We start from the raw sequence: 81,122 nt of genomic DNA, 5'->3' as shown, positions 1-81,122 counted from the left end.
CCCCCCCCCCCCCCCCCCACGGCCGGTCCGCCCAGCACACTGCCGCACATGAACACCACATTCGACGTCCGGCGCTTTGCCGGCCGTTACGTCGCCCAGTGGAACGAACCGGACCCCACGACGCGCGACGCCATGATCCGCGAGCTGTGGGCCCCCGACGGGACGCAGGTGCTGGCCGACCCGCCCGAGGCGATCCGCGACTCCGCAGCCGCGCTCGCCTTCCCCATGCCGGAACTGCGGGTATGCGGCCACGACGCCCTGAACGCGAGGGTGAGCCGCGCCTACGAGATGTTCGTCGCGCCGGGGGAGCACGTCTTCGAAGCCGCAGGGGATGCGCTCGTCCTGCTGCCCCACGTGATCAGCCTCCGCTGGTCCATGATCTCCACCCGCACGGGGGAGGCCGTCGGCGGCGGCCTGGACGTCCTGACCCTGGACGCCGATGACCGGATCCGCGTCGACCACCAGTTCATCGGGGGCAACTGATGCGCTTCACCAAAATCTCCGTGAGCCCGGACGGCGGGTCAGCGTTCGAGGACGGCCACATCGACCTCACCGACCAGCACGTCGCCGACGGGGTGCCGCCCATGGCGCTGGGCCTGCTCCCGTCAGCGGGCGGCGTGCGGTACGTCCGCAGCGACGCGTTCGACAGCACCGCGCACCCGGCGCCGCGCGAGCAGTGGGTGGTGATGCTCCGCGGCGTGATCGAGGTGACGGTCAGCGACGGCCACCGCCGCCGTTTCGGCCCGGGTGACCTGGTTCTCGCCGCCGACACCACCGGGGCGGGACACACCACGGCCGGAGTCGGGCAGCCGCCGTTCGACGCGCTGTTCATCCCCCTCTGACAGCGTTCTCAGGAGGTGTCCTCCGAACGGCCTCCGGCGGCACGACCCTAGACGCACAGCTTCCGTTCCATCCGGCGGGCCGCGAACCACAGGCCCGCCACCGCCATGACGACCAGATACGCCACATGACCCAGCAGCGCGGACTCGACGACGCCGAGACACAGGGCCCGCACCAGCTCCACCGCGTGATACAGCGGAGTCACCTGCACCAGAAGCTCCAACCCCACGGGGTAGTCCCGCACCGGCGAGAACGTGCCGGAGAACAGAAACAGGGCGAACTGCCCCGTGGTCAGCAGATCGAAATCCTGCCAGCCGCGCATCATGGTGCTGATCGCCATGCCGGCGGCACCGAACGCCAGGCCGATCAGCACGGTCGCCGGGAACGCCACCAGCGCCCACCCGGCGGACGTCAGCCCCAGCACCACCATGATCACCAAAAAGATCGCCGTGTAGAGCGACCCCCGGACCACCGCCCAGATCAGCTCGCCGAAGGCGATCTCGATCGGCCGCACCGGCGTCGCCAGCACCGCCTCGAACGTCTTCATGTACTTCAGCTTGAAGAAGAAGTTGAACGTCGTCTCCGACAGAGCACCCGACATCGCCGACACCGCGAGCATCGCCGGAGCGACGAACGTGGCGTAGGCCATGGTCCGCCCGCCCACCGCCAGGTTCCCCACGAGAACCCCCACGCCCAGCCCGATCGACAGCAGATACAGCAACGGCTCGAAGAACCCCGACAGCAGGACCAGCCAGTACGCCGGGCCGGAACGCAACGCCCCCACGTTCCGGCCGACCACGGCGCCGACCCGGCCGGGGGAGACCCGGGCGGCCACGAATGTCGTCATCATCAGTCTTCCAGCCTCCGATGGAACGCCCGCACCGCGAGCACCAGACCGGCGGCCGCCCACGCCACCAGATAGCCGAGATGCACCACCAGCGGCCACGCGGGAGACCGCCCGAGCGTCGCCGCCCGGCACAGCTCGACCCCGTGCCACAACGGAGAGACATACGCCAGCGGACGCACCAACCCCGGCAACTGCTCCACGGGGAAGAACACACCCGCGAACAACGTCGAAGGAATCAACACGAACCGGAACAGCAGCGCGAAATAGCTGTCGTGGTCGATGCTCGCGGAGAACGCCACCACCGGCGCCGACGTCGCCACCGTCAGCAGCGCGCACACCAGCGGCGTCGCCAGCGCCCACGGCGATTGCAGCCCCCCGAAGAACAGCACGACCACCAGGAACGCCGCCACCGCCGCCTCCACCCGGAAAATCAGGTAGAGCTGATGGCCCAGCACCATGTCGACGGGACGCACCGGCGTGGCCCGCATGCCGTGATAGGACCGCACCCACTTGAAGTCACCCAGCACCGAGTACGTCGACTCGCCGAGCGCGATCTGGAACGCCGTCGAGGCCAGCACCCCCGGCACGATCCACGACAGGTAACCGACCCCCTGGACGGACCCGACGTACGCGCCCACCCCGACCCCGATGCTGAGCAGGAACAGCACGGGCAACACGAACGACGACAGCACCGACGCGTGCCACAGCCGCCGATACAGGCTGAGGTGCCGCTCCAGCACCGCCACCGTCGGATGTACGGTGCCGCGCACGGCCGCGCCCCTGTTGTCGGCCGTGCCCGGCACCGCACCTCCGGCATCCCCTGCGCTCCCGGCACCCCGGGCGATCTCCGCCGCCACGTCAGTCCACCAACGTCCGGCCGGTCAGATGGAGGAAGACGTCCTCCAGCGTGGAACGCCGCACCAGCGCGCTGGACGGCGTCAGCCCCCGCCGGTGCACCTCCGACAACGCCACGTCCCCGTTGTTCACATAGACCAGCACCCGGTCGGGCAGCGGATCGACCCGCTCACCGACCCCGTCCAGCTTGGCCGCGTAACCCGCACCCGAATCGAGCCCGTCGGAGAAACGCAGCTCCAGCACCTCGGGCGTCGAATAGCTTTCGATCAACGCCCGCGGCGACCCCTGCGCCACGATCCTCCCGCCGTCCATCACGACCAGCCGGTCGCACAACTGCTCCGCCTCGTCCATGTAGTGCGTGGTCAGCACCAGCGTCACGCCCCGCTGCTTGAGCCGGAACAACCGCTCCCACAGCAGATGCCGCGCCTGCGGATCGAGCCCGGTGGTCGGCTCGTCCAGCAGCACGATGTCGGGGTCGTTGACCATGGCTCGCGCGATGGTCAGCCGCCGCTTCATCCCGCCCGACAACGGCTCGACCTTGCCCCCGGCGCGGTCGGCCAATTGCACGAACTCCAGCAGCTCATCGGCCCGCCTGCGGCTCTCCGCACGCGACAGCCCGAAATACCGCGCGTAAGTCGTCAGGTTCTCCCGCACGGTCAGATCGGGATCCAGATTGTCCAGCTGCGGGCACACGCCGAGCCGCGCCCTGATCTGGGCACCGTCCCGCACCGGATCCATCCCCAGGATGCGCAACTCACCCGCCGTCGGGGTGGACACACATCCGATCATGCGCATCGTCGACGACTTGCCGGCCCCGTTGGGACCCAGGAAACCGAAAGCCTCGCCCGGCGCCACGTCGAGATCGATCCCACCGACCGCAGTGAAGTCCCCGAAACGCTTGACCAGGCCGCGAGCGAATATCAACGGGTGCTCTGCCACATTCGAGACCTTAACGAACGCCCCCGACAATTTTGCAAACGATTTATCAGGGCCCGCCACCCATCACAGGACGCCATCCGAATCCGGCGGATCCCATCGACCGACCTCAGGGCCCTGCCCCGGCGCCGCCCTGAGATGCGCCCGTTCACCCTGCCGCCCGATGAGGCTCAGAAACTCGACCGGGCCCGCGCCGGTCGCCCCGAACCAGTGCGGGGTACGCGTGTCGAACTCCGCGGCCTCCCCGGGCCTGAGCACGAGATCGCGCTCCCCGAGCACGAGACGCAGCGTCCCGTTGAGGACGTAGACCCAGTCGTAACCCTCATGGGTGCGCAGGTCGGGCCGGACGTCGTCGCCCCCCGCCGGGAGGACGAACTTGTAGGCCTGGATCCCCCCGGGCCGGCGGGTCAGCGGCAGGACCACCGAACCGTCGCCACAGGGGATGGGACGCAGATTGACCCGGGGATCGCCCGTCGGCGGCGCGTCGACGAGCTCGTCCAGTGTGACCCCGTAGACCCGGGCGAGCGGAAGCAACTGCTCAAGCGTCGGCCGGCGCAACCCGGCCTCCAGCCGGGACAGCGTACTGGCGGAAATACCGGTCTCCTCCGCGAGACCGGCGAGCGTGACGTCCCGTCGCAGCCGAAGGCGCTTCAACCTCGGCCCGACAGCGTCAAGAGTGCGATCGATGGCTCCGTCCACCCTCCTATCTTGCCGTTCGGCAACAAACTTTGCCGATCCGCCTCATCGGCCCTCACCATGAGGATCCCGCCGGCCGACCGCCGGACAGATCACCACCACCGAACGGATCACCCATGACGCACGACTTCGACAAGGCATACTGGGACCGGCACTGGCGGCAACGGCCGGCCGCAAGCCCCGCGGCCCCCGCGACCACGGATGGCGACCCGCCGAACCCCTACCTCGCGCGCGAGACCAGCGCCCTGACCCCGGGCACGGCACTGGACGCGGGATGCGGCGGCGGCGCCGAGGCCATCTGGCTCGCCTCCCACGGCTGGCACGTCACCGCCGCCGACATCTCAGCCGAGGCCCTCGCCCTCGCCGCCCGGCGCGCGGCGACGAGCCGAGCACCCGAACGGGTGCGATGGCTGGAGACGGACCTGAGCACCTGGAGCCCGCAAGAACGGTTCGACCTGGTCATGACCAACTACGCCCACCCCGCGATGCCCCAACTGGAGTTCTACGACCGCATCGCCGAATGGGTGGCCCCCGGCGGCACCCTCCTCATCGTCGGGCACCTGCACACCCCGAGCGCCACCGGCCACGGGCATGGGCATGGGCATGGGCACCACCCTCCCGCCGAAGCGACCGTCACCTCGGCCGCCATCACCACGCGCATGGACACCACACAGTGGCAGATCGTCACCGCGGAAGAGCACGTCCGCACGTTCCCCGGCCACGAAGGCCACGGGGCCACCCGCCACGACGTCGTCGTACGCGCCACCCGACGCCGGTAGTCCGCGGAACCCCGCCACACCGGCCCGCAACCACCGCTCACCTGCCGTACCGGGGGAGGCGCGACCGGTCGTAGGCTCACCTCATGACCGCGTTCGAGATCGGGACCGACGGCCCGCAGGTGATCGTCGTCGGGATCGACGGTTCCGACACGTCACTGCGCGCCGCGGCCTACGGCTGGGGCCTCGCCCGCCGCCAGGGGTCGAAGGTCGTCCTCGTCCACGTGATCGGCGGTCTCGGCAGCGTGGCCACGATGGTGCCCGTCGCCACCGCCTCGGCCATCCAGGCGGGGGAGGAGTTCACCGAGGAACTGCGGACCCGGGCCGAGGAGTTCGCGCGCACCACCGCCGCCAACGTGCCCTACACCTTCCGGGCCGAGCGCGGAGACCCCGCCGCCGCCCTCATGCGCGTCGCCGACGAGGTCCGCGCCGACGCCGTCATCGTCGGCGCCTCCGCCCAGGCGGGCCACCGCTTCATCGGCTCGGTCGCCGTCCGCCTCGTCAAGGCCGGCCGCTGGCCCGTCACCGTCGTGCCCTGAGCGGCCCTGCGTCATACCTGCGTAGTCACCGAGAACCCGTCCGCGCTCACAATCTACGCAGACCCTCCAGAACACGCAGCAACGTCGCCGTGTCGGGCCCGCCCGTGGCGGGAGCTGCCCGGGGATGATCGCGTACCCGGTGGGGGAGCGCCTCGGCCACCTCCCCAGGCATGAGATCCGCCGATACGAGATGCCCGGACGCGACGAGGGCCTCGGCCGGCTCCGCCGCGACGGGGCCCGGCGACTGCGGTGACTCCACGACCGCGGCGACCGAGTCCCCGGCAGCGGGGCATGGCGCCCCGGCGGACGGCCGGGGGATGGGCAGCTCACACCAGACGATCTTGCCGCGGTCCGGGGCCGTGTAATGCCCCCACCGTGAGGCCAGCCCCTCCACCAGAGCCAGGCCCCGGCCCCCCTCGGCCAGCTCCCCCCGCTCCGCCACGACAGGCATGCGTTCGCTGCCGTCCCATACCTCGATGAGCAGACTCCGCGGCCCCGGCGACACCCCGAGCCGCAGCCCGACCGTCCGCAACGCCACCGGGAAGATCGACGAGGCGATCGGCGGATTCGGCGCCGTCTCCGTGGCGTTGACCGCGTTGGTCACCAGCTCCGACACCAGTAACTCGGCCGTATCCGCCACCCGCGACAGATCCCAGCGCGCGAGCTCGGACCGCACGAACGCCCTCGCCCGCCGGGGCGCGGTCGCCGCGGAACCGAACAGCCGGTGCGCCGCCCTGCACTCGCCACGTGAGCGGAAGGGCGAACTCATCGTCCTCTCATTCTCGCGACTGCTCACCGTCCCGGCCACACGCGGCCCTCGCGGCCGATCCGGGAACACCCATACCACCGATCATCTGGCATGAATCATCGCAAAAGGGAGTGGTTGACAGCATTCAGCAAAGATTCTTCTCCCCGTCACCTCTCCGGAGACACCGGCCGGACATTCCCGGCCGGCCGCGTTCACCCCGCGTGGTCGTCCTCGACCCCGCCGGCAAGCCGCCGCGCGGCCGCCACCTCCTCACCGTCCCAGCCCCAGTGACCAGCGCCCCGCTGCCCGGCCTGGTCGTCGATCCAGCGCTGATGCGCCTCCCAGGCCGCCTGCTTCGTGGTGCCCAGAGCCGCCCCGATCCGCGACCAGGACGCGCCGGCCCTACGGGCGGAACGCACGGTGAGCTGCCGCCCGTAGCCCGCCTTACGCGCGATGAGCTCGCCGAGTGCGAGCAGCTCAAGGGCCTCCTCGCACGTCAGCGGCGCAGGCCCCCCAGCGGGAACGTCGTCCTCGCCGACCGGGGAGGCCAGCGCCTCCCGCGTACGCAACTCGTCGTAGCGCGCCACCGCGCCCAGAAGGGTGAACTCGCGGTCCAGCGCATCAGGAGAAGTCATACCCGAAGCATCACGTCAAGCTGGCTTGACGTCAAGCCACCCTGACGCACGCTCTCCGCGAACACGGAAGACAACCCGCCCACACCGTTCACCACGCCCACGCGGCCCCCACTTGGCACGATGATCGGATGACGGCAACCAGCAGGCGGTGGAACGGCAACATCCACTACCACCCCCGCATCCTCCGCTCGGTCCCCGACGACGCCCGGCACGCCCTCGACGTCGGCTGCGGCGAAGGCACACTCACCCGCGAACTCCGGCGTACCGTCCCCAACGTCACCGGCATCGACCTCCACACACCCAGCATCGACCAGGCCCGCGCGCACGCCGGCGACGTCGACTACATCGTCGGCGACTTCCTGACGCACCCCTTCGACCCCGCCTCGTTCGACGTCATCGCGTCAGTCGCCACCCTGCACCACATGGACGCCACCGCCGGACTGACCCGCATGCGGGACCTGCTGCGCCCCGGCGGCGTCCTGGCCGTCATCGGCCTCGCCCGCAGCACCCTGCCCAACGACCTGCCACGCGAACTCGCCGCCGTCACCGCCAGCACCTTCCACCGCGTGACGAAAGGCCACTGGCAGCACCCGTCGCCCATCGTCTGGCCGCCACCGGTGACCTACCCGGAGATGCGCGCGCTTGCCGCCGAGATCCTGCCCGGCTCCCAATACCGCCGCCACCTCCTGTGGCGGTACAGCATCACCTGGCGCAAACCGCGAAACTGAGCCGACCCGCACCGATATCGCCGCCTGGAACGATGTCGCCACCAGAAAAAGGCGTCCTCAGCGCAGAAGGAGATCGACCGCCACCTCCAGCCGTTCGAGGTAGTCCTCGCGTGATGCGACCTGATGCTTGAGGCCGATCGACGCGCTGATCATCGTCCGTGCGACAGGGGGAGCCGCCTCGCGGCCCGACCTGATGGCGATCGCGTCTGTGATCAGTTCCTCGAAACGCCGCCGCGGAGCCTCGATGATCTCACCGAGAAGGCCGGGATTGTCCTCGATGACCACCGCGACATCGCTCGCCAGCGGGCCGATGTAGCGGCCCGCCCACTGATCGAACGCATCGACCAGACGCTTCAGAAGGGGCCGGCCGGTGTCGGCGAGGACGTCTTCGACCGCTGCGATGTCGCGATCCAAGGCCTGGGCAACCGCGGCACGGAACAGGGCCTCCTTCGAGGAGAAGAGGAAATAGAGCCCGGGCCGGGAGATGCGCGCCGCCCGCGCCACCTCCTCCATCGAGGTCTTCCGGTAACCGAATCGCGCGAACGTGACCATGGCGGAGTCCAGAACCATGGTCCGGCGGCCAGAATCGGCGGCTGTCGACGACGGATGACCAACGTCGGGGCTGCTCATGACACGAGCATACGAGCGCGCGGCAAACTATACAAATCATGCTTACTCTGTATAGTCACGGCCATGTCCACTCGCAGACTCATCTCCACGCCCTTCACCTCCTCAAGCACCGCGGCCGAGGTCCTCCGGGGCGTCGACCTCACCGGCGTCCGCGCGATCGTGACCGGAGCCTCCTCCGGAATCGGGACCGAGACGGCTCGTGTGCTGACCTCCGCCGGAGCAGAGGTGACGCTCGCCGTCCGGAACACGACCGCCGGTGACGCCGTCGCCGAGACGATCGCGAAGTCAACCGGAGGGATCCGGCCCCGCGTCGCCCGGCTCGACCTCGCCGACAGGACCACCGTCACCCGATTCGCCGACACGTGGAACGGCCCGCTTCACCTGCTCATCAACAACGCGGGCGTGGTCACCAGTGGCCTCGAACGGACACGGGAAGGCTGGGAACTGCAATTCGCGACCAACCATCTCGGCCACTTCGCCCTGGCCACCGGCCTCCACCACGCCCTTGCCCTGGGAGCGACCGACCGCGAGGGAGCACGGATCGTCTCGGTCAGTTCGACAGCGCACATGCGCTCCGGCATCGACTTCGACGACCTCCACTTCGAGCGCCGCAGCTACGACCCCCAGATCGCCTACGCCCAATCGAAGACGGCGAACTCTCTGTTCGCCACCGAGGCGACCCGCCTTTGGGCGTCCGACGGCATCATCGCCAATACGGTGAACCCCGGCGGCGTCCGAACGGGACTGCAGCGCAACTTCACCGCGCAGCAGAAGGCGTCGCTCGACGCGGCCGAGGCCGCCGGAGTCTTCACCTACAAAACGGTCGAGCAGGGAGCCGCCACCACCATCGTCGCGGCCGTCGCCCCCGAGTTCGCCCACTCCGGAGGCCACTACCTCGACGATTCACAAGAGGCATACACCGTGCCGGACGACGCCAACCTCGCGCAGCACCCGCACGGTGTCAAGGAATGGGCGCTCGACCCCACCGCCGCCAAGCGCCTCTGGAAGGTCTCGAGCGACCTGCTCAGCGTCTGACCTCCCGACACCACAGCAGACGAAGAAGCGCGGGGGAGAGGGCCGACCCCGGCGCGTACCACCCGCCCAAGGTCTGAAGCGCACGCGCCGGGGTAGTCGTGGCCGCATGGCGAAACCGGCTGACACCCCGACCCGCCCCGCGGCCAATCCCGCAGGCGATCCCGTGGCCGACTCGGATCCCTCCACACACCCCGCCCAGTCGGGCGAGCGCAAGCCTCCGCGCGTCGCCGTCATCGCCCACCGCAAGAAGACCCTCGGTGGCGGCCTCGACGAACTCCGCACAGCGATCAACAGCTACGACATCGACGACCTGCTCTGGTATGAAATCCCCAAAAGCAAGAAAGCCCCCAAAGCCGCCCGCGACGGGCTCAAGAAGGGCGCCGACCTGTTCATCGTCTGGGGCGGCGACGGATCCGTCCAACGCTGCGTCGACGCCCTCGCCGGCACCGACGCCACAATAGCCATCGTCCCCGCGGGCACCGCCAACCTGCTCGCCCGCAACCTGTCCATCCCCGAAAACGTCACCGAGGCCGTCCGCATCGCGTTCGAGGGCCGCCGCGCCCGCATCGACCTCGGCAAGATCAACGGAGAGCACTTCGCCGTCATGGCCGGAGTCGGCTTCGACGCCGAAATGATCGCCGACGCCGACCGCGGCCTCAAAGACCGGCTCGGCCGCCTCTCCTACTTCTGGACCGGCCTGCGCCACATCAGCAGCACCGCCTCCCCGATGAAAATCACCCTCGACGGCACCCACTGGTTCGAAGGCGACGCCAGCTGCGTACTCATCGGCAACATCGGCACAGTCACCGGCGGCATCGACGTGTTCCGGAACGCCCGCTACGACGACGGCCGCCTCGAAGTCGGCCTCTCCACCGCGGACGGCCCCATCCAGTGGGCACGCACCATCAGCCGCATGAGCACCGGCGCCGCCGACAGGTCACCGTTCGTCCGGATCACCCGCGCCCGGAAGATCACCATCAAGCTCGCCACCCCCCGGACGTACGAACTGGACGGAGGAGCCCGCAAACCCGCTAAAAAGGTGACCGTCAAAGTCGTCCCGCACGGCATCACCGTGTGCCGGCCCCACCCGCCCACCGACAACGCGGACGCACCACCGGCGCGGACGGCCCAGACCTCCTGACCAGGCCCGCTCTTCCCAGACTACGCTCACCAACAGCTGCGAATACTGCGTACGCGGCGAGCAGATCCTCTGCCGGCGAAAGCGCATCACAGGCATCGGCATGGACGGCGCGGCTACGCCGAATACGCCATCTCAAGGCCGACTTCGTGACCCCGCTGCCGGAAGGGCTCGACCCGATCGCGGCGGCCCCGCTGGCCGTCCGCGCTTTACTTGACATAATGTTCATTATCGAGCATTGCGAAAAGGCCGAGTGGAGTCAGCCCTGGCGCCTGGAAGCTCGCCGCCGTGGGCGGTTTTCCACCCGAGAATTCCGCCGGCGCCCGCCGTTGTCCGCGGGTTCCGGTCGCCTTCCGGCACAGCGCGCCAGGATTCCGACCCGGGCCGCAGCGGCCCGGTCGCGTTCAACTCGGGACCCGGCGGCAATCGACCCGGCTCCGTCAATGAATCGATCTTGAAGCGACCCGATCGGAAGACCGGCCCAATCCGAAGGCCAGCCGCTCAGAGATGCCGTCCATCCGGCCGAACGAGCGGAGCAATCCGATATACCAGACAGAATTCGCCTTCTGTCTGGTATAGGACTAAGCGGGCATTTCGCCGCGCGGCGGCGGTATTTTCGAGCCATGTATCCCCCCATCGAGCCCTACGACCACGGGCATCTGGACGTCGGCGACGGCCACCTCGTCTACTGGGAGGTCTGCGGTAACCCGGCGGGCAAGCCCGCGCTCGTCGTCCACGGCGGGCCCGGCTCGGGCTGTACGCCAGGCCAGCGCCGCGGCTTCGACCCGGAGCGCTACCGCATCATCCTGTTCGACCAGCGCAACTGCGGGCGGAGTCTCCCCCACGCGAGCGACCCCGAGGTCGACCTGGCGACCAACACCACACACCATCTGGTCGCCGACATGGAGCGACTGCGCGAACACCTCGGCGTCGACCGCTGGCTGCTCTACGGCGGATCATGGGGCTCCACCCTCATGCTCGCCTACGCCGAAGCGCACCCCGAGAGGGTGTCGGAAATGGTCATCACCGGCGTCACCATGACCCGCCGCTCCGAGATCGACTGGCTCTACCGCGGTGTCGGGCGCTTCTTCCCCGAGCAATGGCAGCGCTTCCGTATGGGGGTTCCGGAAGACCAGCGCGACGGCGATCTGCCGGCTGCCTACGCGCGCCTCATGGCCGACCCCGATCCCGCTGTCAGAGCCCGGGCGACGTACGACTGGACGGCGTGGGAGGACACGGTGATCTCCCTGGAGGTCAACGGCGCGCCGAACGCCTACAGCGACCGGCCATCCGCCGCCCTGCAGGCTCTCGTGCGGATCTGCGCCCACTACTTTTCGAACGGCGCGTGGCTGGAAGAGGGTGCCCTCCTGCGCGACGCGTACAAGCTGGCCGGCATCCCCGGCGTGCTGATCCACGGCCGGTTCGACCTGGGCGGGCCGCTGGAGAACGCGTGGCAACTCGCCCAGGCATGGCCCGACGCCCGTCTCGTCGTGGTCGACGACTCGGGCCACACCGGCAGCGACACCATGCGGAAGGAGATCCGCGCCGCCCTGGACGGCTTCGCCGGTCCCCCGGTCTGACCTTCGATTGGCGCCGCAGGGGTTACCGGACACGCATGGGGCGGGGCCACTCCCCGGCTCATGCGTGAGTCGCTGTGCTGGGGCCTGCTGATTGTTGTGGCTTGGGAATTGGATGGATGGATTTGGTCACCGACCCCATGGCCTTTACATTGTAAATTTACCCCGGGGTCGGCGGCGCGCCCGAGCATCCGCCACCTAACCGAGTGCCGGCGGATGCTCTGCTGGACGGCGTCCCCAGGCCGAGATCAGCGGCGCGAGTGTCAGGTCGAGTTCGCCCGCGTGGATGGCGGCCAGGTGCGCGTCGATCTCGGCGTCGTCGGCCAGGCCGGCCGCGAGCAGCTCGCCGCGCACGTGCCGGATGGTCGCCGCCTCCAGCCGGTCGCAGGCCGGCCCGCCGACCGGGAAAGAGCCCGCCGCGGCGACGTCCACCAAGCCGGCCTCACGCAGTGCCCGCGGCAGTGTCCGGCCGTAGCGCAGGTCCGCGCCGCGGCGGGCCAGCAGTTCCCGGACCGCGTCGCGCAGCCGGTTGGCCCGCCGCTGCGCCGGGCCGCTGTCGTCCAGGCATGCCAGTGGCTGCAGAGCAGTGTCGGCGTCCTCGACCAGCAGCCAGCCGCCGGGCCGCAGCGCCGCCGCCATCGTGGCCAGCGCCCGAGCCCGGTCGGGTACATGGACCAGCACGAGCCGGGCGTGCACCAGGTCGAACGTACCCGGCTCTGGGGGCGGATCGGCGGCGACATCGTGCCGGCGTATCTCGTACCCGTCGCCTGCGTTCAGCCACGACGGGTCGATGTCGGTGGCCAGCACGTGCCCGGTCGGACCGACGGCCGCCGCGAGCGCCTCCGGGATGCTGCGGCCACCGGCCCCCACCTCCCAGCAGCGCGAGCCTGCCCTGACCCCCAGTCGATCGAAGTGCACCCGCGTCACACCGTCGAACAGCTCGGCCAGCCAGACGAATCGCTCGCCCGCCTCGGTGCGCGCGTTGTCCAGCAGGTACCCGCGGGCGGGAGCGGGCTCTCCACCGGGCGCGGTAGTGCTGTCTGTCGGATCCGGTCGGCCACCGACGTGCGGCGGGCGGGGCGAGAAGGTCATAACTACATGATCACCTCCCCAGGCCACCGGCGCCACGATGACGGGAGAGGGACATCTCACACCGCCGGCGAACCCCGCACCTCCTCCAGCACGGTTCCGCACCGTGACGCGCCGGAAGTGGCACACCGGGTGGATGAGCCGGCCGCGGCCGCTTCGAAGGCCGCCTGACCCCAGCCACCTCGACAGAACGAATTCAAAATGAGTTACCCCGTTCACTGGACAATCCCCGCGCACTATGGCCAGTGGCCGAGCGAATAGTCAGTGGCCGGAGTGAAACAGGATGAGCATTGAGACATCCATCTCGTTGCGCGAAGCGGAATTTCATGCCCTTGCCAGTGGAGTCGACCCGTCGCCGACCCTCCTGACCTGGAATGGGACATCTTGGGCGGCAGAATGAGTGTGCGACTTCGGCCTAGCGAAGGCAGCCGTTTCGACTTTTCCGGCGGATGCGGGCGACTTGTGTGGGGACGAGCGTCTGCGGCAGGCCGTTAGAGTCAAATTCATGGAATGGAATTTTCGGGCGGCCGAAGAACTCGTAGCCGCCTTGCGTGCCGGTGAAGTGAGCTCGGTGGAACTGACCGACGAGGCGATCGCCCGTATCGAGCGGGATGACAAGGTGATCAACGCCATTTGCGTGCCGGACTTCGACCGTGCGCGGGCCGCCGCGCGCCGTGCCGACCAGGCGCTCGCCCGCGGCGAAGACCGGCCACTGCTGGGTGTTCCGGTGACGGTCAAGGAGTCCTACAACATCGCCGGGCTGCCCACGACCTGGGGCATGCCGCCGCAGGCGAACTTTATGCCGGCTGAGGACGCGGTCCAGGTGTCGCGGCTGAAGGCCGCGGGCGCGGTGGTGCTCGGTAAGACCAATGTGCCGTTGGGGCTGCAAGATATCCAGAGCTTCAACGAGATCTACGGCACCACCAAGAACCCGTGGGATCACAGTCGCACGCCAGGTGGGTCCTCGGGCGGATCAGCGGCGGCTCTGGCGTCCGGGTTCGGCGCGCTGTCCATCGGCTCCGACATAGCAGGTTCGTTGCGCACCCCCGCGCATTTCTGCGGCGTCTTCGCGCACAAGCCGACGCTCGGGCTGGCGGCGACCCGCGGTATGGTCGCGCCGCCGGCGCCTCCGTTGCCGGTCGACCTCGATCTGGCCGTCGTCGGTCCGATGGCGCGCACCGCCCGCGACCTCACGCTCCTGCTCGACGTCATGGCCGGACCTGACCCGCTGACGCACGGTGTGGCGTACGACTTGACGCTGCCGCCCGCGCGCCACGAGCGGCTCTGCGACTTCCGTGTCTTGGTGCTCGATGAGCATCCGCTCATTCCGACCGGCTCCGCTGTGCGGGCGGGCCTGAGCCGGGTGGCCGGCGCGCTTGTCGACGGCGGCGCCCGCGTCGAACGGCACAGTCCGCTGCTGCCCGATCTGACCGAAGCCGCGCTGCTCTACACGCAGCTGCTGGTTTCGAGCACCATCGCGCGTTTTCCCGTCGAGGCGTACGAGCAGCTGCGGACCCGCGCCGCCGGACTGAGCGCGGACGACCAGAGCCTCGACGCGACACGGTTGCGGGCTATGGTGTTCAGCCACCGCGACTGGATGGAGGCGAACAACCGTCGCGAACTCCACCGCCACGGCTGGCGGCAGCTCTTCGCCGAGTTCGACGCCGTGATCTGTCCGATCACGCCCACTCCCGCGTTCGGCCACGACCACGACCCCAATCCGCTGGAACGCCGGCTCGACATCGACGGCGTCGAGTACCCGTACTTCGACCAGCTCGTCTGGGCCGGTCTGGCCACCATGCCCGGCCTGCCCGCCACCGCCATACCAGCGGGCCGGTCCCCCGAGGGTCTGCCGGTGGGAGTGCAGCTCATCGGTCCGATGTTCGAGGATCGCACCCCGCTGCGGCTGGCCGAACTGCTCGAGCAGAAGATCGGCGGCTTCCAGGCACCGAAATAGGGGCCTACCTCTACCTCTGCTGAAGCCGCGTTCCATGACGTCGTCGAGCGTGCCCGCGGCCGTCGTGATCCCCCCAGGCCGACCTCAACGAGGACGAAGCGATGGGATGAGCGCGGCGATGGCGTCGAGGATGCGGTCAAGCCCATGCCGGAAACGCTCCTCGGGGGTGAGATGGGCGGTGCGGGAGTCGAGAACCGATCGGTTGAACATGGGGAAGGCGCCGGATTCGACGACCTGGCGGACGTACGGTCCCATGTAGTCCCGCTTCCAGCGCTCGGAGTCCAGGCCGGTGCGGCGCGTCTCCTCCAGCCAGCCGATCTCGCGGCGGATCGCGCTGTGCAGGTAGTCGTTGAGCATTCCGACCAGGCCGGTGATGTCGTCGATGTCGAGGCCGAGGCCGTCGAAGGCGTCGAGCGCGAACTCGTGCACGCGCAGCAGGTGGGGGCCCAGCGTCGGCCGGCTGGTGAGCAGCGCGATCAGCCACGGGTGGCGTAGGCCGATGGTGCGGGTCTCCCCCGCCAGCAGGATCAGGTCGCCTCGCCAGTCACCGGACGGGCCGTCGGGGAGCTCCACCTCGGCCATCGCCTGGTCGATCATGAGGTCGAACAGGTCGTCACGCCGGGGCACGTAGCGGTAGAGCGACATGGCGCCGGTGCCCAGCTCGCCCGCGATCCGCCGCATGGTCGCGGCCTCCACTCCTTCGGCGTCGGCGATCTGGACGGCCGTCCGGGTGATCTGCTCGCGGCTGTAGCCGGGGCGCCGTCCCGGGCCGGAGCGTTCCTGCCGCTCGGGCCGCATCCAGATGCTGGTCGGTTCGTCGTCGTCCACCTGCCCCCTCCTCTCATTTGCGTACATGGTACCTGAATGGCTATGGTCCGTTTCACGTACGTAGTACGCGAATTGGAGGGCGTATGGAGCGGACTTTCCGCATGGGCGTGACCGGCGTGATGCTGGGCATGATCACGGCCCCCTTGGACGGCATGATGCTCGGACCCGCGCTGCCGGTGATCGTGCGTGATCTCGGCGGCCTGGAGTATTTCTCCTGGATGGCGACGGCCTATCTGATCTGCATGGCCGCCTCGACGCCGATCTGGGGAAAACTGGGCGACCTGTACGGCCGCAAGGCGGTCTACATGGCCGCGATCCTGGTCTTCCTGGTGGGGTCAGGACTGTCGGGTGCCGCGCAGGACATGATCCAGCTCGTCGGCTTCCGGATGGTGCAGGGGCTCGGCGCGGGCGGACTGATGACCGGGGCTCTGGCGCTGATCGGCGAGCTGGTGCCGCCCCGGCACAGCGGCAGGCTGATGGGGCTGTTCGGGGTCATGATGCCGATCGCCTTCATCGCCGGGCCGTTGCTCGGTGGCCTGTTCGCCGAGCGGCTGGGCTGGCGGTGGGCGTTCTTCGTCAACGTTCCCATCGGCGCGGCCGCCCTGCTGCTCATCGGTGCCGCCGTGCGGCTGGAACGGCGCCGCATCAGGGCGCGGATCGACTACCTCGGGGCGCTGCTGCTGACGGTGATGCTGGTGGCGCTCAGTCTGATCGCGGGCTTGGGCGGCGCCCGGTACGCCTGGGGCTCGGCTCCGATCCTCGCCCTGATCCTGATCTGGCCCGCGGCGCTGGCCACCCTGCTGTTCGTGGAACGGCGCGCGGCTGAGCCGATCGTCCCGCTGCGTCTGTTCGCCGACCGCAACTTCACCCTCGCCCAGGCCATCCGCCTCCTCGGCGGCGCCGGCATGGTGGTGGCGGCCGTCTTCCTGCCCCAGTACATGCAGCTGGTCCACGGCGCCTCGCCGATCGCCAGCGGCCTGCTGATCCTGCCCGCGATGCTCGGGATGGTGGCCGTGCTGATCGGCACCGGCCGGCTCATCAGCCGCACCGGCCGCTACCGGATCTATCCGATTCTCGGCGGCGCCACCGTGGCGGCCGGCATGCTCGCGCTGCTCCTGCTGCGTCCCGGTACCGGTCTGGCATTCGCCTCTGGTGTGACGTTGATCGGCGGTCTAGGGGTGGGCCTGCTGACGCAGTCCACCACGATCATCACCATCAACAGCGCCGAACCGCGTGACCTGGGCGCGGCCAGCGGCTCGGTCGCCCTCTGGCACACCATGGGGGCCTCGCTGGGTGTGGCCGCCCTGGGCGCCCTGTACACGGCCCGGTTGCGCGACATCCTCATCGACCGCCTCGGCGCGGCGGCCGGCGGCCGGATCGTCTCCGGCGGGCTCACGCCCGGCGCGCTCATCCGGCTCAAGCCCGCCGCGCGTGAGGCGGTTCAGCTCGCCGTCTCCGGCGGCGTCCACGCCATGGCCCTGGGCGCCGCAGCGCTGGGCGTTCTCGCCTTCGCGCTGGCGTGGTTCATCCGCGAGGTCCCATTGCGCGACCGGGCCCCGTCGGCCGGGCGCGTCTCCGCGGCCGCGTGAGGCGGGCGCTTATGACACGGCCCGCGAAGGCCTCCGGTTCGAGTACTGCCCGCGGCCCCGCGCGAGGCCGCCGTGAAGGGAGAACACCATGATCGATGACCCGCTGCGGTTGGCCGTCATCGTCGGCAGCGTCCGCGACGGCCGCCTCGGCCCGACCGTGGCCACCTGGTTCGCCGGCCAGGCCGCGTCCCGCCCCGGCCTCGGCGTCGACGTGATCGACTTGGCCGATGTGCCGATCGGCGCGGCGGCCCCATCGGCCTCCGTTCCGGCGCCGGTACTGGAGGCCCTGGGCGGGCTGACCCCGCGGCTGGCCGCCGCCGACGCGTTCGTGGTGGTGACCCCCGAGTACAACCACAGCTATCCGGCCGGACTGAAGAACGCCATCGACTGGCACAACCAGCAGTTCCACGCCAAGCCGGTGGCGTTCGTCTCCTACGGCGGCATCTCCGGAGGCCTGCGCGCGGTGGAGCACCTGCGGGCCGTCTTCGCCGAGCTGCACGCCGTCACCACCCGGGACACCGTCAGCTTCCACGGCGCCTGGGAGCGCTTCGACGGTGACGGACAGCCGAAGGACCCCGCCGGCCCGGCCGCGGCCGCCAACCGGCTGCTGGACCAGGTGAGCTGGTGGGCGCGGGTTCTGCGCGATGCAAGAGCCTCCACCCCTTACACCGGATGAACCAGAAAGGCGGGATCATGAGATTGGCCGGGAAGACGGCGTTGGTGACCGGTGCGAGCCGGGGCATCGGCCGCGCGATCGCCATCCGGCTGGCCCGCGAAGGCGCCCGGGTCGCCGTGCACTACGGCGGCGACCACGCCGCCGCCAAGGACACCGTCTCCGCCATCGAAGCGGCCGGCGGGCGGGCCTTCGCCGTCCAGACCGAACTGGGCGTGCCCGGCGACGCCGAAGCCCTGTGGACGGCCTTCGACGCGCACGCCGAGGGCCTGGACATCCTGGTCAACAACGCGGGCATCCTCGGCGGCCGGAGTGAGATCGACGGCGTGACCCGAGAGGGCTTCGAGCGCCTGCTCGCGGTCAACACCATCGCGCCGTTCTTCATCACTCAGCTCGCCCTGCCACGATTGCGCGACGGCGGGCGGATCATCACCGTGGGCACCATGCTGACCCGGGGGGCAGCCATGCCCAGGGCGATCGACTACGCCATGTCCAAGGCCGCGCTCGACGTCATGACCATGGCCCTGGCCAGGCAACTCGGGCCGCGCGGCATCACGGTCAACACCGTCGCCCCCGGCGTCGTCGACACCGACATGCACCAAGGACGCCTCGTCGGCGAGGCCCTGGCCTGGCTGTCGTCGCAGACGCCCCTCGGCCGGCTGGGCACGCCGGAGGACGTGGCCGGCACCGTCGCCTTCCTGGCCTCCGGCGACAGCGGCTACATCACCGGACACCGGTGCGACGTCTCAGGCGGGACGACCATGTAGACCCGGCGTCCGGAGGACTCCGGAGTCGGCATGGGCCGAGGGGACCTGTCAGGGGTGATCCGCCGGGCGGCGGTAGACGCCGTACCACCAGGTCAGTGCCAGCTCGCGGGCGAACGTGGCGTCACTCGCGGGATCTTCGGAGGTGACGTGGTCGACGATTGCCCGTTCACCGCCCATGATGATCAGCCGGGTGGCGCTGACCGGGTCGAGGGCGGCGGGGGTGCGGCCGGCGTCCTGCTCGGCGCGGAGCACCGTGATCGTCCGGTCCGTGAACTGGTCGAGTTCCGCCTTCCAGAAATCCCGCACGGTGGCGTCATAGCCGGCGACCTCGGCGAGCGCCCGCCGTGCGGCGGCGTGCTCCCGATAGACCCGCACCACGCGCAGGAAGACGTCCTCGAGAGCTTCGACGCCGTCCGACGGCGTCCATGCCGAGGTGACGTCGAAGGTGGAGGTCAGGAGTTCGGTGGCCAGGCGCATGATCAGGTCGATCTTGTCGCGGAAGTGGCTGTAGAACGTCGAACGGGCGACGCCGGCCTCGGTGCAGATGTGTTGCACGCCGAGCTCGGTGAAGTTGGCGCCGTTGATCAGGAGACGCTGCGTCGCAGCCAGGATGTCCGTCTCGGCCGAGGTGGGTCGGCCGATGTTCGCGGTGCGTCGTCGGGTGATCGATGGCATGTCCGGATCCTAGGGGTCGCTCGGCGGCGCACACCACGCTACAGGCCGTCCGGACATCATGTAGCGTAATTTCCGGACATGATGTCCGGACGCGGTGACTGGAATTCGTGCGACTCTCCGTCGTCCGCCGTGGACCGGACAGATACGCAGGAAGGAACTACTGGTGAAATATCGTTTGCTGGGACGTACCGGGGTCTGGGTCTCCGAGATCTCCCTGGGCGCGATGACGTTCGGCGGCAAGCAGCACCCCGTGTACGGAACCCTCGGGGCGCTCGGGCAGGAGGAAGTCGATCGGGTCGTCGGCGCGGCACTCGACGCCGGGATCAACTTCATCGACACGGCCGACGTCTACGCCGACGGTGAGAGCGAGGAGTTGCTCGGCCGGGCGATCGGACGGCGCAGGCGGGACGTGCTGCTCGCCACCAAGCTGATCGCCCCGGTCGGGCCTGGCCCCAACGACCAGGGGCTTTCCCGGCTGCACGTGATGCGGGCCCTGGAGGACAGCCTGCGCCGGTTGCGGACCGATCACATCGACCTCTACCAGATCCACAACTACGACCACGTGACGCCGATCGAGGAGACGCTGGGCGCGCTCGACGACGCGGTACGGCAGGGCAAGGTCCGCTACATCGGCTCCTCCAATCTCGCCGCCTGGCAGATCAGCAAGGCGCTGGGCGTCTCGGCGCTGCACAACCTGGCGAAGTTCGTCGCCAACCAGACCCACTACTCACTGCTGTCGCGCGACGCCGAGCGTGACCTGGTGCCCTTCGCCGAGGACGCTGGGCTGAGCCTGACCGTGTGGCAGCCGCTCGTCGGCGGATTCCTCACGGGTAAGTTCGACCGCGGCGGGGCGACAACCGAACCGGACTCCCGCCGGGCCCGGAACGGCTTCGACTTCGTGCCCTTCGAGGAGGAGCAGGGCTTCCGGGTGCTCGACGTGCTGCGGGCCGTCGCCGCGCGCCACGAGGTGAGCCCCGCCCGGGTCGCGATCGCCTGGCTGCTCGGCCGGCGCGCCGTCACCAGCGTCATCGTCGGCGCTCGCACGCCGGAACAGCTCGCGGACAACATCGCCGCCGGCGACCTGACCCTCACCGCGCAGGATCTCGCCGAGCTCGACGAGGTCAGCCGGCCGCCGATCGCCTACCCGAACTGGATCCAGGAGTGGTTCGCTCCGACCCGGATCCCTGACGGCAGTCTGGCCTGATCTGACGGACCGCCGGTGCGGCGGCTCCCCCGGTGCCGATGACCGCGCGGCCGTTCGCCTCGTCGTCAGGGCTGCCCGGCGTGCCAGGGCTTGCCGGGGTGTGTGGCGCGGGCGTGCGCGGCGGTTCTGATCGCGTACGTCGGCCGGTCGCCGGGGACGGGCCCGAGGTAGTCGTGCCCGGTGAGGTGGCACCAGGCGGGCAGGTCGATGGGCGCCGCGGGGTCGGTGGCGACGACGTGGACGGCCTGGCCCGCGGGCAGGTCGCCGACGAGGCGGCTCAGCTCGATCAGGAGCCGGACGCAGCGGCGGTCACCGCCGTCCAGGACCACCGGCTGATCGGGGATGGCCGGATTCATCCGGTCACCGGCTCGCCGATGAGACCGGCCGGGCGCTCCCCCACCGGCCGGACATCCGGCGCCACCACATCCGCCATGCCTGCCTCCACGCGTTCCTCCTCTGCCATCCTCCCCGAATCCGGCGCCGGGCGGATCACCACGTCACCGGGAGCTCGGCCGGCCCGCCGGTGAGCGTCTCGGCGTCGAACCGGAGCTCCTCGACCGGCGCCGTCAGCCGCAGCCCGGGGAAACGCACGATGAGCTGGGAGAACACCGTCCATAGCTCGATGCGTGCCAGCGGCGCGCCTATGATCCGCCAGCCGGGTGACCACGCCGGGCATCGTCGCTGGCCGCCCTGCCCTCACGTCGTCCGGCTGCCAGGAGGGCTGGCCGTCCCCGACGACTTTACAATGTAGATTCATTTGGAGGATGGGCAAGATCTCTCCTCAGATCGGGGCGAAAGCCGTACGATCACGGCATGACTGTGGGGTGGACGGAGCTCTTCGTCTTGATCGTGGTCGGTGTGCTCCTCATCTGCCTTGTGGGGTTCATCGCCGTCCGGGCCGGTGCCCGGCCCAGCGATCCCCTCTCGTGGCGGAGCCCCGGGTGGGTTCCGCCGATCTCGGTGGATGTGCAGGATCGGGTGCGTGAGCTGTACGCCGCCAATCGCAAGGTGGAGGCCATCAAGCTACTCAGGCAGGAGACCGGGATCGGGCTCGCGCAGGCCAAGTCCCTCGCCGACGCCATCGGCTCCGGCGCTCCCCTGCCGATGCCCACAGGTGCCGTTCACCAGGCGGATCTGGCGACCCGGGCCCGAGAGCTCATGGCCGCGGGCCGCACCGAACAGGCCGTGTTCCTCGTCCGCGGTGAGACCGGCATGGGACAGGCCGAAGCCGAGGCGTTCATCGGCGCGCTCTGACGATCGGCCGCCGGTGGGCCGTCACTTGCCGACGACGCCCGATGTGGGGGGATGTCACGTCTCAGCGATCAGCGGTGTCCTGAGGGCATGACCGAACACAACACGCTCCACAAAGTCGTGGTCATCGGCGGCGGTTACGCCGGAACGCTCGCGGCCAACCGTCTGCGGCAGCGCGACGATGTCGACATCACGGTGGTCAATCCGCGCCCGGAGTTCGTCGAACGCATCCGGCTGCACCAGTTCGTGGCCCGTACCGGCGAGGCCACGGTCGACTACGGCACGCTGCTCGGCGAGGGCATCCACCTCGTCGTCGACAGCGCCGCTCGCATCGACACCGCCGCCCGCGCCGTGCGGCTGGCGTCGGGCCGCAGCCTGGACTACGACTACGTCATCTACGCGGTCGGCAGCACGGCGGCGACACCGTCATCGGTGCCCGGCGCGGCGGAATTCGCGTTCGACATCGCTGACCTGGAGTCCGCGCAGCGGCTGCGCGCCAGGCTGGAGGAGTTGCCCCCCGATGCTCCGGTCACCGTGGCCGGCGGCGGATTGACCGGCATCGAGACGGCCGCCGAACTGGCCGAACAAGGGCGCAGGGTCACACTGGTGTGCGGCCGCACCCTGGCGCCGACGTTCAGCGCACCTGGTCGCCGATACATCGCCAAATGGCTGTCCCGGCACGGTGTCGCCGTACTCGAGGGCGCCGTGGTGAGCGAGGTACGGCCGGACGCGGTCGTCCTGGCCGATGGCGGGGTGCGTACGAGCGCGCTGACCGTCTGGACGGTCGGTTTCGGTGTGCCGGAGCTGGCGGCGGCGAGTGGTCTGCGCACCGACGCACTCGGCCGGTTGCTCACCGACGAGACGCTGACCAGCGTCGACGACGATCGCATCATCGCGGCCGGCGACGCCGCCGCGCCGTCGGGCCGGCCACTGCGGATGAGCGGCTACGCCGCCGGGCCGCTCGGGGCGCAGGCCGCCGACACCGTGCTGAGCCGTATCGCGGGAACGGAACCAGCGGTGATCGAGCTGGCCTTCACGGGGGCGTGCGTCAGTCTCGGCCGCCACGCGGGCATCCGGCAACTCGCCCGCAAGGACGACACCGCGGTGAACCTCTACATCGGCGGCCGCATGGGCGCGGTGATCAAGGAACTGACCTGCAGGTTCGTCGTGGCGAAGCGGATCCGCCTCGAGGCTCGCGAGCCGGGTTCCATGAGCTGGCCCAAGGGCGGCCCGCGTCCTGGACAGCCGGCCTCCGCCGTGCGGGTGGTCACCTCCCCGTGAGCGCCGATGAGCATGCCGAGCGGTTCACCGTGTTGCGGCCGGTGCTGTTCACGATCGTCTACGAGATCCTCGGCTCGGTGACCGAATCCGACGACGTGCTGCAGAACAGCTATCTGCGGTGGGCCGACGTGGACCTCGCGACGGTGCGGGACACCAAGTCGTATCTGGCACAGCTGGTGACCCGGCAGGCGCTCAACGCCGTGCGGACGAGCGCGCGCCGGCGCGAGGACTACATCGGCTCGTGGCTGCCCGAGCCGCTGCTGCTGGAGGGGAACGACGCCTCGGCCGATGTGCTGCTCGCCGAGTCGGTGTCGATGGCGATGCTCGTGCTGCTCGAAACGCTCTCCCCCGACGAGCGCGCGGTGTTCGTGCTGCGCGAGGTGTTCGGCTTCGAGTACCGCGACATCGCCACGGCGGTGGGCAAATCCGTGGTCACGGTGCGTCAGGTGGCGCACCGCGCCCGCGAGCACGTACGGGCGCGGCGCAAGCGCTTCGAGCCCGCCGACGCCGCCACGACCGCGCGGATCACGGAGCGGTTCATGACCGCGGCGGCCACCGGTGACCTGGAAGGGCTGCTGTCGCTGCTCTCGCCGGACGTCACCTGGACCGCCGACAGCGGCGGCAAGGCCACCGCGGCGCGCCGGCCGGTGGTGGGCGCGGAGAAGGTGGCCGCGGTCCTCATGAACCTGTTCCGCCTGGAGCGGCTGGCGGACCTGCGGATCGAGATGGTCAACTGCAACAACTCTCCCGCGATGGTTCTCAGCGGCGAGCGTCTGGAAGGGGTCTTCCTGGTCGAGATCGCCGATGGGAGGATCACCAATTTCTACGCCATCCGCAACCCGGACAAACTTCTCGCGGTGGCGGTCCCGCGTCAGATCAGCCGGTAGGAGCAGGCGTCGTCGCCTGCCGGCATGTCGCCGGGTACGGCTTCGCGCCAGTGGGCGACCCACCCGGCGGCTTTACATTGTAGATCTGCTCATTGCGTGTCGGACGGGCGACGGCCCTCGCCCCGTTCCGCCGGCTCGTCGCCGGTCGCGGTGAGGCTGCCAAGGATGCCCAGCAGTTCCGCGCTCCGGCTGCCGGGCTCGGCGTTGAACACCACGAGCATGAGGTCGGTGCCGGCGATGAGGAGCTTGTTGGAGTGGAGGTCCACGTCGCCGACCAGCGGGTGGCGCAGCCTGCTCACCCGTCCCCTCCTGGGGTGCACGTCGTGGCGGCTCCACAGGTGCCGGAACAGGTCGCTGCGCACCGACAGCTCGCCGACGAGCTCGACCAGGCGCGGATGGTCGACGTCGGGACCGACGAGGGCCCGCAGGGTGGCGACCCCCTCCTCTGTCAGCTCCGACCAGTCCCGGCGCAGCTCCCGCTCCGCCGGATCGAGGAAGATCGCCCGCAACATGTTGACGCCGACGGCGTAGTTAGGGGACAGGGCCGCCGCCAGCACATTCACCGCGAGCACGTCGGTGAACCTGTTCTGCACGTAGGCGGGGGTGGCCGTCCAGCCGTCGATGAGCTGGGCGACGCTGTGCGGCACCCGCTCGCCCGCGGGCGCCGTCCGGCGGGACCGCCGGCGGACCGACGCGCCCTCCCCGGTGAGGCCCATCATGTGGGCCACGGCCTCGGCGTCCAGCCTCAGGACCCGGGCCAGCGCCTCCAGGACCTGCACCGACGGGTTGCGGTCGCGGCCCTGCTCCAGGCGGAGGTAGTAGTCGGAGCTGATGCCCGCGAGCGTCGCGACCTCCTCCCGGCGCAGGCCCGGGACCCGCCGCAGGCCCGTGGGAGTGATCCCCGCATCCTCGGGGCGCACCAGCTCGCGACGGGCGCGCAGGAACTCGCCGAGCGCGTTCGTGCTGTGCATGCCGTCCACGGTAGTCCGGCTCCCGGGAGCGTGCCTGGGTCCTGTCACTCCCAGGAACGGCGGGGTGCTGCCACGTCCGCCGCCGGGTGCCCCACAGTTGACGTCGTGCGGGCCGTCCCCGTGCCGGCCCCTGAACCACACCAGCGCCGTACGGCGTGAACAAGCAAGGACGAGACATGACTACACACAATCCTGGACGTGCTCCGGGCGGGACCCTCACGCTCGCCGACGGCCTCACCGTCAGCCGCATGGGCTACGGCGCCATGCAGCTGGCCGGCCCCGGCGTGTTCGGTCCGCCCAAGGACCGCGACCAGGCCCTCGCCGTGCTGCGCGAGGTCGTCGAGCTGGGCGTCACCCACATCGACACCAGCGACTTCTACGGCCCTGTCGTGGTGAACGAGCTGATCAGGGAGGCCCTCCATCCCTACCCCCGCGACCTGCGGATCGTGACCAAGGTGGGCGCCCGGCGCGGAGAGGACGGCAGCTGGGTGCCGTCCCTCGACCCCGCCGACCTCAAGGTTCAGGTGCACGAGAACCTCGAACACCTCGGCCTGGACGTCCTGGACGTCGTCAACCTGCGCCTGCGCGGGCACACCACCACGACCGACGAACCCGTGGCCGAACAGTTCGGCGCCCTGGTCGAGCTGCGGGAGGAGGGCCTGATCCGCCACCTGGGCCTCAGCGGCGCCTCCCAGGCCCAGCTGACCGAGGCGCAGGGCATGGCGCCCGTCGTCACCGTGCAGAACTTCTACAACGTCGTGGCGCGGCAGGACGACGCCATGGTCGACCGCTGCGCGGCCGAGAACATCGCGTACGCCTCGTTCTTCCCCCTGGGCGGGTTCACCCCGTTGCAGTCCGAGACGCTGACGCGGGTGGCGGCGCGCCTGGACGCGACGCCGCAGCAGGTCGCGCTGGCCTGGCTGCTGCGGCGCTCGGCCACCAGCGTCGTCATCCCCGGCACCTCGTCCGTCGCCCATCTGCGGGAGAACGTGGCCGCCGCGGATCTGGTCCTGCCGCCGGACGCCGCCGCCGAACTGGACGCCATCGCCGGATGACCCCCGGCCGTCGCCGCCGGACGGCTCCTGCGGGGGGAATATGTCGCCGGCAGCGGGTACCGTGTGGATCATGCTGCCCGCTCAGGTGAACCGGCTGACGGTCGAGGAGGCCGCGGACCGCTACGTCGAACTGGTGAGGGCCAAGACCGTCACCGGCGCCCTGTCCCCCGCCACCGCCGAGGTGTACGCCAGGGACGTGGCGACCTTCGTCCGCCTCGCCGGCCCCGGCCGCGTGCTCGACGACCTGACGGGTGAGGACGTGGACGCCGTGCTGCTGGCCTTCGCCCGCAAGCCCGACGAGCGGCGCGGCGGCGCGGACCGCGACCCGGGGCCCGCCGGTCAGGGCGGCGAGCCGGGCGGCGGCCTGCAGAGCGCGGCGTCGCAGGCCCGATTCCGCCGGTCGGTGTCGGCCCTGTTCAGGCACGCGGCCGCGACAGGCTGGGTGCAGCTGGATCCCATGCGGACGTCGTCGGTGACGGCGCGCGAGCGGGGCGGGCTGCGGGCGGAGCGGCGGGCGCTGACCAAGGAGCAGGCCGAGGGCCTGATCGCGGCGGCCCGCTCCCCCGCGGCGCCCGCGCCCGAGGACCGGCCGCGGCGCAGAGACCAGCGGACCGAGGCCCGCGACGCCCTGATCGTGCTGATGCTGGCCACGCTCGGCCCCCGGGTGTCGGAGCTCGTGCGGGCCAACGTCGACGACTTCTCCACCAACGACGGGGTCCGCTACTGGCGGATCTTCGGCAAGGGCGGCACGACCAGGGACGTCCCGCTCCCCCGCGACGTCGCCACCGCCCTCGACGCGTACCTCGCGGTCCGGCCGGAAGGGCGCGAACGCGCGGCGCTGCTGCTGTCCTGGCGGGGCAACAGGCTGGCGCGCGGCGACGTGCAGGCGGTGATCGACCGCGTGCGGCGCGCGGTGGAGCCGGGGCGGCGGCGCGCGGTGACCCCGCACGGGCTGCGTCACACGACCGCGACCCACCTGCTGGCCGACGGCACCGACATGGACGCCGTACGGCGGATCCTCGGGCACAGCGACCTGTCCACGCTGGGCCGCTACCGCGACGAGCTCCCCGGTGAGCTGGAGGTGGCCATGGGACATCACCCGCTGCTCAGAGACGGCGGCCAGGATCGATCCTGACGGCTTGACCCTGACGTAACGGGAGGCCGCAGGCTTGTCGCCGGAAGGAGGAGGCCATGAGCTACTCGGTCGGCGAGGTCGCCCGGCTCGCCGGGGTCACCGTACGGACGCTGCACCATTACGACGAGATCGGGCTGCTGTCGCCCGGTGAGCGCACCGTCGCGGGGTACCGCCGGTACACCGAGCCCGACCTGGAGCGCCTGCAGCAGGTGCTGTTCTACCGGGAGCTCGGGTTCTCCCTGGAGGAGATCGCCGTCATCCTCGACGAGCCGGGCGCCGACCCGATGACACACCTGCGCCGCCAGCACGAGCTGCTGCGGCGCCGGATCGGCCGGCTGGAGGAGATGCGGACGGCGGTCGAACGAGCGATGGAGGCACACACGATGGGAATCGACCTCACGCCGCAGGAGCGGTTCGAGGTGTTCGGGGAGTTCGACCCCGACCAGTACGCCGACGAGGCGCGGGAGCGGTGGGGCGGGACCGAGGCGTTCGAGCAGAGCCGCGCCCGGACGGCCCGCTACACCAAGGACGACTGGAAGACGATCACGGGTGAGGCGGGTGAGATCACCGCCGCCTTCGCGGCCGCCTACGCCGAAGGCGCGCCGGCCGACGGGGATCGGGCCCGGCAGATCGCGGAACGGCACCGCGCCCACATCACCCGCTGGTTCTACGACTGCACCTACGAGATCCACAAGGGCCTCGCGGAGATGTACGTCGGCGACCCGAGGTTCGCGGCCAACTACGAGAACGTCGCCGCGGGGCTCAGCCACTACGTGCGGGACGCCATCCGCGCGAACGCGGACCACGCCGCCTGACGCCACCCGACGCGACCTGACGCCACCCGGCACAGCCGCCGGCCCGGGACCTCTCCGGGCCGGCGGGCCGGGCATGCCGGGGGTTCACGGACGAGCCGCGACACCCGTTCCGGGTAGGAAAAATCCCACTTGTCAGGATCGGGTCAGGGTTTCATGTCGTGGAAACCCGGCCGAAACACGGGGACGGCAGGATGATGATCCGTGATCAGGGCCATTCTGTTCGACCTCGACGAGACCCTCTTCGATCATCGGCGGGCGGTCGCCTACGCGGCTACCGCGTGGACGGAGTCCGTCAGCCCGGGCCACGAGCTGCTCATGGAGACCCCGGCGCTCTGGCTCGACCTGGAGAACAAGCACGTCCCGTCGTGGCACGCCGGCGAGTGCTCGTTCGCCGAACAGCGCCGCAGGCGGATCCGCGAGTTCTGCCTGCGGATGGGCCTGCGCGTGCCCGCGGACCTCGACGCGTCGTACGCCGAGTTCCTCCTGCACTACGAGGCGGCGTGGGATGCCTTCCCCGACGCCGCGCCCGTGCTGGACGCCCTGGACGGGCGGGGACTCACCCTCGGCGTCCTCACCAACGGCACGCCCGTGCAACAGGAGGCGAAGCTGCGCCGCATGGGGCTGCTCGACCGCCTGGATCCGGTGCTGTCCCCCGACGCGCTCGGCGGCAACTTCAAACCGGCCGCGGAGTGCTACCTGGAGGCGGCCCACAAACTCGGCCTGCGCCCCGACGAGGTGCTCATGGTCGGCGACAACCTCATGCACGACGCCGTCGGACCGGCCCGGGTGGGAATGCGCGGGGTCTGGCTCGACCGCTACCGCGTCGCCGGTGGGCCGCCGTTCGTCACCCGTGTCACCACGCTGACCGATCTGCCGGCGATCGTGGACGGGCTGCGTCCCGACCTCGCCGGTCCGCATCGCGCCGCCTGACCGCGCACGTTCACACCAGGACCCGGTCACACCGGCGGCACGCCGACGATCGCGGCCGCCACCCGGCGCCGGGCGAAGCCGAGCCGGCCGTACAGTCCGACCGCGCCGGTGTTCCAGTCGTCCACCATGAGGGCCACCCGCCCGTGCTCGGCCAGCAGCTCGCCGGTGAGGAAACGGCAGACCCGCTCCCCCAGTCCGCGGCCCCGCGCGTGCACCGCGGTGGCCACCCCGGCCAGCAGCCCCACTGTGGGAGCCGGCCAGGCGTCGGCCGCCACCGCGACGAGATCGCCTCCTGCGTCCCGCACCCCGGCCCACCGGCGGACTCCCGGGACGCCCGGCATCGCGTACGAATCGGGGTGCGCCGCCTTGAGCAGGCGGGTCACCTCCGGCTCCGCGTCCGCCTCCAGCCAGGCCGGGCCAGGGCTCGCCGGGGCCGGGCTCTTTTCGGAAGGCGGCTGCGCCGTCGTCGTCATCCAGGAGAACCCGCCGAGGAGCGCCAGCTCGGGCACTCCGCGAACGAGCTCCTCGATGAGATCGGCGTCACCGAACGGACGGTACGCCGGCCCCACCTGCGCCAGCGCGTGCCGGATCAGCGGCATCGCGTCGGCGGGCCGGCCGCGGACGGCCATGCGGTCGCGGCGGGACACGCGTGGGCTGGCCACCACGACGGCGTCCCCGTGCGCCCACGCCCGCACCTGCCCGAGCGGCCCGTCGTGACCCGGACGATCCGTTTCCCGGTCCGTACGGCGATCCGCGCCGATGTCCTGGGCCGCCCAAACGATCAGGGCGTCGTCTTCCGAGGCCGCCACGACTTCGGCGGCCGTGTGGAGCTCGCGCACCGTCAGAGGATCGCGCCGGGCACGTACGCCGCCTCGTCCGGGTAGCGGGCCGTGATCTCGGTGATCCGCCCGGCCAGGGCCTCGACCTGGCCGGACGCGGCGCCGGTGAAGGAGATCCGGTCGGCCAGCAGCCCGTCGAGCTCGGCCCGCCCGAGGGGGAAGCGGTCGTCGGCGGCGAGCCGGTCGAGCAGCTCGTTGTCCGCCCCCCGCTCGCGCATGGCCAGCGCGGAGGCGACGGCGTGCTCCTTGATGATCTCGTGGGCCGTCTCCCGGCCCACCCCGGCCCGTACCGCGGCCATGAGCATCTTGGTGGTCGCCAGGAACGGCAGGTAGCGGTCGAGCTCGGCCTCGACGACGGCGGGGAACGCCCCGAACTCGTCGAGCACGGTCAGCATGGTCTCGGCCAGGCCGTCGAAGGCGAAGAACGCGTCGGGCAGCGCGACCCTCCGGACCACCGAGCACGACACGTCGCCCTCGTTCCACTGGTCTCCGGCGAGCTCCCCGGCCATCGAGGCGTAGCCCCGGAGGATCACGGTCAGGCCGTTCACCCGCTCGCAGGAACGGGTGTTCATCTTGTGCGGCATTGCCGACGAGCCGACCTGGCCCTCCTTGAAGCCCTCGGTGACCAGTTCGTGCCCGGCCATGAGGCGGATGGTCTTCGCCAGCGACGACGGCGCCGCGGCCAGCTGCACCAGTGTGGTCAGCACGTCGTAGTCGAGCGATCGAGGGTAGACCTGTCCGACGCTGGTGAAGCGGCGGGCGAAGCCGAGGTGGGCGGCGACCCGGTCCTCCAGCTCGGCCAGCCGGTCGGCGTCGCCGAGCAGGTCGAGCATGTCCTGTGCGGTGCCGACGGGTCCCTTGATCCCGCGCAGCGGGTAGCGGCCCAGCAGGTCCTCCAGCCGCTCGTACGCGACGAGCAGCTCGTCGGCGGCGGTGGCGAAGCGCTTGCCCAGCGTGGTCGCCTGGGCCGCGACGTTGTGAGAGCGGCCGGCCATGACGGTGCCCGCGTGCTCGGCGGCCAGCCGCCCCAGCCGGGCGAGCAGCGCCACGACCCGCCCCCGGACCAGCAGGAGGCTGTCGCGGATCTGCAGCTGCTCGACGTTCTCGGTGAGGTCGCGCGAGGTCATGCCCTTGTGGACCTGCTCGTGCCCGGCGAGCGCGTTGAACTCCTCGATCCGGGCCTTCACGTCGTGCCTGGTGACCCGTTCGCGCTCGGCGATGGACGCCAGGTCGACCTGCTCGGCCACCTTCGTGTAGTCGGCGATCGCCTGCTCGGGCACCTCGATCCCGAGATCGGCCTGGGCCCTGAGCACGGCCACCCAGAGCCTGCGCTCCAGCACGACCTTGTGTTCGGGAGACCAGAGGCGGGCCAGCTCCGGCGAGGCGTAGCGGGTGGCCAGGACGTTCGGAATGCGCGGCTTGCTCACGTCGGGTCAGTCTATTGCCGCCTGTCGTGTGCCGCCCGCCCCCTACCCCCGTCGCGCCGGAGGCCTCCCGTGCGCGTCCGCTCGCCCCTTTGCCCCGCTTGGTAGGGTCAAGGCGGGCATTTTATGGCAAATTGAGAGGGTCGCGCGGTGGACATCGAGCAGACGGCTTTACCGGGTATCGGGCTCCGGCACGAGTTCACCACCCGATCGGGCCGCCGGATCGGGATCATCTCGCACCGGACCGGACGCCGCGACCTCGTGATCTACGACCCCGCCGACCCCGACCGCGCGTGTGAGACCGTCCGGCTAAACGACGAGGAGGCGGACGCGCTGGCCGAGCTGCTCGGCGCCCCCCGCATCGTGCAGCGGCTCAACGAGCTGCACCGGCAGGTCGAGGGCCTGGTCAGCCAGCAGCTGCCGATCGAGCCCGCCTCGCCGTACGGAGGACGGCCGATGGGCGACGCCCGGGTGCGGACCCGCACCGGCGCGTCCATCGTCGCCGTGGTGCGCGGCGGCCGGGTGTTCGCCAGCCCCGCGCCCGACTTCGTGCTGGAGGCGGGCGACGTCGTGGTCGTGGTGGGCAGCCCGGAGTCCACCGCCGCGGTGGCCGACATCCTGGATCGAGGGTAGATCCCGGAGTGCACGACACCGCGATCCTTCTGGTGGAGTTCGGTGCCGTCGTCCTCGGGCTGGGCGTGCTGGGTGCGCTCGCCATGCGGGCCGGCATCTCTCCCATCCCGCTCTACCTGCTGGCCGGGCTCGCGTTCGGCACCGGCGGCATCCTGCCGCTGGCCACCAGCGAGGAGTTCACCCGCACCGGGGCCGAGCTCGGCGTCATCCTGCTGCTGCTCACCCTCGGGCTGGAGTACAACGCCGACGAACTGGTCGCCAGCCTGAAGGGCAACGCCCGGGCCGGCGTCGTCGATCTGATACTGAACGCCGCCCCCGGCGCGGTCTGCGCCATCCTCCTGGGCTGGGGCCCCGTGGCGGCGGTGGCGATGGCCGGAGTCACCTACGCCACCTCCTCGGGCATCACCGCCAAGGTGCTGTCGGACCTGGGGTGGATCGGCAACCGGGAGACCCCGGTGGTGCTGTCGCTGCTGGTGTTCGAGGACCTGACGATGGCGCTGTACCTTCCGCTGCTGACCGCCATGCTGGCCGGGCTGAGCCTGCTGGGCGGGGCGGTGTCGGTGGCCGTCGCGCTGGCCACGGTCACGGTGGTGCTGCTGATCGCGCTGCGGTACGGACGGTTCATCGAGGCGTTCGTGGCCAGCCCCAACAACGAGGTCCTGCTGCTGAAGGTGCTCGGGCTGACCCTCCTGGTGGCCGGCCTCGCCCAGAAACTGCAGGTGTCGGCCGCGGTCGGCGCGTTCCTGGTCGGCATCGCCCTGTCGGGTGAGCTGGCCGAGGAGGCCCAGGCCCTGCTGAGCCCGCTGCGCGACCTGTTCGCCGCGGTGTTCTTCGTGTTCTTCGGTCTGCAGACCGACCCCACCAAGATCGGCCCGGTGGCGGGGCTGGCCGCGCTGCTCGCCCTGGTGAGCATGATCACCAAGCTGCTCACCGGGGCCTTCGCCGCCCGCAGGGCGGGCATCGCCAAGGCCGGGCAGGCCCGCGCGGGCATCGCGCTGATCCCCCGCGGCGAGTTCAACATCGTGATCGCCGGGCTGGCGGTCGCCGCCGGGGCCCACCCCGATCTCGGCCCCATGGCGGCGGCGTACGTGCTGATCCTGGCCGCGTTCGGGCCGCTGGCCGCCCGCCTGGTCCAGCCGCTGGTCACCGCCATCGCCACCCGCGCCTGACACCACCCCGCGTGCGCCTCCGGACAGCGACCGGACAGCGACCGGACAGCGAATGGCCTCGGAATGGCCTGGGAAGCGGTCAGGCGAAGAGCCGAAACTCTGCGGGCTGCTCCTGCGACGGCGGACACCGCGCCGCCGCCGGGGCTGTCTCCGTACCGCTGAGGAAGGCTGATCGATCGTGACCGAACGCGTACGCGTGGCCGTGCTGGCGGGCGGGCCGTCCGCCGAGCACGAGGTGTCGCTGCAGTCGGCGCAGGCCGTGCTCGACGCTCTGCCGAGGGACCTGTACGAACCCGTCGCCGTCATCATCGACCGGCAGGGCAGGTGGCCGGTGGAGCTGCGACGTGATCTGGCGGACGTGGTCTTCCCCGCGCTGCACGGGCCGTTCGGCGAGGACGGCGTCGTCCAGGGCCACCTGGAGACGCTGGGCATCCCCTACGTGGGCTGCGGCGTCACGGCCTCCGCCGTGGCCATGGACAAGGTCGCGATGCGGCGCGCGTTTCTGGCGGAGGACATTCCCCTCACCCCGCATGTGTGGTTCACCGAGCACGAATGGCGCACCACCACCGACCACTGGGGTCTGGTGAAGTCGCTCGACTGGCCGATGTACGTCAAACCGGCCAGCATGGGCTCCTCCATCGGCATCTCGCGTGTCACCTCCATGGAGGAACTGCGCGCGGGCGTGGAGCTGGCGCTGTCCTATGACCGGGTGGTCGTCGTCGAGCAGGGCGTGGCCGCGCGCGAGCTCGTCTGCGGCGTGCTCGGCGGCTACGACACGCCGGACGCCTCGGTGCCCGGCGAGCTCATCGTGCCCGGCGACTGGCTCGACTACGAGGCCAAGTACCTCAGCCCGGCCGAGATCGCCGCCATCCCCGCCGTGCTGCCGGAACGGGTGGCCGAGGATGTGCGCGAGCTGGCCCTGCGCGCCTACCGGGCGATCGGCGGCTACGGCCTGTCCCGCGTCGACTTCCTCTACGAGGAGGACACGGGACGCCTGTACGTGCTGGAGATCAACGCCATGCCCGGTTTCACCGCCCGTTCCGTCTACGCCAGGGCGTGGGCCGCGAGCGGTGTCCCGTACCCGGACCTGCTGCGCCGCCTCATCGACCTCGCGTTCGCCAGGAGCGGCTCGTGATCCCCATGACGCTGAACACGATCGCGCGGGTCGTCGGCGGGCGCCTGTGTGACGTGCGCGACCCGCAGGCGCCGGTGACGGCCCCCGCGGCGGTCGACTCCCGCGAGGTGGTGCCCGGCGGCCTGTTCGCCGCGACGGCCGGCGCCCGCGCCGACGGTCACGACTACGCGGCCGGCGCCATCGAGTCGGGTGCCGTCGCCGTGCTGGCCGCACGGCCCGTCGGCGTGCCCGCCCTCGTGGTCGAGGACGTCCAGCTCGCGATCGGCCTGCTGGCCAGGCACCTGCTCGGGCAGATCAGCCCGGCCGTGATCGGGCTGACCGGCTCCGTGGGCAAGACCACGACCAAGGACCTGCTGGCCCAGGTACTCGAACGGCACGCCGCGACGGTCGCCACCGACAGGTCGTTCAACAACGAGCTCGGGCTGCCGCTCACCGTGCTGCGCGCCGATGCCGCCACCCGTTACCTCGTGCTGGAGATGGGGGCGGGCCGCAAGGGCGACCTGACCTACCTGACCGGCATCGCGCCGCCCCGGGCCGGGCTGGTGCTCAATGTCGGCACCGCGCACGTGGAGCGCATGGGAGCCGGGCCGGCCGACGTGGCCGAGGCCAAAGGCGAGCTGGTCGAGGCCCTCCCGGCGGACGGGTTCGCGCTGCTCAACGCCGATGATCCGTACGTCATGGGCATGGCCGGCCGCACCAGGGCCCAGATCCTGTTGTACGGCCGGTCGGCGGAGGCGCGGGTGCGAGCCGAGGATGTCCGGCTCGACGACCGGGCGCGTGCCGCGTTCGAGCTGGTGACGCCGTCCGGCCGCGCCCCGGTCCGGCTCGACCTCATAGGCGAGCACCAGGTGACCAACGCCCTGGGGGCCGCCGCCGTCGCCACCGCGCTCGGCCTGGGCGTCACCGAGATCGCCGATGGGCTGAACGCCGCACGGCGACGCTCCGCCGGCCGGATGGAGATCGTCGAACGACCTGACGGCGTCACCGTCGTCGACGACGCCTACAACGCCAGCCCGGAGTCCATGCGTGCCGGGCTGCGGGCGGTGCGGGCCCTGGCCGGGGCCCGCCGTACCGTCGCCGTGCTCGGCGCGATGGGGCAGCAGGCGGCCGCCTCCCGCGCCCGGCACGCGGAGATCGGCCGGCTCGTCGCCGGCCTCCGCTTCGACGTGCTGATCGCGGTCGGACCGGGGGATCCGCTCGCGATGGCGGAGGCGGCGCGGGCCGCGAACGCGGGCGTGGCCGTCCACACCGCCGACGATGTGGCCGGGGCCCTCACGCTGGCCACCGCGCTGCTCGAGCCGGGAGACGTGGTGTTCGTCAAGGCCTCCAGCGAGATCGGTCTCGGCGCCTGCGCCCGCGCGCTGGCCGGCGCCTGACCGCCGTCGCACCGCGCGAGGACCGCGCATCCGACGCGAGATCCACGACCGCTCCTGAATGAGCAGGCGGTCCGGCCGGCCTGCCGTCACAACTGAGGAAACGGAATTCCATGCGCACTATCGGTCTCATCGGCGGGCTGAGCTGGGAATCGACGGTGATCTACTACCAGATCGTCAACCGGCGGGTACGCGAGCGGCTCGGCGGCAGCCATTCGGCCGACAGCCTCATCTGGTCGGTCGACTACACGACCGTCGAGGACCTCATCTTCGCCGGCCGCTGGGACGAGGTGGCCGTGCTGCTGACCGGCGCGGGCCGGAGGCTGCAGGACGCCGGCGCCGACGTCCTGCTCGTCTGCAGCAACACCTTCAGCCGGGTGAGCGACGACGTGGCGCGGGCCACGAGCGTGCCCGTGCTGCACATCGCCGACGCCGTGGGCGCCGAGGTCCGCGCCAGGGGAATGCGCAAGGTCGGCCTGCTGGGCACGCGCTTCACCATGGAGGAGCCCTTCTACCGGGATCGGCTGGCCGCCCACGGCTTCGACGTGATCGTCCCGCGCCGCGAGCAACGGGAGCTCGTCCATCGCGTGATCTTCGACGAACTGGTGCGCGGGGTGCTCCGGGAGTCGTCCAGGGACGCGTACACCGACATCATCGCCGGGCTCGCGGACGACGGCGCCGAGGGCGTCGTCCTCGGCTGCACCGAGATCGAGCTCCTGGTCGGCGACAAGGACACCGCCATCCCGGTGCTGCCGAGCGCGCGGCTGCACGCGGAGGCCGCGGCCGCGTTCGCGCTGGCCGGCTGACCCAGTCCGCCGACCTGAGCCCCCGGCCGCGTTCCGCGCCGGGGGCTCAGGCGGACCGGGACGCCGGGGCGCCGGTGCCGTACAGCTCCCGGTGCCACAGGTCGGCGCAGACGCGTTCGACGCCGGCCGTCAGGTGGCGGCGGTAGGTGGTGAAGGGCAGGCCGAGCCGTTCCGCGGCCAGCTCCTGGGTCGGCGTGCCGCTCAGGAACGTGACCGACAGCGCCCGGTGGAACTTGACCGCCCGGGGATCCTCACGCAGGGCGTCGATCGCCCGGCGGAGCAGGTCGCCCAGCGCCGTGGCCGGATCCTGGCCGGCGCGTTCGGCGACCAGCCGGGTGCGCGTCAGCGGGGAGGCGGCCAGCGCGCCGGGCCGCGGCAGCAGTCGCAACGCCTTACGCACCGCCTCGGCGAACTCCGCCTCGGACGGCACCGCCAGCTCCGCCGTCGCGGCGCGCGGGCCGTCGCCGGGGCCCTGGGCGAGCCGCCGGTTCATCCGCGCCAGCCACGCCTGCGCCGGCACCGCGCGCCAGTCGTGGGCGAACAGGGTGTACGGCTCGTCCCCCAGCCTCGGCCGCTCGGCGAGGTCACGCATCCCGTAACGCCGTAGAGGCGCCACCCATGTGTGGCCCGGACCCTGGATCGCGATATATGACCACGCCATCCGCTCGGCCCGCAGGCAGTCGCCGATCAGCCGCCACCGGATCAACGCCGTCACCTGCGAGTCCCCCTGGTAGGTCGGCAGTGTCCAGAGGCGGCCGACCGCCAGATGCTCACCGGATCGCAACGGCGTGGTGGCCCGCGCGTGCGCCCACGCCGCGGCCACGACGGGATCCGCCGCCAGCTCCTGCTCGTCCGGCTCCGCCGGCCGCAACCACGCGGAGAACGCCACGGGCTCACCCGTCTCGGTCCGCCGGTACAGCCGGAACGCCTCCGGCAGCCGCCGCGCCCAGAAGGCGGCGCAGGCGGCGGACGCCGCGCCCCCTGCCGCCGTCGCCACCCGGAGCAACGTGCCCAGGTCCTCCTGCCGCGCCGCCTCCTCCTGGAACTCGCCCTCGTCGGGGCGGCCGGGGAAGTCGGCCGGCGCCCCGTCGCCGCGATTCAGGTAGAGCAGTGCCGCCACCGCGCCGGGCACGTCCGCGTCGCTCGCCGTGCGCACCCGCTCCGCCAGATGCGTATGGACGCGGTCGTGCATCACCGCGTATCCGTCGGGATCCCGCCATCGCAGGTCCGCCTCCAGCACCTTCCGCACCAGGTCGTGCGGGTGCAGCCCGAGGCTGCTCGACTCCACGAACGGCAACCGCCGCAACCACCGGAACAACGGCCCGGCGTCCTCCGGCAGGGCCGCACGCAGCAGGCCCTCCGTCGTCGTGTGCGCATGCGCGCAGATGTCCAGGGCGTGCCGATGCGCCGCCGAAGGCGGCTCGCCCACCAGCTGATCCAGCAATGTGGCGACCACGTCCTGATCAGGCGTCCACCGCCGGCCGGCCCCGCCGTCCTTCACCGCCACGGCCGCCCCCAGCAGCAGCGCCAGCGGGTGGCCGCCGGCGAAGGCCGGCAGCGGCTCGCGCGACTCGGCCGGCACGCCGCAGGAGTCCAGCAGGGCCTGCGCGTCCTCGGCCCGCAGGTCTCCCAGCGGCAGCACCTCCAGCGCCGCCGCCCATCCCGGATCGGCCCGCCACCGCAGATCCGGCGGGCACCGCCCCGCGATCACCGTCAGCGCCCCCAGGGGCATCCGCGGCAGGAACCGCTCGCGCAGCCATCCCTCCAAGCCCTGGATTCGTTCGAAGGCGTCGACCAGCAGCACCGCGTCCGGATCGCGAAGCACCGGCCCGGCCTCAGCCTCGAACGCCGCCGCCGACGGCTCAAGCATGCGCCCGTCCACCGTGGACACCGGCCGCCCCGCCACGGCGGCCTCGTGAGCGAACCGCCGCAACAGGGCCGACTTCCCGATGCCGCCGGGACCATGCACGTACAGAACGCCGCAGCCGCCGCCGTTCAACGCCGCGTTGAACACTGCGAGCTCTTCCCCCCGCCCCACGAACGCCGTCGCGCGCGCCGCCCGCAGACGCCCTCCCAGTGTTCCTGACATGTCGGCACTCACCGACGACATACCTCTGACCCCTCTCCGAAGGTCTGGTCGACACCGCTGTCCGTGGAGCCGGACCCGGGCTACCTCTGGCCTCCGTTGTCGATCAGGAAACCCACGCCGGGGTGGGGTCGTCGTCGTGGTGGCGTGCCCCCGCACTCCGGACGGTGCTCGAAGTGCCACCACTCGTTGTCGTAGATGCGGTAGAGGTCGTAGCGGGCGCCGTGTTCCTCAAGCCAGCGCGCGCCCTCGTGCGGGCGCACGTCCAGCGCGATGCCCTTGACGTGGGGGGATTCCTCCGGTGGCAACACGAGCATCCGTGCCGAGGCCGGGGAGCCGGAGCGGCGTGTCTCCTCGTCAAACATCCGTTGCTGGACGAGGGGATCGCGGTATCCCGACGTGAGGCCGATGAGCTGGCCGTGACGCCAGAGCGCCTCGGTGCGCGCCGCGGTGAACGCCGCCCTGGCGCCGTCGGTGAGCCCGGTGAGGTCCTCGGCGGGGAAGCGCCTCCGCAACGCCCATTCGCAGGCGAGTTCGCGGGCGCGGCCGGGCTGCCGGACGAACGCCACGGGCAGCATGATCACGGCGATCACCAGCGTGACCAGGGCGAACAGCCGGTCCCGGGGCCGAAGTGGGATGGTGCGCAGCTCGTTCATGGCGACTACGATTGACGCCGGATGTGCGCGCGTTGTCCGCCGAATGTCATGGTCTGTCGACGGCGGCCATCGGCGCCGCGACCGTGACACAACGATGACACGGCGACGACGGGGCGGGGACACGGCCGGCGGACAGTGGACGGGTTGACCGGCCGGCAAGTTACGGAGCGTGCGGTGATACTCGGCGGCGTGTCACGTGTGTTGTTGATCGAGGATGACGCGGCCGTGCGGGAGGGCCTTGAGCTGGCCCTGACCCGGCACGGGCACCGGGTGCGCGCGGTGGAGTCCGGCGAGCAGGGGCTGGACCGGCTGCGTGCGGATCTTCCCGACGTCGTCGTGCTCGATCTGATGTTGCCCGGCATGGACGGGTTCGAGGTCTGCCGCCGCATCCGGGCCGCCGGTGACGTGCCGATCATCATGCTGACCGCGCGCGGTGACGACATGGACGTGGTGGCCGGGCTGGAGGCGGGCGCCGACGACTACGTGGTCAAGCCGGTGCAGCCCAGGGTGCTCGAGGCGCGCATCCGCGCGGTGCTCCGGCGGATCGGCCGGGACCAGGCGGAGCTGGAGCGGCACGCGGAGCTGACCATCGATCGGGCCGGGCTGGTGGTCGCCAAGGGCGGCGTGCCGGTCAGCCTCGCCCCGACCGAGCTGCGTCTGCTGCTCGAGCTCTCCGCCACGCCGGGCCGGGTGCACAGCCGCCAGCAGCTGCTGGAGTCGGTGTGGGAGCACGGGTACTTCGGCGACTCGCGTCTCGTGGACGCGTGCGTGCAGCGGTTGCGCGCGAAGATCGAGGACGACTCGGCGGCGCCCGTCTACGTGCAGACGGTGCGTGGCTTCGGGTACCGGTTCGGTCCGGTGTGAGCCGCCGGTGACACCTCGGCCGAGCCTGGGGCTGCGTGCCCGGCTGCTGTTCGCCTTCGCGCTGCTGTGTGTGGTCACCGCGGCGGTGGTGTCCGGCGGGATGTACGTCCAGGCCCGCGTCGACATCCTGCAGCGGGCCCAGGACGCCGCGGTGCAGCAGATGAGAACCCGTCTGGAGGCTCTCTTCCCGTTGCGGAGCGCGACGCCGGGGCCGGCCGAGCTGGGCGAGATCGCCGCCGGCATGGCCGACGGCAACGGCGCCGTGGTCGCCGTCTACCACGACATGCGTTCGCCGGTCAGGGTGCCGGGGCCGCCTCCGGGAGAGCAGCCAGGGCAGCCGCCCGAGCAGCGGAGACCGGGCGGGAACGCGCTGGACCTCGATCCCGCGGTGATTCCGAAGGGCCTGCGGAGGGAGGTGGCCGGCGGCGTCATCGCCTGGCAACGCGTGCTGTGGCAGGGCTGGCCCATCCTGATCATCGGCGCGCCGTTGGTGATCGCCGAGAGGGACGGGACGACGCGGCTTTCGGGCATCGAGGTCTACACCGCGCGCAGCCTTGCTCCCGAGCAGCACAGCATCGCCCAGCTCGCCGCATCCGCCTGGCTCACCGGAGGGGCGGCCCTGGCGTTCGCGGTCGCCCTCGCGTTGCTGGCCACCCGTGGCGTGCTGCGCCCGGTACGCGAGCTCGGCCGGGCGGCACGGCTGCTCGGCGAGGGTGAGCTGCGGACCAGGATCGCGGTCCGCGGCTCCGACGAGCTGGCCGACGTGGCGCACACGTTCAACAACACCGCCGCGCAGCTTGAACGGCACGTCACGCAGCTACGCGAGATGGAGGCCGACTCCCGCCGGTTCGTCGCCGACGTGTCCCACGAGCTGCGCACCCCGCTGGCCGCGCTCGCCGCGGTCGCCGACGTCCTCGACGAGGAGGCGGCCCGGCTGCCCGAGCCCGCCGGCAGGGCCGCCCGGCTGGTCAGCCAGGAGACGCTCAACCTCACCGGGCTGGTGAACGACCTCATCGAGATCAGCAGGTTCGACTCCGGCGTCGCGGCCCTCGCGCTGAACGAGGTCGACGTGGCCGAGCTGGTGCGCGCGACCCTGCGCGCGCGGGGCTGGACGGAGCAGGTGCACACCGAGCTTCCCCCCGAGGTGACGGCGCGGCTGGACCCGCGCCGGGTGGACGTCATCCTGGCGAACCTGGTCGGCAACGCCCTGCGGCACGGCGAGCCACCGGTGTCGGTACGGCTCGGCGCCGATCCGGACTGGATCGCCGTCGAGGTCCGCGACCACGGGCCGGGCCTGGACGAAGCGGTGCTGCCGCACGTCTTCGACCGGTTCTACAAGGCCAGCGCGGCCAGGGCCAGGTCCGAGGGCAGCGGCCTGGGCCTCGCCATCGCGCGGGAGAACGCGCGCCTGCACCGAGGCGACCTCACCGTCGCCAACGCCCCCGGCGGCGGCGCCGTCTTCACGCTGCGCCTGCCACGCCGGGCATCCGATCCGGACGGAGGCCCGGAGTGAGGACCCGGCTCGCCATGCTCGCCGCGGGCCTCGTGTCGCTCGTCGCCGCGGCCGGCTGCGGGGTGCGGCCCAGCGACGCCATCTCCGCCGGCGCCCCGCCGAGCGGACCCGTCGCACCACCCACGACGATCACCCTCTACCTGGTGAAGAACGGCCGGCTCAGCGCGGTGACGCGGCGAAGTGGTCCGCTGTTCCTGGCGGACACGCTCGCGCTGCTGGCAGCCGGGCCCACCACGACGGAACGGGCACACGGACTCACCAGCGACGTCCCGCCCGGCGCCGGACCGTTCTCGGTGACCGCCGCGCCGGGCCGCCTGGCGGTGACCCCGTCCACTCCGGCCGGAGAACTGTCCACGCTGGCCGTCGAGCAGATCGCGTGCACGACCGCCGCCACGATGCCGGACAGCCCCGTCCGGGTGACCGTCGTCGGCGCGGAGGAGCGGAGCCCGGCCCGGAGCACGTGCGTCCCCACGACGCCGCGATGAACCGGGCGCCGTCGCCCTCGCCCGACCGCACGGCCGGGTCATCGCACCAGTGCGACGGCGAAACCGTCCCAGCCCTTGGCACCCACCGTTTGCAGGGCCGTGACGTCCAGACGAGGGTCGGAGCCGAGCAGTTCGAGGAACCGGCGCACGCCCTGGACCCGTTCGTCCGCGCTGGCCGGATCGACCACCGCGCCGTCCCGCACGATGTTGTCGGCGACGATCAAACTGCCCGGCCGGGTCAGGAGCAGCGACGCCTCCAGATAACGGGGGTTGTTCGGCTTGTCGGCGTCGATGAACACCAGGTCGTACGGCTCCGCCCCGGCGGCGACCAGGCCGGCGAGGCTGTCGGCCGCCGGTCCGACGAGGACGTCCACGCGGTCGGCGACGCCGGCGCGTTCGAGGTTGAGCAGCGCGAGCCGCGCGTACTCCGGGTCGATCTCCAGGGTCGTCACGTGTTGGGCGGCGCGGGCCAGCCAGATCGTCGAGTAGCCGCCGAGCGTACCGATCTCGAGGACCCGCCGGGCGCCCCGCATGCGGGCCAGCAGCGACAGCAGCGCTCCCTGGTTGGGCGCCACCTCGTGGTCGGGCAGCCCGGCGAGGCGGCACTCCCTGCGGGCCCGCACGAGACCGGCGTCCTCGCCGATCAGGGTGGTCGTGAGGTATTCATCGACCGCCCGCCACCGCTCCGACGACTCGTACACCACCGCGCCCCTCTCCATCGGATCGACGTCACGCCGTTCGTGCCGGCATGACACGTTTCCCACGGCCATCAGTTCTACGCCATCGGCCGCGGAGGCGCGGAGGCGGAGGCGCGGAGCGCCCGCGGGCCGATAGGCTCGGCGGCGGCACAACTGTTGCGAGGTGCCTCGCGCGAGCGAGGAGAATCGGGAAGCCGGTGCGAATCCGGCACGGGCCCGCCGCGGTGACCAGGGAGCCGCCGCCCACGCGCACGACGCGCAGCCACTGGCCCTACGGCTGGGAAGGCGGGCGGTGAGGCGGAGATCTGGGAGTCCGAAGACCGGCCTCGCGTCGTCGCCCCGGCGTCCGTCCGGGGCCCGTCGCAGCGGGAGCCTGCCCATGGACAGCCAGCTCTACGATGTCATCCACCGCCGCAGGGACGTGCGCGGCCAGTTCACCGGCGCGCCGGTGCCCGAGGACGCCTTACACCGGATCCTCGCGGCGGCCCACGCCGCGCCCAGCGTCGGCCTGTCACAGCCCTGGGACTTCGTCGTCGTGCGCGACCTCGCGACCAGGGAGGCGTTCCACCGGCACGTACGGTACGAGCGGGACGTCTTCGCCGCCACCCTGGACGGCGAGGCCGCCCGGCGCTTCGCCCAAATCAAGATCGACGGAGTGCTGGAGTCGACCCTGTCGGTCGTGGTGACGTACGACCCCGCCAGGGGCGGCCCACAGGTCCTGGGACGCCACGCCATCGCCGACACCGGGCTCTACTCCGTCTGCCTGGCCGTCCAGAACCTGTGGCTGGCCGCCACCGCCGAGGGGCTCGGCGTGGGCTGGGTGTCGTTCTACCGGGAGGAGGCGCTGCGGGAGCTGCTGGGCATCCCGGCCCCCGTCCGGCCCGTCGCCTGGCTGTGCCTCGGGCCGGTCACCCACCTCCATTCCACGCCTGACCTGGAACGACACGGCTGGCGGCGGCGCCGGCCGCTCAGCGCCGCCGTCCATCACGACCGCTGGCCCGATCACCCGACCGGCCACCAGATTGAACACGAGATTGAAGACCGGACTGGCGACGGTCCGCGCGGGTAGCCCGTGAAGACGGCCGCCCCGGCGACGACGAGGTCACCGGGGCGGCCGGAACGGCAGGAGTGATCACGTGCTCCGGGTGAGGGCCTCCTCGCCGTAGACCGTGACCTCGGCCTCCCGCTCCGGCGGCTTCGGCGCGCGGCGCATGCGCTCCTTGAGCCGCTCCACCATCGTGTAGAGCGTCGGGACCAGCACCAGCGTCAGCAGGGTGGAGGAGATCAGGCCGCCGATCACTACGATCGCCAGCGGCTGGGAGATGAAGCCGCCCGACCCGGTCACGCCCAGCGCCATCGGGGTGAGCGCGCAGATGGTCGCGATCGCGGTCATCAGGATCGGCCGCAGCCGGCGCCGGCCGCCCTCCAGGACGGCCTCGACGATGCCCAGCCCCTGCGCGCGGTACTGGTTGATCAGGTCGATCAGCACGATCGCGTTGGTGACCACGATGCCGATCAGCATGAGCATGCCGATCAGGGCCGGCACGCCGAGCGCCGTGTCGGTGGCCAGCAGCAGCCCGATGGCCCCGGTCGCCGCGAACGGGATCGACACCAGCAGGATCAGCGGCTGCACCAGGCTGCGGAACGTCGCCACCATGATCATGAAGACGATGGCGATGGCGAGCAGCATGGCCAGGCCGAGATCGGCGAACGCGTCCTGCTGGTCGGAGCTCGCGCCGCCCAGCTCCCAGGTCACGCCCGCCGGCAGGGTGAGGGCGTTCAGCGCATCGGTCACCTTGGTGGTGATCGCGCCGAGGTTGGAGGCGTCGGCGGCGCCGGAGACCGTCGCCGTGCGGGCGCCGTCCTGCCGGGTGATCTGGATGGGCCCGTCCGCCTTGACCACGTCGGCGACGTCGCGCAGCTTCACCGTGCCGGTGGCCGACGGCAGCTCCAGGTCGCGAACCTCGGTGAGGTCGGCGGGCACGTCGCCCTGGCGCAGCACGATGTCGCTCGAACGGCCGTCGACGTCCATCGATCCGATCGCGGCGCCGCGGAACGCCTGCGCGACCGCCTGGCCGACGGCCGTCTCGGTGAGGCCCTTGGCGGCCGCCTTCTCCCGGTCCACGTGCACCTCGACGCGCGGCGCGCTGTCCTCCAGGTTGGAGGTCACGTCGCGCAGCCCGGCGACGCCGGACATCGCCTCGCGCACCGCGGCCGAGGCCGTCGACAGGGCCTGGCTGTCGGCGCCCTGCAGGATCACCTGGACCTGGTTGGAGTTGAACCCGCCGCCGTTGGCGCCGACCGTGACGTCGCCGATCCCGCCGAGCGTCTTGAGCCGGTCGCGCAGGCTGTCCTCCAGCGCGGCGGTGTCCACGCCCTCCTTCAGGCTGACGGAGTACGACGCGCGGTCGGAGGCCGCGCCCGCCCTCGCGAACAGCTGGTTTCCGCCGCCGATCGTCACCTGGTACGACGCGACGCCCGGCGTGTCCCGCAGGACCTGCTCCACCTTCTTGGCCGCCGCGTCGGTGGCCGTCAGTTCGGTGCCCGCGGGCATCCGCTGGCTGATCTGGGTGGTGTCGTTGCCGGAGTTGTCGATGAAGTTGGTCTTCAGCCGGGGAGCGAGCGCCATCGTGCCGGCGAACACGAGCAGGCCGATGAGCAGCGTGACCAGCCGCCGCCGGGTGGCGAACCGCAGCACCGGCAGGTAGGCCCGTTGCAGCGGGCTGCGCAGCTCGCGGCGTTCGGCCTCCTCCCGTGCGGCCCGCGCCTCTTCTCCGGACAGCGCCGGCGCCTTGAGGAACCAGTACGCGAGGACGGGGATCACGGTGAGCGCGACGACCAGCGAGGCGAGCAGGGCCACGGTCACCGCGATGGAGAACGGGCCGAACAGCTGGCCGACCAGGCCGCCGACGAACGCGATGGGCAGGAACACCGCGACCGTGGTCAGCGTCGAGGCGGTGACGGCGCCCGAGACCTCCCGGACGGCGGCGAGGATGGCCCGGTGTTTCTCCTCGCCGTACTCGAGGTGGCGTTTGATGTTCTCCAGCACCACGATCGAATCGTCGACCACGCGGCCGACGGCGATGGTGAGCGCGCCCAGCGTCAGCAGGTTGAGCGAGTAGTCGCCCAGCCACAGCGCGATCAGCGCGATGACCACCGAGACCGGGATCGACACCGCGGTGACCAGGGTCGAGCGCACCGACAGCAGGAAGACCAGGATGACGAGCACCGCGAAGGCCAGGCCGAGCAGGCCTTCGGTGGTGAGGTCCTCGATCGACCGTTCGACGTAGGGGGCCTGGTCGAACACCACGGTGAGGGCGGCGCCGGCGCCGAGGGAACGGCCCAGCTCCGGCAGCTTCGCGCGCACGTCGTGGGAGATCTGGACGGCGTTGCCGTCCGACGTCATGCTGACGGCCACGCCGAGGCTGGGGGCGCCGTTGGTGCGGGTGAGCGTGGTGGCGGGGGCGTCCTTGATCGTGATGTCCGCCACATCGCCGAGCTTGACGGGCTTCGGCGCCTTCGGCGCCTGCCGCGGCGGGGCCGCTCGCCCTGCCGCCTGACCACCCGCCTGGCCGAACGCCGCCCCTGCGGGGGCGCGGCCCGCAGCGGACCCGGCGAGCCCGGCGGCGGCCGCGGGCGGCGCGAGGTAGAGGTTCTCCAGGTCGCGCACGGTGCGGATCTGGTCGCCGGTCTGCACGGTCAGCGTGTGGCCGTCCTCGGTCAGCGTGCCGGCGGGGATCGTCATGCCGTTCGACCGCAGGAGATCGGGGATCGCGGCGGCCGACAGCCCGTGCTTGCGCAGTTCGTCCTGATCGACGTCGATGACGACCTGCTTCTCCCTGGCGCCGCTGACCGTCACGTCCCGCACCCCGGTCACGGCCTGCAGCTCCGGCACCATGACGCGCTCAAGCTTCTCGTACATGCCGTGCGGGTCGCCGCCGTCGCCGACCGCGATCGCCATCACGGGGATGTCGTCGGTGCCGCCCGATACGATGTCGGGGTCGACGCCGGCCGGTAGCTGACCCTTGATCCGGCTCACGGCCTGCTGCATCTTGCTGATCACGTCGTCGACGTCGGTGCCGTATTCATAGGCGACCTGGACCTGCGACACGCCCTCCTTCGAGGTGGACGTGATGTCCGTGACGCCGGGAAGACCGTTGAATGCGCTCTCGATCGGCTTGGTGACCTGCTCTTCCACGATGTCGGGCGCGGCCCCGGGATAGTTCGCCACGGCGAACGCCATCGGGAACTCAAGCGAGGGGAAGAGCTGTTGTTTCAGCGAGGGAATCGCGAAGGCGCCGAATGCCCCGAGCACGAGCACAACCATGATGACGAGCGTGCGATTGGCGAGGCTGAGCCGGGCCAGGAAGGTCATCCGATCTCCTGACATAGATGAAGTGTTTTGGCCTACCTTAACACTTCGCATGAGGCGAACATTTAGCTATGGCCTTAACCACTGGTAACCTCTCGACTCGACGAGAGGTGAACGTGAACGACTGTCGAGCGGACCGCCGTTCCGCCATCGGTTGTCCGGAGCCGGTCTCCGGGCGGACCGGCGACCGGGACGAGCAGGAGGAACGGGCCAGGCTCATCGCGGGCCTGTCGGAGCTGCAGCGGGGCCTCGGGCGGTTCTTCGCCCGCGACCGCTCGATTCCGCTGATCGCGTCGAACCTGACCATGCAGCAGTTAAAGGTCGTGATGTTCCTGTCGTTCCGCGGTTCGGCCTCGGGACAGGAGCTCGCCCGCAACCTCGGCGTCGGGCTGGGCACCGCGACCGGCATCGTCGACCGCGTCGTGGCCCACGGTCTCGTCACCCGCCGGGAGGACCCCCACGACCGCCGCGTCCGCCGGGTGGAGCTGACCGAGGCCGGCCGGCGGCTCACCGCGGAGATACTCGACGCCGGCACCGCCCGCTACCGACGCCTTCTGGAGCACCTCGACACCGAGACCCTCAGGACCATGGAGCAGGTCATGGGGAAGATCGAGCAGGCGATGAACCGCATGCACGCCGAGGAGGAGCGCGCCCGCTGATCCGGGCCGCCCCCCCGCGGGGTGGAAGACGATCACCGCTGCTAGCGTGCGACGGTATGTCATCCCATGATGTGTCGTCCTACGTTGGGCGGATGTTCTCGCTGCGGGACCGCGTCGCGCTGGTGACCGGCGGCAGCTCCGGGATCGGGTACGCCATGGCGGAGGCTCTGGGCCGGGCCGGCGCGGCCGTGGTCCTTGTCGCCCGCCGCCGGCCGGAGCTCGACCGTGCCGTCAAGGCTCTTGAGGCGCACGGGGTGCGGGCCGCCGCCGTCAGCGCCGATCTCGGCGAGCGCGCCGACGTGGACCGGGTGTGCGATCGGGCCGCCGCGTTCTTCGGCGAGATCGACATCCTCGTCAACGACGCGGCCGTCAACATCAGGCGGCCGATGGCGGAGCTCACCCCGGACGACTACGAACGGACCATCGCCGTCAACCTCACCGCGCCGTTCCTCCTCGGGCAGCACTTCGGCCGCGCGATGGTCGCCCGGGGCTGGGGGCGCGTCATCAACGTCGCCTCCCAGCAGGCGATCAGCGCCTTCGGCGACAGCGGCGTCTACGGCGCGTCCAAGGCCGGGATCTGCGGGCTGACCCGCTCGCAGGCGGAGGCGTGGTCGGCCGCCGGCGTGACCAGCAACGCCGTCGTCCCCGGTTTCGTGCTCACCCCGCTCACCGAGCCGGCCCAGGCCGTCCCCGGACGCGTGGAGGCCATGGCCGCCCGCTCCATGATCGGGCGCAACGGCCGGCCGGGCGACTTCGCCGGAGTCACGGTGTTCCTCGCGTCCGACGCCTCCGCGTACGTCACCGGGCAGACCCTTTGCGTCGACGGCGGGTTCAGCGTCCATTGAACCCGCCGTCCACTGAACCCGCCGTCCGCCGATCCCCGCGCGACGCGTCGCATCGGTCGTCACATGAGGCGCTGCATGGCCTTCGCACGACGGGCCGCCACGGCCGATCCCGACTCCCGCCTGGCCATCCGCCGGAGGACGGCCGGGGCCGCCGCGAAACCGGCGACCGCCCAGAGACCGAGCACGGCGGCGGTCTCCAGATGGCGCCACGACGCGCCGATCTCGGCGGCCGACAGCCCGGCTGGCAGCAGCGCCGACCGCAGCCCCAGGCCGATCCAGTACAGCGGGAAGGCCTGCGCGATCGCCTGCACCCAGCCGGGGAACGCCGTGACCGGGTAGAACGCCCCGGAGATCGCCATGAGCGCCATCATCGGCACCGTGACGACGCCGAGGCCCTGCGCGCTGCTGGCCAGCGATCCCAGGATCGCCCCGAACGGCATGATCGCGGCGAGCCCGAGCGCGAGGACCCACGCGAGGATCAGCCAGGTGTCGAGCCGGTCCGGCCGCAGCCCGTCGAACAGCAGCAGGGACGGGACGAGCGGCACCAGCAGGCCGACCAGCACCATGCCGGCCCGGCCCGTGATCTTCCCGACCAGGTAGCCGATCACGCCGTTCGGCGTGGCCTTCGCCCGCAGCAGGGTCCCGTCCTCCCGGTCCATGGTCAGCGTCATGGCGAGCGCCATCATGCCGTTCAGCACGACGTTCAGCGCCAGGATGCCGGGAACCGCCTGGGAGCCGAGCGAGAACGCGGTGCCCGGCACGGTGCGGCCCCTGAGCAGATACATCACGAGCAGCGCGACGGCCGGGAAGAACAGCGCACCCCACAGGTCCTGGGCGCTGGTCACGCTCTGCCGGAGCTCGATCCGGCCGCGCCGCAGGCCCGCGAGCGCCGCCTTGGCCCTCGGGTTCACGCCGCCGGTCACGCGGTCACCTCCGCCAGGTGGCGGGGCGCCTCGGTGCGCCGCCCGGACTCGAACTCGCGGACCATCGCCAGGTAGACGTCCTGGAGGCGCACCCGCCGCACCTCAAGGTCGGTGATCGCGTCCGCGTGCCGTTCGAACAGCCCGCGGACGTGACCTGTGGCGTCCTCCACGGACGTGACGTGCGCCTGCCCGTCGAGCCGGTAGCGGACCTCGGCCGTCCCGGAGACCCGCCGCGACAGCTCCGCCGCGGTGCCGTCGGCGACGATCGTGCCCGCGACGAGGATGACGATCCTGTCGGCGAGGCGGTCGGCCTCGTCGAGGTCGTGGGTGGTCAGCAGGATCGTGGTGTCCTCCAGGCCGGCCAGCCGGTGGACCAGTTCGTGGAAGTCCTGCCGGGCCTGCGGGTCGAACCCGACCGTCGGCTCGTCGAGGAACAGCAGGTCGGGCCGCCCGATGAGACCGACGGCCACGTCGAGCCTGCGCCGCTGACCGCCCGACAGGGTCCCGATCACCGCGTCCGCCTGCCCGGTCAGCCCGACCCACCCGAGCAGCTCGCCGACGTCGTACGGCCGGGGACGTCCGGGGGCGCCGTACGGGGCGTAGTAGTCGCCCAGGTGGGCGAGCAGTTCCCGCACCCGCCATCTGCCGTGGTCGCGCCACGACTGCAGCACGATGCCCAGCCGGGCCCGCCACGCCTCACCCGCGTCGTCCGGATCGACGCCAAGCACCCGCGCCTCGCCTCCGGAGCGCCGCCGGAAGCCCTCGAGGATCTCGATCGTGGTCGTCTTGCCTGCGCCGTTGGGACCGAGCAGGGCCACCACCTCACCGCGGCGGACCCGCAGGTCCAGTCCGCGCAGCACCTCGGCGGAGCCGTACCGCATCCGCAGGTCCCGCGTCTCGATGACCGCCTCGGCGTCGTCGCCGGGCGATCGCGTCTTCGCACCGCTTCCCATACCTTCAAGCGTCTCATTGAACTTGGAAGTTGAGAGTTTCATCGGGTGTGACGCCCTATCCTTGGAGACCGGCGGCACGAGGTCTCAAGTAGGGGGTTGATGCGGCGGATGCCGAAGGGAGATGACGGGCGGAAGCGGCTGCGCCCGGTCGACCTGGCCAGGACGGCGGGGGTGTCCACCCAGCAGATCCGCAACTACGCCGACGAGGGCATCCTCCCGCCGGCTCCGCGCACCCCGGCCGGCTACCGGAGGTTCGACGACTCCCACCGCGAGGCGCTGATCACCTATCGGGCGCTCGCGCGCGGGTACGGCTGGGGCGCGGCCAGAGCCGTCATGCGGGCCGTGCACTCCGGGGACGTTTCCGGCGCCCTGGCCCTCGTCGACGCCGCCCACGCGGCGCTGCACGAGCAGCGTCTCGCGCTACGGTCGGCGGGCGAGGCACTGGAGGCGGTCGCGGGGCAGCCGCCGGGCGACGCGCCGCCGCGTTCCGATCTGCGGATCGGCGAACTCGCCGGCCGCCTCGGCGTCCGCACGTCGGCGCTGCGTGTGTGGGAGGCGGCGGGGCTCCTGCGTCCCAGGCGGGAGCAGGGCACGGGTTACCGCCTGTACGGCCCCGCCGACGTCCGGGACGCCCGCATGATCACCATGCTGCGGCAGGGCCGGCACCCGATGTCCCAGATCCAGGACATCCTCGACGGACTGCGCCGCACCGGGAGCGCCGACGCCCTGCGGGCGGCCATCGCCCGGCGCCAGGAGGAGCTGACCCGCAGGTCCCGCGCCATGCTGGACGGCGCCGGGCACCTGGACCGCTACCTGTCGGCCCTTGAACCGCGAAGCGCGGCCGAGCCGCCGGGCGCACCCGAGCCGCCGGGCGGGCCCGACGGGTGATCCACGGGCCCGCACCCGGCCGCGCCGGAGGCGTCACCTGCGGTGGACGACGCGGTAGCCGGAGCCCTCGTGCCACATCTCGACGATCAGATGTTCGCCCGCCTCGTCGACCCGCGTCAGCACCACCTCGGTGACGTCGATGCGGAACAGGTGGAAGTCCTGCCCGGGCGGCCCCCCGTGGGCCCGTCGTGCGGCGGGATCGAGCACCTCGACCGCCCGGCCCGCGAGCTTCACGTCGCCGCCCCACGCCCCCGGACTGGCCTCGTCGGGCTCGTCCGACGCGCTGTGGATCGCCACCCTCGGGTCGCGCCGCAGGTCGAGCGCCTTCACCGCGCCGAGCATGGATCCGATCCACACCTCGCCGTCCCGGAACTCGACCTCCGTCCCGCTGATCCGGGGAGAGCCGTCCGCTCGCAGCGTGGCCATGGTCTTGTGCCTGCTTCTCCCCATGATCGCCAGTGCCCGCGCGGCCGGCTCGGGAATCTCCTTCTCAATCTCCTGCCAGGAAGCCATGCCGCCATCGTGCCGCCCGCCACCGACATTTCCGCCGCGCGGGCCCTCGGCGTCCGGTTTGACTTCGAGCGCGCTCCAGGTTCCACACTGGTCCCTACGACAAACGCCCTGGGGGACACATGAAGCACCGGACACTCGGCCGCGACCTGCGCACTTCCGCGATCGGCCTCGGCTGCATGGGGATGAGCGAGTTCTACGGCCCCGGTGACGAGACCGAGTCCATCGCCACGATCCACCACGCCGTCGACCACGGCGTCACGTTCCTCGACACGTCCGACCTCTACGGCCCGTTCACCAACGAGCGGCTCGTCGGCAAGGCCGTGGCCGGCCGCCGCGACGAGGTGGTCATCGCCACGAAGTTCGGCATCGAGCGGCGCCCGGACGGCACCCGGGTGGGCGTCAACGGCCGGCCCGAATACGTCCGCCGGGCCTGCGACGCCTCTCTCGGCCGCCTCGGCGTCGACCACATCGATCTCTACTACCAGCACCGCGTCGACCCCGCCGTCCCCATCGAGGAGACCTGGGGGGCGCTCAAGGAGCTGGTCGAGGCGGGGAAGGTCCGCCACCTCGGCATCTCGGAGGCCGCGCCCGCCACGGTCCGGCGCGCCCACGCCGTGCACCCGATCAGCGCCGGGCAGTACGAATACTCCCTGTTCAGCCGGGACATCGAAGACGAGCTGCTGCCGACGCTCCGCGAGCTCGGCATCGGCCTGGTCGCCTACTCCCCGCTGGGACGCGGCATCCTCACCGGCGCCTACTCCCGCACGGACGAGTTCGCGGACAACGACTTCCGCCGCGGCAATCCGCGCTGGCAGGGCGACAACTTCGCCGCGAACCAGGCGCTGGTCGCGGAGGTGGAGGACGTCGCCCGCTCGCTCGGCTCGACGCCCGCGCAGGTCGCCCTGGCCTGGGTGATCGGCCGGGGTGACGACGTCGTGCCCATCCCCGGCACGCGCCGGGCGAGCCGCCTCGACGAGAACGTGGCGGCGCTCGACCTGGAGCTCCGCCCCGAGCACCTCGGTGTCCTGGACGAGCTGGCCAAGGCGGTCGCCGGGGAGCGCTACGCCCCCGACGGCATGCGGGGCGTCAACCTCTGAGATCGCCCGGCAGGATTTCTCCATGGTTTTCCGCCGTCCGTGTCGAGGGCGCGCGTTCCGGTCCGACTACAGGGGGGCGGCCCCGACGGGGAGGCCGGCACGCACCGCAAGGAGTGATCCATGAAGTACATGCTGCTGATCCATAACAACCCGCAGTACATCGCGGCGATGTCGCAGGCCGAGCAGCAGGCGCTGTTCGGCCGGGTCGAGTCGATCATGAAGGAACTCGAACGGACCGGAGAGCTCGTCGGGGGCGCGGCCCTCGCCGACCCGTCGGAGACCAGGACGGTGAAGGTCAGGGGCGGGGTCCCGGCCGTCACCGACGGCCCGTTCATCGAGGCCAAGGAGCAGTTCGCGGGCTACCTGACGGTCGACGTCGAGAGCCCGGAGCGCGCCGTCGAGATCGCCGCGAGCTGGCCCGACGCCGAGTACGCGGCGATGGAGGTCAGGGCCCTCGTGCACGAGTCCGGCGCCGAGGGGTGACGGAAAGGCGCCCGGGCCGGGGACCCGCTGCCACCCACCGCAGATCCCCGGCCCGGGCACCGTGTCAGAGGGCCCGTGTGTCAGAGGGCCCGTGTCAGAGGCGCCGCGTCTCGGGCTCGCCGGAGGAGGCGGGCGGCCCGTACAGCTCCGCCAGGTCGGCGACGGCGCGGGCCATGAGGTCGCGCAGCTCGGCCGGCTCGACGACCTCGACCGAGGCGCCCAGCCGCAGCAACTGCCACCGCGCGTGGTTGACCGACTCGATCGGCACAACGACGCGGATCCGGCCGTCGTCCTCCACGACCCCGTCGGCCAGGGCCTTGTCGACCACGTCCGCGCCGAGCGTGTAGCGCAGGAGGTCCTCGATGCCGGGTGTCAGCCGTACGACGGCATGGGCGGTGTACATACGCGCCGCGAAATCGGCGGCGAACCGCTCCCAGAACGCCACGAGGTCGAAGCCGGCGGGCCGGTCGAAGCGGTCGTCCAGCACCTCGGCGCCCAGGATTCGGCTGACGCGGTAGGTGCGCACGCCGCCGTCGCACGCGGCGGCCAGATACCACGAACCGCCCTTGAGGATCAGCCCGTACGGATGGACGAGCCGCTCCACCTCGGCCGGTCCCCAGCGCCGGTATCGCAGCCGGACCACCCGGTCCTCCCAGACCGCCGCCGCCACGTCCATCAGGAACGGGGCCTCGTCGTTGCCCCGATACCAGCCGGGCACGTCCAAGTGGAACCGTTCGCGCATCCGCGCCGCGTGCGAGCGGGGCTCGGGCGGCAGCGCGGCCAGCAGTTTGAGCTCGGCCGCGGCGGCGAACCCGGCGAGCCCCAGCTCCGCGGCTGGGCCGGGCAGGCCCGCCAGGAACAGCGACGACGCCTCCTCGGCCGACAGCCCGTTGAGACGGGTGCGATATCCGTCGAGCAGCCGATAGCCGCCCAGCGGGCCGCGGTCCGCGTAGACGGGCACCCCGGCGGCCGACAGGGCCTCGACGTCCCGGTAGACCGTCCGCACCGAGACCTCCAGCTCCTCGGCGATCTCGGCCGCCGTCAGTCTGCCGCGGGTCTGCAGCAGCAACAGCAGGGACAGCAGCCGGCTCGCACGCATACGCTCCAGTCTGCCACCTTTACAAAGTAGAGCAGCTTGTTCTCAGCACATGACTTGTGTTCAAATGAACGCATGGAAGGTACAGATCGAATTCGGTCGATCATGAACGCGCTGCGCGTCTCCGACAGCGTGTCGGTGACGGAGCTGGCCGCCGAGCACGGCGTTTCCGAGATGACGATCCGCCGCGATCTGGACGAGCTGGCCCAGCAGGGCGTGGTGCGCCGGATCCGCGGCGGCGCGCTCAGCCTGCTGCTGCGCGGCGAGGAGCCGCCGTTCGGTGTCCGGGAGCGTGAGGCGGCCGAGGCCAAGCGCCGGATCGGCGCCGAGGTCGCCGGGCTCCTCGCCGACGGCGAGGCGGTCGTGCTCGACGGCGGCACCACCGCGCTGGAGGTCGCCAGGGCGTTGCGTGACCGGCGGCTGACCGTGCTGCCGCTCGCCCTCCAGTCGGCGCAGGTGCTGGCCGCCGCGCCCCGGATCCGCCTGGTGCTGCCCGGAGGGGAGGTGCGGCAGGGCGAGATGAACTTCGCCGGGCCCCTCACCGAGACGTCGATCCGTTCGCTGCGCTTCGACACGGCGATCATCGGCTGTTGCGGCCTGTCGGCCGAGCACGGGCTGACGGCGCACGACCTGCCCGAGGTCGCCGTCAAGCAGGCGGCCATCGCCTCGGCCCGGCGCGTGGTGGCGGTCTGCGACTCCGGCAAGTTCAACCGGACGGCCTTCGGCGCCGTGTGCGGCCTCGACCGGCTCGACCTGGTCGTCACCGACGAGGGCATCCCCCAGGAGCAGCACGACGCCCTCGCCGCCGCCGGAGTCACCGTCCGCGCCGTCTCCCTGACCGGCTCCTCCGGCGCCTCCGCCTGACCCGTCCCCGCGGCACCGATCACCTGGAGCGACGTTGGCCCTGCTCACCACCTCCCAGACCGCCCTGCCGCGCGCCCGCGCGGCCGTCCACGGACTCTTCTTCGTCTCCGGCGCGGCGATCGGCACCTGGACGTCCCGCATTCCCGCGATCAAGACGGATCTGGGGCTCAGCGACGGCCGGTTCAGCATGGCGCTGCTCGGCATCGCCGCCGGCGCGATCACTGGAATGGCGATCGTCGGCCGCCTCATCGACCGGTACGGCAGCTTCCGCCTGATGGTCCCGACGGGCATCGCGATGGGGATCGTGCTGCAGCTGCCCGCGTACGCGGCCGGCCTGCCGGCGCTCGCGCTCTCGTTGTTCCTGTTCGGCGTGGTGCACGGTTCGCTTGACGTCGCCATGAACGCCAACGCCGTCGTGGTCGAGCGCCGGTACGGGCGGCCGATCATGTCGGCCTTCCACGCGGTGTTCAGCGTCGGCGGCTTCGCGGGGGCGTCGGCGGGCGGGCTGCTCGCTCAGGCCGGAGCCGGGCCGCGGGCCACGTTCGCCGGCGTCGGCGCGGTTCTCCTCCTGCTGTCGCTGATCAGTGCCCGATGGGCGACACGCGACCGTCCCCCGCCGGCCGAGGCCTCCCACCCGGCCGGGGACGGTCTCCGGCGCCGGCGGTTCGCCCCCGGGGTGCTTTTCCTGGGCCTGCTCGCGTTCTGCTGCCTGGTCGGCGAAGGGGCGTCGGCCGACTGGAGCTCCGTCTACCTGCGCGAGACCCTCGGGTCCTCCCCCGGTCTGGCCGCCGCCGCGTACGCGGCGTTCTCGATCATGATGACCGCGGGGCGGTTCGCCGGGGACCGGCTGGCCGCACGGCTGGGACCCGTCAGGCTGGTCCGGTGCTGCGGCGGCCTGGCCGGAGCCGGGCTCGGGGTGTCACTTCTCGCCGGTCACCCCCTCGCCGGCGTGGCCGGGTTCGGCCTGTTCGGGGCGGGGTTGTCGTGCATCATTCCGCAGGTCTTCTCCGCGGCGGGCCACCGCGATCCCGCGCAGGCGGGCCGGTCGCTGGCGGTGGCGGCGGGCGTGGGTTACACCGGATTCCTGGCCGGCCCGGTGCTGATCGGCGGCCTGGCGGAACTGGTCACCCTCTCCAGGGCCCTGCTGGCTCCCGCCGTGCTCGCGCTGTTCGTCGCGCTCGCGGCCCCGGCGCTGCGGCCGCCGTCGCGGACCGCCGGGGAGCCCGTCCCGGCGGCGACGGGCGGCGAGCCGGGCTGATCCCCCGGCGGTTCACGCGAAGAACTGCTCGTAGCCCAGTTTGGCCACCAGGGCGACCACCACGCACAGCAGGACGACACGGACGAAGCCCGCCCCGCGCCGCAGCGCCATCCTGGCGCCGATCTGCGCTCCCGCGATGTTGCAGACGGCCATGGACAGGCCGAGGGTCCACCACACGTGCCCTTGGGCCGCGAACACGATCAGCGCGCCCAGGTTGGTCCCCGTGTTGATCACCTTCGCCGTCGCCGAGGCCCGCACGAAGTCCATGCCCAGGATCGAGGTGAACGCGATCAGCAGGAACGTCCCGGTGCCCGGGCCGAGGATGCCGTCGTAGAAGGCGATCCCGGCCCCGGCGACCGCCACGGCGGTCAGCACCCGCGCCCCGGTGCGCAGGTGCGGGTGCGGCACCCGGCCGAACGACGGCCGCAGCGTCACGAACGCCGCCACCCCGAGCAGGACCACCATGACGATCGGCTTCAGCACGTCGGCGTCGAGCAGGGCGGCCGAGGCGGCCCCCAGGCCCGCGAAGACCACCGCGAGCGCCCCGGCGGGCACCGCCACCGCCCGGTCGAGTTTCGTCCTCCTCGCGTAGGTCAGCGCGGCCGACGCCGTGCCCAGGATGGCGGCGCTCTTGTTCGTGGCGAGGGCCTGGACGGGCGACAGTCCCGCCAGGATCAGCGCGGGGAGCTGGAGCAGTCCGCCCCCGCCGACGACGGCGTCCACCCAGCCGGCGGCCGTCGCCGCGAGGAGCAGGAGCACGATCTGTCCGGCCTGCATGCTGCGCGACCCCCGGTGAACTTCGTAGTCGTTTGTCCGAACCGGCCACCGAGACTACCGGAGCACCGTCATCAGCACTCCGGCAGCGCGGCGCGCACGATCGCGCGGACGACGCCCCGGACGAACTCCTCGCCGACGCTCTCGGGTGGTGCGGTCACCAAGGTGAACAGCGCTCCGCCGTAGAGCGTGATCAGGGCGGGGATCCTCTCCGGGGGGACGGGGAGGCCGAGATCGGCGTGGTGACCGGCGGTGAACCGCGTGGAGACGTCCTGCAGTCCCGCGAGCGCGGCGGCCAGCACCGGCCGTCGCACCGCCTCCAGCCGCAGCTCGAAGATCGCCAGGTAGCGGGTGCGCAGGACGGTCGCCGCTCCGAGCAGTGACGCGGTCAGCAGCTCGGTGAGGTGCCCGGCGACGTCGGCCGGAGCCGTCGCGGTGCCCGTGCCGACGGGGCCATGCTCCCGCGCGGCCCGGTCCATGTCGGCGTGGTGGAGCTCGACGACGCGCTCGGCGGCGGCCACCAGCAGCGCCTCCCGGCTGCGGAAGTAGTTCGAGGCCGTTCCGGACGGCAGCCCCGCGGCCTTCTCGACCGCGCGGTGGGTCAGTCCGTGGACTCCGGAGACCGCGAGCAGCTCTATGGCGGCATCGGTCAAGGCTCGGCGACGGCCCGGATTGGTCGGCGGCACACGCCCATGATATGACGCTATTCGTACTAGGACGATCGTAGTGGAAGCGCTACGACGACCCGCACCGAAGAGGAGAGCGTCATGCGGATAGCCGTGGTGGGCGCAGGGCTGGGCGGCGTGCCGGCCGCAGTGGGGCTGTATCGGCGAGGTCACGAGGTGACGGTTTACGAACGCGGCGCCGAGCTTCGCGAAGCGGGCACCGCCGTCGTGATCATGCCCAACGGCGCCCGCGCACTGGACGAGCTGGGATTGGGCGACCACCTGCGGGACCAGGTCATGCCCGCGGTCAGCGGCGGCCTGCGGGACCGGCACGGCCGCCCGTTGCTGGTCACGGATGTGGCCGAGGCCCAGCGGGCGATCGGGACGTCGGTGGCGGTGAGCCGGACGGAGCTGCACCGGGCGCTGCGCGCGCCGCTGCCCGCCGAGCTGGTGCGAACCGGGACGCCGGTCCAGCGCCTGGAGCAGGACGGGTCCGGGGTGACTTTGATCAGCGACGACCGGCCCGTGACCAGGGCCGACGCGGTGATCGTGGCAGACGGCATCGGGAGTGCGCTGCGCGGTCTCCTCTTTCCCCGGCACCCTGGTCTGCGGCGGGCCGGCCGGCTCGACCTGCGCGGCACCCTGCCCAGGCCCGCGGGTGCCGACGTGACCGAGGTGCTGGCTTCCATCCTGGTCGACCGGCGCGACGGGTCGATGTTCGGGCTGTTCCCGGTCGGCGAGCACGACCTGTACTGGTTCACCGACTCCGCGCTGCGCGGAGCGCCGCCCGAGCCCGACGAGGCGCGCCTGCTGGCGCTGTCCCTGACGGCCGACTGGCATCCGGCGGTCAGGGCGCTGATCGAGGCCACCCGGCCCTCCGACATCTACGTCGACGCGATCGCGTGCCTGGCCGAGCCGCTGCCGTCGTTCGCCGTCGGCAGGGTCGCGTTGCTCGGCGACGCCGCGCACGCCATGACACCGGACCTCGGCCAGGGCGCCAGCCAGGCGTTCGAGGACGCGGCGGCGGTGACCCGGCACCTGGCCGACGCCGGACCTGCCGATGTCGCCGGACGGCTGCGCCGCTATGACGCCGAGCGCCGGCCCCGGGCCAACAGCCTGATGCTGGCGTCGTCCCGGCAGTCATGGCTGATGTCGCGAACCGGCGCCGTCGCGTGGCTGCGCGACTGCCTGCTGCGCGCCACCCCGCGCCGCCTCGCCACCCGGCGGCTCGCCGCCATGTGGCGCGCCTGAGGCCCGTGGTCAGGAGCCGGATCACGCGGCGGAGCGAGCGAGCCATCTGTCACCGTTTCGGCACGGCGGCCGACTATTTGCATTGTTATAGTCAAATGCAAACAGTTGGAGGTGTCTCGCCGTGTCCCACGATCCCGCGCGCAGCGGCCGGACCCGTCGTCTGGTCCTCACCCTGGCTCCACCCGTGCTCATGGTCCTGGTCCCGCTCGTGCTCGTCGCGGGCTTCGGCGGCCGGCTGCCCGCCCGGGCGTTCGTGGAGGGCGCGTCCCCGCAGTACGCCTCCACGTGGAGCCGGTGGGTGGGTATGCACCTGTACCCCGCCGTACTGTTCGGGGGGTCGTGGGCCGTCTTCTTCCACCGGTACTGGAACTGGCCGGAGCTGCAGCGCCTGCTGGCGACGCTCAGCATGGCCTTCGGCGTCTCACTGGCCGTCACGGAGGGGATCCACGTGCTGACGCTGGTCGGCGCCCACGGCCCGGTCCCCACGCCGGGCTGGGCCGTCCCCGCCGAGGTGACCGCGGCGGCCGGGGCGGCCCTGGCCGGATGGCGGCTCTCCGGGCCGCTTCCACCGCCGCCCGAGGCCGGCGCGGCTCCGCCTCCGGGAGCGCCGGTCCTTTCGCTGGCGCCCGGCCTGCGGGCGGTGTACGCGGCGTCCACGCTGTCGCGGCGCAGGCTGCTGTACGGGCTGGCCTGGCTGGCGCTGGCCGGGCTGCAGGCCGCCGGAGGGAGCTCCGTCTGGCAGGGGGCGACGTTCTTCGCCGTGGCGGGGGTCGCGGAGGTCCTCCAGGCCCGGACCCGGCTGCGGATCGACGCGGGCGGCGTGGAGGTCGCCCTCCCCTGGTTCGGTGGGCTGCGGCGCATCGTGCCGTTCACGGCGGTGGCGTACGCCGAGGCGTTGCCGGCCGCCTCAGGACGGGGGCTGGGCCTGTTCGGCAGCAGCCGGGGCTGGGGATTCGTCTCCGGTCCCGGCCCCGTGCTGGCGCTGAAACTGACCGAGGGCCGGCCCTTCCTCTACTCCACGAGAGACGCCGGCACGGCCGCCGCTCTCGTCAACGGCATGCTGAGCCGCATCCGGGAGGACGCCGGCCGTGCTGATCGTCGTTGATCCCTCCTCCGCGCTGCCCCTGGCGGACCAGGTCGCGGACTGCGTGCGCGCCGCGGTCGCCAGGGGCGACGCCGTGCCGGGCGACCGGCTCCCCCCGGCGCGCACCGTCGCCGCCGCGCTGGGCATCAACCTGCACACCGTGCTGCGCGGCTACCAGCGGCTCCGCGACGAGGGCCTGGTCGAGCTGCGCAGGGGCCGGTCCGCCACCATCACCGACGCCGCGGCGGACTGGCCGCGGCGCGGCCTCGTGGAGGCGGCCGAGGAGTTCGCCGCGGCCGTCCGGCGTCTCGGGGTGTCCGACGAGGAGGCCGTCGACACCGTGCGGTCCGCGCTCTCGTCCCGATGAACGGACGGCGGTGGCACCGAGGGGTCAGATGGCCTGGCCCGGATCGTCGGCGTCGCCGCCCTCCTCGGACTGCGGGCTGGCGCTGCTCGTGCCGCTCTGCGAGGGGATCGGCGACGGCTGCTGCTGCGGCGGCGAGGACGGCACGGGCGGCGGCGTGGGCTGGAAGTTGGTGGCGGGCGCCGGCCGGGGCGGCGACTGGTCGTCTCCGCCGCGGAAGAGAATGAGCCACAGCACCGTCATGAGCACGAGGACGAGCGTGGCCAGCAGGGTCGACGCGAGCACGACGGCACGCCGTGTCGCGACCGGAGGCGGCGGCGGAGCGGGCGGAGCGGGCAGAGCGGGGCTGCGGTCGCCCAGCCAGTACGGCACGAAGTCCGGCCCCTGCCGGCGGCCGATCAGCGTCCCCGACACCATGACGGGGTCGAGGAACCGTTCGGCGCCCGGACCTCCCGGCACGAACGGCACGGCGACCCAGGGGGCCGCGCCGTCGTCCATCGCGACCACCGGCGGCATGGACGTCCGTCCCCTGACCCGGTCGAGCAGCGAGGCGCCCCAGCCCCACACCCCGCCCGCCCGGTGCGCCTCCCGGATCGCGGTCACGAACCTGTCCCTGGCCGCCCCGTCGAGCGCGGCGCCGCTGGTCAGGACGGCGAGGGAGACCACCCGGCCGTCAGGCGCCTGCCCCAGGTAGACCAGCCCGGCCGGGGCCGTCAGCAGGCGTGCCTGCACCACGAACGGCCCCAGGTGGGGCGGGTCGCCGTACTGCAGCGGAGTCGCCATCACCCCACATGAAAACACATGGCGGGGCCGCGGGTGTGGCACGCTGCCGCGCGGGCAAATGGGAGAGAAATGGATTCTCCCGCCGAGTCACGATTGAATAACGCCCATGACCGTTGCCGATGAACGCAGTGACCCGGAGCCCGGCAAGGGCGTGACGTCCGACGAGGAGACCGGCGGGCCGGAGCTGGACTCCCTGCGGGAGGCCCTGACCGAGGTCCGGCGGGTGATCGTCGGGCAGGAACACATGATCGAGCGGTTGCTCGTGGCGTTGCTCGCGCGCGGCCACTGCCTGCTCGAAGGGGTGCCCGGGGTGGCCAAGACCCTGGCCGCCTCGACGCTGGCGACGGTGGTCGGCGGCAGCTTCGCCCGCATCCAGTTCACCCCGGACCTGGTGCCCAGCGACATCGTGGGCACCCGTGTCTATCACCCCGGCTCGGAACGGTTCGACGTGGAGCTGGGCCCCGTGTTCGTCAACTTCCTGCTCGCCGACGAGATCAACCGCGCGCCCGCCAAGGTCCAGTCGGCGCTGCTCGAGGTCATGGCCGAGCGCCAGGTGACGCTGGCCGGCCGCACCCACCCGCTGCCCCGGCCGTTCGTGGTCCTGGCGACGCAGAACCCGATCGAGTCCGAGGGCGTGTACCCGCTGCCCGAGGTGCAGCGCGACCGCTTCCTGTTCAAGGTGCGGGTGGCCCACCCCTCCGCCCACGAGGAGCTGGAGATCCTGCAGCGGATGAGCGTCCGGCCCCCGGTGCCCCGGCCGGTGCTCGACCCGGCCGGGCTGCTGCGCCTGCAGACCATGGCCGAGGAGGTGTCGGTCCACCAGCTCGTCGCCGACTACGTCGTCCGGCTCGTCATGGCCACCCGCAGCCCGAGAGAGTACGGCCTGGCCGGCCTGGAGGAGACCATCGAGGTCGGGGTCAGCCCCCGCGCGACGCTCGGCCTGATCTCCGCGGGCCGGGCCCTCGCCCTGCTGCGCGGGCGCGACTACCTGCTGCCGGAGGACATCCAGGACATCGCCGTCGACGTCATGTCCCATCGGCTCATGCTGACCTTCGACGCGCTGGCCGACGACGTGGACGCCGAGGAGGTGGTGCGGCACATCCTGCAGGCCGTGCCGCCGCCGCTCGTCGTCTGGAACAAGGGCCGCCGGTGAGGCGGGTGGAGACCGGGCGGCGGGGTGCGGGCCGGTGAGCGGCCGTGCGACCCCCGAACAGGCGCTGCGCCGGCTGGAGCTGACCGTGGTGCGGCGGCTCGACGGGCTGCTGCACGGCCGGCACCAGGGACTGATCCCCGGGCCGGGCAGCGAGCTCGGCGACACCCGGATCTACGTTCCGGGGGAGGACGACGTACGCCGGATGGACTGGGCCGTCACCGCCCGGACCACCACGCCCCACGTGCGTGACCTGATCGCCGACCGGGAGCTGGAGACGTGGGCGCTCGCCGACCTGTCGGCCAGCATGGACTTCGGCACCGCGAACGTCTCCAAACGCGACCTGGTCGTCTCGGCCGTGGGCGCGATCGGGTTCCTGGCCGGGCGGGTCGGCGACCGGTTCGGGGCGTACATCCTCCACGACGGCGACGTCCACCGCTATCCGGCCCGCTCGGGCCGCCCGGCGCTCTACGCCCTGCTCAGCTCCCTCCTCGGCGCCCCTCCCCCGCGGGGGACGGCGGAGCTCGCGCCGGCGCTGGAGATGATGGCGACGGCGCACCGCAGGCGGGGCCTGCGGGTGATCGTCTCCGACTTCCTGGAGGACCCGGCCGCCTGGGAACGGCCGCTGCGCCGCCTCGGCTCCCGCCACCAGGTGCTCGCCGTGGAGGTCGTCGACCCCCGCGAGCTCGAACTGCCCGACGTCGGCCTGCTCACCATGACCGACCCGGAGACGGGCCGGTCGCGCGACGTCTACCTGTCCCCGCGGATCCGCGCCAGGTACGCCGAGGCGGCCGCCGCGCAACGCCAGGCCAACGCGCTCGCCCTGCGCCGGGCCGGCGCGGGGCACATGGTCCTGCGGACCGACCGCGACTGGGTCGCGGACATCGCCCAGTTCGTCCTCAGACAGCGGCGCGCCTCGCACACCATGCGCCGTCCGGCCGCCACCAGAGGAGCGGCGAAGTGACCTTTCTGTCCCCCGGATGGCTCTGGCTGTTCGTCCTGGTCGCCGCGCTCGTGGCGGCGTACGTTGCGCTGCAGTTCACCCGCCGCCGCTACACGGTGCGGTTCACCAACCTCGCGCTGCTGTCCCTGGTCGCCCCCGAGCGGCCGGCCTGGCGGCGGCACGTCCCCGCGGCGCTGTTCCTCGTCATGATGAGCCTGCTCGTCCTGGGGGCGGCCCGGCCCGCCGGCACCGCCAAGGTGCCCCGCGACCGGGCCACCATCATGGTCGCCGTGGACGTCTCGCTGTCGATGGAGTCCAACGACGTCGCGCCCACCCGGCTCGTCGCGGCCAAGCAGGCGGCCCAGCAGTTCGTCGACGACCTGCCCGAGCGGTTCAACGTGGGCGTCGTGGCCTTCGCCCGCTCGGCCGCCGTCGTCGTCTCCCCCACGACCGACCACGCGGCGGTGAACACGGCGATCTCCAACCTCAGCACCCGTCCCGGCACCGCGATCGGCGAGGCGGTCTTCAACTCCCTCGACTCGATCAGGTCCTTCGACCAGCGGGCGGTCACCGATCCGCCCCCGTCGGCCGTCGTGCTGCTGTCCGACGGCGACAACACCTCGGGCCGGACGGTCAACGAGGCCATCGAGGCGGCCGTCGGCGCCAAGGTGCCCGTCTCCACCATCGCGTACGGCACGGCAGAGGGCACCGTGAGCATCGACAACCGCTCGGTGCAGGTGCCGGTGAACAAGACCACCCTGAAGTCGCTTTCGGACGGCACCGGGGGCCGGGCGTACACGGCGGAGTCGGGCAGCGAGCTGCGGGACGTCTACGCGCAGATCGGCACGTCGCTCGGCTTCCGGGTGGTCCATCAGGAGATCACCCAGCGGTTCATCGTCGCGGCGGTCGCCGCCGGGGTCCTGCTGGCGGGCGCCGCGATGCTGCTGGGCTCGCGCATCCCCTGATCGGAGGCTGAGCGGCGGCGATCACCACCTCCGCCGGTTGGTACGTTTGGGCACGTGGCCCATTACTTCGAGGAACGTCCCCAGACGGCCAGCCGGCCGGGCGCCGTCAGCCTGGTCCTGCCGGACCTGCACCTGCGGCTGGAGACCGACCGGGGCGTCTTCTCCCCCGAGCGGATCGACCCGGGAACGCGGGTGCTGCTGGAGACCGTTCCCCCGCCCCCGGCCGGGGGCGACCTGCTCGACCTGGGCTGCGGCTACGGGCCGATCGCGCTGACCATGGCGTCCCGGGCGCCCGGGGCGACCGTCTGGGCCGTCGACGTCAATCGCCGATCACTGGAGTTGTGCGAGCGCAACGCCAGGAGCGCCGGCCTTGACAAAGTAAGGCCGGTCCACGTCGACGAGGTCCCGGAGGAGGTGCGGTTCCAGGCCATCTGGTCCAACCCGGCGATCCGCATCGGCAAGGCGGCCCTGCACGAGATGCTCGCCCGCTGGCTCGGCCGGCTCGCGCCCGGCGGCACGGCCCATCTGGTGGTGCAGAAACACCTCGGCTCCGACTCCCTCCAGCGCTGGCTGGAAGACCAGGGATGGCCCGCGTCGCGGGTGGCCTCCCGCGCCGCCTACCGCGTCCTGCGGGTGGACGCGCCATGATTCGTCACGACCCCGGCGGGTCCCGGACAGCACGACAACGAGGAGCGGTGAGCGACCAGTGACCACGCCCAACCCGCGCAGGCAGCTGCGGCCGACGGACGTCAAGCGCCTGAACCGGACCTGGCGGCGTACCACCGAGGGGCGCCTGGCGCTGATCCTGGAGTCGGTGACGGGCCCGTTCAACATCGGCTCGATCTTCCGTACGGCGGCGGCCTTCGGCGTCGACACCGTCTGGCTCGCCGGCAACGCCACACCGCCGACCAACCCCAAGGCGCAGAAGACCGCGCTCGGCACCGACCGGCTGGTCGAGTGGCACGAGCCGGTCCCGGTCGGCGAGGCCGTGCGGGCCGCCAAGGAGGACGGCTACCGGGTGGTGGCCGTCGAGCTGACCGGCGACGCCGACCCGCTGCACGAGGCGAAGCTCGACGGCGACGTCTGCCTGCTGCTGGGCGGCGAGGACCACGGCTGCTCCCCCGCGTCGCTGGAGGCCGCCGACGCCGCGGCGTACATCCCCCAGGTGGGACGGGTCGGATCGATCAACGTCGCCGTGGCCGCGGCCATCGCTCTCGCGGAGACGCGGAGGCGCGAATGGGCCAGTATGGGACGCCCGTGACCCAAACGTTCATCTCCCCACGCTGACGCCCCCGGCCGGTACCCGGCATACTCTGCTCGTGCATCGCCGTTTCGCGTTCCTCGATCACCCAGGGCCGCTCGCGTTCGCCCACCGCGGAGGCGCGGCGGAGGGCCGCGAGAACACCATGGGCGCGTTCGCGCGCGCGGTCGAGCTCGGCTACACCTACCTCGAGACCGACGCCCACGCCACGGCCGACGGCGTGCTCCTCGCCTTCCACGACCACACCCTCGACCGGGTGACCGACCGGCGAGGCCGCATCTCCCGGCTGCCCTACCGCGAGGTGCGGCAGGCGCGGATCGGCGGGCGCGAGGAGATCCCGCTGATCGAGGACCTGCTGGGCGCCTGGCCCGGCGTCCGGTTCAACATCGACGTCAAGGAGAGCGCCGCGATCGTCCCCCTCGCCCAGGCCATCCGCAGGACCGGGGCGTACGACCGGGTGTGCCTGACGTCGTTCTCCGACCTGCGGCTGGCCCAGGCGCGGCGGGCCGTGGGCCGCGAGATCTGCTCGTCGCTCGGCCCCCGCGGGATCGCCGCGCTGCGCGCCGCCGCAGGCGGCGGCGGCTACGGCAGGCTGCTGGCCGGCCTGGCCGGCAGCGGGGTGCCGTGTGCCCAGGTCCCGATCGGCTTCCGCGGGTTGCGGGTCACCACCCGTTCCCTCGTCCGCACCGCCCACGCCATCGGGATGCAGGTGCACGTGTGGACGGTGGACGACCCGGTCACCATGGCGTACCTGCTCGACCTCGGCGTCGACGGGATCATGACCGACAACATCAGCGGCCTGCGCGACGTGCTGAAGTCCCGCGGGCAGTGGCACCCCCGCACCACCGCCCCATAGGCGAGGAGAACACATGACCGTCCCCCAGGTCGTCGGCGAGGCTCTTCCCCAGGACCGGCGACGACAGCAACGCGGCTGGTACTGGTACGACTGGGCGGACTCGGCCTTCCAGGCGACGGTCCTGACGGTCTTCCTCGGGCCGTACCTGACCTCGATCGCCACGACGGCCGCCGGGGGCGAGGACGGGTTCGTCGGCTTCCTCGGGCTCGACCTGCGGCCCAAGGCGTACTTCACCGCCATGGTCACCATCTCGGTGCTGCTGCAGATCGTGGTCATGCCCCTGGTCGGGGCCCTCGCCGACCACACCGGCCGCAAGAAGCAGATCATGGGGACGCTCGTCGCCCTGGGTTCCGCCGCCACGCTCGGCTTCTTCTTCGTCTCGGGCGGCGGCTATCTGCTCGGCGGATGGCTGTTCCTGCTCGCCAACGTGACGTTCGGCGCGGCCCGCGTGGTCTACGACTCCTTCCTGCCGCAGATCGCCGACGCGGACGAACGCGACACGATCTCCAGCCGGGGCTGGGGCTGGGGCTTCCTGGGCGGCGGCCTGCTGCTCGCCCTCAACCTCGCGCTCTACCTGTCCGGGGCGGTCGAAGAGGGGCTGGCCGTGCGGGTGAGCCTCGCCTCCGCCGGCGTCTGGTGGGCGGCGTTCGCGATCATCCCGCTGGTGCGGCTGCGGAACCCGCGGGCCGCCGTCCACGAGGCCACCGCCGCGCGTGCGCTGGCGGGCAGCGTGCGCCAGCTTGGCCGCACGATCGCGGACCTGCGCCGCTACCCGCGGACGCTGCTGTTCCTCGCCGCCTACCTGATCTACAACGACGGCGTGCAGACCGTGATCGGCTTCTCCGCCACGTACGCCGACCAGGAGCTCGGGCTGGGCAAGACCACCCAGATCAGCTCGATCCTGATGGTCCAGTTCGTGGCGTTCGGCGGGGCTCTGGCCCTCGGCCGCCTCGCCACGAGGATCGGGACCAAGCGCACCGTGCTGGGCAGCCTGGTGGTCTGGACGGCCGTCGTCGGGGTCGCGTACTTCCTGCAGAAGGGCGCGGCCGTGCAGTTCTACGCGATCGCGCTCCTCATCGCCGTCGTGCTCGGCGGCACCCAGGCGCTGTCGCGCTCGCTGTACTCTCTGGTCATCCCGCCGGGCCGGGAGGCGGAGTATTTCAGCCTCTACCAGATCAGCGACAAGGGCTCGGCGTTCCTCGGGTCCCTGGTGCTCACCCTCGCGCTGCAGATCACCGACAGCTACCGCGCCGCGATCATCTCGCTGGTCGTGTTCTTCGTGGTGGGCTTCGTGCTGCTCATGACCGTAAATCTTCCGAGGGCCATCCGCGAGGCGGGAAACCGGGTGCCCGAGCACATCTGAGACCAGTGCGACGGAAAAAGCGCGATTGGATGAGGTCTCTGCTGGGAATCCACTCACGGTATCAGGCGTTGTACGCGGTGGCGAACGAACCCCTCTAAGGCGGGGACCTCAGGAGGCTTTGAACATGGGCGAGCGTGCACTTCGCGGTACCCGGCTCGGCGCGACCAGCTACGAGAACGACCGCAACACCGACCTGGCACCCCGCCAGGAGGTGTCCTACACGTGCCCGAAGGGCCATCTCACCACCGTGCCGCTCGCCGCGGAGGCGGAGATCCCGTCGACCTGGGAGTGCCGCCACTGCGGCAGCCCGGCGCTGCGGGTGGACGCCGAGCAGCCCCAGCAGAAGAAGGCCAAGCCGCCGCGGACCCACTGGGACATGCTGCTGGAGCGGCGCTCCATCGAGGATCTGGAGGAGGTGCTCAACGAGCGCCTCGCGATCCTGAGAGAGCAACGGCGCAAGAGCGCGTAGGACGCCGCACCGACGTGACGACGCCCCCGGCGGCCTCCCGCCGCCGGGGGCGTCGTCACGTCCGGGCCCGCTGCCGCCGGGCCGGCGTCAGGCGTGTGCCGCCCGGAGGCCGGACCGGCGCCGGGCCGGCCCCGGGCGGGCGTCAGGCGGGCCTGCCGTCCCGCTCGGCCTCGCGGACGTCGAACTCCTCGTCGGGGACCACCACCTCGCCGACGGTCAGCCCGCCCTCGCCGGCGACCGCCGCCAGCTCCGAGCCCAGCGTCTCATGCGCCGCCGCCCGGTGGGAGCGGCCCAGCCTGCCGGTCAGCGCCGACGCGGCCGCGGCGACCAGGCACGCGGCGACCGCGAACCAGAAGGCGATCACCAGTCCCTGGTGGAACGGGCCGGCGATGAGGTGAGGGAAGAACTCCTTGCTCGTCAGCCGCGCGCCGCCGTCCGGCAGCGTGCCGATGACGCCGCCGAGAAGCTGCCGGAACGGGTTGTAGCCGAGGAACGCCGCGAACAGCACGGCGATGGGCGGGAGCTGCGCGATGCCCTGCGCCTGGGCGGCCGGCACTCCCTGGCGGATCAGCTCGTCGTGCATGGCCGGCGGCAGCGAGTCGGCCAGGCCCGCGATCATGAGACTGAAGAAGACGCCGATGGACAGCACCATCGACGAGTTCTGGAAGGTGGCGGTCATGCCCGCGCCCACCCCGCGCGCGTCCGCCGGCACGGAATTCATGATCTCGGCCCGGTTGGGCGAGGCGAACAGGCCCGAGCCGACGCCGTTGATCAGGATCAGCACCGCGAAGACGCCGTAGGGGAAGTCGGTGGGCAGCAGCATCAGGGCGGCGAAGCTCGCCGCGGTCACCAGGGCGCCGCCCACGGTGAACAGGCGCGGCCCGAAACGGTCGGACAGCCAGCCGGACACGGGCGCCGACAGCAGGAAGCCGACGGTCAGCGGGATCATGTAGATGCCCGCCCACAGCGGCGTCTCCTCGAAGCCGTACCCGTGCAGCGGCAGCCAGATCCCCTGCAGCCAGATGATCAGCATGAACTGCAGCCCGCCGCGGCCGAGCGCGGTGAGCAGGCTGGCCACGTTGCCCGCGAGGAAGGCCCGGGAGCGGAACAGCGAGAGCCGGAAGAGCGGCTCGGCGACCCTGGTCTCGATCCAGCCGAACAGGCCCAGCAGGACGACGCCGCCGGCCAGGGCGGCGAGCACCCAGGGATTCGTCCAGCCCATCACGCTCGCCCCGTAGGGCTGGATGCCGTAGGTGATGCCGATCAGCAGGGCGATCAGGCCGACCGCGAAGGTCACGTTGCCCCACCAGTCCATGCGCGCCCGGCGCCGCACCCCGTTGTCGCGCAGCTTCAGATAGGCCCAGATGGTGCCGAACACGCCGAACGGCACCGAGACCAGGAAGATCGCCTTCCAGTTCACCGGCGCGAGCACGCCGCCGACGATCAGCCCGAGGAACGAACCGGTGATCGCGGCGATCGAGTTGATCCCGAGGGCGGTGCCGCGCTGGCGGGCGGGGAACGCGTCGGTCAGGATCGCCGTCGAGTTGGCGAACAGCAGCGCGCCGCCGATGCCCTGCACGACCCGCCATCCGATCAGCCACAGCGCTCCGGCGTCGCCGTCGAGCCAGGTGACCGACAGGAGGATGGAGCACACGCTGAAGACCGCGAAGCCCATGTTGTACATCCGGACCCGGCCGAACATGTCGCCGAGCCGTCCGAACATGACGACGAGCACGGCCGTGACGACCATGAAGCCCATCATCATCCACAACAGGTAACCCGTGTTGCCGGGGTCGAGGGGGTTGAGCTTGATGCCCCGGAAGACGTCGGGAAGGGCGATCAGCACGATCGACTGGTTGACCGTCACCATGAGCACGCCCAGCGTCGTGTTCGACAGTGCGATCCACTTGTACCGCGAGGACCGATCGGACTCCGGGGGCGACTGCGACCTGTTGGGGAGGGCCACGAGGTTCTTCCTCCATGCCGTGACATAGGGACGAGGGATTAGTTAGCGGTACTAAGTTACCTCGTACGGATGACATGGGCGTTTCCGGGTGCGGCTCGCGGGCCGGACAGCCGGGACGGGCGCGTGTCAGGCGCCGAGCGCGCCCGCGATGACGTCGGCGACACCGTCGACGACGGCGTCCCTGTCCAGCCCCGGACTGTCCAGCCACCAGTCGCCGATGGCCCGCACCATGCCGACGAAGGCGTGCCCGAGAAGCTGCGCCCGCACCGGGTCCGCCGCGCCCTCCTCCGCCAGGACGGCCGCCAGTTCCTCGCCCACACCGCGGACGACGGCGGTCATCCGGGTGTGGGTGCGGCTGTCCTCCGCGCTCGCCCGGTGGAAGAGGAAGCGGTAGAGGTTCGGGTGGGCGGAGATCGTGTCGAGATAGGTGCCGACGGCGGCCCGCGCCCGGGCCCGCGGATCGTCCATCGCCCTGGCGAACTCCGGGCGCAGCATGTCGATCACCCGGCGGGTGTGCCGCTCGGCGAGGGCCTGGTAGAGGCCGCTCTTGTCGCCGAAGTGGCGGTAGAGGATGGGCTTGGTGATCCCGGCCTCGGCCGCGATCGCGGCCATCGACGCCTCGGGTCCCTCCCTGCGGATCACCCGGTCGGCCGCGTCGAGAAGCTCACGGCGGCGCTCCGGGCTCCGGCCGCCGCGCTCCGCTGTGCCGACCGTCATGGGCCCCAGCATAGGGCGCTCCGAGGCGGCGTCAGGCGGCGCTCGCGCCCGTCCCGGCGGCGCCGCCGGCATGGCCGGGACCGCGATCCGGGAGAAACGATCAGGAAGGCGATCCGCTCCGGTAATGTGCCGGTCGCGCGGGTTTCCGCCAGGTCTGGAGGTGGCAGGTGGACGAGGCGGTGGCCGTCCTGGTTCCGGGCTGTCAGGTGCTCGGCGTGCTCGGACAGGGCGGCTTCGGGACCGTCTACCGGGCCAGGCAACTCTCGGTGGGGCGCGAGGTCGCGCTGAAGGTGGACAACCGGGTGCTGGTGTCCGAACGGGACCGGCGTCGCTTCATGCGGGAGGTGACCGCCGCCGGCGCCCTGTCCGGGCATCCGCACGTGGCGGACGTCTACGACGCCGGCGTGCTGCCCGACGGCCGCCCATACATGGTGCTGGAGCTGTGCCGCAACGGGTCTCTCGCCGACCGGCTGGGGCGGGACGGCCCGCTCGGGGCGCCGGAGGTCCGGGACATCGGCATCAAGATCGCCGACGCGCTGGCCGCCGCGCACGCGGCGGGCGTGCTGCACCGCGACGTCAAGCCCGCGAACATCCTGATCAACTCGTACGGCATGGTCGCCCTGTCCGACTTCGGCCTCGCCACGATGCCCGGCCAGGGCGGGGCGGGGCCGGGCGAGGTGTCGGTGACGCGCGAGTCGCTCACCCCGGCGTACGCGCCGCCGGAGGCGTTCGACCTGTCGGAGCCGACCCCCGCCGCCGACGTCTACGCGCTCTCCGCGACCCTGTACGCGCTGATGACCGGCCGCCCGCCCCGGTTCCCGGAGAGCGGCGTGGTCAACATCGCGGCCATCATGGCGCTGCACCGGCTGCCGATCCCCGGCATCCCCGGCGTGCCCGCCGCCCTGACGGACGTCCTGCGGCATGGCATGGCGAGCGATCCGGCGCGGCGCATCCCGGCCGCCGCCGCGCTCCGCGACGCTCTCGCGGCGCTCGCTCCGGACGGCTCGACCGGCGCCGGTCAACCCACCGGACAGCCCGCGGGACAGCCGGGCGGACAGTCCCCCGGACAACCCACCGGACAACCCACCGGACGGCCCGCGGGGCACCCGGCCGGCCGCCCGCCGGGGCCGCCCGCTCGGTCGTACTCCGCCGCCCGGTCCGAGCCCGGGACCGTTCCCGCCCCGTACCGTCACCCCACCGGACCGCCGGTCATGCCGTATTCCGGGACGACCGCGCCGTCCCGCCCCCAGGCGGACCGCCCCCGGCAGCCGGCGCGATCGGGCCGGTCGGGGCAGTCGCTGGTCTTCGGGGCGGTCGCGGCGGTGTTCGCGCTGATTCTCACCGCCGGCGTCGCGTTCATGATCGCGGATGGCGACCTGGGCGGGTGGGGCCGGACGGCCACCCCGCCGGCGGGCGCCTCCAGGGCGGGCGCGCCGAGCCCGGTCGTCCCCCGCCTCGGCGTCGCGACCATGACGGTGGGCTGTCCCGCGGCGGACGTGGCCGGAGCGCACGCCGCCTGCGTGGTCCTCCCCGAATGCTGGGGTGGCCTCGTGGTCAACGCGGGCGACGCGCGGGCCAGGAAGACCGACTGCGCGAAGCCGCACACCTGGGAGACGTTCGCCGTCGGCCCGATGCCGGCGGACCTCACGACGAGTGACCAGGAGACGGTGGCGAGGCATCCCACCGTGGCCGCGGTGTGCGACGTCAGCGTCCTCATGGCGTCCCGCCCGGACAGGTCGGCGTCGATCAGCGCCGACCGGTGGGAGGTGGAGGTGCTGCCGCCGGACGCCGCGCGGTTCGCCACCGGCGAGCGCGCCTACCGCTGCCTGGGCCGCGTCACCGGCCCGGAGACCACCGGTAGCGCGTTCGGCTGATCGCCGCGCCCCGTCACCCCCGGTCTCCGGTCTCCCCCCGCTTGGCCGTGTCGCCGGGCGCGGGCTTCGTCCTGCTTCCGGCCCCCGGCTTGGACGCGGCCTTCGGTACGGCCTTGGGCGCCGGTTTGGCCTTCGCCCTCGTCTTCGCTCCCGGCTTGGCCCCCGTGTTGGGGCCCGTCTTGGGGCCCTGGGCGTCGGCGAGCGCGACGAGCTCGGCCAGCGCGTCGCCCAGGTAGTCGATGATGTCCCACACGTCGGGCACCATGTCGCGGTCGACGATGACGCCGAAGTCGAGCATCCCGTCGTAGGAGAAGACGGTGATGTTGATCCCGCCGCTGACGTCCGTGATCACGGAGATCGGATACTGCGCGAGTACCCGCGCCCCGCAGACGTAGAGCGGCGTCTGCGGGCCGGGCACGTTCGAGATCATCAGGTTCATCGCGCCGGTCCGGCGCGAGGCCAGCCGGAACGCCGACCGGGCCGCGAGCGCGCTCAGCGCCGCAGGCATCGCCTGGCTGAACTCCAGCAGCCACGTCGCGGGGGCCGCGGCGAACCGTTCCTTGATGAGGCGCATGGAGTGGTTCACCGAGCGCAGCCGTTCCTCGGGGCCGGCCAGGTCGGTCGGAATGGTCGTCATGGTGAGCATGACCTCGTTGGCGAGCGGCGCCGCGGGCGCCGAGCCGTTGCCCGGCTGGCCTCGGGTGGAGACCGGGACGCCGACGACGAGCGGCACGCGTGGCAGCTCGTCGCGCTTGGCCAGCCAGCGGCGCAGCGCGGCCGCGCACATCGCCATGACCACGTCGTTCACGGTCACGCCGAAGGCGTTCTTCACGTGCTTGACGTCGTCGAGGGGCAGCCGGCCGAACGCGAACCGCCGATGCTGCGAGACCGGCCCCGAGAACGGCGTGCGGGGCACCACCATGCGCGGCAGGTCGGGCAGCCGCTCCGCCCCCACGCTGCGGACGACCCGTGACACGAGCCCGGCGCCGGGGATCTGCGAGATCAGCGGCACCTCGTCGAGCCGCGGCATGGCCTCGGCGACGAAACGCAGCAGCGCGAACGGGTTGTCCAGGACGCGGGCGACCGCCCGGATCACGATCTCGACCGTGTCGGGCGCCTCCTGGACGTCCTCGCCCTCGGGCGGCGCGGGCGTGTCGCGCGGCGCCGGCTCGAAGTCCATCAGGGCGGCGAGCACCTCCACACCGGTCACCCCGTCGATCGCCGCGTGGTGCACCTTCGTGTAGATCGCGGACCGTCCGCCGGTCAGCCCGTGGATGAGATACAGCTCCCACAGCGGACGACGCCGGTCCAGCCGGCGCCCGTGCAGCCGGGCCACCTGCTCGGCCAGCCTGTGATCGTCGCCGGGGGGAGCCAGGGCGAGCTCCCGCACGTGATAGTCGAAGTCGACCTCCCTGTCCTCCGCCCAGTAGGGGTGATCGAGCCCGAACGGCACCTCGACCAGCCGCCGGCGCAGCGGCGGCGCCAGATGGAGCCGGCGGCGCAGCAGCGCGATCAGGTCCTCACGGGTGACGGCGCCCCCCGGCGCGGTCGACGGGTCGAGGATCGTCAGTCCCGCGATGTGCGCGAGATTGGTCCCCGACTCGAAGTTGAGGAACTGCGCGTCGAACGCGCTGAGCTGCTGTCCCATGCCTACTCCCTTGCCCGCTCACGCGCCCGCTCACCTGCCCCGGACGCCCGGGTCGCCGGGCGGCGGCGTCGTCCCCCCGATCCTGCCAGGTGGGCGAGAGGCCCGCGCCGGGCGGCCGCCCTGAAAGTTTCCCCCCTCTCGGCAGGTCGCCGTCCCGCGGCCCGCCGCCTCGTTGACCGGCCGATACGACGCTTCCTACGGTCGTGGCGTCGTCTTGAGGAGGACCGATGACGCACCGGCGCAGGCTCGTCCGGAGATCCGCGTTCGCGGCGCTGGTCGCCGCGGCGCTCACCCTCGTCCCCCTGTCCGGCGGTGGCTCCGCCACGGCGGCGGACGCGCCGTACAAGGATCCCAGTCTGCCCGTGGCGACACGGGTGGCCGACCTGCTGTCGCGGATGTCGCTCGACGACAAGGTCGGCCAGATGACGCAGGCCGACCGGTCGGCGCTGTCGAACGTGTCGGACGTGGCGGCGTACCGGCTCGGCTCGATCCTGTCGGGCGGCGGGTCAGCCCCCTCGCCGAACACGGCGTCGTCCTGGGCGGACATGTACGACAACTTCCAGCGGCAGGCGCTGTCGACCCCGCTGGGCATCCCGATGATCTACGGGATCGACGCGGTGCACGGCCACAACAACGTGGTCGGGGCGACGATCTTCCCGCACAACATCGGGCTGGGCGCGACCCGCGACCCCGATCTGGTGCGGCGGGTCGGCCAGGCCACCGCCGAGGAGGTCTCCGGCACCGGCATCGACTGGACGTTCGCCCCGTGCCTGTGTGTCGCCCGCAACGACCGCTGGGGCCGTACGTACGAGTCGTTCAGCGAGGACCCGGCTCTGGTGAGCCAGATGTCCACGATCATCGACGGGTTCCAGAACGGCGGGCCGTCCGCCATCCTCGCCACCGCGAAGCACTACGTCGGCGACGGGGGCACCACCGGCGGCCGGGACCAGGGTGACACCCAGCTCAGCGAGGCCGACCTGCGCGCGATCCACCTGGCGCCGTTCCGGGCCGCCGTGCAGCGCGGCGTGGCCTCGGTGATGGTGTCGTACAGCTCCTGGAACGGCGCCAAAATGCACGGCAACAAGTACCTGATCACGGACGTCCTCAAGGGCGAGCTCGGCTTCTCCGGGTTCGTCGTCACCGACTGGGCGGGCATCGACCAGCTCGACGGGCAGTCGGGCTTCACCGCGTCGGAGATCACCACGGCGATCAACGCGGGCGTCGACATGGTGATGGTCCCGACGGACTACAAGAAGTTCGTCTCACTGCTGAAGTCGGAGGTGCAGGCGGGCCGGATCCCGATGTCCAGGATCGACGACGCCAACCGGCGGATCCTGACCGAGAAGTTCGCCTTCGGCCTCTTCGAGCGCCCCCTGACCGACCGGTCGTACACCTCGACCGTCGGCAGCGCGGCCCACCGGGCGATCGCCCGCGAGGCGGTCCGCAAGTCGCTGGTCCTGCTGAAGAACTCGGGTAACGTGCTGCCCCTGGCCAAGGCCGGCGGCAAGATCTTCGTGGCCGGCAAGGACGCCGACGACATCGGCAACCAGAGCGGCGGCTGGACCATCAGCTGGCAGGGCGCGTCGGGCGCCACGACCCCCGGCACGACGATCCTCCAGGGCATCCGCGACGCCGTCGGTTCCGGCGCTCAGGTCACCTACAGCCGGGACGGCAGCGGCATCGACTCCTCCTACCGCGCCGCCGTCGCCGTGGTCGGCGAGACGCCGTACGCCGAGGGGCAGGGCGACCGCACCGGCTCCATGGGCCTGGACTCGACCGACCTCGCCACCCTGCAGCGGCTCACGGCGTCGGGGGTGCCGGTGGTCGTGGTGCTCGTCTCCGGCCGGCCGCTGGACGTCGCCGGTCAGATCGACCGCTGGAACGCCCTGGTCGCGGCGTGGCTGCCGGGCACCGAGGGACGCGGCGTGGCCGACGTCCTTTTCGGCGACTACGCCCCCACGGGCAAGCTGCCCATGACGTGGATGCGCAGCGCCGACCAGGAGCCCATCAACGCGGGAGACGGCAAGCAGCCCCTCTTCGAGTACGGCTTCGGCCTGGGCTACGCCACGGCCAGCCCCTCGCCTTCGCCCAGCCCCTCGGTGAGCCCCTCCGCCAGTCCTTCGCCCAGCCCCTCTCCCAGTCCTTCGGCCAGCCCTTCGGCGAGCCCGTCACCCAGTCCTTCGCCCAGTCCCTCGCCGAGTGTCTCGGCCGGCACGGGCGGCTGCGCCGTGGCGTACCGGCCCAACGACTGGGGCAGCGGCTTCACCGCGGACGTGACCGTCACCAACACGTCGGCCGTGGCCCTGAACGGATGGACGCTGCAGTGGACGTTCGGCGGCGACCAGAAGGTCACCAACGCCTGGAACGCGACCGTCACGCAGTCGGGGCGGCAGGTCACCGCCGCGAACGCGTCGTACAACGGGACGATCGGCGCGAACGGCGGGACGGCGAACTTCGGGTTCCAGGGCACCTACAGCGGATCCAACCCGGCACCCGCCGCCTTCACGCTGAACGGCGCCGCGTGCGCGGTCCGCTGACCACGGACGAGGGCGACGTCGTCGTACCGGCCCCGCGCGGCGGCCCACCGGCCGCGCGGGCGCCCGGGGCCCCACAGGGTCCCACGGGGTCCCACAGGGTCAGGGACGCATGCGCATGAGCGTCTCGGCGACGTCGACGACCGGCCGGCCGAGGTCGAACCGGCTGAACAGGTGGATCTGCTCGCCGGCGTCGATCTCCAGCAGCTCGGTGGTCAGCCCGTACCGCCGGTGCGTGTCCACCCGGATGCGGTCGACGTCGTTCCAGGTGACGCGCTCTCTCCCGGCGAGGCCGGTGACCACCAGGCCGTCCTTCCCGGCCGACAGCCGTACCGGCGCGACCAGATCGCGGATCGCCAGCGCCGCGAACCCGGCGGCGGCCACTCCCGCGAGGAACAGCCGCCCGCCGCCGCCCAGCACGGCGAGCAGCGCGAACGCGAACGCGGCGGCGCCCTTGGCCGCGACGACCCGCCAGGGCACCCGCCACTCGTGCCGTGCCCCCTCAACTTCCGCCATCGTGGCAGCGTAACCAAAGTTCGGCCCGAGTGCCGATCGCGGCCGGTGGCGTCGCCGCCGCCGCGCGGGCTACAGTGACGGTGGCTACCAGGGAGCCACCGGTCCGCGGGAATGGGCTCAGCCCACCTGGAGCATGAAGTGCGCGGCTTCGCTCTCCTTTCGGCCTGACAAAGCGGACATCAGGCGGACGAGAGGAGGCCCCTGTGCCGACCGCTTCCCTTCCCGATCGCCCCAGCCTCGACAACTTCCGCAGACAGGCCCGCGCCCTGCAGCGCGCCGCCCGGGCCGGTGACCCGGCCGCGACCGCCCGGTTCGCCCGGCACCATCCGTCCGGAGCGCCGGACGACCCCGGTTCGCTCCGGCTGGGCGCGGCGCAGCTCGTGGTCGCCCGCGAGTACGGATTTCCCAGCTGGGCGCGCCTGCGGCGCTATCTCGACACGGTGGCGGAACACGGCTGGGACAGCGGCTCAGGCGCCGCCCCGGCCGCCGGCCCGGCCGGGGACTTCTGCCGCCTGGCCTGCCTGACGTACACCCGGGAGGACGGGCCGGAGCGGTGGCGGCGGGCCCGCCGGCTGCTCGCCGACGACCCCGGCCTGACCGCGGCGGACATCTGGGCAGCCGCCGCGGCGGGCCGCCCCGGCGATGTGCGTCGCCTGCTCGCCCGGGAGCCGCGGCTGGCCCGCGAACGCGGCGGCCCGTTCGGGTGGCGGCCGCTGTGCTACCTGGTCTATTCGCGGGCCGATCCCGGTGTTCCGGCCGAGGCGGTGCTCTCCGTCGCCCGGCAGCTCCTCGCGGCCGGCGCCGACCCGCACGAGGGCTACCTCTTCGACGGCCTGCCGTCCCCCTTCACGTTGCTGACCGGCGTGTTCGGTCACGGCGAGCTGGGCGCGCGCCGCCAGCCGCCCCACCCGCACTGGCGTGAGCTGGGCCGGCTGCTCCTGGACGCCGGCGCGGACCCCAACGACGCCCAGACGCTGTACAACCGCATGTTCTCGCCCGAGAACGATCACCTGGAGCTGCTCTTCGAATACGGCCTCGGCGCCGGTGACGGCGGCCCGTGGAGGGCTCGCCTGGGCGACCTCGCCGACTCGCCCGCCGAACTGCTGCGCACCCAGCTCCGCTGGGCGGTCGAGCACCACCAGCCCGGCCGGGTGCGACTGCTGGTCGAGCACGGCGTCGACTTCCGATCCGCCTACGAGCTCGACGGTCCGGCCTGGCGCCCGGGTGACGGACGGACGCCCGTAGAGCTCGCCCGGCTCTACGGCGACACCGAGATCGCCGCCTACCTGGTCTCCCAGGGGGCGGCGGCGCCGGATCCGGACCCGGTCGACGAGCTGATCGCCGCGGCGTTCCGCGCCGACCGGTCCGCGGTGGACCGCGTCCGGGCCGGACATCCCGGCGCGGTGTCCGAGGCCCGCCGGCGCCGTCCCGGGCTCATCGTCTGGGCGGCCGCCCAGGCGCCTCCCGGCGCGGTCGTGCTGCTGGCCGAGCTGGGCTTCGACGTGAACGCCTTCGGGCGGGGCGACGCGCCGGTCGAGGAGGCGTGGGAGACGGCCCTGCACCACAGCGCCGCCGGCGGCGACGTCGATCTCACCCGGAGCCTGCTGAAGCTGGGGGCGGATCCCAACCTCCGCGACGCCCGCTTCGACGGCACCCCTCTCGACTGGGCCCGCCACTTCGATCAGCGGGCCACGGCCGACCTGCTCGAACCCGTCACCGAGCAGGTGTGACGGCGGGGGGGGAAGCGCCGGACGGCGCGGGGGCGCGCGTTCTTCCCATGTTCACCACCGACACAGGTTGTCGAATCACCCAAACGGGGAATAGGACTCCTCGGCTTTCACTTGCCCCCAGCCCTGCGTCACTACGCCGGTCCCCGCCGGCGCCGCTCGGGAGGAAGACATGAGCAGGCAGATCGGCGACGGATTCCAGTCCCCCACCTTGAGCGAGCTCGAAGCCCGCCTGCGCGGGCTGGAAACGCAGGTGGCCCATCTGACCGAGATGGTCAAGGCGCTGTCCGCCCAGAACGGCGATCCGCGCTGACGGAGGCGCTCGGGCGGGTCAGTCCCGGCGCGGCGTGGGCGATCGGGCGATGTGCTCGGTCAGCTCGGCTCGGTCAGCCGGGCTGACCGCTCGGGCGGCCGCTCGTCCTGGTGCGCTGACGGGACGCGCCATGCGCCTGGGCACCGCCCCGCACCGGGCCGGGAGGCGTGACGGCCGCGCTGCGAGACGTGACGGCCGCGCTGCGGCGGCGGGAGGAGTGCCAGCCGATGCTGGCGGCGAGCAGCCCTAGCACGGCCAGCGTCAGGAACGCGATCAGCACCGTCGCGAGCAGGACGAGCCCCGCCGCCGCCACGGCGGAGACGGCTAATCCCAGCAGCTCAATCATCGCGCGTCCTCCACACCTCGCCCCGACGCCCGGTGGTTCCCCCGGGAATCGCGCATTCAAATAACCAGCAATATCCGGGCATGGCTGCCGTGCCCGGAAATGTGGATCTCAAGCCTTACCGATCGGCCAGACGCTCGCGACCCATCGGCAGAACGTCCAACCGGCGCAGGATCATGCCCTCGCGCAGCGCCCACGGGCATATCTCCAGTTCCCCCAGCTCGAACAGGTCCATCGCGGCGTCCGCGACGACCGCGCCCGCGAGCAGTTGCGGCGCGCGCCCGGCCGAGACCCCCGGCAGCTCCGCCCGGCGGGCCGCCGGCATCCGCGCGAGCCTGGCCGTCCACTTCGTCAGGTCCTCGTGGGCCAGGGTCCGCTTCACGTAGACGCCCTCGCTCGACGAGACGGCCCCGGCGATCCGGGCGAGCTGGCGGAACGTCTTCGACGTGGCGACGGCGTGGTCTGCCCTGCCGTAGCGGGTGACCGCGCCGACGGTGCGGGCGATCTCGGCGCGGGCGTGGCGCCGCAGCGCCCGCACCGCCTCCTGGTCCGGCGGGTCGCCGGTGAGCCAGTCGCGGGTGAGCCGTCCCGCCCCCAGCGGCAGGCTGATCGTGACGTCCGGCTCCTCGTCGATCCCCGAGGCGATCTCCAGCGATCCGCCGCCGATGTCGATCACGAGGAGCCGCCCGTACGACCACCCGAACCAGCGGCGCACGGCCAGGAAGGTGAGCCTCGCCTCGTCCTGCCCGGACAGCACCTGGATGTCGACCCGGGTGTCGGCCTTGATCTGGGCGAGGACCTCCTCGCCGTTCACCGCGTCCCGCACCGCGGAGGTGG

General features: G+C 72.0%; 82 protein-coding genes and 1 riboswitch (1 of these 83 running past the window's edge). Of the genes, 51 read left to right on the top strand and 31 right to left on the bottom strand.

What is annotated here, in order from left to right; translation table 11 throughout:
* Both JOL79_RS08745 and JOL79_RS08740 read left to right on the top strand, forming a co-directional pair.
* Window positions 1-483: hypothetical protein (locus tag JOL79_RS08745; RefSeq protein ID WP_230984423.1), on the top strand; the 483-nt coding region annotated here is incomplete at its 5' end.
* Window positions 483-842, top strand: a complete 360-nt coding sequence (locus tag JOL79_RS08740) for a cupin domain-containing protein (protein WP_210155164.1) — start codon at window positions 483-485, stop codon at window positions 840-842. The genes JOL79_RS08745 and JOL79_RS08740, both read left to right, overlap by 1 nt.
* Before the next feature lie 47 nt (window positions 843-889).
* Here the strand turns inward: JOL79_RS08740 and JOL79_RS08735 are convergent, their stop codons facing one another.
* The 4 genes from JOL79_RS08735 to JOL79_RS08720 all read right to left on the bottom strand — a co-directional run bounded on the left by JOL79_RS08735 (window position 890) and on the right by JOL79_RS08720 (window position 4,177).
* Entirely contained in the window at window positions 890-1,690 is an 801-nt protein-coding gene (locus tag JOL79_RS08735; protein ID WP_210155163.1) for an ABC transporter permease, read from the bottom strand.
* A complete protein-coding gene (locus tag JOL79_RS08730) occupies window positions 1,690-2,490 on the bottom strand; it encodes an ABC transporter permease (RefSeq protein ID WP_307848416.1) in 801 nt (266 codons plus the stop codon). The genes JOL79_RS08735 and JOL79_RS08730 overlap by 1 nt, the downstream gene beginning before the upstream one ends.
* Window positions 2,491-2,545: 55 nt before the next feature.
* Window positions 2,546-3,481, bottom strand: a complete 936-nt coding sequence (locus JOL79_RS08725) for an ABC transporter ATP-binding protein (protein WP_210155162.1) — start codon at window positions 3,479-3,481, stop codon at window positions 2,546-2,548.
* Between the two features lie 63 nt (window positions 3,482-3,544).
* On the bottom strand, window positions 3,545-4,177 hold the full coding sequence (locus JOL79_RS08720) for a helix-turn-helix domain-containing protein (RefSeq protein WP_210155161.1): 633 nt from the start codon (window positions 4,175-4,177) through the stop codon (window positions 3,545-3,547).
* Window positions 4,178-4,290: 113 nt separating this feature from the next.
* Between JOL79_RS08720 and JOL79_RS08715 the strand changes: the two genes are divergently transcribed.
* Together JOL79_RS08715 and JOL79_RS08710 are read left to right on the top strand one after the other, a co-directional pair.
* Window positions 4,291-4,953: a class I SAM-dependent methyltransferase gene (locus JOL79_RS08715; RefSeq protein WP_210155160.1), complete on the top strand. Its 663-nt coding sequence runs from the start codon at window positions 4,291-4,293 to the stop codon at window positions 4,951-4,953.
* An 83-nt stretch (window positions 4,954-5,036) separates the two neighbouring features.
* Window positions 5,037-5,489 (top strand): universal stress protein, encoded by a 453-nt coding sequence (locus JOL79_RS08710; RefSeq protein ID WP_210155159.1) that lies wholly within the window; start codon window positions 5,037-5,039, stop codon window positions 5,487-5,489.
* A 46-nt stretch (window positions 5,490-5,535) separates the two neighbouring features.
* On the opposite strand, the gene JOL79_RS08705 is transcribed toward JOL79_RS08710, so the two are convergent.
* Window positions 5,536-6,258, bottom strand: coding sequence for an ATP-binding protein (locus JOL79_RS08705; protein WP_210155158.1), 723 nt, complete (start codon window positions 6,256-6,258; stop codon window positions 5,536-5,538).
* 191 nt (window positions 6,259-6,449) lie between these two features.
* Window positions 6,450-6,872, bottom strand: a complete 423-nt coding sequence (locus JOL79_RS08700) for a hypothetical protein (RefSeq protein ID WP_210155157.1) — start codon at window positions 6,870-6,872, stop codon at window positions 6,450-6,452.
* Between the two features lie 128 nt (window positions 6,873-7,000).
* On the opposite strand from JOL79_RS08700, the gene JOL79_RS08695 reads away from it, so the two are divergent.
* Complete coding sequence (locus JOL79_RS08695) at window positions 7,001-7,600, top strand: class I SAM-dependent methyltransferase (RefSeq protein WP_210155156.1); 600 nt, start codon at window positions 7,001-7,003, stop codon at window positions 7,598-7,600.
* Window positions 7,601-7,657: 57 nt separating this feature from the next.
* Here the strand turns inward: JOL79_RS08695 and JOL79_RS08690 are convergent, their stop codons facing one another.
* A complete protein-coding gene (locus JOL79_RS08690; protein WP_210155155.1) occupies window positions 7,658-8,230 on the bottom strand; it encodes a TetR/AcrR family transcriptional regulator in 573 nt (190 codons plus the stop codon).
* 63 nt (window positions 8,231-8,293) lie between these two features.
* On the opposite strand from JOL79_RS08690, the gene JOL79_RS08685 reads away from it, so the two are divergent.
* The 3 genes from JOL79_RS08685 to pip all read left to right on the top strand — a co-directional run bounded on the left by JOL79_RS08685 (window position 8,294) and on the right by pip (window position 11,983).
* Entirely contained in the window at window positions 8,294-9,265 is a 972-nt protein-coding gene (locus JOL79_RS08685; protein WP_210155154.1) for an SDR family NAD(P)-dependent oxidoreductase, read from the top strand.
* A gap of 106 nt (window positions 9,266-9,371) precedes the next feature.
* Complete coding sequence (locus JOL79_RS08680) at window positions 9,372-10,406, top strand: diacylglycerol/lipid kinase family protein (protein ID WP_210155153.1); 1,035 nt, start codon at window positions 9,372-9,374, stop codon at window positions 10,404-10,406.
* Window positions 10,407-11,026: 620 nt separating this feature from the next.
* Window positions 11,027-11,983, top strand: a complete 957-nt coding sequence (pip, locus tag JOL79_RS08675; RefSeq protein ID WP_210155152.1) for a prolyl aminopeptidase — start codon at window positions 11,027-11,029, stop codon at window positions 11,981-11,983.
* 195 nt (window positions 11,984-12,178) lie between these two features.
* Here pip and JOL79_RS08670 read toward each other — a convergent pair whose 3' ends face one another.
* Window positions 12,179-13,072, bottom strand: coding sequence for a methyltransferase domain-containing protein (locus tag JOL79_RS08670; RefSeq protein WP_210155151.1), 894 nt, complete (start codon window positions 13,070-13,072; stop codon window positions 12,179-12,181).
* Between the two features lie 502 nt (window positions 13,073-13,574).
* Between JOL79_RS08670 and JOL79_RS08665 the strand changes: the two genes are divergently transcribed.
* Window positions 13,575-15,026, top strand: a complete 1,452-nt coding sequence (locus JOL79_RS08665; protein ID WP_210155150.1) for an amidase — start codon at window positions 13,575-13,577, stop codon at window positions 15,024-15,026.
* Window positions 15,027-15,110: 84 nt separating this feature from the next.
* Here JOL79_RS08665 and JOL79_RS08660 read toward each other — a convergent pair whose 3' ends face one another.
* Window positions 15,111-15,854, bottom strand: a complete 744-nt coding sequence (locus tag JOL79_RS08660; protein ID WP_307848415.1) for a TetR/AcrR family transcriptional regulator — start codon at window positions 15,852-15,854, stop codon at window positions 15,111-15,113.
* Window positions 15,855-15,937: 83 nt separating this feature from the next.
* On the opposite strand from JOL79_RS08660, the gene JOL79_RS08655 reads away from it, so the two are divergent.
* From JOL79_RS08655 to JOL79_RS08645, 3 genes are all read left to right on the top strand, one after another.
* A complete protein-coding gene (locus JOL79_RS08655; RefSeq protein WP_210155148.1) occupies window positions 15,938-17,443 on the top strand; it encodes an MFS transporter in 1,506 nt (501 codons plus the stop codon).
* 88 nt (window positions 17,444-17,531) lie between these two features.
* Window positions 17,532-18,119 (top strand): NADPH-dependent FMN reductase, encoded by a 588-nt coding sequence (locus JOL79_RS08650; protein WP_210155147.1) that lies wholly within the window; start codon window positions 17,532-17,534, stop codon window positions 18,117-18,119.
* 17 nt (window positions 18,120-18,136) lie between these two features.
* Window positions 18,137-18,883, top strand: a complete 747-nt coding sequence (locus JOL79_RS08645; RefSeq protein WP_230984422.1) for an SDR family oxidoreductase — start codon at window positions 18,137-18,139, stop codon at window positions 18,881-18,883.
* Between the two features lie 48 nt (window positions 18,884-18,931).
* Here the strand turns inward: JOL79_RS08645 and JOL79_RS08640 are convergent, their stop codons facing one another.
* Window positions 18,932-19,558, bottom strand: a complete 627-nt coding sequence (locus tag JOL79_RS08640; RefSeq protein ID WP_210155145.1) for a TetR/AcrR family transcriptional regulator — start codon at window positions 19,556-19,558, stop codon at window positions 18,932-18,934.
* A gap of 163 nt (window positions 19,559-19,721) precedes the next feature.
* Here JOL79_RS08640 and JOL79_RS08635 point away from each other — a divergent pair, with 163 nt between their 5' ends.
* A complete protein-coding gene (locus tag JOL79_RS08635) occupies window positions 19,722-20,762 on the top strand; it encodes an aldo/keto reductase (protein WP_210155144.1) in 1,041 nt (346 codons plus the stop codon).
* A gap of 65 nt (window positions 20,763-20,827) precedes the next feature.
* On the opposite strand, the gene JOL79_RS08630 is transcribed toward JOL79_RS08635, so the two are convergent.
* Window positions 20,828-21,118 carry a sulfurtransferase TusA family protein gene (locus JOL79_RS08630; RefSeq protein ID WP_210155143.1) on the bottom strand — a complete coding sequence of 97 codons (291 nt, stop codon included), beginning with the start codon at window positions 21,116-21,118 and terminating at the stop codon, window positions 20,828-20,830.
* Between the two features lie 457 nt (window positions 21,119-21,575).
* On the opposite strand from JOL79_RS08630, the gene JOL79_RS08625 reads away from it, so the two are divergent.
* The 3 genes from JOL79_RS08625 to sigJ all read left to right on the top strand — a co-directional run bounded on the left by JOL79_RS08625 (window position 21,576) and on the right by sigJ (window position 24,181).
* Window positions 21,576-22,016 carry a 50S ribosomal protein L7/L12 gene (locus JOL79_RS08625; RefSeq protein WP_210155142.1) on the top strand — a complete coding sequence of 147 codons (441 nt, stop codon included), beginning with the start codon at window positions 21,576-21,578 and terminating at the stop codon, window positions 22,014-22,016.
* An 87-nt stretch (window positions 22,017-22,103) separates the two neighbouring features.
* On the top strand, window positions 22,104-23,294 hold the full coding sequence (locus tag JOL79_RS08620) for an NAD(P)/FAD-dependent oxidoreductase (RefSeq protein ID WP_210155141.1): 1,191 nt from the start codon (window positions 22,104-22,106) through the stop codon (window positions 23,292-23,294).
* Window positions 23,291-24,181 carry an RNA polymerase sigma factor SigJ gene (sigJ, locus tag JOL79_RS08615; protein WP_210155140.1) on the top strand — a complete coding sequence of 297 codons (891 nt, stop codon included), beginning with the start codon at window positions 23,291-23,293 and terminating at the stop codon, window positions 24,179-24,181. The genes JOL79_RS08620 and sigJ overlap by 4 nt, the downstream gene beginning before the upstream one ends.
* A gap of 89 nt (window positions 24,182-24,270) precedes the next feature.
* Here sigJ and JOL79_RS08610 read toward each other — a convergent pair whose 3' ends face one another.
* Window positions 24,271-25,152, bottom strand: a complete 882-nt coding sequence (locus JOL79_RS08610; protein ID WP_210155139.1) for a helix-turn-helix domain-containing protein — start codon at window positions 25,150-25,152, stop codon at window positions 24,271-24,273.
* Window positions 25,153-25,328: 176 nt separating this feature from the next.
* Here JOL79_RS08610 and JOL79_RS08605 point away from each other — a divergent pair, with 176 nt between their 5' ends.
* From JOL79_RS08605 to JOL79_RS08590, 4 genes are all read left to right on the top strand, one after another.
* The gene (locus JOL79_RS08605; RefSeq protein WP_210155138.1) at window positions 25,329-26,207 is read left to right on the top strand and encodes an oxidoreductase; all 879 of its coding nucleotides are present in this window, start codon (window positions 25,329-25,331) and stop codon (window positions 26,205-26,207) included.
* Window positions 26,208-26,277: 70 nt separating this feature from the next.
* Complete coding sequence (locus JOL79_RS08600; RefSeq protein ID WP_210155137.1) at window positions 26,278-27,342, top strand: tyrosine-type recombinase/integrase; 1,065 nt, start codon at window positions 26,278-26,280, stop codon at window positions 27,340-27,342.
* Window positions 27,343-27,398: 56 nt separating this feature from the next.
* The gene (locus tag JOL79_RS08595) at window positions 27,399-28,157 is read left to right on the top strand and encodes a MerR family transcriptional regulator (RefSeq protein ID WP_210155136.1); all 759 of its coding nucleotides are present in this window, start codon (window positions 27,399-27,401) and stop codon (window positions 28,155-28,157) included.
* Between the two features lie 201 nt (window positions 28,158-28,358).
* Window positions 28,359-29,087: an HAD family hydrolase gene (locus JOL79_RS08590; protein ID WP_210155135.1), complete on the top strand. Its 729-nt coding sequence runs from the start codon at window positions 28,359-28,361 to the stop codon at window positions 29,085-29,087.
* 26 nt (window positions 29,088-29,113) lie between these two features.
* On the opposite strand, the gene JOL79_RS35375 is transcribed toward JOL79_RS08590, so the two are convergent.
* Together JOL79_RS35375 and purB are read right to left on the bottom strand one after the other, a co-directional pair.
* Window positions 29,114-29,926, bottom strand: coding sequence for a GNAT family N-acetyltransferase (locus JOL79_RS35375; protein ID WP_210155134.1), 813 nt, complete (start codon window positions 29,924-29,926; stop codon window positions 29,114-29,116).
* 2 nt (window positions 29,927-29,928) lie between these two features.
* Window positions 29,929-31,353 (bottom strand): adenylosuccinate lyase, encoded by a 1,425-nt coding sequence (purB, locus tag JOL79_RS08580; protein ID WP_210155133.1) that lies wholly within the window; start codon window positions 31,351-31,353, stop codon window positions 29,929-29,931.
* A gap of 147 nt (window positions 31,354-31,500) precedes the next feature.
* On the opposite strand from purB, the gene JOL79_RS08575 reads away from it, so the two are divergent.
* The 5 genes from JOL79_RS08575 to JOL79_RS08555 all read left to right on the top strand — a co-directional run bounded on the left by JOL79_RS08575 (window position 31,501) and on the right by JOL79_RS08555 (window position 36,466).
* Window positions 31,501-31,983 carry a cation:proton antiporter regulatory subunit gene (locus JOL79_RS08575; RefSeq protein ID WP_210155132.1) on the top strand — a complete coding sequence of 161 codons (483 nt, stop codon included), beginning with the start codon at window positions 31,501-31,503 and terminating at the stop codon, window positions 31,981-31,983.
* 8 nt (window positions 31,984-31,991) lie between these two features.
* Complete coding sequence (locus JOL79_RS08570; RefSeq protein WP_210155131.1) at window positions 31,992-33,152, top strand: cation:proton antiporter; 1,161 nt, start codon at window positions 31,992-31,994, stop codon at window positions 33,150-33,152.
* A 178-nt stretch (window positions 33,153-33,330) separates the two neighbouring features.
* Window positions 33,331-34,287 (top strand): D-alanine--D-alanine ligase family protein, encoded by a 957-nt coding sequence (locus JOL79_RS08565; protein WP_210155130.1) that lies wholly within the window; start codon window positions 33,331-33,333, stop codon window positions 34,285-34,287.
* On the top strand, window positions 34,284-35,663 hold the full coding sequence (locus JOL79_RS08560; RefSeq protein WP_210155129.1) for a UDP-N-acetylmuramoyl-tripeptide--D-alanyl-D-alanine ligase: 1,380 nt from the start codon (window positions 34,284-34,286) through the stop codon (window positions 35,661-35,663). The genes JOL79_RS08565 and JOL79_RS08560 overlap by 4 nt, the downstream gene beginning before the upstream one ends.
* Window positions 35,664-35,773: 110 nt before the next feature.
* Window positions 35,774-36,466 (top strand): aspartate/glutamate racemase family protein, encoded by a 693-nt coding sequence (locus JOL79_RS08555; protein WP_210155128.1) that lies wholly within the window; start codon window positions 35,774-35,776, stop codon window positions 36,464-36,466.
* A 46-nt stretch (window positions 36,467-36,512) separates the two neighbouring features.
* Here JOL79_RS08555 and JOL79_RS08550 read toward each other — a convergent pair whose 3' ends face one another.
* Both JOL79_RS08550 and vanY-N read right to left on the bottom strand, forming a co-directional pair.
* Complete coding sequence (locus JOL79_RS08550) at window positions 36,513-38,555, bottom strand: ATP-binding protein (protein WP_210155127.1); 2,043 nt, start codon at window positions 38,553-38,555, stop codon at window positions 36,513-36,515.
* 80 nt (window positions 38,556-38,635) lie between these two features.
* Complete coding sequence (gene vanY-N, locus JOL79_RS08545; protein WP_210155126.1) at window positions 38,636-39,208, bottom strand: D,D-peptidase/D,D-carboxypeptidase VanY-N; 573 nt, start codon at window positions 39,206-39,208, stop codon at window positions 38,636-38,638.
* Between the two features lie 189 nt (window positions 39,209-39,397).
* Between vanY-N and JOL79_RS08540 the strand changes: the two genes are divergently transcribed.
* Genes JOL79_RS08540 through JOL79_RS08530 form a run of 3 tightly spaced genes read left to right on the top strand, consistent with a single transcriptional unit; the run spans window position 39,398 to window position 42,070 of the window.
* A complete protein-coding gene (locus JOL79_RS08540) occupies window positions 39,398-40,072 on the top strand; it encodes a response regulator (protein WP_210155125.1) in 675 nt (224 codons plus the stop codon).
* Between the two features lie 7 nt (window positions 40,073-40,079).
* On the top strand, window positions 40,080-41,585 hold the full coding sequence (locus tag JOL79_RS08535; protein ID WP_210155124.1) for an ATP-binding protein: 1,506 nt from the start codon (window positions 40,080-40,082) through the stop codon (window positions 41,583-41,585).
* The gene (locus JOL79_RS08530; protein ID WP_210155123.1) at window positions 41,582-42,070 is read left to right on the top strand and encodes a hypothetical protein; all 489 of its coding nucleotides are present in this window, start codon (window positions 41,582-41,584) and stop codon (window positions 42,068-42,070) included. The genes JOL79_RS08535 and JOL79_RS08530 overlap by 4 nt, the downstream gene beginning before the upstream one ends.
* Before the next feature lie 38 nt (window positions 42,071-42,108).
* Here the strand turns inward: JOL79_RS08530 and JOL79_RS08525 are convergent, their stop codons facing one another.
* Window positions 42,109-42,789 carry an O-methyltransferase gene (locus tag JOL79_RS08525; protein WP_210155122.1) on the bottom strand — a complete coding sequence of 227 codons (681 nt, stop codon included), beginning with the start codon at window positions 42,787-42,789 and terminating at the stop codon, window positions 42,109-42,111.
* A 123-nt stretch (window positions 42,790-42,912) separates the two neighbouring features.
* Window positions 42,913-43,111, top strand: a riboswitch (cobalamin riboswitch).
* Between the two features lie 36 nt (window positions 43,112-43,147).
* Here JOL79_RS08525 and bluB point away from each other — a divergent pair.
* On the top strand, window positions 43,148-43,837 hold the full coding sequence (gene bluB / locus JOL79_RS08520; protein ID WP_210155121.1) for a 5,6-dimethylbenzimidazole synthase: 690 nt from the start codon (window positions 43,148-43,150) through the stop codon (window positions 43,835-43,837).
* Between the two features lie 63 nt (window positions 43,838-43,900).
* Here bluB and JOL79_RS08515 read toward each other — a convergent pair whose 3' ends face one another.
* Window positions 43,901-47,143, bottom strand: coding sequence for an efflux RND transporter permease subunit (locus JOL79_RS08515; protein WP_210155120.1), 3,243 nt, complete (start codon window positions 47,141-47,143; stop codon window positions 43,901-43,903).
* A 113-nt stretch (window positions 47,144-47,256) separates the two neighbouring features.
* Here JOL79_RS08515 and JOL79_RS08510 point away from each other — a divergent pair, with 113 nt between their 5' ends.
* Together JOL79_RS08510 and JOL79_RS08505 are read left to right on the top strand one after the other, a co-directional pair.
* Window positions 47,257-47,799, top strand: coding sequence for a MarR family winged helix-turn-helix transcriptional regulator (locus JOL79_RS08510; protein ID WP_307848411.1), 543 nt, complete (start codon window positions 47,257-47,259; stop codon window positions 47,797-47,799).
* Window positions 47,800-47,891: 92 nt separating this feature from the next.
* The gene (locus tag JOL79_RS08505) at window positions 47,892-48,644 is read left to right on the top strand and encodes an SDR family NAD(P)-dependent oxidoreductase (protein WP_230984420.1); all 753 of its coding nucleotides are present in this window, start codon (window positions 47,892-47,894) and stop codon (window positions 48,642-48,644) included.
* 59 nt (window positions 48,645-48,703) lie between these two features.
* Here the strand turns inward: JOL79_RS08505 and JOL79_RS08500 are convergent, their stop codons facing one another.
* Both JOL79_RS08500 and JOL79_RS08495 read right to left on the bottom strand, forming a co-directional pair.
* Complete coding sequence (locus tag JOL79_RS08500; RefSeq protein ID WP_307848410.1) at window positions 48,704-49,567, bottom strand: ABC transporter permease; 864 nt, start codon at window positions 49,565-49,567, stop codon at window positions 48,704-48,706.
* On the bottom strand, window positions 49,564-50,520 hold the full coding sequence (locus tag JOL79_RS08495; RefSeq protein ID WP_210155117.1) for an ABC transporter ATP-binding protein: 957 nt from the start codon (window positions 50,518-50,520) through the stop codon (window positions 49,564-49,566). Before JOL79_RS08495 ends, JOL79_RS08500 begins: the two co-directional genes overlap by 4 nt.
* Window positions 50,521-50,628: 108 nt before the next feature.
* Here JOL79_RS08495 and JOL79_RS08490 point away from each other — a divergent pair, with 108 nt between their 5' ends.
* A complete protein-coding gene (locus JOL79_RS08490; protein ID WP_210155116.1) occupies window positions 50,629-51,408 on the top strand; it encodes a MerR family transcriptional regulator in 780 nt (259 codons plus the stop codon).
* Between the two features lie 33 nt (window positions 51,409-51,441).
* On the opposite strand, the gene JOL79_RS08485 is transcribed toward JOL79_RS08490, so the two are convergent.
* Window positions 51,442-51,921: a pyridoxamine 5'-phosphate oxidase family protein gene (locus JOL79_RS08485; RefSeq protein ID WP_210155115.1), complete on the bottom strand. Its 480-nt coding sequence runs from the start codon at window positions 51,919-51,921 to the stop codon at window positions 51,442-51,444.
* 119 nt (window positions 51,922-52,040) lie between these two features.
* Here JOL79_RS08485 and JOL79_RS08480 point away from each other — a divergent pair, with 119 nt between their 5' ends.
* Window positions 52,041-53,018, top strand: coding sequence for an aldo/keto reductase (locus JOL79_RS08480; RefSeq protein ID WP_210155114.1), 978 nt, complete (start codon window positions 52,041-52,043; stop codon window positions 53,016-53,018).
* A 120-nt stretch (window positions 53,019-53,138) separates the two neighbouring features.
* Window positions 53,139-53,501 (top strand): YciI family protein, encoded by a 363-nt coding sequence (locus tag JOL79_RS08475; RefSeq protein WP_210155113.1) that lies wholly within the window; start codon window positions 53,139-53,141, stop codon window positions 53,499-53,501.
* A gap of 94 nt (window positions 53,502-53,595) precedes the next feature.
* On the opposite strand, the gene JOL79_RS08470 is transcribed toward JOL79_RS08475, so the two are convergent.
* Complete coding sequence (locus JOL79_RS08470) at window positions 53,596-54,600, bottom strand: helix-turn-helix transcriptional regulator (protein ID WP_210155112.1); 1,005 nt, start codon at window positions 54,598-54,600, stop codon at window positions 53,596-53,598.
* A gap of 72 nt (window positions 54,601-54,672) precedes the next feature.
* On the opposite strand from JOL79_RS08470, the gene JOL79_RS08465 reads away from it, so the two are divergent.
* Both JOL79_RS08465 and JOL79_RS08460 read left to right on the top strand, forming a co-directional pair.
* On the top strand, window positions 54,673-55,461 hold the full coding sequence (locus tag JOL79_RS08465; protein ID WP_269143751.1) for a DeoR/GlpR family DNA-binding transcription regulator: 789 nt from the start codon (window positions 54,673-54,675) through the stop codon (window positions 55,459-55,461).
* A gap of 34 nt (window positions 55,462-55,495) precedes the next feature.
* Window positions 55,496-56,719 (top strand): MFS transporter, encoded by a 1,224-nt coding sequence (locus tag JOL79_RS08460; RefSeq protein ID WP_230984419.1) that lies wholly within the window; start codon window positions 55,496-55,498, stop codon window positions 56,717-56,719.
* Between the two features lie 12 nt (window positions 56,720-56,731).
* Here the strand turns inward: JOL79_RS08460 and JOL79_RS08455 are convergent, their stop codons facing one another.
* Together JOL79_RS08455 and JOL79_RS08450 are read right to left on the bottom strand one after the other, a co-directional pair.
* Window positions 56,732-57,496 (bottom strand): TSUP family transporter, encoded by a 765-nt coding sequence (locus JOL79_RS08455; RefSeq protein WP_210155110.1) that lies wholly within the window; start codon window positions 57,494-57,496, stop codon window positions 56,732-56,734.
* 71 nt (window positions 57,497-57,567) lie between these two features.
* Window positions 57,568-58,179 carry a TetR/AcrR family transcriptional regulator gene (locus JOL79_RS08450; RefSeq protein ID WP_210155109.1) on the bottom strand — a complete coding sequence of 204 codons (612 nt, stop codon included), beginning with the start codon at window positions 58,177-58,179 and terminating at the stop codon, window positions 57,568-57,570.
* A gap of 81 nt (window positions 58,180-58,260) precedes the next feature.
* Between JOL79_RS08450 and JOL79_RS08445 the strand changes: the two genes are divergently transcribed.
* The 3 genes from JOL79_RS08445 (at window position 58,261) to JOL79_RS08435 (ending at window position 60,860) form a co-directional block, all read left to right on the top strand.
* Window positions 58,261-59,409: an FAD-dependent monooxygenase gene (locus JOL79_RS08445; RefSeq protein ID WP_210155108.1), complete on the top strand. Its 1,149-nt coding sequence runs from the start codon at window positions 58,261-58,263 to the stop codon at window positions 59,407-59,409.
* 121 nt (window positions 59,410-59,530) lie between these two features.
* Window positions 59,531-60,514 (top strand): hypothetical protein, encoded by a 984-nt coding sequence (locus tag JOL79_RS08440; RefSeq protein WP_210155107.1) that lies wholly within the window; start codon window positions 59,531-59,533, stop codon window positions 60,512-60,514.
* Window positions 60,498-60,860 (top strand): GntR family transcriptional regulator, encoded by a 363-nt coding sequence (locus JOL79_RS08435; RefSeq protein ID WP_210155106.1) that lies wholly within the window; start codon window positions 60,498-60,500, stop codon window positions 60,858-60,860. The genes JOL79_RS08440 and JOL79_RS08435 overlap by 17 nt, the downstream gene beginning before the upstream one ends.
* Before the next feature lie 24 nt (window positions 60,861-60,884).
* Here the strand turns inward: JOL79_RS08435 and JOL79_RS08430 are convergent, their stop codons facing one another.
* The gene (locus tag JOL79_RS08430; RefSeq protein ID WP_210155105.1) at window positions 60,885-61,640 is read right to left on the bottom strand and encodes a hypothetical protein; all 756 of its coding nucleotides are present in this window, start codon (window positions 61,638-61,640) and stop codon (window positions 60,885-60,887) included.
* 106 nt (window positions 61,641-61,746) lie between these two features.
* Between JOL79_RS08430 and JOL79_RS08425 the strand changes: the two genes are divergently transcribed.
* The 8 genes from JOL79_RS08425 to JOL79_RS08390 all read left to right on the top strand — a co-directional run bounded on the left by JOL79_RS08425 (window position 61,747) and on the right by JOL79_RS08390 (window position 68,647).
* Complete coding sequence (locus JOL79_RS08425) at window positions 61,747-62,793, top strand: AAA family ATPase (RefSeq protein WP_210155104.1); 1,047 nt, start codon at window positions 61,747-61,749, stop codon at window positions 62,791-62,793.
* A gap of 34 nt (window positions 62,794-62,827) precedes the next feature.
* Window positions 62,828-63,754 (top strand): DUF58 domain-containing protein, encoded by a 927-nt coding sequence (locus JOL79_RS08420; RefSeq protein ID WP_210155103.1) that lies wholly within the window; start codon window positions 62,828-62,830, stop codon window positions 63,752-63,754.
* Window positions 63,751-64,698, top strand: a complete 948-nt coding sequence (locus JOL79_RS08415) for a VWA domain-containing protein (RefSeq protein WP_210155102.1) — start codon at window positions 63,751-63,753, stop codon at window positions 64,696-64,698. Before JOL79_RS08420 ends, JOL79_RS08415 begins: the two co-directional genes overlap by 4 nt.
* A 54-nt stretch (window positions 64,699-64,752) precedes the next feature.
* Window positions 64,753-65,346: a class I SAM-dependent methyltransferase gene (locus JOL79_RS08410; protein WP_210155101.1), complete on the top strand. Its 594-nt coding sequence runs from the start codon at window positions 64,753-64,755 to the stop codon at window positions 65,344-65,346.
* Between the two features lie 58 nt (window positions 65,347-65,404).
* A complete protein-coding gene (locus JOL79_RS08405; protein WP_210155100.1) occupies window positions 65,405-65,959 on the top strand; it encodes a TrmH family RNA methyltransferase in 555 nt (184 codons plus the stop codon).
* A gap of 58 nt (window positions 65,960-66,017) precedes the next feature.
* Window positions 66,018-66,815 carry a glycerophosphodiester phosphodiesterase family protein gene (locus JOL79_RS08400; RefSeq protein ID WP_210155099.1) on the top strand — a complete coding sequence of 266 codons (798 nt, stop codon included), beginning with the start codon at window positions 66,018-66,020 and terminating at the stop codon, window positions 66,813-66,815.
* 13 nt (window positions 66,816-66,828) lie between these two features.
* Entirely contained in the window at window positions 66,829-68,178 is a 1,350-nt protein-coding gene (locus JOL79_RS08395) for an MFS transporter (protein WP_210155098.1), read from the top strand.
* Between the two features lie 124 nt (window positions 68,179-68,302).
* A complete protein-coding gene (locus tag JOL79_RS08390) occupies window positions 68,303-68,647 on the top strand; it encodes an RNA polymerase-binding protein RbpA (protein ID WP_210155097.1) in 345 nt (114 codons plus the stop codon).
* A gap of 142 nt (window positions 68,648-68,789) precedes the next feature.
* On the opposite strand, the gene JOL79_RS08385 is transcribed toward JOL79_RS08390, so the two are convergent.
* Entirely contained in the window at window positions 68,790-70,613 is a 1,824-nt protein-coding gene (locus JOL79_RS08385) for an MFS transporter (RefSeq protein WP_307848408.1), read from the bottom strand.
* A 126-nt stretch (window positions 70,614-70,739) separates the two neighbouring features.
* On the bottom strand, window positions 70,740-71,330 hold the full coding sequence (locus JOL79_RS08380) for a TetR family transcriptional regulator (protein ID WP_230984418.1): 591 nt from the start codon (window positions 71,328-71,330) through the stop codon (window positions 70,740-70,742).
* A 167-nt stretch (window positions 71,331-71,497) separates the two neighbouring features.
* On the opposite strand from JOL79_RS08380, the gene JOL79_RS08375 reads away from it, so the two are divergent.
* The gene (locus tag JOL79_RS08375) at window positions 71,498-73,204 is read left to right on the top strand and encodes a protein kinase domain-containing protein (protein WP_210155095.1); all 1,707 of its coding nucleotides are present in this window, start codon (window positions 71,498-71,500) and stop codon (window positions 73,202-73,204) included.
* Window positions 73,205-73,217: 13 nt separating this feature from the next.
* On the opposite strand, the gene JOL79_RS08370 is transcribed toward JOL79_RS08375, so the two are convergent.
* On the bottom strand, window positions 73,218-74,852 hold the full coding sequence (locus JOL79_RS08370) for a WS/DGAT/MGAT family O-acyltransferase (protein ID WP_210155094.1): 1,635 nt from the start codon (window positions 74,850-74,852) through the stop codon (window positions 73,218-73,220).
* Window positions 74,853-75,079: 227 nt separating this feature from the next.
* Between JOL79_RS08370 and JOL79_RS08365 the strand changes: the two genes are divergently transcribed.
* On the top strand, window positions 75,080-77,389 hold the full coding sequence (locus JOL79_RS08365; RefSeq protein ID WP_307848406.1) for a glycoside hydrolase family 3 N-terminal domain-containing protein: 2,310 nt from the start codon (window positions 75,080-75,082) through the stop codon (window positions 77,387-77,389).
* 99 nt (window positions 77,390-77,488) lie between these two features.
* Here the strand turns inward: JOL79_RS08365 and JOL79_RS08360 are convergent, their stop codons facing one another.
* Window positions 77,489-77,902 (bottom strand): PH domain-containing protein, encoded by a 414-nt coding sequence (locus tag JOL79_RS08360; protein WP_210155093.1) that lies wholly within the window; start codon window positions 77,900-77,902, stop codon window positions 77,489-77,491.
* 203 nt (window positions 77,903-78,105) lie between these two features.
* On the opposite strand from JOL79_RS08360, the gene JOL79_RS35370 reads away from it, so the two are divergent.
* The gene (locus tag JOL79_RS35370; protein ID WP_210155092.1) at window positions 78,106-79,632 is read left to right on the top strand and encodes an ankyrin repeat domain-containing protein; all 1,527 of its coding nucleotides are present in this window, start codon (window positions 78,106-78,108) and stop codon (window positions 79,630-79,632) included.
* Window positions 79,633-79,801: 169 nt separating this feature from the next.
* Complete coding sequence (locus JOL79_RS08350) at window positions 79,802-79,942, top strand: hypothetical protein (RefSeq protein WP_210155091.1); 141 nt, start codon at window positions 79,802-79,804, stop codon at window positions 79,940-79,942.
* A gap of 73 nt (window positions 79,943-80,015) precedes the next feature.
* Here the strand turns inward: JOL79_RS08350 and JOL79_RS08345 are convergent, their stop codons facing one another.
* Both JOL79_RS08345 and JOL79_RS08340 read right to left on the bottom strand, forming a co-directional pair.
* The gene (locus JOL79_RS08345; RefSeq protein ID WP_210155090.1) at window positions 80,016-80,288 is read right to left on the bottom strand and encodes a hypothetical protein; all 273 of its coding nucleotides are present in this window, start codon (window positions 80,286-80,288) and stop codon (window positions 80,016-80,018) included.
* A 115-nt stretch (window positions 80,289-80,403) separates the two neighbouring features.
* Window positions 80,404-81,122, bottom strand: the 3' portion of a protein-coding gene (locus tag JOL79_RS08340; RefSeq protein ID WP_210155089.1) for a Ppx/GppA family phosphatase. Its footprint extends 232 nt past the window's final position; 719 of the gene's 951 nt are visible here — the last part of the coding sequence; its start codon lies beyond the right edge, outside the window; the stop codon is at window positions 80,404-80,406.

Origin of the sequence: Microbispora oryzae (assembly GCF_017896165.1) — a bacterium.
In the GTDB taxonomy this organism is placed as follows: Bacteria; Actinomycetota; Actinomycetes; order Streptosporangiales; family Streptosporangiaceae; genus Microbispora; species Microbispora oryzae.
The sequence above is the reverse complement of the archived record's forward strand: the minus strand, read 5'-3'. Positions and strand labels throughout refer to the sequence as shown.

Excerpts from the sequence above, each read along its gene's own strand:
- JOL79_RS08380 (WP_230984418.1), bottom strand. The coding sequence starts at position 71,330 with ATGACGGTCGGCACAGCGGAGCGCGGCGGCCGGAGCCCGGAGCGCCGC.
- JOL79_RS08525 (WP_210155122.1), bottom strand. The coding sequence starts at position 42,789 with ATGGAGAGGGGCGCGGTGGTGTACGAGTCGTCGGAGCGGTGGCGGGCG.
- JOL79_RS08700 (WP_210155157.1), bottom strand. The coding sequence starts at position 6,872 with ATGACTTCTCCTGATGCGCTGGACCGCGAGTTCACCCTTCTGGGCGCG.
- JOL79_RS08665 (WP_210155150.1), top strand. The coding sequence starts at position 13,575 with ATGGAATGGAATTTTCGGGCGGCCGAAGAACTCGTAGCCGCCTTGCGT.
- vanY-N (WP_210155126.1), bottom strand. The coding sequence starts at position 39,208 with ATGAACGAGCTGCGCACCATCCCACTTCGGCCCCGGGACCGGCTGTTC.
- JOL79_RS08345 (WP_210155090.1), bottom strand. The coding sequence starts at position 80,288 with ATGATTGAGCTGCTGGGATTAGCCGTCTCCGCCGTGGCGGCGGCGGGG.
- JOL79_RS08470 (WP_210155112.1), bottom strand. The coding sequence starts at position 54,600 with ATGCGTGCGAGCCGGCTGCTGTCCCTGCTGTTGCTGCTGCAGACCCGC.
- JOL79_RS08710 (WP_210155159.1), top strand. The coding sequence starts at position 5,037 with ATGACCGCGTTCGAGATCGGGACCGACGGCCCGCAGGTGATCGTCGTC.
- JOL79_RS08480 (WP_210155114.1), top strand. The coding sequence starts at position 52,041 with ATGAAGCACCGGACACTCGGCCGCGACCTGCGCACTTCCGCGATCGGC.
- JOL79_RS08680 (WP_210155153.1), top strand. The coding sequence starts at position 9,372 with ATGGCGAAACCGGCTGACACCCCGACCCGCCCCGCGGCCAATCCCGCA.
- JOL79_RS08390 (WP_210155097.1), top strand. The coding sequence starts at position 68,303 with ATGGGCGAGCGTGCACTTCGCGGTACCCGGCTCGGCGCGACCAGCTAC.
- JOL79_RS08695 (WP_210155156.1), top strand. The coding sequence starts at position 7,001 with ATGACGGCAACCAGCAGGCGGTGGAACGGCAACATCCACTACCACCCC.
- JOL79_RS08600 (WP_210155137.1), top strand. The coding sequence starts at position 26,278 with ATGCTGCCCGCTCAGGTGAACCGGCTGACGGTCGAGGAGGCCGCGGAC.
- JOL79_RS08430 (WP_210155105.1), bottom strand. The coding sequence starts at position 61,640 with ATGGCGACTCCGCTGCAGTACGGCGACCCGCCCCACCTGGGGCCGTTC.
- JOL79_RS08715 (WP_210155160.1), top strand. The coding sequence starts at position 4,291 with ATGACGCACGACTTCGACAAGGCATACTGGGACCGGCACTGGCGGCAA.
- JOL79_RS08350 (WP_210155091.1), top strand. The coding sequence starts at position 79,802 with ATGAGCAGGCAGATCGGCGACGGATTCCAGTCCCCCACCTTGAGCGAG.
- JOL79_RS08740 (WP_210155164.1), top strand. The coding sequence starts at position 483 with ATGCGCTTCACCAAAATCTCCGTGAGCCCGGACGGCGGGTCAGCGTTC.
- JOL79_RS08610 (WP_210155139.1), bottom strand. The coding sequence starts at position 25,152 with ATGCACAGCACGAACGCGCTCGGCGAGTTCCTGCGCGCCCGTCGCGAG.
- JOL79_RS08365 (WP_307848406.1), top strand. The coding sequence starts at position 75,080 with ATGACGCACCGGCGCAGGCTCGTCCGGAGATCCGCGTTCGCGGCGCTG.
- JOL79_RS08625 (WP_210155142.1), top strand. The coding sequence starts at position 21,576 with ATGACTGTGGGGTGGACGGAGCTCTTCGTCTTGATCGTGGTCGGTGTG.
- JOL79_RS08515 (WP_210155120.1), bottom strand. The coding sequence starts at position 47,143 with ATGACCTTCCTGGCCCGGCTCAGCCTCGCCAATCGCACGCTCGTCATC.
- JOL79_RS08445 (WP_210155108.1), top strand. The coding sequence starts at position 58,261 with ATGCGGATAGCCGTGGTGGGCGCAGGGCTGGGCGGCGTGCCGGCCGCA.
- JOL79_RS08485 (WP_210155115.1), bottom strand. The coding sequence starts at position 51,921 with ATGGCTTCCTGGCAGGAGATTGAGAAGGAGATTCCCGAGCCGGCCGCG.
- JOL79_RS08645 (WP_230984422.1), top strand. The coding sequence starts at position 18,137 with ATGAGATTGGCCGGGAAGACGGCGTTGGTGACCGGTGCGAGCCGGGGC.
- JOL79_RS08370 (WP_210155094.1), bottom strand. The coding sequence starts at position 74,852 with ATGGGACAGCAGCTCAGCGCGTTCGACGCGCAGTTCCTCAACTTCGAG.
- bluB (WP_210155121.1), top strand. The coding sequence starts at position 43,148 with ATGGACAGCCAGCTCTACGATGTCATCCACCGCCGCAGGGACGTGCGC.
- JOL79_RS08550 (WP_210155127.1), bottom strand. The coding sequence starts at position 38,555 with ATGTCAGGAACACTGGGAGGGCGTCTGCGGGCGGCGCGCGCGACGGCG.
- JOL79_RS08465 (WP_269143751.1), top strand. The coding sequence starts at position 54,673 with ATGGAAGGTACAGATCGAATTCGGTCGATCATGAACGCGCTGCGCGTC.
- pip (WP_210155152.1), top strand. The coding sequence starts at position 11,027 with ATGTATCCCCCCATCGAGCCCTACGACCACGGGCATCTGGACGTCGGC.
- JOL79_RS08640 (WP_210155145.1), bottom strand. The coding sequence starts at position 19,558 with ATGCCATCGATCACCCGACGACGCACCGCGAACATCGGCCGACCCACC.
- JOL79_RS08505 (WP_230984420.1), top strand. The coding sequence starts at position 47,892 with ATGTTCTCGCTGCGGGACCGCGTCGCGCTGGTGACCGGCGGCAGCTCC.
- JOL79_RS08670 (WP_210155151.1), bottom strand. The coding sequence starts at position 13,072 with ATGACCTTCTCGCCCCGCCCGCCGCACGTCGGTGGCCGACCGGATCCG.
- JOL79_RS08630 (WP_210155143.1), bottom strand. The coding sequence starts at position 21,118 with ATGAATCCGGCCATCCCCGATCAGCCGGTGGTCCTGGACGGCGGTGAC.
- JOL79_RS08650 (WP_210155147.1), top strand. The coding sequence starts at position 17,532 with ATGATCGATGACCCGCTGCGGTTGGCCGTCATCGTCGGCAGCGTCCGC.
- JOL79_RS08620 (WP_210155141.1), top strand. The coding sequence starts at position 22,104 with ATGACCGAACACAACACGCTCCACAAAGTCGTGGTCATCGGCGGCGGT.
- JOL79_RS08425 (WP_210155104.1), top strand. The coding sequence starts at position 61,747 with ATGACCGTTGCCGATGAACGCAGTGACCCGGAGCCCGGCAAGGGCGTG.
- JOL79_RS08475 (WP_210155113.1), top strand. The coding sequence starts at position 53,139 with ATGAAGTACATGCTGCTGATCCATAACAACCCGCAGTACATCGCGGCG.
- JOL79_RS08360 (WP_210155093.1), bottom strand. The coding sequence starts at position 77,902 with ATGGCGGAAGTTGAGGGGGCACGGCACGAGTGGCGGGTGCCCTGGCGG.
- JOL79_RS08685 (WP_210155154.1), top strand. The coding sequence starts at position 8,294 with ATGTCCACTCGCAGACTCATCTCCACGCCCTTCACCTCCTCAAGCACC.
- JOL79_RS08490 (WP_210155116.1), top strand. The coding sequence starts at position 50,629 with ATGCCGAAGGGAGATGACGGGCGGAAGCGGCTGCGCCCGGTCGACCTG.
- JOL79_RS08495 (WP_210155117.1), bottom strand. The coding sequence starts at position 50,520 with ATGGGAAGCGGTGCGAAGACGCGATCGCCCGGCGACGACGCCGAGGCG.
- JOL79_RS08735 (WP_210155163.1), bottom strand. The coding sequence starts at position 1,690 with ATGATGACGACATTCGTGGCCGCCCGGGTCTCCCCCGGCCGGGTCGGC.
- JOL79_RS08605 (WP_210155138.1), top strand. The coding sequence starts at position 25,329 with ATGACTACACACAATCCTGGACGTGCTCCGGGCGGGACCCTCACGCTC.
- JOL79_RS08655 (WP_210155148.1), top strand. The coding sequence starts at position 15,938 with ATGGAGCGGACTTTCCGCATGGGCGTGACCGGCGTGATGCTGGGCATG.
- JOL79_RS08455 (WP_210155110.1), bottom strand. The coding sequence starts at position 57,496 with ATGCAGGCCGGACAGATCGTGCTCCTGCTCCTCGCGGCGACGGCCGCC.
- JOL79_RS08595 (WP_210155136.1), top strand. The coding sequence starts at position 27,399 with ATGAGCTACTCGGTCGGCGAGGTCGCCCGGCTCGCCGGGGTCACCGTA.
- JOL79_RS08395 (WP_210155098.1), top strand. The coding sequence starts at position 66,829 with ATGACCGTCCCCCAGGTCGTCGGCGAGGCTCTTCCCCAGGACCGGCGA.
- JOL79_RS08555 (WP_210155128.1), top strand. The coding sequence starts at position 35,774 with ATGCGCACTATCGGTCTCATCGGCGGGCTGAGCTGGGAATCGACGGTG.
- JOL79_RS08705 (WP_210155158.1), bottom strand. The coding sequence starts at position 6,258 with ATGAGTTCGCCCTTCCGCTCACGTGGCGAGTGCAGGGCGGCGCACCGG.
- JOL79_RS08690 (WP_210155155.1), bottom strand. The coding sequence starts at position 8,230 with ATGAGCAGCCCCGACGTTGGTCATCCGTCGTCGACAGCCGCCGATTCT.